The organism is Prochlorococcus sp. MIT 1341, assembly GCF_034092415.1.
Classification (GTDB): Bacteria; Cyanobacteriota; Cyanobacteriia; order PCC-6307; family Cyanobiaceae; genus AG-363-P08.
The window spans coordinates 1132845-1248187 of record NZ_CP139304.1 but is presented as its reverse complement, the minus strand read 5'-3'; the positions used below and the strand labels follow the sequence as shown (position 1 = coordinate 1248187).

The 115343-nt window shown below is 40.0% G+C and carries 99 protein-coding genes, 1 tRNA gene and 2 pseudogenes (2 of these 102 cut by a window edge); 53 read left to right on the top strand and 49 right to left on the bottom strand.

Features of this window, described 5'->3' with window-relative positions; translation table 11 throughout:
• From dnaN to SOI84_RS06285, 4 genes are all read right to left on the bottom strand, one after another.
• On the bottom strand, window positions 1-1075 hold the 5' portion of the coding sequence (gene dnaN, locus SOI84_RS06300) for a DNA polymerase III subunit beta (protein WP_320675395.1). The gene continues 92 nt to the left of window position 1, outside the view; 1075 of the gene's 1167 nt are visible here — the first part of the coding sequence; it begins with the start codon at window positions 1073-1075; its stop codon lies beyond the left edge, outside the window.
• A 361-nt stretch (window positions 1076-1436) separates the two neighbouring features.
• On the bottom strand, window positions 1437-2537 hold the full coding sequence (gene thrC / locus SOI84_RS06295; RefSeq protein WP_320673710.1) for a threonine synthase: 1101 nt from the start codon (window positions 2535-2537) through the stop codon (window positions 1437-1439).
• 16 nt (window positions 2538-2553) lie between these two features.
• On the bottom strand, window positions 2554-3057 hold the full coding sequence (locus SOI84_RS06290) for an alpha/beta hydrolase (RefSeq protein WP_320673709.1): 504 nt from the start codon (window positions 3055-3057) through the stop codon (window positions 2554-2556).
• Between the two features lie 61 nt (window positions 3058-3118).
• The gene (locus tag SOI84_RS06285) at window positions 3119-4978 is read right to left on the bottom strand and encodes an AarF/ABC1/UbiB kinase family protein (RefSeq protein WP_320675394.1); all 1860 of its coding nucleotides are present in this window, start codon (window positions 4976-4978) and stop codon (window positions 3119-3121) included.
• Between the two features lie 76 nt (window positions 4979-5054).
• Here SOI84_RS06285 and SOI84_RS06280 point away from each other — a divergent pair, with 76 nt between their 5' ends.
• The 3 genes from SOI84_RS06280 to SOI84_RS06270 all read left to right on the top strand — a co-directional run bounded on the left by SOI84_RS06280 (window position 5055) and on the right by SOI84_RS06270 (window position 12151).
• Window positions 5055-6743: a DNA repair protein RecN gene (locus SOI84_RS06280; RefSeq protein WP_320673708.1), complete on the top strand. Its 1689-nt coding sequence runs from the start codon at window positions 5055-5057 to the stop codon at window positions 6741-6743.
• Window positions 6744-6789: 46 nt separating this feature from the next.
• Window positions 6790-9741, top strand: coding sequence for an excinuclease ABC subunit UvrA (gene uvrA / locus SOI84_RS06275; RefSeq protein WP_320673707.1), 2952 nt, complete (start codon window positions 6790-6792; stop codon window positions 9739-9741).
• Window positions 9742-10018: 277 nt separating this feature from the next.
• The gene (locus SOI84_RS06270; protein WP_320673706.1) at window positions 10019-12151 is read left to right on the top strand and encodes an HAD family hydrolase; all 2133 of its coding nucleotides are present in this window, start codon (window positions 10019-10021) and stop codon (window positions 12149-12151) included.
• On the opposite strand, the gene purT is transcribed toward SOI84_RS06270, so the two are convergent.
• The 4 genes from purT to SOI84_RS06250 form a co-directional block, all read right to left on the bottom strand.
• Window positions 12148-13338 (bottom strand): formate-dependent phosphoribosylglycinamide formyltransferase, encoded by a 1191-nt coding sequence (gene purT / locus SOI84_RS06265; protein ID WP_320673705.1) that lies wholly within the window; start codon window positions 13336-13338, stop codon window positions 12148-12150. The genes SOI84_RS06270 and purT overlap by 4 nt on opposite strands.
• 93 nt (window positions 13339-13431) lie before the next feature.
• On the bottom strand, window positions 13432-13677 hold the full coding sequence (locus tag SOI84_RS06260) for a hypothetical protein (RefSeq protein ID WP_320673704.1): 246 nt from the start codon (window positions 13675-13677) through the stop codon (window positions 13432-13434).
• A 13-nt stretch (window positions 13678-13690) separates the two neighbouring features.
• Window positions 13691-14782, bottom strand: a complete 1092-nt coding sequence (mraY, locus tag SOI84_RS06255) for a phospho-N-acetylmuramoyl-pentapeptide-transferase (protein WP_320673703.1) — start codon at window positions 14780-14782, stop codon at window positions 13691-13693.
• A 93-nt stretch (window positions 14783-14875) separates the two neighbouring features.
• Window positions 14876-15151 carry a DUF3134 family protein gene (locus SOI84_RS06250; protein ID WP_320673702.1) on the bottom strand — a complete coding sequence of 92 codons (276 nt, stop codon included), beginning with the start codon at window positions 15149-15151 and terminating at the stop codon, window positions 14876-14878.
• Between the two features lie 843 nt (window positions 15152-15994).
• Here SOI84_RS06250 and SOI84_RS06245 point away from each other — a divergent pair.
• Window positions 15995-17200: an argininosuccinate synthase gene (locus tag SOI84_RS06245; protein WP_320673701.1), complete on the top strand. Its 1206-nt coding sequence runs from the start codon at window positions 15995-15997 to the stop codon at window positions 17198-17200.
• A 31-nt stretch (window positions 17201-17231) separates the two neighbouring features.
• Here the strand turns inward: SOI84_RS06245 and rpsF are convergent, their stop codons facing one another.
• The 3 genes from rpsF to SOI84_RS06230 all read right to left on the bottom strand — a co-directional run bounded on the left by rpsF (window position 17232) and on the right by SOI84_RS06230 (window position 19125).
• The gene (gene rpsF / locus SOI84_RS06240; RefSeq protein WP_320673700.1) at window positions 17232-17645 is read right to left on the bottom strand and encodes a 30S ribosomal protein S6; all 414 of its coding nucleotides are present in this window, start codon (window positions 17643-17645) and stop codon (window positions 17232-17234) included.
• 73 nt (window positions 17646-17718) lie between these two features.
• A complete protein-coding gene (locus tag SOI84_RS06235; RefSeq protein ID WP_320673699.1) occupies window positions 17719-18183 on the bottom strand; it encodes a Tic20 family protein in 465 nt (154 codons plus the stop codon).
• A gap of 24 nt (window positions 18184-18207) precedes the next feature.
• On the bottom strand, window positions 18208-19125 hold the full coding sequence (locus tag SOI84_RS06230; RefSeq protein ID WP_320673698.1) for a shikimate dehydrogenase: 918 nt from the start codon (window positions 19123-19125) through the stop codon (window positions 18208-18210).
• 124 nt (window positions 19126-19249) lie between these two features.
• On the opposite strand from SOI84_RS06230, the gene dnaK reads away from it, so the two are divergent.
• Entirely contained in the window at window positions 19250-21172 is a 1923-nt protein-coding gene (gene dnaK, locus SOI84_RS06225; protein ID WP_320675393.1) for a molecular chaperone DnaK, read from the top strand.
• Window positions 21173-21211: 39 nt separating this feature from the next.
• On the opposite strand, the gene SOI84_RS06220 is transcribed toward dnaK, so the two are convergent.
• Window positions 21212-22270 carry an FAD-dependent oxidoreductase gene (locus tag SOI84_RS06220; protein WP_320675392.1) on the bottom strand — a complete coding sequence of 353 codons (1059 nt, stop codon included), beginning with the start codon at window positions 22268-22270 and terminating at the stop codon, window positions 21212-21214.
• Between the two features lie 327 nt (window positions 22271-22597).
• Between SOI84_RS06220 and SOI84_RS06215 the strand changes: the two genes are divergently transcribed.
• Window positions 22598-23971: an O-antigen ligase family protein gene (locus tag SOI84_RS06215; protein ID WP_320673697.1), complete on the top strand. Its 1374-nt coding sequence runs from the start codon at window positions 22598-22600 to the stop codon at window positions 23969-23971.
• Here the strand turns inward: SOI84_RS06215 and SOI84_RS06210 are convergent.
• From SOI84_RS06210 to acnB, 3 genes are all read right to left on the bottom strand, one after another.
• A complete protein-coding gene (locus SOI84_RS06210) occupies window positions 23940-25508 on the bottom strand; it encodes a radical SAM protein (RefSeq protein WP_320675391.1) in 1569 nt (522 codons plus the stop codon). The two genes, SOI84_RS06215 and SOI84_RS06210, sit on opposite strands and share 32 nt — an antisense overlap.
• 136 nt (window positions 25509-25644) lie before the next feature.
• Window positions 25645-27021, bottom strand: coding sequence for a ClC family H(+)/Cl(-) exchange transporter (locus SOI84_RS06205; RefSeq protein ID WP_320673696.1), 1377 nt, complete (start codon window positions 27019-27021; stop codon window positions 25645-25647).
• A gap of 24 nt (window positions 27022-27045) precedes the next feature.
• Complete coding sequence (gene acnB / locus SOI84_RS06200) at window positions 27046-29610, bottom strand: bifunctional aconitate hydratase 2/2-methylisocitrate dehydratase (RefSeq protein WP_320673695.1); 2565 nt, start codon at window positions 29608-29610, stop codon at window positions 27046-27048.
• 145 nt (window positions 29611-29755) lie between these two features.
• Here acnB and SOI84_RS06195 point away from each other — a divergent pair, with 145 nt between their 5' ends.
• Entirely contained in the window at window positions 29756-30811 is a 1056-nt protein-coding gene (locus SOI84_RS06195; protein ID WP_320673694.1) for a 3-deoxy-7-phosphoheptulonate synthase, read from the top strand.
• Between the two features lie 11 nt (window positions 30812-30822).
• On the opposite strand, the gene SOI84_RS06190 is transcribed toward SOI84_RS06195, so the two are convergent.
• The 5 genes from SOI84_RS06190 to SOI84_RS06170 form a co-directional block, all read right to left on the bottom strand.
• Window positions 30823-31476, bottom strand: a complete 654-nt coding sequence (locus SOI84_RS06190) for a dolichol kinase (RefSeq protein ID WP_320673693.1) — start codon at window positions 31474-31476, stop codon at window positions 30823-30825.
• A 5-nt stretch (window positions 31477-31481) separates the two neighbouring features.
• Complete coding sequence (locus SOI84_RS06185; protein WP_320673692.1) at window positions 31482-32507, bottom strand: RpoD/SigA family RNA polymerase sigma factor; 1026 nt, start codon at window positions 32505-32507, stop codon at window positions 31482-31484.
• 216 nt (window positions 32508-32723) lie between these two features.
• Window positions 32724-34844 (bottom strand): polyphosphate kinase 1, encoded by a 2121-nt coding sequence (ppk1, locus tag SOI84_RS06180; protein WP_320673691.1) that lies wholly within the window; start codon window positions 34842-34844, stop codon window positions 32724-32726.
• Window positions 34845-34925: 81 nt separating this feature from the next.
• Window positions 34926-36152 (bottom strand): MFS transporter, encoded by a 1227-nt coding sequence (locus SOI84_RS06175; protein WP_320673690.1) that lies wholly within the window; start codon window positions 36150-36152, stop codon window positions 34926-34928.
• A 61-nt stretch (window positions 36153-36213) separates the two neighbouring features.
• Window positions 36214-37266 (bottom strand): anthranilate phosphoribosyltransferase family protein, encoded by a 1053-nt coding sequence (locus SOI84_RS06170; protein WP_320673689.1) that lies wholly within the window; start codon window positions 37264-37266, stop codon window positions 36214-36216.
• Window positions 37267-37560: 294 nt separating this feature from the next.
• On the opposite strand from SOI84_RS06170, the gene cobA reads away from it, so the two are divergent.
• Window positions 37561-38346 (top strand): uroporphyrinogen-III C-methyltransferase, encoded by a 786-nt coding sequence (gene cobA / locus SOI84_RS06165; protein WP_320673688.1) that lies wholly within the window; start codon window positions 37561-37563, stop codon window positions 38344-38346.
• Between the two features lie 53 nt (window positions 38347-38399).
• Here the strand turns inward: cobA and SOI84_RS06160 are convergent, their stop codons facing one another.
• The 7 genes from SOI84_RS06160 to gcvT all read right to left on the bottom strand — a co-directional run bounded on the left by SOI84_RS06160 (window position 38400) and on the right by gcvT (window position 46774).
• Window positions 38400-39266: an aminotransferase class IV gene (locus SOI84_RS06160; RefSeq protein ID WP_320673687.1), complete on the bottom strand. Its 867-nt coding sequence runs from the start codon at window positions 39264-39266 to the stop codon at window positions 38400-38402.
• The gene (locus SOI84_RS06155) at window positions 39230-40570 is read right to left on the bottom strand and encodes an anthranilate synthase component I family protein (RefSeq protein WP_320673686.1); all 1341 of its coding nucleotides are present in this window, start codon (window positions 40568-40570) and stop codon (window positions 39230-39232) included. Before SOI84_RS06155 ends, SOI84_RS06160 begins: the two co-directional genes overlap by 37 nt.
• A gap of 2 nt (window positions 40571-40572) precedes the next feature.
• Window positions 40573-41247 (bottom strand): 7-cyano-7-deazaguanine synthase QueC, encoded by a 675-nt coding sequence (queC, locus tag SOI84_RS06150; RefSeq protein WP_320673685.1) that lies wholly within the window; start codon window positions 41245-41247, stop codon window positions 40573-40575.
• Between the two features lie 98 nt (window positions 41248-41345).
• Complete coding sequence (locus tag SOI84_RS06145) at window positions 41346-42011, bottom strand: 7-carboxy-7-deazaguanine synthase QueE (protein ID WP_320673684.1); 666 nt, start codon at window positions 42009-42011, stop codon at window positions 41346-41348.
• On the bottom strand, window positions 42011-43678 hold the full coding sequence (locus SOI84_RS06140; RefSeq protein WP_320673683.1) for a CTP synthase: 1668 nt from the start codon (window positions 43676-43678) through the stop codon (window positions 42011-42013). The genes SOI84_RS06145 and SOI84_RS06140 overlap by 1 nt, the downstream gene beginning before the upstream one ends.
• 73 nt (window positions 43679-43751) lie before the next feature.
• Window positions 43752-45578 (bottom strand): aspartate--tRNA ligase, encoded by a 1827-nt coding sequence (gene aspS, locus SOI84_RS06135; RefSeq protein ID WP_320675389.1) that lies wholly within the window; start codon window positions 45576-45578, stop codon window positions 43752-43754.
• A gap of 83 nt (window positions 45579-45661) precedes the next feature.
• Complete coding sequence (gcvT, locus tag SOI84_RS06130; RefSeq protein WP_320673682.1) at window positions 45662-46774, bottom strand: glycine cleavage system aminomethyltransferase GcvT; 1113 nt, start codon at window positions 46772-46774, stop codon at window positions 45662-45664.
• A 138-nt stretch (window positions 46775-46912) separates the two neighbouring features.
• On the opposite strand from gcvT, the gene SOI84_RS06125 reads away from it, so the two are divergent.
• Window positions 46913-47170 (top strand): metal-binding protein, encoded by a 258-nt coding sequence (locus SOI84_RS06125; protein WP_320673681.1) that lies wholly within the window; start codon window positions 46913-46915, stop codon window positions 47168-47170.
• 71 nt (window positions 47171-47241) lie between these two features.
• Here the strand turns inward: SOI84_RS06125 and speB are convergent, their stop codons facing one another.
• Genes speB through SOI84_RS06105 form a run of 4 tightly spaced genes read right to left on the bottom strand, consistent with a single transcriptional unit; the run spans window position 47242 to window position 50368 of the window.
• Entirely contained in the window at window positions 47242-48105 is an 864-nt protein-coding gene (gene speB, locus SOI84_RS06120; protein ID WP_320673680.1) for an agmatinase, read from the bottom strand.
• A gap of 25 nt (window positions 48106-48130) precedes the next feature.
• Complete coding sequence (speE, locus tag SOI84_RS06115; RefSeq protein ID WP_320673679.1) at window positions 48131-48991, bottom strand: polyamine aminopropyltransferase; 861 nt, start codon at window positions 48989-48991, stop codon at window positions 48131-48133.
• Between the two features lie 30 nt (window positions 48992-49021).
• A complete protein-coding gene (mazG, locus tag SOI84_RS06110) occupies window positions 49022-49834 on the bottom strand; it encodes a nucleoside triphosphate pyrophosphohydrolase (RefSeq protein WP_320673678.1) in 813 nt (270 codons plus the stop codon).
• A 54-nt stretch (window positions 49835-49888) separates the two neighbouring features.
• A complete protein-coding gene (locus SOI84_RS06105; RefSeq protein ID WP_320673677.1) occupies window positions 49889-50368 on the bottom strand; it encodes a metal-binding protein in 480 nt (159 codons plus the stop codon).
• A 55-nt stretch (window positions 50369-50423) separates the two neighbouring features.
• Between SOI84_RS06105 and SOI84_RS06100 the strand changes: the two genes are divergently transcribed.
• Together SOI84_RS06100 and SOI84_RS06095 are read left to right on the top strand one after the other, a co-directional pair.
• Window positions 50424-50495 (top strand) — tRNA-Val (locus tag SOI84_RS06100).
• Between the two features lie 174 nt (window positions 50496-50669).
• Window positions 50670-51011 (top strand): AIR synthase, encoded by a 342-nt coding sequence (locus tag SOI84_RS06095; RefSeq protein ID WP_320673676.1) that lies wholly within the window; start codon window positions 50670-50672, stop codon window positions 51009-51011.
• A 304-nt stretch (window positions 51012-51315) separates the two neighbouring features.
• On the opposite strand, the gene SOI84_RS06090 is transcribed toward SOI84_RS06095, so the two are convergent.
• Together SOI84_RS06090 and argJ are read right to left on the bottom strand one after the other, a co-directional pair.
• Window positions 51316-52155 carry a PfkB family carbohydrate kinase gene (locus tag SOI84_RS06090; RefSeq protein ID WP_320673675.1) on the bottom strand — a complete coding sequence of 280 codons (840 nt, stop codon included), beginning with the start codon at window positions 52153-52155 and terminating at the stop codon, window positions 51316-51318.
• A 49-nt stretch (window positions 52156-52204) separates the two neighbouring features.
• Window positions 52205-53446, bottom strand: coding sequence for a bifunctional glutamate N-acetyltransferase/amino-acid acetyltransferase ArgJ (gene argJ / locus SOI84_RS06085; protein WP_320673674.1), 1242 nt, complete (start codon window positions 53444-53446; stop codon window positions 52205-52207).
• Between the two features lie 40 nt (window positions 53447-53486).
• On the opposite strand from argJ, the gene coaE reads away from it, so the two are divergent.
• On the top strand, window positions 53487-54131 hold the full coding sequence (coaE, locus tag SOI84_RS06080; RefSeq protein ID WP_320673673.1) for a dephospho-CoA kinase: 645 nt from the start codon (window positions 53487-53489) through the stop codon (window positions 54129-54131).
• A 2-nt stretch (window positions 54132-54133) separates the two neighbouring features.
• Here coaE and gatB read toward each other — a convergent pair whose 3' ends face one another.
• Entirely contained in the window at window positions 54134-55609 is a 1476-nt protein-coding gene (gene gatB, locus SOI84_RS06075) for an Asp-tRNA(Asn)/Glu-tRNA(Gln) amidotransferase subunit GatB (protein WP_320673672.1), read from the bottom strand.
• Between the two features lie 100 nt (window positions 55610-55709).
• Here gatB and thiO point away from each other — a divergent pair, with 100 nt between their 5' ends.
• A complete protein-coding gene (thiO, locus tag SOI84_RS06070) occupies window positions 55710-56813 on the top strand; it encodes a glycine oxidase ThiO (protein ID WP_414153584.1) in 1104 nt (367 codons plus the stop codon).
• An 82-nt stretch (window positions 56814-56895) separates the two neighbouring features.
• Here the strand turns inward: thiO and ndk are convergent, their stop codons facing one another.
• Window positions 56896-57354, bottom strand: coding sequence for a nucleoside-diphosphate kinase (ndk, locus tag SOI84_RS06065; protein ID WP_320673671.1), 459 nt, complete (start codon window positions 57352-57354; stop codon window positions 56896-56898).
• Between the two features lie 124 nt (window positions 57355-57478).
• Here ndk and speA point away from each other — a divergent pair, with 124 nt between their 5' ends.
• Window positions 57479-59449, top strand: a complete 1971-nt coding sequence (speA, locus tag SOI84_RS06060; RefSeq protein WP_320673670.1) for a biosynthetic arginine decarboxylase — start codon at window positions 57479-57481, stop codon at window positions 59447-59449.
• 2 nt (window positions 59450-59451) lie between these two features.
• On the opposite strand, the gene alaS is transcribed toward speA, so the two are convergent.
• Entirely contained in the window at window positions 59452-62130 is a 2679-nt protein-coding gene (alaS, locus tag SOI84_RS06055; protein ID WP_320673669.1) for an alanine--tRNA ligase, read from the bottom strand.
• Between the two features lie 319 nt (window positions 62131-62449).
• On the opposite strand from alaS, the gene SOI84_RS06050 reads away from it, so the two are divergent.
• The 10 genes from SOI84_RS06050 (at window position 62450) to SOI84_RS06005 (ending at window position 74937) form a co-directional block, all read left to right on the top strand.
• The gene (locus SOI84_RS06050) at window positions 62450-65653 is read left to right on the top strand and encodes a DEAD/DEAH box helicase (RefSeq protein ID WP_320673668.1); all 3204 of its coding nucleotides are present in this window, start codon (window positions 62450-62452) and stop codon (window positions 65651-65653) included.
• The gene (locus SOI84_RS06045; protein WP_320673667.1) at window positions 65654-66547 is read left to right on the top strand and encodes an SWIM zinc finger family protein; all 894 of its coding nucleotides are present in this window, start codon (window positions 65654-65656) and stop codon (window positions 66545-66547) included.
• Window positions 66540-67016: an MEKHLA domain-containing protein gene (locus tag SOI84_RS06040; protein ID WP_320673666.1), complete on the top strand. Its 477-nt coding sequence runs from the start codon at window positions 66540-66542 to the stop codon at window positions 67014-67016. The genes SOI84_RS06045 and SOI84_RS06040 overlap by 8 nt, the downstream gene beginning before the upstream one ends.
• Window positions 67017-67164: 148 nt before the next feature.
• A complete protein-coding gene (locus tag SOI84_RS06035; RefSeq protein ID WP_320673665.1) occupies window positions 67165-68283 on the top strand; it encodes a TRAP transporter substrate-binding protein in 1119 nt (372 codons plus the stop codon).
• Window positions 68284-68285: 2 nt separating this feature from the next.
• Window positions 68286-68855: a TRAP transporter small permease subunit gene (locus SOI84_RS06030; RefSeq protein WP_320673664.1), complete on the top strand. Its 570-nt coding sequence runs from the start codon at window positions 68286-68288 to the stop codon at window positions 68853-68855.
• A gap of 58 nt (window positions 68856-68913) precedes the next feature.
• Complete coding sequence (locus SOI84_RS06025; protein WP_414153628.1) at window positions 68914-70218, top strand: TRAP transporter large permease; 1305 nt, start codon at window positions 68914-68916, stop codon at window positions 70216-70218.
• A gap of 89 nt (window positions 70219-70307) precedes the next feature.
• On the top strand, window positions 70308-72050 hold the full coding sequence (locus SOI84_RS06020) for a diflavin flavoprotein (protein WP_320673662.1): 1743 nt from the start codon (window positions 70308-70310) through the stop codon (window positions 72048-72050).
• Window positions 72050-73903 carry a diflavin flavoprotein gene (locus tag SOI84_RS06015; protein ID WP_320673661.1) on the top strand — a complete coding sequence of 618 codons (1854 nt, stop codon included), beginning with the start codon at window positions 72050-72052 and terminating at the stop codon, window positions 73901-73903. Before SOI84_RS06020 ends, SOI84_RS06015 begins: the two co-directional genes overlap by 1 nt.
• A gap of 48 nt (window positions 73904-73951) precedes the next feature.
• Window positions 73952-74476, top strand: coding sequence for an NAD(P)H-dependent oxidoreductase (locus tag SOI84_RS06010; RefSeq protein WP_320673660.1), 525 nt, complete (start codon window positions 73952-73954; stop codon window positions 74474-74476).
• A gap of 251 nt (window positions 74477-74727) precedes the next feature.
• Window positions 74728-74937, top strand: coding sequence for a hypothetical protein (locus tag SOI84_RS06005; protein WP_320673659.1), 210 nt, complete (start codon window positions 74728-74730; stop codon window positions 74935-74937).
• A 5-nt stretch (window positions 74938-74942) separates the two neighbouring features.
• On the opposite strand, the gene SOI84_RS06000 is transcribed toward SOI84_RS06005, so the two are convergent.
• The 4 genes from SOI84_RS06000 to SOI84_RS05985 all read right to left on the bottom strand — a co-directional run bounded on the left by SOI84_RS06000 (window position 74943) and on the right by SOI84_RS05985 (window position 80049).
• Window positions 74943-75200 (bottom strand): hypothetical protein, encoded by a 258-nt coding sequence (locus SOI84_RS06000; RefSeq protein WP_320673657.1) that lies wholly within the window; start codon window positions 75198-75200, stop codon window positions 74943-74945.
• A 145-nt stretch (window positions 75201-75345) separates the two neighbouring features.
• A complete protein-coding gene (gene gcvP, locus SOI84_RS05995) occupies window positions 75346-78240 on the bottom strand; it encodes an aminomethyl-transferring glycine dehydrogenase (protein ID WP_320675385.1) in 2895 nt (964 codons plus the stop codon).
• Window positions 78241-78339: 99 nt separating this feature from the next.
• A complete protein-coding gene (gene gcvH, locus SOI84_RS05990) occupies window positions 78340-78729 on the bottom strand; it encodes a glycine cleavage system protein GcvH (RefSeq protein ID WP_320673656.1) in 390 nt (129 codons plus the stop codon).
• A gap of 18 nt (window positions 78730-78747) precedes the next feature.
• Window positions 78748-80049, bottom strand: a complete 1302-nt coding sequence (locus SOI84_RS05985) for an aminotransferase class I/II-fold pyridoxal phosphate-dependent enzyme (protein ID WP_320673655.1) — start codon at window positions 80047-80049, stop codon at window positions 78748-78750.
• 107 nt (window positions 80050-80156) lie between these two features.
• Here SOI84_RS05985 and SOI84_RS05980 point away from each other — a divergent pair, with 107 nt between their 5' ends.
• Complete coding sequence (locus SOI84_RS05980) at window positions 80157-81068, top strand: acyl-CoA desaturase (protein WP_320673654.1); 912 nt, start codon at window positions 80157-80159, stop codon at window positions 81066-81068.
• Here the strand turns inward: SOI84_RS05980 and SOI84_RS05975 are convergent.
• Window positions 81047-81778 carry a hypothetical protein gene (locus SOI84_RS05975; RefSeq protein ID WP_320673653.1) on the bottom strand — a complete coding sequence of 244 codons (732 nt, stop codon included), beginning with the start codon at window positions 81776-81778 and terminating at the stop codon, window positions 81047-81049. The genes SOI84_RS05980 and SOI84_RS05975 overlap by 22 nt on opposite strands.
• An 80-nt stretch (window positions 81779-81858) precedes the next feature.
• Between SOI84_RS05975 and SOI84_RS05970 the strand changes: the two genes are divergently transcribed.
• The 5 genes from SOI84_RS05970 to SOI84_RS05950 all read left to right on the top strand — a co-directional run bounded on the left by SOI84_RS05970 (window position 81859) and on the right by SOI84_RS05950 (window position 87402).
• Window positions 81859-82791, top strand: a complete 933-nt coding sequence (locus tag SOI84_RS05970) for an acyl-CoA desaturase (RefSeq protein ID WP_320673652.1) — start codon at window positions 81859-81861, stop codon at window positions 82789-82791.
• Window positions 82792-82829: 38 nt separating this feature from the next.
• The gene (gene rplI / locus SOI84_RS05965) at window positions 82830-83288 is read left to right on the top strand and encodes a 50S ribosomal protein L9 (RefSeq protein WP_320673651.1); all 459 of its coding nucleotides are present in this window, start codon (window positions 82830-82832) and stop codon (window positions 83286-83288) included.
• A gap of 117 nt (window positions 83289-83405) precedes the next feature.
• Entirely contained in the window at window positions 83406-84764 is a 1359-nt protein-coding gene (gene dnaB, locus SOI84_RS05960) for a replicative DNA helicase (RefSeq protein WP_320675384.1), read from the top strand.
• 48 nt (window positions 84765-84812) lie between these two features.
• Window positions 84813-86774, top strand: coding sequence for a tRNA uridine-5-carboxymethylaminomethyl(34) synthesis enzyme MnmG (gene mnmG / locus SOI84_RS05955; protein ID WP_320673650.1), 1962 nt, complete (start codon window positions 84813-84815; stop codon window positions 86772-86774).
• Between the two features lie 61 nt (window positions 86775-86835).
• A complete protein-coding gene (locus SOI84_RS05950; protein ID WP_320675383.1) occupies window positions 86836-87402 on the top strand; it encodes a chorismate lyase in 567 nt (188 codons plus the stop codon).
• A gap of 80 nt (window positions 87403-87482) precedes the next feature.
• Here SOI84_RS05950 and SOI84_RS05945 read toward each other — a convergent pair whose 3' ends face one another.
• Complete coding sequence (locus tag SOI84_RS05945; RefSeq protein ID WP_320673649.1) at window positions 87483-87968, bottom strand: RNA helicase; 486 nt, start codon at window positions 87966-87968, stop codon at window positions 87483-87485.
• Between the two features lie 106 nt (window positions 87969-88074).
• A complete protein-coding gene (locus SOI84_RS05940; protein WP_320673648.1) occupies window positions 88075-88623 on the bottom strand; it encodes a SprT family zinc-dependent metalloprotease in 549 nt (182 codons plus the stop codon).
• 124 nt (window positions 88624-88747) lie between these two features.
• Between SOI84_RS05940 and SOI84_RS05935 the strand changes: the two genes are divergently transcribed.
• Window positions 88748-89167, top strand: a complete 420-nt coding sequence (locus tag SOI84_RS05935; RefSeq protein ID WP_320673647.1) for a hypothetical protein — start codon at window positions 88748-88750, stop codon at window positions 89165-89167.
• A 21-nt stretch (window positions 89168-89188) separates the two neighbouring features.
• On the top strand, window positions 89189-91291 hold the full coding sequence (gene ligA / locus SOI84_RS05930) for an NAD-dependent DNA ligase LigA (RefSeq protein WP_320675381.1): 2103 nt from the start codon (window positions 89189-89191) through the stop codon (window positions 91289-91291).
• Between the two features lie 169 nt (window positions 91292-91460).
• Here the strand turns inward: ligA and SOI84_RS05925 are convergent, their stop codons facing one another.
• From SOI84_RS05925 to SOI84_RS05915, 3 genes are all read right to left on the bottom strand, one after another.
• Entirely contained in the window at window positions 91461-92069 is a 609-nt protein-coding gene (locus SOI84_RS05925) for a TVP38/TMEM64 family protein (protein WP_320673646.1), read from the bottom strand.
• A 13-nt stretch (window positions 92070-92082) separates the two neighbouring features.
• On the bottom strand, window positions 92083-94836 hold the full coding sequence (locus SOI84_RS05920) for a valine--tRNA ligase (protein ID WP_320675380.1): 2754 nt from the start codon (window positions 94834-94836) through the stop codon (window positions 92083-92085).
• 102 nt (window positions 94837-94938) lie between these two features.
• Window positions 94939-95406: a protein phosphatase gene (locus tag SOI84_RS05915; RefSeq protein ID WP_320673645.1), complete on the bottom strand. Its 468-nt coding sequence runs from the start codon at window positions 95404-95406 to the stop codon at window positions 94939-94941.
• A 50-nt stretch (window positions 95407-95456) separates the two neighbouring features.
• On the opposite strand from SOI84_RS05915, the gene SOI84_RS05910 reads away from it, so the two are divergent.
• From SOI84_RS05910 to SOI84_RS05885, 6 genes are all read left to right on the top strand, one after another.
• Window positions 95457-95714 carry a hypothetical protein gene (locus SOI84_RS05910; protein ID WP_320675379.1) on the top strand — a complete coding sequence of 86 codons (258 nt, stop codon included), beginning with the start codon at window positions 95457-95459 and terminating at the stop codon, window positions 95712-95714.
• Between the two features lie 201 nt (window positions 95715-95915).
• Window positions 95916-96197 (top strand): RNA recognition motif-containing protein, encoded by a 282-nt coding sequence (locus tag SOI84_RS05905; protein WP_320673644.1) that lies wholly within the window; start codon window positions 95916-95918, stop codon window positions 96195-96197.
• A gap of 217 nt (window positions 96198-96414) precedes the next feature.
• Window positions 96415-96729 (top strand): hypothetical protein, encoded by a 315-nt coding sequence (locus SOI84_RS05900; protein ID WP_320673643.1) that lies wholly within the window; start codon window positions 96415-96417, stop codon window positions 96727-96729.
• Window positions 96730-96838: 109 nt separating this feature from the next.
• Entirely contained in the window at window positions 96839-97333 is a 495-nt protein-coding gene (locus SOI84_RS05895; RefSeq protein WP_320673642.1) for a hypothetical protein, read from the top strand.
• A gap of 33 nt (window positions 97334-97366) precedes the next feature.
• Window positions 97367-97645 carry a hypothetical protein gene (locus SOI84_RS05890; protein ID WP_320673641.1) on the top strand — a complete coding sequence of 93 codons (279 nt, stop codon included), beginning with the start codon at window positions 97367-97369 and terminating at the stop codon, window positions 97643-97645.
• Between the two features lie 4 nt (window positions 97646-97649).
• A complete protein-coding gene (locus SOI84_RS05885) occupies window positions 97650-99329 on the top strand; it encodes an AarF/ABC1/UbiB kinase family protein (RefSeq protein ID WP_320673640.1) in 1680 nt (559 codons plus the stop codon).
• A 35-nt stretch (window positions 99330-99364) separates the two neighbouring features.
• Here SOI84_RS05885 and eno read toward each other — a convergent pair whose 3' ends face one another.
• Entirely contained in the window at window positions 99365-100660 is a 1296-nt protein-coding gene (eno, locus tag SOI84_RS05880) for a phosphopyruvate hydratase (RefSeq protein WP_320673639.1), read from the bottom strand.
• A gap of 152 nt (window positions 100661-100812) precedes the next feature.
• Between eno and gloA the strand changes: the two genes are divergently transcribed.
• From gloA to SOI84_RS05825, 12 genes and pseudogenes are all read left to right on the top strand, one after another.
• Window positions 100813-101214: a lactoylglutathione lyase gene (gloA, locus tag SOI84_RS05875; RefSeq protein WP_320673638.1), complete on the top strand. Its 402-nt coding sequence runs from the start codon at window positions 100813-100815 to the stop codon at window positions 101212-101214.
• Between the two features lie 5 nt (window positions 101215-101219).
• Window positions 101220-101405: pseudogene (locus SOI84_RS10005) on the top strand (Clp protease N-terminal domain-containing protein); the annotation flags it as partial.
• 507 nt (window positions 101406-101912) lie between these two features.
• Window positions 101913-104054: pseudogene (locus SOI84_RS05870) on the top strand (ATP-dependent Clp protease ATP-binding subunit); the annotation flags it as partial.
• A gap of 76 nt (window positions 104055-104130) precedes the next feature.
• Complete coding sequence (gene secE, locus SOI84_RS05865) at window positions 104131-104400, top strand: preprotein translocase subunit SecE (protein WP_320673636.1); 270 nt, start codon at window positions 104131-104133, stop codon at window positions 104398-104400.
• Window positions 104401-104488: 88 nt separating this feature from the next.
• Window positions 104489-105085 carry a transcription termination/antitermination protein NusG gene (nusG, locus tag SOI84_RS05860; RefSeq protein ID WP_414153627.1) on the top strand — a complete coding sequence of 199 codons (597 nt, stop codon included), beginning with the start codon at window positions 104489-104491 and terminating at the stop codon, window positions 105083-105085.
• A 112-nt stretch (window positions 105086-105197) separates the two neighbouring features.
• Window positions 105198-105623 carry a 50S ribosomal protein L11 gene (rplK, locus tag SOI84_RS05855; protein WP_320673634.1) on the top strand — a complete coding sequence of 142 codons (426 nt, stop codon included), beginning with the start codon at window positions 105198-105200 and terminating at the stop codon, window positions 105621-105623.
• A gap of 87 nt (window positions 105624-105710) precedes the next feature.
• The gene (gene rplA, locus SOI84_RS05850) at window positions 105711-106418 is read left to right on the top strand and encodes a 50S ribosomal protein L1 (RefSeq protein ID WP_320673633.1); all 708 of its coding nucleotides are present in this window, start codon (window positions 105711-105713) and stop codon (window positions 106416-106418) included.
• Window positions 106419-106652: 234 nt separating this feature from the next.
• The gene (gene rplJ, locus SOI84_RS05845) at window positions 106653-107180 is read left to right on the top strand and encodes a 50S ribosomal protein L10 (RefSeq protein ID WP_320673632.1); all 528 of its coding nucleotides are present in this window, start codon (window positions 106653-106655) and stop codon (window positions 107178-107180) included.
• Between the two features lie 48 nt (window positions 107181-107228).
• Window positions 107229-107621 carry a 50S ribosomal protein L7/L12 gene (gene rplL, locus SOI84_RS05840; RefSeq protein WP_320673631.1) on the top strand — a complete coding sequence of 131 codons (393 nt, stop codon included), beginning with the start codon at window positions 107229-107231 and terminating at the stop codon, window positions 107619-107621.
• 370 nt (window positions 107622-107991) lie between these two features.
• Window positions 107992-108780: a ribonuclease H gene (locus SOI84_RS05835; protein ID WP_320673630.1), complete on the top strand. Its 789-nt coding sequence runs from the start codon at window positions 107992-107994 to the stop codon at window positions 108778-108780.
• The gene (locus SOI84_RS05830; RefSeq protein WP_320673629.1) at window positions 108773-109951 is read left to right on the top strand and encodes a quinone-dependent dihydroorotate dehydrogenase; all 1179 of its coding nucleotides are present in this window, start codon (window positions 108773-108775) and stop codon (window positions 109949-109951) included. Before SOI84_RS05835 ends, SOI84_RS05830 begins: the two co-directional genes overlap by 8 nt.
• Before the next feature lie 127 nt (window positions 109952-110078).
• Window positions 110079-111164 (top strand): threonine-phosphate decarboxylase, encoded by a 1086-nt coding sequence (locus tag SOI84_RS05825; protein ID WP_320673628.1) that lies wholly within the window; start codon window positions 110079-110081, stop codon window positions 111162-111164.
• Here SOI84_RS05825 and murG read toward each other — a convergent pair.
• Window positions 111161-112234, bottom strand: coding sequence for an undecaprenyldiphospho-muramoylpentapeptide beta-N-acetylglucosaminyltransferase (murG, locus tag SOI84_RS05820; protein ID WP_320673627.1), 1074 nt, complete (start codon window positions 112232-112234; stop codon window positions 111161-111163). The genes SOI84_RS05825 and murG overlap by 4 nt on opposite strands.
• 60 nt (window positions 112235-112294) lie before the next feature.
• Between murG and SOI84_RS05815 the strand changes: the two genes are divergently transcribed.
• The gene (locus SOI84_RS05815; protein WP_320673626.1) at window positions 112295-113041 is read left to right on the top strand and encodes a hypothetical protein; all 747 of its coding nucleotides are present in this window, start codon (window positions 112295-112297) and stop codon (window positions 113039-113041) included.
• A gap of 26 nt (window positions 113042-113067) precedes the next feature.
• Here SOI84_RS05815 and SOI84_RS05810 read toward each other — a convergent pair whose 3' ends face one another.
• On the bottom strand, window positions 113068-114276 hold the full coding sequence (locus SOI84_RS05810; protein ID WP_320673625.1) for a phosphoglycerate kinase: 1209 nt from the start codon (window positions 114274-114276) through the stop codon (window positions 113068-113070).
• A 134-nt stretch (window positions 114277-114410) separates the two neighbouring features.
• Between SOI84_RS05810 and SOI84_RS05805 the strand changes: the two genes are divergently transcribed.
• The gene (locus tag SOI84_RS05805; RefSeq protein WP_320675378.1) at window positions 114411-114794 is read left to right on the top strand and encodes a universal stress protein; all 384 of its coding nucleotides are present in this window, start codon (window positions 114411-114413) and stop codon (window positions 114792-114794) included.
• Window positions 114791-115343, top strand: partial view of a ribosome biogenesis GTPase YlqF gene (gene ylqF / locus SOI84_RS05800; protein WP_320673624.1) — the 5' portion only. The gene runs 305 nt beyond the window's last position; 553 of the gene's 858 nt are visible here — the first part of the coding sequence; it begins with the start codon at window positions 114791-114793; its stop codon lies beyond the right edge, outside the window. Before SOI84_RS05805 ends, ylqF begins: the two co-directional genes overlap by 4 nt.

Genomic DNA, 115343 nt, shown 5'->3' with positions numbered 1-115343 from the left:
AACTTAAAAGAACTCTATCAGCATCAATAGCCTTTAAGCCATCCAGTAGATATCTAACATTAAATGCGATCTGTAAAGAATCACCTTTTAACACAGCAGATAAAGATTCATTTCCAGAACCGACATCTTGTGCATCAGCATTTATGTTTAATAACTGGGTTTCTATATTTGTAGTTATTTTAATTACGTTATTATATTGATCTGCTAAGACGGCAACTCTCTCTAATGCTGATATAAATGTTCGACGTTCTACATCAATTGTTCTAGAAAAACTATCAGGTACCAATTGTTTATAATTTGGATAAATTCCATCAAGCGTTCGACTCGTAAGTATTTGGTCACTTCCTAAAAATACAACTTGACCTTGATCACAAAAAATACTTACAAGTTCATCATTACTCCAACTAGAAATTAACCTCTCAACTTCTCTTAAAGATTTAGAAGGTAATGTGATCGCAAAAGAACCATCTTCTTCAAGACTAGAATTATCTAAATTAGATCCAGATTTTAAAACATCAATCTGTTTTGAAATCGCTAATCTATGTCCATCAGTAGCAGCTGTTTCCATATTGTCATTTTTAAAAATAAGATGAACACCTGTTAACAATTGCTTTGCTTCATCTGTACTACTGGCAAATAAGGTATTTTTAAGAGCATATATTAAAGATTTTGGAGATACTTTTAGAGAAGTACCACTTTCAATTAAAGGAAGATCTGGAAAATCATCAGAAGATAAACCTTTCATTTTGTACGTACTGCTTAAACTACTCAATTCAACATTTTGTGAGTCTTCTTCTGAAAAAACAGTTATAGGAGTCTCAGCTGAAAGCTTTGAAACAATTTCACTAAATAAACGAGCAGGTAACGTTATTGCTCCACTTTGATTTACAGAAGCAGCTATTGAGGTTTGAATTCCTAGATTCAAATCAAAGCCAGTTAGACTTAAACGGCTCGTTCCTTCATCAGCTGTTAGCAGTACGTTAGCTAAAACAGGGTGTGTTGGGCGTGACGATACAGCCCTACTGACCAATTGCAGGGCTGAATTCAATTCAATCTGAGAACAAATGAATTTCATTCCACCAACGTAACCAGTAAAACCAAAGAAAGGAATCCCATAAATCAAAAATTAATCCAAGAACTTCGAATATCTACTTTTCTTTCTTTTTTTTTCTAAGAATAATTAATCCGTAGTAGTAGTTCCTGTGGAAGAAGTGGAAAACACCACAAAAACCTTGATAACAAACAAAAAAATTTCCAACCGACATGTGGAATAAAATTCTAAGACGTTGAAAAAACACTACCTTTTCGTTAGGTTTTATTGTTTTGTGGAAAACCGGTGATGGTTTTGCTCTCTTTTCTTTGTTTTCCCACAGGTAATCAATAGGGTTTTTCGAGGTTTTCCGTTGACCGGATTTTTAATTGTCTGTTTTGTTTTGTTAAAGGCTCATTATTTTTGAAATTTCACTTATGTCCGGATTGAGATTGCTGTGAAATATAGCGTCATTGTTTTTAATGGCACAATCTGGATCCTTTAAGCCATTACCAGTTAGTACACAAACAACTTTTGAATTATTAGGTAATTCTTTTTGATTTTTAAGTAAACCTGCAACAGATGCAGCACTAGCAGGTTCACAAAAGATTCCTTCATGCCCAATTAATTTATATGCTTCAATAATTTCTGTTTCTGTTACTGCTTCAAAATTTCCGCAACTTTCTTCTTTTGCTTTAACTGCTTTTTCCCAATTTACAGGGTTTCCAATTCTTATAGCTGTTGCAATCGTTTCTGGAGATTCATAAATTTTATCAAAGACAAGTGGTGCAGATCCAAAAGCTTGATAACCCATCATTTTTGGCAGTGTTTTTGCTTTTTTCTTATTGTAATATTCATTAAATCCCATCCAATATGCTGAAATATTACCTCCATTTCCAACAGGAATACATAACCAATCAGGGGCATCACCTAATTTTTCTATAATTTCAAAGGCAGCTGTTTTTTGACCTTGTAATCTATAAGGATTCACAGAATTTACCAGTGTTATTGGATTGTCATTTGCAATAGATTGAACAATCTCAAGTGCTTTATCAAAATTTCCTTTTATTGCTAGTACTTCAGCACCATAAACTAATGCTTGCGCTAGTTTTCCTTGCGCAACATATCCATCTGGAATTACAACATATGCTTTAAGTCCTGCTCTTCTAGCATAAGCTGCAGCAGATGCTGAGGTGTTTCCTGTACTTGCACAAACAACTGCTTTTGAACCTTCTTCTTTTGCTTTACTAATTGCCATAGTCATTCCTCTATCTTTGAATGATCCTGTTGGGTTTAGTCCATCATATTTAAGAAAAATTTGAATATTTCTACCAATTATTTTCTCTAATTTACTAGCTCGTATTAGAGGCGTATTCCCTTCCTTTAGTGTGATAATAGGAGTTTTAGAATTTATAGGTAAAAATTTTTTATAGGCGTTTATTAAACCCGTCCATTCATTTTGTTGTGTTCCGTTTATTTTTTTTTGGATTTTGTTGATAATACTCACTTTGTGCTTACCCCATTTAAAGTTTTTCTAGTGGTGAACTAGAGAAAAATTTTATCAGTCCACTTACTGAGTTTACCTTATCTATGACTTTTAGTAATTCGGGTATACTTATAGCCATCGTTTGTGTTGGATATGCTTTTATAAAGTCGACAGCAGTTAACGAATCTCCTCTTTTTGCTATTCCTAACACAATTCCAGCCCTAATAGCAGGTATTGCAATTTTGGGATCTTCAACTTTTATGGGATGGATTATTTTTGCTACTCTTCCAATAACAGCTTCACCTATTTTACTATTAATTAGACGACTTGTGAGTACTAGAGGTAATTCAACTTCTTGGTTCAACAACTTTGAAATTTCTTTTGGATCTTGAGAACCAAATTTTAGTAAATCTTTCAAAATACCTTTGGCCTCTCCAGTTTGGGCAAGTTGTTCAATACTTTCTATTGATACAGATCGGCGAAAGCCCCCACTAACAAATGCAATATAACTCGCAGCGTTTGCAGGTTTAATGTTATTCAATTCTAATCCTAACAATAGGATAGGAATTAAAAAATTTCTTTTCTTGATTTTCATATTTTTTTTAAGAACTTGCTTTAGCAGTTCTTTTGATAACTCTAACTAATCCTTTTTCGGTTACACCTTTCATAACTCCGATGCTCATTTTTCTTGTATCAGGTTCACTAAGGATTCTAGGAATTCTTGCTAATAGAAGTTGTGTTCTAAACCCTGGTATAGTCTTTAACACAGCTCTTAATTCTCGTATAGGCTCTAATTCTAGCAAGATTCTGTTTTTTATATTCCATTCTTTTCTCTTTTTTATAACTTCTATAGGGCTTAGTAGAAATCTTTTTGCTTTTTTTACAATTCTCCAGCTAACATCGTCTAGTTTTATTACCATATTATCAACCAGTTGATCACGAAGTAATCCACCTTTTTCGGAGAATAGAAGATTTATTAATTGATCTAAAATTAATTCAATATCAATTGAGACTTGACTATTTGTAATTTCAATCAACTCTTCCAATCTTTTCCAATTAAATTTGCCATCATCGTAGACCATGTCTTTTAAACTTTTTCTTAATGATGGGTCTGGATCTTCTATTAGTCTTTTGGCAAAGTAAGGATATGCAGCACCAAGTATTTTAAATTCAGGATCTACACTTAATGCTATTCCTTCTAAAGTAATTAAAGATCTTATTATAAGCGCATAGTAAGGGGGAACACGAAAAGGAAACTTATACATAACACCTGACATTTCATCAGTAACTGCTTTAAAATCTAATTTTGCAACACCTTTTTCGATTGCTTCATCAAATACACTTTCAAAGGCAGGGACAATCGGTTCTAAATTTACTTCTTTACTTAAAAATCCTAATGTCACAAAATCCTGAGACAGCTTTTTAAAGTTTTTATTGACTAAATGAACTACTGCTTGTATAAGACCTGTTCTTGATTCTCTAGTTACTTCACTCATCATACCAAAATCAAGATAACAAATACGTCCATCGCTTAAGGCTAATAGGTTTCCAGGATGCGGATCTGCATGAAAAAAACCATGTTCGAGTAGTTGTTGTAAACTACAACTTACTCCAATTTCTATCATTTCATTGGGATCTATTCCTAGTTTTTTAACTGCATTTATATTCGTTAATTTTACACCTTCAATCCATTCCATGGTTAACACTCTTCTACTAGTTTCATCTTTGTATATTTTTGGAATGCAAATTTTTTCATTCTTCGAGTGTAACTCTCTGAATTTTCTAGCATTATCTGCCTCATTTAAATAATCCATTTCCTCAAAAACCCTTTTTCCAAGTTCATCTATTAAGCCAACTACATCACTTCGCACTAGCTTTACGTTTTTATTTATCCAAACTGCAATATTTCTGACGATATATAAATCCAATGTAATTTGTTCTCGTAATCCAGGCCTTTGAACTTTTACAGCAACACTTTCTCCATTCAATAAAACTCCTTTATGCACTTGACCCAACGATGCGGCTGAAATCGGATTTATTTCAATCTCTTTAAATATTTCTTCTATGGGTTTTTTGAGATCTTCCTCTATGCAAGCCATTGCAAGTTTGCTATCAAATCCAGGTAGTTGATCCTGGAGTTGCGCAAGTTCATCTAATAATACTGTTGGGATAATATCTGGTCTTGTTGATAGTGCTTGTCCAGCTTTAATAAATGCAGGGCCCAAGCTAACAAATAGTTGTGCACATTCCTTTGCTCTTTCCTTTGTCCTTTGTTCATTATTAAGTAGTCCCAGAATTTTGTCTGTTCCAATTCCAATTATAAATAGTCCTATGGGTACCAGCGTTTCTAAAACTCTATTTATAAGTCGCATCGGACTTCCTCTGTATATTCTTTCAATTGCCGCATAGTCATATTCCAACAATCCCGAAGCCTCTATGAAGTCTTCTAGCTCCTCTCGCATTTTTTTTTGTTCCATTTCTACCCCCTTTTAAAGCAGCGTGATACTCGCTACCGTCAGTTGGTAACGAGAAGGAAATTTGCTAACAGGTCTTCGATTATCCAACATTGCTCTTATTCAAAGCCTTGATTTGACTTTTAAGCAAGGTTTTACTGTTTTGACAGGTGAAACAGGTGCTGGCAAATCGATCTTATTAGATGCCCTGGATGCACTTTTGGGGGGGCTTTCTGGCCCCAGCTTGTCTGGGTTATTGCGTACAGGATGCGATCGAGGACATATTGAAGCTTCTTTTACAGCTGATTGTATTGATATGGCCTCCTTTACAAACCATGATTTTGATGCAGTCGACAATGAATTATTGGTTAGTAGAGTTTTGATTCGCAGGCAGGATCGGATAATTAGTCGTTTTAGAATCAATGGAGTAGCAGTCAGTAAGGATCAAATATTATCTATCCGTCCTAGTTTGATTGATTTGACGGGACAAGGCCAAGTCCAAGAACTATCTAAATCAGGTCATCAAAGAGATTGTTTAGATTGTTTCGGTGGTTCGATTTTAGAAGATTCAAAAATTGCTGTAAAAGAAGCTTATTATAAGTGGAAGAAAGCTTTTTGTTCTTTACAGGCAGCTCAGAATGATTTTATGAATTTAGAAAGTCAAATTTCAGAGCAGAAAGCCTTTTTGTCAAAATTAGAAGCAGCTCAACTACTAGACCCAGAAGAGGATGTTAAACTTTTGAATCAACAAGATACATTAGCTCATACAGTTCGCATACAGCAAGGTCTATCTACTCTTTCCTCTATTCTTTATGAATCAAATAGTGATTTACCGACTGTCCTAGAGCTCTTAAATAATTGCTTGAATGAAATCAATATATTGACACAACTAGACTCTAGCCTCTCAACCTATTTAGAAAGCATTCTGGATGTATTTACTCGTTTAGATTCCCTTTCACAGTCATTACAACATTATGCAAGTAATTTAGATTCCGATCCTCAAAAATTAGATGAGATCCAAGATAGAATTTCATATTTAAAGCACTTAAAGCGTATAAGTAATTGTGATTTGTCTCATTTAATATCAGAAAGAGATCGCTTGCGAGACTTGATAAATTCAGATCAACCTCAAGTTATATGTTCTCGATTGGCAGAAGAAGAGCATAGTTTTCGTGAATTTCGCGATCTGAATAATAAAAAACTTTCTGAGTTGAGGCATAAGGCTGCATTAAAACTGCAAAATCAACTTCTTCAATATCTAAAATCAATGGGATTACCTAATGTTCGATTTAAGGTTGAATTAAATTCTGAAAAACCAACAGAACATGGTGTGGACTCTGTTCTTTTCCTTTTTTCTTCTAATCCTGATCAGCCCCTTGCCCCTTTAATACGCATTGCTTCTGGTGGTGAAATGTCCCGCTTTTTATTAGCGTTAAAAACGACATTAGCTAGTAGAGCAGGTTCTAGTACACTCGTTTTTGACGAGATTGATTCAGGCGTTAGTGGCAAAGTTAGTACAGCTATAGCAGTATTACTTAAGGAATTATCTTTCAATAATCAGGTTTTTTGTGTTACTCATCAGCCATTAGTTGCAGTAAAAGCAGATAATCATTTGCGAATCAGTAAATTTGTTGAGGGTGGTTTTACGAATGTTGAGGTTTCTTCTCTGGAACGTATTGAAGATCGCGAAAAGGAGCTTGCAGAGCTAGCTGGTGGTGATTTTGCTCATTCAAGGCTTTACGCATCTAGTTTGCTTTCTAAAGAAGCTGCTTAAAACCACAAGTTCCTTCGTAGAATTATTGGCTTAATAATTTTGCTCTATGGGGTCAGGCTCTGACGAAAGTCTTAAAAAGGCAGTTACTCTTTCTGGGACTAAAGGCGATAGCTCGAGTTCTGATCTCATTACTGTGAGAGGAGCTCGGCAACACAATTTGAAGAGTGTGGACCTTGCTCTTCCTCGTAATAAGTTGGTTGTTTTTACTGGAGTTAGTGGCAGTGGGAAGAGCTCGCTTGCCTTTGATACTATTTTTGCTGAGGGTCAACGACGTTATGTTGAAAGTCTTTCAACATATGCAAGACAGTTTTTAGGGCAGGTTGATAAGCCTGATGTTGACTCCATAGAGGGTTTGTCTCCGGCAATATCAATTGATCAAAAATCAACTAGTCATAATCCTCGTTCAACCGTTGGAACAGTTACAGAGATACAAGATTATCTAAGGCTTTTATTTGGACGAGCTGGTGAACCACATTGTCCAAAATGCGATCGATCTATTCGTCCACAAACCATTGATGAGATGGTCGATCAAATTATGACCTTACCCAATGGGACTAGATATCAATTGCTGGCACCAGTGGTAAGGGGTAAAAAAGGAACACATGCAAAATTAATTAGTGGATTGGCATCTGAGGGATTTGCCCGTGTTCGCATTAACAATGAAGTAAGAGATTTAGGGGATAACATTGAACTTGATAAGAATCATTCTCATACAATTGAGGTTGTTGTTGATAGGTTAATTGCTAGGGAAGATATTCAAGAAAGATTAACGGATTCTTTATCTACGGCGTTGAAACGTGGAGAAGGTTTGGCATTGGTAGAAATTGTTCCAAAAGCTAATGAGAAAATTCCTTTAGGTTTAGATCGAGAACGATTGTTTTCCGAGAATTATGCCTGTCCAGTACATGGTGCAGTTATGGAAGAATTGTCGCCTAGGATGTTTTCATTTAACAGTCCATATGGCGCATGTCCGGATTGTCATGGTCTGGGTCATTTGCGTAAATTTACAAAACAAAGAGTTGTGCCTGACACTGCCTTACCAGTTTATGCGGCAGTTGCGCCTTGGAGTGAGAAAGATAATTCATATTATTTTTCTCTTTTGTATTCTGTTGGGGAGGCATTTGGCTTTGAAATAAAAACACCATGGGATCAATTAACGGCAGATCAGCAAGATATTTTATTAAATGGAAGTACTAAACCTATTTTAATTCAGGCAGATAGTAGATATGCTCAGGGAGGGGGCTATGCAAAACCCTTTGAGGGTATATTGCCTATTCTTGAGAGACAGTTAATGGACTCTGCTGGGGAGTCTGCAAAACAAAAGTTAGAAAAATATTTAGAATTAGTACCTTGTGAAAGTTGTAAAGGTAAAAGGTTGCGACCTGAGGCTTTAGCTGTAAAAATCGGTCCTTTTACTATTACGGAACTTACTGAAGTTAGCGTAGCTGAGACTTTACAAAAGTTCCAAACCTTAATGGGAATGGGTAAGTCAAAAAGAACTAAACCGCTTTTAAATAGTCGACAAATGAAGATAGGAGAATTAGTTTTGAGGGAAATTTCTATGAGGCTTAACTTTCTGCTTGATGTTGGCTTGGATTATTTAACATTGGATAGGCCAGCAATGACACTATCTGGTGGTGAAGCACAAAGAATTCGTTTAGCAACTCAAATTGGTTCGGGTCTTACAGGTGTGCTTTATGTTTTAGATGAGCCCAGTATTGGTTTACATCAACGCGATAATGATCGTCTTTTGTCTACTTTAAAACGTCTCAGAGATCTTGGAAATACTCTAATAGTAGTTGAGCATGATGAAGAAACAATTCGTGCAGCTGATTATTTGGTTGACATAGGACCAGGTGCTGGAGTTCATGGCGGAGAAATAGTTGCGAAGGGAACTTTGGATGATTTATTACAGGCCAAGAATTCGTTGACTTCTGATTATTTAAGTGGAAGACTATATATTCCTACTCCTTCTGAGAGGCGTGAGACTGGAAATAGAAAAATTTCCCTAATTGATTGTGATTTAAATAATCTTAAAAACATTACGGTTGATTTCCCGCTTGGAAAACTGGTTGCTATAACAGGTGTAAGTGGAAGTGGAAAATCAACACTTATCAATGAATTATTACATCCTTCCTTAAATCATAGTTTGGGATTAAAAGTTCCATTTCCTAAAGGACTTGGTAAGTTAACAGGAATTAAATCAATTGATAAAGTAATTGTTATAGATCAATCTCCTATAGGTAGGACGCCAAGGTCTAATCCTGCTACCTATACAGGTGCTTTTGACCCTATTCGGCAAATTTTTGCTTCAGCAATTGAAGCTAGAGCAAGAGGTTATCAAGTTGGACAATTTAGTTTTAATGTAAAAGGAGGCAGATGCGAGGCTTGTAAAGGGCAAGGAGTGAATGTAATTGAAATGAACTTTTTGCCGGATGTATATGTGCAATGTGATGTATGTAAGGGCGCTCGTTTTAATCGCGAAACGCTTCAAGTTCGGTATAAGGGTTTTACTATTTCTGATGTTTTGCAAATGACAGTTGAGCAAGCTGCTGAGGTTTTTTCCTCTATTCCTCAAGCCTCCGATCGTTTAAGAACTTTAGTTGATGTTGGTTTGGGTTATATCAAGCTTGGTCAGCCAGCTCCTACTCTTTCAGGAGGAGAAGCTCAGCGTGTAAAGCTTGCCACTGAACTCTCCAAACGAGCTACTGGTAAGACTTTATATTTAATTGATGAGCCAACTACTGGTCTTAGTTTTTCAGACGTCCATCAGTTGATGAATGTTTTACAAAGGCTCGTAGAAAAAGGTAATTCTATTATTGTTATTGAACATAATTTAGATGTGATTCGATGCTCTGATTGGATTATTGATTTAGGCCCAGAAGGTGGTGATAAAGGTGGAGAAGTAGTGGTAACTGGTACACCAGAGGATGTTTCCAGGCATAACACTAGTCACACGGCCCAGTATCTTAGGAAGGCGCTTGCAAACTATGCATAGGTTTTAAAACCATTCAAAAGCTGCTATGGCAAGTAGTGGTTTTATGTCGGTTTCGATTTTCTTAAGCCTAAATATTGAGAAAAAGCAAAATTTACCTAAAAATCGTTCGCATTTCGCCATGAAATTAACGAATCTATTTTCTTTAATCTTCCTTAGAATGCTTGTGGGACAAGGAATCTCGGCGATATAGCTTCCAATTACTATTTTCCTTATGCTTTCTTTAGGTTTGTTGGCATGAAAATCAATTAATTCTTTACTCCCTTAGTGGAGCTGTGAGATGGGCTTGCGATTGCTTCATCTAAATCTCCATGGATTGTTCCGTTCGCATGATCTTGAGCTTGGTAGAGATGCGGATACTGGAGGACAGACTTTATATGTTTTGGAATTGATTAAGGGTTTGGCCTCTCGTCCAGAAGTAGAGCAAGTAGATTTGGTTACTCGTTTAATTCATGATCGTCGGGTCTCAGCAGATTATGCTCAGCCTATTGAGCGAATCGCATCAGATTCAAATATTCTTCGGTTTTCTTTTGGTCCTAAACGATATTTGCGAAAAGAGTTGCTTTGGCCTTATTTAGATGATCTTGCAGATCAATTAGTTAGTTATTTGCAAAAGGAGACTGTTTTACCGGATTGGATTCATGCACATTATGCGGATGCTGGTTATGTTGGATCACTTGTTAGCCGTCGATTAGGTATTCCGTTAGTATTTACAGCTCATTCTTTGGGTCGTGAGAAGCAAAGGCGGTTATTAGCGGGAGGTGTTGATCATGTTCAAATAGAACAAACTTATTCAATTAGTAAACGTATTGATGCTGAAGAGTTGGCTTTGGCACATTCAAGTCTTGTGATTACAAGTACCGCTCAGGAAGCTAATCAACAATATTCACGTTATGACAGTTTTTCTCCGAATCAGGCAGAGGTTGTCCCACCTGGTGTTGATTCTACTCGCTTTCATTCTGTTCAAATAGAGAAAGAATATTCGCAGATTAATGAATTGGTCGCTCCATTTCTTAGAGAACCTTCTTTACCCCCATTGCTTGCAATTTCTAGAGCTGTTCGGCGTAAGAATATACCTGCTCTTGTCGAGGCGTATGGCAGATCTTCAATTTTGCGCCAACGAAATAATTTAGTTCTTATTTTAGGGTGCAGAGAAGATCCACGCCAATTAGAAAAACAGCAGAGGGAGGTTCTTCAACAAGTTTTTGATCTTGTTGATCGTTATGATCTTTACGGTCGTGTTGCTTATCCTAAGTATCATCGACGAGACCAAATTCCTGCAATTTATAGATGGGCTGCGCATAAAAAAGGATTATTTGTAAACCCTGCACTTACTGAGCCTTTTGGTTTAACATTGCTTGAGGCTGCCGCATCAGGCTTACCTATTGTAGCTACAGATGATGGCGGTCCTCGAGATATATTATCTAGATGTGAAAATGGATTGCTTACTGATGTAACAGATTTAGATTCACTTCAGGATGCTTTAGAGCAAGCAGGATCACAAGTCAAGAAATGGAAGTCTTGGAGAGATAATGGTATAGAAGCAGTAAGTAGACATTTTAGTTGGGATGCGCATGTTTGTAATTATTTAGCATTAATGCAACAGCACCTAGAGGTTATGCCTGCAAAACCGAGTTTGATTTGTGAGACAAAAACGTTTAATCTTCAGATAAGTAAATTATTATTATTAGATCTAGATTCAACTTTAGAAGCTTCGCAAGAAGAGGATCTTGTCTCTTTTAGTAAAAAACTTGATTTTTTACAAAAACAGAACCAAACTGCTATTGGAATAATTTCAGGGAGATCTATTAAAGTAGCAAGACATCGTTATGCACAATTACATTTACCTAAGCCAAATGTCTGGATCACAAGAGCGGGAACTGAAATATATTATGGATCTAATGATTCTGTAGATCAATTTTGGGAGTCCTATATATCTATTGATTGGAACCGTAATGATATTAAAAAGAATCTTCTGGATCTAGATCAGCAATTGAATTTGCAAGATCAGAGTCAACAAGGACCTTTTAAAGTTAGTTATATTTTAAAAGAAAGCAGAGCGAATGTTCTTTCATTAGTGCAGAAACGTCTACGTCAGAAGTGTCAGGCTGCTTGTGCCCATCTGAGATGTCACTGGTTTTTAGATGTAGTTCCTTTACGTGCGTCAAGGACTGAGGCAATACGTCATATAGCACTTTGTTGGGGTTTGCCTCTTCAAAACGTGATGGTTATTGCCAGTCAACAAGGCGATGCTGAATTGGTTAGAGGATTAACATCTACAGTCATACCAGCAGAACATGATTCATGTTTAGAGACTTTTCGATCTCAACAACGAGTCTTCTTTTCTTCTAGATCACATGCAAAAAGTGTATTTGATGGATTAACTCACTATAGATTTCTTCCTACTCGTTAGTATTCACTTCCTAATACTTTTATTGTTTGAGCTGCCTTCTCAGCTCTATTGCACGCTTCGATAATATTTTCACCTTTTGCTAATGCAACTCCCATTCTTCGCCCTTCCTTAGCATCAGGCTTGCCAAACAGTAATATTTCGCTATTCGGATCTCTTAACGCATCATCGAGCCCCTGATATCTAATATCTTTAAGTTTCTTTTTAGCTAGAATTACCCTACTTGCGCTAGCTTGTTTGTTTATAATTTTAGGTATTGGTAATCCTAGAATTGCTCTAATATGTAATTCAAATTCATTCAGGTTTTGACTTATTAATGTAACTAGACCTGTATCATGTGGGCGAGGTGATAACTCCGAAAAGATTACTTTTGTATTGGTAATAAAAAACTCAACTCCAAATAAGCCTGTGCCACCAAGATTTTCTGTAATTTTTTTAGCCATTTCCTGAGCTTCTATAAGTTGCTCAGCTTTTAAATTCGCTGGTTGCCAGCTGCATTGATAATCTCCATTTTTTTGTATGTGCCCTATTGGTGGACAGAAAATAGTCGACCCATCTTTTTGTCTTATGGTTAACAGTGTAATTTCTAGTTCAAACTTAAGAAACTCCTCTACAATTATTTTTTTAGATTTCCCTCGGGCATTTTGTATTGCATTCTGCCAACCTTGTTCTAAATCTTCTTTCTTCTCAATTAAACTTTGTCCTTTACCCGAAGAACTCATAATCGGCTTGATGATAACTGGTAATCCAATTCCTTGAGCAGCTTCCTTTAGTTCTTTTGCCGAATTAGCATATTTGAATTTTGCTGTCTCTAGCTGTAGTTCATTAACTGCTAGATCTCTAATCAGATCTCTGTTCATTGTTGTTGCAGTTGCTCTTGCTGTTGGAATAATTGTTATCCCTTCTTTCTCAAATCTTTTTAAGCAATCAACGGCTAGGGCTTCAATTTCGGGAATAATAATGTCAGGTTTATGTTTATTAATTACATATTCAAGCCTTTCTTGATTGGTCATGTCCACAATTTCAAATTTGTCAGCAACTTGCATTGCAGGAGCTGACCTGTAACGATCACATGCGATAGTTATGCATCCAATACGTTGCGCAGCAATTATAATTTCTTTTCCAAGTTCCCCACTGCCAAGCAGCATGAGAGTTTTTGGCATTTCAAGAACTTTTGCTTTATGCTCCATGTCTTGGATTCGTTTATCTATAGATTTATAGCCTATTAATAATATTTGAGAAATTAAAAAATTCTTTTGTTTGTTAATATTTTTTTGCTTTAGTTATTCTTCCTCAGGTATTAATTTTAGCTGGTTAAAAGGTTTTTCTTCAGTGATAAAGCCCCATGCTTCAAAAACAGTTTTATCTTTATGAGTAATCAGTTGTTTGTTGCATTTTTTTTTTAAAATAAAACCTTCTTTTGACATTCGTCGCATTAAGCAAGCAGCCTCTTCAAGTCGTGATGCCATTGCTTCAAGACTTTCACAGTCTTCAGTAAGCCCTTTTTCTTCCCATGTGAAGTAGCTCATAAATATCTTTTCTTTAGGTTGGAACAGTAGTAATTAAGACTATCCCTATTAAAATACAAGTTATTAGCCAAAAACTTGTAACAATTAGATTCTCGCTAAGACCACTGAGTTCTAAGTGATGGTGTAAAGGCGCCATCTTTAACAATCGATATCCAACCCCATATTTTTTCTTCGTAAATTTAAAAATAGATACTTGAATAATTACCGATAAAGCCTCTGCTAAAAATACACCACCCATTATCAGGAGTGCCCAAAGGCTATCAGACAGTAAAGCAATTGCTGCCAAGGATGCTCCCATCGCAAGAGACCCTGTGTCACCCATAAATAGTTTTGCAGGGTTATGGTTTTGCGAAAGGAATCCAAGCCACCCGCCTGCCATTGCAATGCTGAATCCTGCTAGAGCAGGATCTCCATTATTTCCACGTAGCATTAGGTGAATTGCTATTCCTGTAAACACAAGAGCTCCGCAGCCACTTGCTAATCCATCTAATCCATCAGTTAGATTTGTTGAGTTGCTTTCCGCAAGGAATACGAAAAGAGATAAAGGCCAAATTAACAGACCTATTGAGATTGATTGATGCCATGGAAAATTAATTGTTGGGTCTATCCAGTTTTGAAATGAGCAATAAACCAGAAAAATACTAGAAGCAATTGATTGCAATAAAATCTTTTTCTTTGCAGTGAGCCCTAAACTTCTTGCATCTAACAGACTTTGTAAATCATCAAGCCCACCAATAAACATGAAGGCTAGTGTTATTGAGCTAATTGCGATTAGTTTTGTGCCCATCCCTTCGTTGACACTGATTAGACTGCCTATAATTAGACTAATTGGTATTACAGCAATTCCTCCCATAGTTGGAGTTCCGCTTTTTCTTTTATGAGATTGAGGGCCTTCTGGTCGAATTATTTGTCCTATCTTCAGTGTTTTTAATTGTGGAATACTCAAATGGGTACATAAAATTGAGAAAATTGTGCAGCAAATTAATGGAACACTTAAGAAACTATTCACTATTAATTGATCTGATATAAAACAACTTGCAAAAATTAGACTACCTAAAATTAAACTTGAAATAGTTGCCGGATTTAATGATTTAGAGATTTTCAACTTTTCGCAGTTAGAAACTACTCAGGATATATAGAGCATTACTCCTCTATATCAAAGTCTATAAAGACTCATAATTTTAAATGATTAGAGTGATTAATCCTCCCACTCATCATCTGTTTGCTCATCTTCTGCTTTGTAATCTTCTTTTTCTCCCATGAGAGCAGAAAGTTCTTCCTCTTCAACTGTGCTTACTTCTGGAGACGCAGAGTCGTCGTCCGTCATCAGTCTTCCAGTTTCTTCTAGCCAAGAAAGCAAGTCTGGCTCTTCTCTAAGTGGCAACACTGGAGCAGGCTCAGTACGTCCGAAACGTGTCAAAGCAGGATTTATATCGTCTAAAGAGCTCAAGTCAACTTTGTCTAGAGTGCTCATTACCCATAGAGTGGACCAATCATTCAAGATAGTCCATAGGCCAACTTTTGGTACTTTTCCGTGATTACTAAGTTAATACTCTTATTTTTTTTATGGGGTGCTGCTTTTATTTGCAGCCTCGGGCTTCGTGTCTGGGGGCAATTGCATCCTGAACCCTTTTTGATCAGGTCTTGGTTGATTGTTCTTTTATTGTTTTTGCCTTCCTTGCTGATGGCCTTTTGGATTTGGTTTGCGGGTTTTTGGCGATCACATTAAAAAACCGACTCTGATTAGAGAAGTCGGCTTTTTAGAAAAATCAGCTTTGAAGCTTCCAGATTGTGGCGCCTGGGGCCAAGTTTTTAGGTGTAAAGCTTATCTCCTTTGAGGGCACCTAAACGATGCAGAGGAGTGTCGACTGGCTTGACTTGCCTTCAGTTGTCGCACCAGACGAAATAGCTCACTTTTTAGTTAAGACTGTTGGAGCAGGGGCCTAGAAAAGGTTGCTTCTAGAAATGCTCAGGTGGCGTGTCGTCCATGGACGCCTCCGTATTTGATGTTTTAAGACTCGCTTCTATTTGCCTTTAGCGCAATCAGTTTTTACACGCATTGCCTTTTTACCCTTTTTCCTGCAAATTAGGGATGGCGTGCTTAATTGCATGAAGAATGTGTTCATTTGGTCACTAAGTAGGTAGTGCACGAGATTTGCCACTGCTTGATTGTCCGGATAGTTTTGTTTTAGTAGCAGCATGTCTTTTAAACATCTTGAGAACTGTTAAGAGGAATATGAGGTTTCGTGACTTTTGTAGAAAGAGCATCAAGTCCTTCAAAATGAAATAACTTAAACAGCGTTTAGGGGTGTAACTCATGGGACGGGCCAAGAGAGTAGTTCTTGCTTATTCAGGAGGGGTTGATACCAGTGTTTGCATTCCATATCTCAAAGAGGAATGGGGCGTTGAAGAGGTTATTGCGTTTGCGGCTGATTTGGGTCAGGGTGATGAACTTGAACCAATCCGCCAAAAAGCATTTAAAGCTGGGGCAATCGAATCTATAGTTGAAAATTTAATCAACCCGTTTGTTGAAGAATTTGCTTTTCCAGCTATTAGAGCAAATGCTCTTTATGAAGGTAGGTATCCACTTTCAACTGCTTTGGCAAGACCTTTGATTGCTCGGCGAATGGTTCAGGTCGCTAAGGATTTGAAGGCTGATGCCGTTGCTCATGGATGTACTGGTAAAGGAAATGATCAAGTGCGTTTTGATGTCGCTTTTGCTTCACTTGATCCGGCTTTACAGGTTCTCACACCTGCTAGGGAATGGGGCATGAGTAGAGAGGAAACCATCTCATACGGCGAGAGATTTGGTATTCCAGCCCCTGTCAGTAAGAAATCTCCTTATTCAATTGATTTGAATTTATTAGGGCGAAGTGTAGAAGCAGGTGTGCTTGAAGATCCCAATATTTCAGCGCCAGAAGAGGTTTTTGCTATTACTTCATCAATAGATGAAGCTCCTGATAGAGGTGAAGAGATAGAAATCGGTTTTCAAGCCGGTAACCCTGTTTCACTTAATGGAGTGAATTTGGAGCCTGTTCAACTTGTGACAGAGGCAAATGCCTTAGCTGGAAGACATGGCTTTGGTCGGATAGATATGATTGAGAATCGCGTTGTAGGGATCAAAAGCAGAGAGATTTATGAGACTCCAGGATTGCTTTTGTTAATCAAAGCTCATCAAGAATTGGAAAGTTTAACCCTTGCTGCTGATGTACTACGTTTAAAGCGGCAATTAGAAATGCAATGGGCTGATTTGGTATATCAAGGACTTTGGTTTGGCCCTCTAAAGCAGGCCTTAGATTCGTTTTTAGATTGTACTCAAAAAGATGTAAATGGTGTGGTGAGAATTCATCTTCAAAAGGGAAATGCGACAATTATTGGCCGGCAATCAATTCAATCTAGTCTTTATAATTCTAACATGGCTACATATGGAAAAGAGGATCAGTTTGATCATTTAGCAGCTAATGGATTTATTTATATTTGGGGTCTTCCTATTAGATTATGGGCTGCAATGAGGAGGAATTAATTTTAAAGATTTTTTATAATACTATTAAGAACTAGTTATCATTATCTACCTTTTCTTTTGTTTCTTCTTCAGGGCTTTCTTTTTCTTTTTCTTTTTCTTTTTCTTTTTCGGTATTTTCGTTATTTGGTACAACTCTTGGGGCTGGAAGCGGACCCTCTTGCTTAACTGTGAGATAGCGAATTACATCGTCACTTAACCTCATAGCTTTTTCAAGCACAGCAACTTGTTGCCCATCTCCATTATGACTCAGTTGTACATAAATACCTTCTTTGTGCTTTTTAATTGAGTATGCAAGTCTTCTTTTCCCACGCATCTGATTATCTAGGATTTTCGCGCCAGTGTTTTCAAGTATTTCGCTGTATTTGCTCAAATGGCTTTCGACCTCCTCTTCCGGGATGTCCGGACGGAGGATGTACATTGTTTCGTAGTAAGGCTGTTCGGTCATGGTTTTCCGACGAGGACTGAAGGCTCAATGAGATGAGCGACGGAATAACCAGAATATCCCTTCGGGGTAACTTTTAGTTGATTTGTATGCGTACAGCGGTACTTATTCCAGGTAAGTCTGGCTCATTGCCTTTGAGGCATTCAATAATTGAGAAAATTACTACGGCAAGCATTGTTACAAGAATAGTGCTTGAGAATGTACGAATAATTAGAGCATTTCCAAGTGGGCTAATGATTATTTGGAATGCATAGCTAAGCAAAATAAGTCCAATATCTAAAAGTAGAGCTTGTAAGGCATTGAAACGTAGGAAGTACGGCACTCTTGGATTTCTTATCACAGCTAGGAAAATAATCAGAAAGACCAAGAATCCGCCAAAAGGAATAGCTTGTTGCAAGATCACAATTGGTAATGCAGGAAGGCTGATCCAGCGTAAAAAAGGAAATTCTGCGAACAAATTTCTTCCAAAAGGAATTGCATCGCTCCAGGGAATGAGGTAAAGCAAAATGCCTAGCAACCTTTGCCAGATTGGTAGGAGCATGAGTTTGAATTGGTTGTTATGACGCTAGTTCAATAGAGCGGTTTTCGCTGCTATTCGCATAACTTCTATTGGTATTTCTGTTTTGCGACTCCAAATCTTTAGTGAGGCGGCTCCTTGTTGTACCAACATTTCAAGCCCATCGATGCATTCGCAACCTTGTTCCTTCCCCCATTTAAGCCATTCAGTTGGCCTTGGATTGTAAATCAGGTCATAAAGAATTGAGTGAGAGTTTAGGTGTTTCCATATTTCTTTACCAAGAGGAATTTTGAGAGTTGGCTTTGGTTTTTCAGTGTCATTTTCCATGCCTATTGGTGTTGCATTAACAAACAAATCTATTTGCTTTATTTTTTCGATTAATTCTAAATCGGTTTCTAGAATCCCTTTTATAGCAATGGATTTAGATTCTTTGGGAAAGTCAGTTAATATTTGATTCATCTCTTTTATGAAGGTGTTTAGGCGTTGCTTATTACGTCCTATGACAGTGATTTCGGCTATGCCTAATTCTTTGAGGCCTGTTAATACAGCTCTAGCACTTCCTCCACAGCCTAAAACCATCGCCTTTCGATTATCCCATGCGTAATTTTTGCTTTTCAGAGGGGCTAAGAATCCTTCTACATCAGTATTAGACCCTATCCATCCATGGCTTTTGTTTAGTACTAATGTATTGACAGCTCCTAGCCTTTGAGCCAGTGGTGTTAGTTCATCGCAGAATTTCGTGATTGTGTTTTTGTGAGGGATCGTGACATTCAGGCCCTGAAAGTTCAATGCGCTAAGCCCTTTTAAGACTGTTTTTAAATTGTTAGTTTCACAAGGCATAGCGATGTAGCACCAGTTCATATTCATTTCTGCCAGTGCTGCATTGTGCATAACTGGTGACAAGGAATGTTTTACTGGGTTTCCAAGAAGCCCTAAAAACTCTGTTTTTCCGTTGATCATTGTCATTATTTACTGGGCTTTAGAACCAGCCTGGCTGTTTAGCTGTTCGGGAACCACACCTCGCGTGTAAGTGCCCTCACTGACGAGGATGCTTCTATTAAAGACAGACATTTTTAGGAGGTGGGTACCAATGGGCAAGGTAGTTGGCATTGACCTTGGAACCACAAACAGTTGTGTGGCAGTCATGGAGGGAGGCAAACCCATAGTGATAGCTAATGCTGAAGGGTTTCGTACCACACCTTCTGTTGTGGCATATACCAAAAATCAAGATCAATTAGTTGGTCAGATTGCCAAGCGTCAGGCTGTAATGAATCCTGAGAATACTTTCTATTCGGCAAAGCGTTTTGTTGGACGTCGCGTAGATGAGGTTAATGAAGAGTCTAAAGAGGTTAGTTATGGGGTAGAGAAAGCTGGTTCAAAGTTGAAGCTAAAATGCCCTGTATTGGATAAGCAGTTTTCTCCTGAAGAAGTAAGCGCTCAGGTTTTAAGAAAACTGTCAGATGATGCTGGTAAATATCTTGGTGAGGATGTTAGCCAAGCAGTAATTACTGTTCCTGCTTATTTTAATGATTCCCAGCGTCAAGCAACTAAGGATGCTGGAAAGATTGCTGGTCTTGAGGTCCTTCGGATTATTAATGAACCAACCGCAGCAGCATTAGCTTATGGTTTAGATAAGAAAAGTAATGAGAGGATTTTAGTTTTTGATTTAGGAGGAGGCACTTTTGATGTATCTGTTTTAGAGGTTGGTGATGGTGTTTTTGAAGTGCTATCAACATCAGGAGATACTCATCTTGGAGGAGATGATTTTGATAAGGTAATCGTTGATTATCTTGCTGATACTTTTAAGAGCAATGAAGGTATCGATTTACGTCAGGATAAGCAAGCACTTCAACGGCTTACAGAAGCTGCAGAAAAGGCAAAAATAGAACTTTCAAGCGCAACTCAAAGTGAAATTAATTTGCCTTTCATAACAGCTACTTCAGAAGGCCCTAAACATGTTGATCTTAATCTGACACGAGCTAAGTTCGAGGAATTAGCGTCATCACTTTTTGACCGTTGTCGTATTCCAGTAGAGCAGGCACTTAAGGATGCAAAACTTTCTTCAGGTCAATTAGATGAAATAGTAATGGTCGGTGGTTCTACACGTATGCCGGCTGTTCAAGACTTAGTCAAGAGAGTAACTGGCAAAGATCCAAATCAGACAGTTAACCCAGATGAAGTTGTTGCTGTTGGAGCAGCTATTCAAGGAGGAGTCCTTGCAGGGGAAGTTAAGGATATTTTATTATTGGATGTCACACCATTGTCGTTAGGTGTTGAGACTTTGGGAGGTGTGATGACAAAAATGATTCCCAGAAATACAACAGTTCCAACTAAAAAGACCGAAACTTATTCGACAGCTGTAGATGGTCAAACGAATGTTGAGATTCATGTTCTACAAGGAGAACGTGAAATGGCATCAGATAATAAGAGTCTTGGAACATTCCGCTTAGATGGAATTCCTCCTGCTCCTCGTGGAGTACCTCAGATAGAAGTAACTTTTGATATTGATGCTAATGGAATATTGAGTGTTACCGCAAAAGATAAAGGTAGTGGCAAGGAGCAAAGCATTTCTATTACTGGTGCTTCTACACTTTCAGATACAGAAGTAGATAAAATGGTTCAGGATGCTGAAGCAAATGCATCAGTAGACAAAGAAAAGCGAGAACGTATTGATATAAAGAATCAAGCGGAGACTTTGGTTTATCAAGCGGAGAAACAGCTTGGTGAGCTTGGAGATAAAGTAGATGCAGATGCTAAATCTAAGGTTGAGGATAAGAGAACTAAATTAAAGGACTCCTTAGCGCAAGAAGATCATGAATTAACTAAATCATTGCTAGAGGAATTGCAACAAGAATTGTATAGTTTAGGAGCATCGGTTTATCAGCAGGCAGGAGCGCCTGGTGCTCCGCAGCCAGGAGAGACAACCGCTGATGCTTCATCTTCTGGTAATTCAGATGAGTCATCTAATTCAGGTGATGATGTTATTGATGCTGAATTTACAGAGACAAAGTAGAGAATTAATTGCCTTGTTTCTTATTTAGATTGTTATTAGTTATTTAGAGATTTCATTTGCTATAAACTCTGCAGTGGCTGGAGTTAATAAAATTCCATTTCTGTAATGACCCGTGGCTAAAATTAAACCGGGCTCTAGTTGTTCAAGGATTGGTGCAGATCGATTAATTGGTTTTGCTCTTAATCCGTGCCATTGATGAATGATTTCTTCTGTTTGTATCCATTGTGGCGCTTGGTTATTCAGACAAATCATTTGCTCAAGATATGTAGGTAGTGGTTCTGTATTTCTTTCCAGAGTTGCTCCTATGTAAATTTGATTATCTTGTGTTGGAATTATGTTGACACCATAAATGTTTAGAACAGGTGGTAATTTTAAATATGTTTCATTTGAAAGCGAAGTTTTTATTTCAACAGCTTGTCCTAAGACTGGTTCCAGTGGAATATTGTAACCTAAATCTATAATCAACCCACTGCTTCCTAGCGAGGCACAGATAATTACTTTCTCAAAGGATAGCTCACCAATGTTGTCTAGTTTTAATGACCAATGATTAACTTTACCTGTTACTTGCCTTCTTATGCTGGTTACTTTTGCAGCCAACATGTTTATATTTGTTTTTTTTAAATTATACTTCAAAGCTTGTTGTAGGCCTATGGGATCTATCCTCCCATCATTCATTGATACCATGCCTGTATATTTATTTTGTGGCCATAATTGCTCGTAAAAATACTTTTCTTCTTTATTTAGATGTCTAATTCCAAGGTGTTGACGTGTTTGGATTAATGTTTTTATTCTGAGATCTTCTTTTTCGTTTGTTGCAATCTTAATGAGTGGATTCTCTAATTTTATTTGGAATTCTTTTGTAGTCAGCTCTTTTATCCATATTGGCCAAAGATTTTGACTCCTTTGTCTAAGCTTCCAGGCTCTTCCAGTGCTTCTTTGGAAGACATTTGCCATCAAAACACCTAATGATGCAGTTGTTCCAGATTGACTATTTGACTTGTTGCACTTTTTGCAGATATGTTCGTCAATAATTGCCACATTGTGCCCTAGGTTTGTCAGATGCCATGCTGTACCTAGGCCAATTGAGCCCCCACCAATAATAGCAATTTCTTTGTTCAGTGTGTCGATTCCGGAATGTATCTGTTTATACTATCAATCTTTTGATTGCTTAAATGACCCAATAGATGGTTTGAGTTTTTTTTGAAATTGATTTTACTAATTTACTTCTTTATGTGTCTTATTGTTGGTTTTAGCGTAATTCCCCTTTCTAGTGTGCAATGTTTATAAATAAAAAACTTTTTAGTGACTAAACCTTGGAATAAGTCACTTCGATCTTTAGGTTTCTTCTTTCGAGTAGATTAGTGTGATTATTCGTCGATTAAATGCGAATGATCTAGTGCCTCTAAGCTATGTAAGGCTTTTATTATGAATCAACAGGCTAATCCAACTGGCTTATTTCTTCTATCCATCAAATCTTTTTTAAAGGATGTAAGGGATGCACCACCTCTCATTAATGTCAGATTTTGGTGTTTGTTTCAAGCCGGTTTGTTTTTTTTGCCATCCAGTGCCTTTTTATCAGGTTTATTTTTACTTCCGGCTTTGTTTTATACCACTCCTAGACAATTTAAAAAGTTTTGGAATGACCGATGGAACAAAGCATTCTTCATAATTGCTTTATTGATGCTGTTAGGTATTTTTAGTTCATATACAGGTTGGTTGGCTATTGTTGGATTAGGGAACTGGTTGCCTTTTTTTTGGTTATTCATTGCGGCACAGCCTTTTCTTCTCTTTCCTAAGGCTAGACGACAGGCTGCTGTTTGTTTAGTTGTAGGCACTTTCCCAGTTTTGCTTACAGGCTTTGGTCAGCTTTGGTTTGGCTGGCAGGGACCTTGGGAGATCTTTAATGGTTTAATTGTTTGGTTTATTTCTCCTGGTGGTGAACCTGTAGGTCGATTATCTGGTCTTTTTGATTATGCAAATATTGCAGGTGCTTGGTTGGCTGTAGTGTGGCCTTTTTCTCTTGCTTTACTTTTGCAAGTAAAGATTAGTAGGTTACATCGTTTTTTTGCATTTATTTTTGCAATTTTGATTGTTTGTGCTCTTGTTCTTACAGATTCGCGCAATGCTTGGGGGGGGTTGTTTTTGGCTTTACCCTTTGTAATTGGACCTACGCGTTGGTATTGGTTATTGCCTCTATTGGCATTTATTTCTATGTTTGTAGCTTTTGCTTCTTTTCCTTTAGTTCATCCAAACTTGCAAACTTTTGCCAGAAGATTTGTTCCTGAAAGTATTTGGTCTCGATTAAATGATATGCAATATAGTGATTCCAGAATTTTGGATTCTACGCGCCTTCGCCAGTGGCAAGTGGCCGTTGAGTTCATTACAGAACGTCCTTGGTTTGGTTGGGGAGCAGCAGCTTTTTCCGTTCTGTATCCACTAAGGACTGGCCAGTGGCATGGTCATGCCCACAATCTTCCTTTAGATCTAGCTGTAAGTCACGGTTTACCAGTTGCGCTAATTTTTGTTTTTACTGTTGTTTCCCTCTTAATAACTGCATTGAAAAGAGGGGTTCTTCTAAAGGGGGTGCCTAATGGTGGCAATTTTAATGAGAAGATTTTTGATCGAGCATGGTGGACCGCAGCATTTGTTTTGTTGGCAATGCATGGAGCAGATATGCCCTTTTTTGATAGTCGAATTAATATAGTTGGTTGGATTTTGTTGGCTGGGTTGAGGTCGATGTTATATCCAGGTAAAAAAGAAAACTTGATCAAGTCTTTAAAAGTAGGTGGTGCTCAATAAGTTTTGCTTTGTTTATAGGTCCTTCTAGATGATTCCAGGGAAGTACTTTAGAGGTATCCCATTGATCATGGATTATTTCATCCCAGGCAGGAGGAGGAGGAGGTTCATTGACGGGATAAAAGTGTTTGTTTAGTTCTTGATTAAATGCAGCGTTGAATGCTTTTTTCCATTCCCCTAAACGATTATGAGAACCTCTAATTGCATAAATTACGGGTGCAAGTCTTCTATCTCCTCTTGAAAGAAGCGCCTGGATTAAACTCCATTTATAACTTTCCGGTCTAACTTCAATCCCTTGAGGTCTGAGCACTTTGCTTAATCTTTTAAGTCTTTTATCAGCATTTTTATGAATTCCATACCATTGAAATGGAGTATGAGCTTTAGGAACAAACGTGCTCACACCAAGAGTAAATCTTAGTTGAGATGTTTGTTTTTTGAGTCTGATTAATAAATCAGCTGTTTTTTCTATGTCTTCTTCATTTTCCAAAGGTAGACCAACCATTCCATAAAGCTTTAATCCCTTTAAGCCGCCTAGGTATGTATTTTTTGCGGCATTAAAAATTTCATCTTCATTTAATTTTTTATTTACTATATTTCTGATTTTTTGACTGCCACTTTCTATAGCCATAGTAATAGATTTAGTGCCTCTTTTCGCAAGAATTTTACTTAAATCAGGAGTAATTGTTCCGGCTCTAACCGAACTAACACTAATCCTTGTTTCATCAAATTTATCTTGATTTAGCCATTCCATTAGTTCATTAAATTGAGGGTGTTGAGTAACTGATGCACCTAGTAACCCTATTCGATTTGTTATTTTTAATCCTTTTTCTACGGCGGGTATTAAGCCTTGGTTTAGCGAGCTGGTTCTAAAAGGCAATGTGAGATAACTTGCCATGCAAAATCTACACATTTCCGGGCAACTTCTGACCACTTCAACCATATGTATGTTTGGCCATGCTGCGTCGGGTGTAATAACAGTTGAGTGACTGAGTACATTGCCAAGAAATGTTTGTTTAACAACTTTCTCAGGGATCTTTGGATCTATTGGGCTAATTCGTAATAACGTTCCACTTTTGTCATATTCTGGTTCATAGAACTTCGGTACATATATTCCTGGTATAGCTGTTAAACTATGAAGACGTTCTAATCTTGTTTTATTTTTTGTTGCATTTAAATTGTCAATAAACCTTGGCAATAGCTCTTCTCCATCGCCCATTAAAATTACATCAAAAAATGGAGCCATAGGCTCCGGATTAGCAGTTAAAACTGGTCCACCTCCAAAGACAATTGGGTCTTCTTCTTTTCTTTGATTGCTCCATATTGGTATACCTTCTTTTTCTAATAAATCTAGTAGAATTGGTCCATCAAGTTCCCAGCTAAGAGATAGCCCAAATAAATCACATTTTCTGTGAGCACGTTCTCTCAGATCCGTAAAGAGACGCTTAACGTCTACATCATTTCTTTGTGCAAGTGTTGCCCAAATAACTTGGTATCCAAGACTGGTAATACCTATAGAGTAATTACTAGGAAAAGCAAGTATTACTTTGAGAGCATCTTTGGAAGGGATACTGGGATTAAATAGTAGAGTTTCTTGTTTCAGAGTAATTCCCAGTGATGAGAGTCTAATGCGATAGACTTTTTTCTATTCAAACATTTTAAAGGATTTTATTGTAGATTTACTGAGGTTTTGTATTATTTGATTTGAATTCTATTTTTAATTGTCTTTCATAAATAGATGACTCATTAAATATTCTAGCTACCAGAAAGCTTGTTAGTGTAGCAACTAAAATTGGTTTTAGTATTAGCAAATCTTTTGTCAATGCAAAAGCAAGGAACATGGCAGTTATTGGTGTATGAGAGCAACCTGCTACAAATGCTCCCATTCCAGCAAAAACATACGTACTGGGTACGTGCCCTGTAAGTATCTCAACAATGATTCCAAATGCAAGACCAATCGATCCTCCTAGAGTAAGCATAGGATAAAACAACCCTCCTGGTGCTTTTGAGGCGGCCGCAATGCCACTGCATATAAAAAGAACAATAAAGGTTGTTATTGCCATTTTGATGTCTATACTTCCCAAAGCAATTTTGCTTTGTAGCACAGAAGCTTTATGGAATGTTTCAGGTAGACAAGAGTAAATTCCCCCTAAAATAAAGCCACTTACTACCATTCTAAGGACCAACTTTTTGCCGAAAAATTTATCCCCTTGTTTTTGCATGGTGATTACATATCTGCTATATACCTCAGCTAGTAAACCAGCAACGATTCCTAGTGCTATTAAGTAAATGAAATCGATAGGAAAGAATTCGACTTGCGGTGAATATGTTCGCTCAAGTTGAAAACCTAGTAATTTATTAAACCCACCTTCTGAGTTTCCAAGCCCCATACTTTGCAGTAAATCGGCCCATGAGTCTGCCCAGAATGTAGTAACTATTACTAGAACTAAAATTATAGGTCTAGCAGAATTTAGTAGTTCTTCGATTGCATAAAAGAAACCTCCCAGTGGCGCACTAAAGATTGCAGCAATACCTGCTCCTCCTCCTGCTGCAACAATCACTCTTCGAAAAGCATTTGGTGCTTTTAGCCATTTTGCAAATTGCCAAGCTACAGATCCACCCATTTGTACGGCAGGTCCTTCGGGTCCCAGGGGGAATCCGCTACCAATAGCAATAATGCCTGCAACTAATTTGACTAAACCTACTCGTAATCCCATTGGAATATTACGGTGACGCAGATATCCCATGATTGGAATTACACCCGATCCACTTGCGGCAGGAGCAAGTTTTTTTATAAGCGTTCCAGAAATGAATCCACCTGTAATTCCCAATAGTGGAAGAACTATCCAGGCTGGGAAAATTACTAGAAGCTCTAATCGCCAAGTTTCTAGTAATTTGATTCCACTTTTAAATAGACTTCCTGTTAGTGATGCACCGAGTCCTGTAAGAGCTAATGCTATTGCTATGGCCAGCCATCTTCTACGGAGAAGGCTTTTAATACTTTTATTACTAGATGTTATTGCTAAATTTCTTGTTGATTTAGGAGATTTGTTCATTGTATTTGTTTTTTAGAAGTGATATTATTTTAAGTTAACTATTTTTGCGTCTTCGCAATATTCCGAAAGCTCATTGAAATTAAGATATCTATAAAGTTCTGAGGAAAGCGGGCTGATTTGTTTAGCTGCTATTTGTTGATACTCTGAATTGGTTGGTATGTATCCTAATAATGCACAAACAGCAGCAAGTTCTGCGCTTCCTAGATAGACTTGAGCTCCATTACCCAAACGGTTGTTAAAGTTACGTGTGCTTGTAGAAAATACAGTGCTGTTGTCTTCAACACGTGCTTGATTGCCCATGCATAATGAGCATCCAGGCATTTCCATTTGACTGCCAGCAGCTTCAAATATTTGATAATATCCTTCTTCCTTTAGCATTTCTTCGTCCATTCGTGTAGGTGGGCAAACCCATAATTTTGCTTTATTTTGTCCTTCATTTTCTAGTATTTTTGCCGCCGCTCTGTAATGTCCAATGTTAGTCATGCAAGAACCTATGAACACTTCTTGTATAGGAGTTCCTGCCACTTGATTCAGCAACTTAACATTGTCTGGGTCATTCGGACATGCAAGAATTGGCTCTTTTAATTCATCCAGGTTAATGTCTATTGTTTCTTTATATTTAGCATTTTTATCAGCACTAATTAGATTTGGGCTTAGAAGCCATGTTTCCATTTCTTTTATTCGCCTTTGTAAGGTTCTTGAATCTTGGTAGCCATTTTTAATCATATTTTTAAGCAATGCAATATTGCTCCGTAGGTATTCGCTAACTGTTTTTTCTGACAGTGCTATAGAGCATCCCGCACATGATCTTTCAGCAGAAGCATCGGTTAATTCGAAAGCTTGTTCTAGTTTCAAGTCAGGTAAACCTTCTATTTCCATAATTCTTCCATTAAAAATATTTTTTTTATTTGCTTTTTCAACAGTTAACAAGCCTTTTTCAATTGCAAATAAAGGAATTGAGTTAACTACATCTCTCAGGGTAATGCCTTCTTGTAAAGAACCTCTAAATTTCACGAGAACTGACTCTGGCATGTCAATAGGCATGGCACCGATTGCCGCTGCGAAAGCCACTAACCCAGATCCCCCTGGAAAAGAAATGCCTAGTGGGAAACGAGTATGGCTATCACCTCCGGTGCCAACTGTGTCGGGCAATAACATTCTGTTTAACCAGCTATGAATAATTCCATCACCAGGTCTTAGTGCCACACCTCCTCTATCAGCAAAGAAATCAGGAAGTTCTTTATGTGTTTCTAGATCTACTGGTTTTGGATAAGCGGCAGTATGGCAAAAGCTTTGCATTACTAAATCAGCTGAGAATCCTAGACAAGCAAGTTCTTTCATCTCGTCACGTGTCATTGGCCCTGTTGTATCTTGGCTCCCTACAGTGCTGACGATAGGCTCACAGCTTGTTCCAGGTTGAATCCCAACAAGACCACAAGCTTTTCCAACTATTTTTTGTGCTTGTGTATAACCGTCGATTGGATTTGTTGGTGTATTAGGTCGAATGAATATCTCTGAAGGATTAAGTCCAAGTTTTAAGCGAACTTTGTCAGTTAAAGCTCTACCAATCATCAAGGGAATCCTTCCACCAGCTTGTATTTCATCAGTAATTGTGTTTGGACTTAACTCAAACTTTGCAATAATTTCTTCATTATTTTCAACTTTGGTGATCACTCCCTGTGATGTTTTAATTGTTATTAAATCGCCATTTTTGAGTTGGCTTACGTCACATTCAATTGGAAGAGCACCGGAATCTTCGGCAGTATTGAAGAAAATAGGTGCAATCTTATTAGCAATAATTACACCACCTGAGCGTTTATTTGGGACAAAAGGTATATCTTGACCAATATGCCAAAGCACAGAGTTGATAGCAGATTTTCTAGAGCTTCCAGTTCCAACTACATCTCCAACATATGCAATTGGATTACCTTGTTTTTTTAAAGTCGAAATCATATCAAGACCTTTCGGATACCGTGTCTCAAGCATTGCTAAAGCATGTAATGGAATATCTGGTCGAGTAGTCGCATGAGTCGCTGGAGAGAGGTCATCTGTATTTGTTTCACCATCAACTTTGAAAATACAGACTTGGATTTCTTTTTCTAGGGGAGGTTTGTTTGTAAACCATTCAGCATTGGCCCAACTGTTTATTACTTTCTTCGCAAAGTTATTCGTTTTAGAAAGATCAAAAATATCATTAACTGCGTCATAAACAAGTAATATTTTACTTAAAGCATTACTAGCATATGTTGCAATATTTTTATCTTGATTTTCGAGTAATCCAACAAGTGCTCCCACATTATATCCACCAATCATCGTACCTAGTAGACGGACAGCTTCTAATTGATGGATGGCGGGACTATTTACTTTGCCAGTTGCTACTGCGTTGAGCCATGAGGCTTTAACAAGAGAGGCTTCATCGACTCCAGGTGGAACCCTTTCGGTTAAGAGATGAATTAGGCTCTGGGTCTCTCCATTTTTTGGAGCTTCAAGAAGTTTGGTTAGCTCTTCGGTTTCTTCTGCATTGAGGGGGAGACCAGGAATTCCTAAGGTTTCTCTTTCGGCAGTGAGTTTGTAATAGGTATTTAACATGACGTTTGATGTGTTGCCTTAGTAGTCAGGTCTCTATTCTTCTACGTCATCGATACTTTTTGTATGGATAAACATGCTGAAATGAAATTCATTGATGCTGTTCGCTTGCTCTTTAATTAGCCTAGGGCGTCGAGATTTATGACCAATGACCACCACTTCAGATCTACATGTGGTGGAGACGCGACCTTTGGTGCCACCTGATTTGTTGCATCAAGATTTACCTATTGATGATTTAGCAATCAAAACGGTCTCCACAGCACGACAACGAATTCAAGCAATCATGCGTGGAGAGGATTCACGTTTGTTGGTCATAGTGGGTCCCTGTTCAGTCCATGATGTTGATGCAGCAAAGGAGTATGCCGATCATTTGGATGATTTGCGTCGTTTATATGCTTCTGAATTGGAAATCGTGATGCGTGTGTATTTTGAGAAACCTAGAACTACCGTTGGGTGGAAGGGCTTAATAAATGATCCTCATTTAGATGGTTCTTATGACATAAATACGGGGTTGCGACGTGCCAGGGGGCTGTTGTTGTATTTAGCTCGTAAAGGTATGCCAGCTGCGACAGAGTTATTGGATCCTGTAGTTCCTCAATATATTGCTGATTTAATTAGTTGGACTGCTATCGGAGCTAGAACTACCGAAAGCCAAACTCATCGTGAAATGGCTTCAGGTCTTTCTATGCCAATTGGGTATAAAAATGGTACTGATGGGACTGCGTCGATTGCTATCAATGCAATGCAAGCAGCTTCAAGACCTCATCATTTTTTAGGAATTAATAAAGATGGTAATGCATCTATTATTAGTACAACAGGTAACCCTGATGGTCATTTAGTATTAAGAGGTGGTAAGTCAGGAACTAATTATCATTCAGAGGAAGTAAATCGAGTCGCAAAAGAATTATCGAAAGTTAGATTAGCTGAGAAATTAATGATAGACTGTAGTCATGGTAACTCTAATAAAGATTATCGACGACAAGCGGATGTTCTACATGATGTCTGTTCTCAGATTGAAAATGGTTCTAATTTTGTTATGGGTTTGATGCTCGAAAGCCACTTAGTAGCAGGCAATCAGTCTTTAAAAGGAAACAAGGATGAACTTGTTTATGGTCAAAGTATTACAGATGCATGTATTGATATAGATACAACGGCATCTCTTTTGAAGGATTTATCATCTTCAGTAAAAACTATCCAAGCATAAAATTAATTATTTTATGCTCCTTGAAAGAATACCCAACTAAATGCTACAACTAAAGGAACTAAAATATTATCGAGTCCGTATTGTCCTACTTGTTCAAGTGTCGTTGCAAGTAGAGCTATAATGAGGATGTCTGAAAAGCTTAAGGAAAAACCTGTGTAAATATTGATTAACAATAAAATTAGAAAAGACACTATAAACATAGTAGAAGTTCCAAGTAATGATTTTTTTTGATTCAATATTTGCCAACGATATGAATTAATATTGGAGCCAATTAACCCTGCTAAGCCATCTCCAAAGGCCATAACAAGTACTCCGCTACTTACAGCTGCTGCATTGTCTGGCCACATGTAAAATAATAGAATAGTTATAGCTGCTCCGTATCCAATTGTTCCGAAACTTTTACGGTCTATATCCTCTATAGCAGGTATTATTCTAAGTTGCTGATTAATCAATAAAGTGATTGTAATTAAACATGAAAAGGTTAGTGCGACATCCTTCGGAATGCCTAAAAACCATGCCATGGGAATTACAGGACCGTTACCTATATGGACAATTTTTCTACTTAGTTCTTTTTTATTTGGCCAAATTTTACGACAAAGGATTGCTAGCGAGATGATAACAGCAATCCAACTTCCAATTAGGCCTAGAGAAAGAATATTCCCCAAGACAATTATGCAGCTTGTTGATGGTTGGTCATTACACGTAGTTTGATAATTGCCTTGGCTTCTAATTGCCTTACTCGTTCACGTGAAACATTGATTTGTCTGCCTATCTCAGCAAGTGTTAAAGGTTCTTCTCCATCTAGACCAAACCGTAATCGAAGTATTTTTTGTTCTCTTTCATTTAATTGGGATAGCCATCCACCCAAATGTTCTTTTTGAATACTTCTATCCATTCCTTCCATAGGCTCGGTGCCATTTGGGTCAGGAATAAGTTCTCCCAAAGTACTTCTATCCTCTTCACCCCGGGCATGGGCATCTAGTGATGAACATGGAGCACTTTGTGCGACAAGATCTTCTAAATCTTGAGGTTCGATACCCATTGCATGTGCAAGTTCTAGCCGATTTGGTTGACGCCCGAATCGATGGGACAATTCTCTAGAGATGCGTCGCATTTTGGAAAGCTTTTCACTGATGTGAATTGGCAGACGAATGGTGCGAGCACTGTTATCTATTGCCCGAGTCATTCCTTGTCGAATCCACCAATAGGCATAGGTCGAGAATTTGTAGCCCATGGCTGGATCGAATTTATCAACAGCACGTTCTAGGCCAATAGCTCCTTCCTGTACTAGGTCAAGCAGTTCAAGTCCTTGGTTTTGATATTTTTTGGCAACACTAACTACAAGTCGAAGATTGGCGGCCATCATTCTGTCCCTTGCCCGTTTGCCCATCCTGATTTGGTGCCGTTGTCTGGGTGTATGTTCTTCTTTTGGTGATTGAAGAAGTTCTTTCATAGCTTGCACATGATGTGCAAGCTCTATCTCTTCTGCTGCTGTTAAGAGAGGGACTCTGCCGATGCTGCTTAGATAAAAGCCAATAGCATCTGTAGCCAGTCGTCCAGTTTGTTTGTTAGTTGTTTTTTGTGTTTGTTTGGGTAATGAGCTTTTATTGGTGTCCGCTTGTTTGTCTGACGATAAAGTCGAATTAGCCTTTTGCTGAGCAGAAATGCTCTTAGCAGATTTCAGAGGGATCCCCATCACCCTGTCCTCCTTAAATTAGATTTGGTTGAAATTTAGCACTAACTTACAAATTGAGCAGAATAGAATATGAAATCTTTTGGTAGTCCTATGGCTAAAAAACTTCAGGTTCTTTGATAGGTATAAAACGCAACCTATAGGTTTTGGTCTAGTTTTTCAGACTTTTTCAAAAAGCTATTTTATCCCTTTTTTATTAAATTCCTTTCTGAGGACATTCTATAGAGTTTCCCAAAAGGCTATCAATTCATCTTGCGCTCTGTATTGTTGTCCTTTTGCTTTTCGTTGCACAAAGGTGCCATCATTCTGCATGTCCCATGCGGCACAGTTGTCATTCAGGTATATCGCTAGAAGTTGTTCAATACGTTTTAAGAGTAAAGTATCTTCAATGGGTGTAACAGCCTCAATTCTTCTATCTAAATTACGTCGCATAAAGTCTGCACTACCTATATAAGCTTCTTTTTCTCCACCATTGTAGAACCAAAATATACGCGAGTGTTCTAGGAATTGCCCGATGACACTGATCACTTGAATATTCTCACTTAGACCTTTTACACCTGGGTATAAACAACACATCCCTCGAATGATTAACTCTATTTTGACTCCTTCTTGAGAAGCTTCATAGAGAAGATTTATGATATTAGGGTCTACTAATGAATTCATCTTAGCTCTAATTACTCCACCTTTACCTTCCTTATGGTTCTTGATTTCTCGATGGATTAACGTTTCTATACCTTTTCTCAGGCTGACGGGGGCGACAAGCAACTTGCGAAATGTTTGTTGTTTAGCAAAGCCAGTCAAGTAGTTAAATAGCTCAACTAAATCTTTACCCAGATCCTCTCTAGCAGAAAGTAAACCTAAATCTGTGTATAGTTTTGATGTTTTGCAATTGTAATTACCTGTTCCAATATGTACGTAACTTTTTAATTTATTGCTTTCATTCCTGATCACTAATGCGATTTTTGTGTGGGTTTTAAGGCCCACAACCCCATAAACAACATGAACACCTGATTGTTCTAGTTGTTTTGCCCATTGAATATTGTTATCTTCATCAAAACGTGCCCTTAATTCTACCAGTGCCATAACTTGTTTGCCACTTTCGGCAGCTCGAATTAAGGCTTTAATAACTTGAGAGTCTTTTGCAATTCTGTACAACGTCATCTTGATTGCTAAAACATCTGGGTCTTCAGCAGCTTGATTTATAAACTCTTCTACAGAGGTAGAGAATAAATCATAGGGATGATGTAAAAGAATATCTTTATTTTTGATTATTGAGAAGATATCTTTGAATTCATCTTTATTGCTAGATGAAGTTTCAAGCTTCCCAGTTTGACTATGTTTCAGTGGCTTACAGGTTTTGCCGACATGATGCTTAAATTTAAGCCTATGATTAGATATAGTTGACAATTCAAGTAGGTCATCGAGACCTAATATTGTTTTTGTCATATATACGTCTTCTTCTTTAATAGACAACCCTTTTATTAACATATTTAGAATTTCTACGGGTATTTTATCTGACACTTCTAGCCTTACAATCTCACCACCAAGCCTACGCTTCCGAAGACCTTCTTCTATTGCAATCATTAGGTCATCAGCTTCTATATCTCTGAGCTCTAAGTCTGCATCACGAGTAACACGAAAAAAATAGTGTTCTTTTATTTTCATTCCTGGAAAAAGCATTCTTAGATTACAGCCTATGATTTGTTCCAGAGGTATTGTTATTAGCTCAGCGTTTGAAGTTGATTTGTCTAGGTCTGTAGGTATTGAGATAAATCGGCTTATGCTTTTCTGAGGTATTTTTACTCGAACAAATTGTTCTTGATCTTTTTCTGGATCTATGATAATTGCAGCTACATTTAGGCTGAGGTTGCTTACGTAAGGAAATGGATGAGCGGGATCGACTGCTAGAGGCGTTAGAACAGGAAAAATTTTTGTCTTAAAATAACTGTTAATCCAACTTGTTTGAATTTCATTCAAGTCTTCATAGTCTACTATCAAAATTCTGTTTCTTCGAAGTTCATTCTTTAGATAATCATGATAATGATTGGCTTGTAATTTTAGAATTGGTAAAAGTCTTTTTCGGATTTCTTCTAATTGTTCTGATGCAGTTCTACCGTCTTCACTCAGTTTGGTGATCCCTGCTTCAACTTGAGACTTTAAAGAAGCAATCCTTACCATAAAAAATTCATCAAGATTATTGCTAAAAATTGCACTAAATTTTGCTTGTTCAATAAGAGGTGTTTTGATATCTAGGGCTTGGGATAAGACACGAAAATTAAATGAGATCCAACTCAATTCACGATTTATATACCCTTTTCGTGTTTTATCAGTGTTAATCATTTTAGGAAGTAGGTAGGCAAGACCATCTATAAAAATTTTGAGATGTAATTTTTTGTTTTGATGCGCAGACCCTTCTATATTTTAATCAGGAGATACTGTTTTGTGCGTTTCTCTGCTGACTAGTGGTATTACGATCATGACAACAATAGAAGCCCCTATAAAAGGGCTGCTTTTTCCCAAAATATCATAACTAAGCCCAGCTAACGCAGGTCCTATAAAGCTTCCAAGGCTTTGCAGAGCTTGTAAGCTTCCTAAGGCTGTACCTTGTCCTTCTGTGTCGAGCTTACGTGAAACTAAACTTCTTAGGCAAGGAGTAACGAGTCCGGTACCGAAAGCAAGTATTCCTACTGCAATAAATATGCTTGTGCTACTTTGCCCTTCTTTTGTAAGTGCAATAATTATAGCTCCAATTATTACTAATCCTAAGCCAAAAAGAGTTAATTTTCTTTCTTTAAATTTTTTCACCAATGGACCAATTAGTCCACCTTGAACAAAGGTTGCGACTATTCCAACAATTAAGAATGCGGTTGTTGATAGCTCTGGACCCCAATTTAATTTTTCTTTGAAAAATAGAACTAAGATTGCAGTAAATCCATTAAAAGCTAGAAAAAAAAGAAAGAAGGCTAACGATAGTTTTCCTACATGAGGATTAAGCATGATTCGCTTTATTTTCGTGAATGGATTCAACTTTCTTTTTTGAGGGATAGATATTCTTGATTCTTTGGGGTGTGTTTCAGGAAGAAATTTAAGAACTACTGCAAGGTTTACTAGTGCAAATCCAGTTGCTACCCACACTGGGAGAGTTACTGATTGCTGAGCCAGCTTCCCTCCGAGAAAAGGTCCAAGAATAAATCCAAATCCAAAAGCAACTCCAATAAGCCCAAAAGCTTTCGCACGTTGTTCAGGAGGGCTAATATCTGCTAAAACAGCACTTGCTGTAGCAGCAGTCCCGCCACTAATCCCGTCAATTAACCTTGCACTAAATAAAAGTATTAGAGGAAGAAATGATTCAGGAGGCCATTTTAAACTAATAGTTAATGCAAATAATCCTAGTCCTATGATTGATCCCGTGACACAGCTTGCAATCACAGGTTTTCTGCCGAAACGATCGCTTAATGCCCCAATTAGGGGGGTTGCTGCGAACTGAGCAAGAGCATAGCTACCTGCTAGTAAGCCTAAGGTGCGTCCATCTGTTTGAAAATTTGCAAGAAGAAATGGCAAAAGAGGAAACACGATGCTTTCTCCAAGCCGGTCATTTAGCAAAGTAAGAAATGTGCTAATGACGATAGGGAATTTTGTCTTCGTCACTTCTATTGATGACTGGTTGAGTCGTTTATAGATTTAGCTATATTTTCGCATTAGAGCAGTATCAAGTGGATGTTTCTGCTCTCCAACTAATTAATTTCTTTAGTATCTCCATTGCTGCACCGGAGCTAATAGTTTCTTTGGCAGTTTTTAAACCTTCATCCATACTTTTTGCTTTTCCAGCTAACCATAGATACGCTCCAGAATTCCAAGTTAGGGCTGGTACTAATGGACCTTTATTGTGGAGGGCCTTTAAGGCTTGCTCTTTCCAGATATCAATATTATTCCATTCAGTTTCTTTCCCCTGTAGGAAATGCTTCTTGGGATGAAGAATTAACCTTTCAAAGTTTCCATTTTGGATATAACTGGTTATACAGCTTCTACTGATTGGCAAGTCAATACTACCTTCAAGTCCTTTGATAGAAATTAAGTTTCTTTCTCCTAACATTTGTAATGTTTTCCAAGCTCTTGTTTCGGTCGGCGGGTGTACAAAACCACTTACAATTAGATGATCTCCTCTGTGAGCTGTCCAAAGTAATTCCATACTAGCTATTGGGGGCCTTTTGCCTAGTTCATCTCGATATTTGATCATTGATTCTGCAAGTGGAAAGTGATCTGGTTGGTGGATTAATGCAAAGTTATGTTTATGAAAACCAGTTTGCACTGCTTTTATATTTAGACCCTCTAGGCAGAGGCCAAGAGCTGAAAATAACTCTATTGGTGTGACCCCATATTTGATTGGCATTCGTCTCCCTCCATTTAAAACAATAGAATTGTTTGTGCTTAAAAGTACGAGACTTGTTAGTGGAAAAATAGGAGCAGTGCGACATCGGCCATCGAAGGGCATCCCAAAACAAATTGGCCTGACTTGATTTTTTGAGGAGCTTAATTGTGGACCTAATGCCAAATACGTATCAAGCATGCCCGCAAGTTCTTGAGGTTCGGGGCGCCGAATACGATGAGCCATCAGGAAAGCTCCTATTTGTGTAGGGCTGGCACTTTCTTTGAGAATTAGCTTGAGTGCCTCTGCAGACTCTGCCCTGGTCATACCCCGGCTTGTGCTCTCACCACTACCTATTTTTCCTAGCAGTCTTTTGAAGTGTTCTTTGCTATTCATTTTTTGAGAGGGCTCTTCCAGTGATAATTAGAGATTTTTGTTAGATTTGAATTTAGGTTTGTTGTAGCTTTTATAGCAATAGTATCGTCATAAGATTTGAGAGTAAATGTTATTCTTTTAAGGTATACAATTAGATCTTACCTGACGTAATTTTCTCTAATCTTTTCTCACGAACTTCATAGTCTTTCGATCCTAACTATGTTTCACAAGCGTTTATTAACAGTTGAGTACACTCTTCTTTGCTTTCAATCGCCTCTTGGAGAAGGGGTATGGTTGGTTTATTGAGGTTTTACTATGATAAAAATTCAATATGGCAAGGTTTTTTTAGTGGGTGCTGGACCCGGTGATCCGGATTTAATAACAGTCAAAGCACATCGTCTGTTACAAAAATGCGATGCTGTTGTGTATGACTCGCTTGTACCTAGTCAAATTCTTGAGGTGGTGCGTGCATCATGTGAATTGCAGTTTGTTGGTAAAAGACGAGGTCATCATTCGTCTTCTCAAGTAAAAACTAATTCACTTCTTTTAGAACTTGCAAAAAAGCATGATTGTGTAGTGCGATTAAAGGGGGGAGATCCATTTATGTTTGGGAGAGGGGGTGAAGAAGCTGAATATCTTTTTCAAAAAGGAGTTCCAGTGGAAGTCGTGCCTGGAGTAACTGCAGGCATTGCTGCACCTGCATATATTGGTATTCCTTTGACCCATAGACTCTGTGGATCCTCTGTGACTTTCGTTACTGGTCATGAGGAGATTGATAAAGCTCGCCGGACAGTTAATTGGAGTTCTTTAGCTGAGGTTAGTCATACTTTGGTTATATATATGGGGCTCCATAATATTGAACAAATCGTTCAACAATTGATTGAGGGTGGAATGGGTTTAGATACACCAGCAGCCGTCATTCAGCAGGCAACAGTTGTAGGTCAACGCTTTATTCGGGCTAACTTAGGTGATTTAGTGCAGGAGTCAAGGAGAAAAATGTTTTCTTCTCCTTCGATTATTGTCATAGGAAAAATTGTAGATTTACAAGTTAAAGAGTGTTCACCAGAACCGGCTAATGTCACAATGCCGATAACATTTTAATCTCACAATAGCTGGACACTAGGAGAAATTATTAGGGTATTTAAAATTAATAATCACCTAGTTAGTAATGTCTCCCATAATTCCTTGGTATTCTTTAAAATCTTTAGTGATTTATTATTGACACTAGAGATTGGATGACAACTTAAACTATTTATAAAAACCCAGTGATCACCTTCCTCTGGTTCTTTTTTGATTATGGCTTCTTTAATAATTCCTTTTTTTATACCTTCGCCTCTCATGATACCTGGTAAGCAGCCACTACTTTCTCTGGGAGTTAACCATTCATTTTTTCGGTGAACTAAAATATTGGATGTGGTTCCACAGCAAACCTCTCCATTTGTGTTTAATATCAACGCATCATCGAATCCAGCATCATTGGCTTCTTTTCTTGCCTGTATAGCTTGATTGTAAGCAAATGTTTTACATTTACTTAAGAGGCTATTTTGATTTCTTCTTTCTAATTGACTGATTACTATCGATTTTGTATGAAACACTGGCTCATATGAATTTAATTCCAGCCAGAATCGATGCGCATCAAACTTTGAGGTTTTTTTAGGAAGAGTGATACCTCTTGTAAGATTATTTCCTCGCGTCCAGTTTAGTCTTAGTGAACCTTGATTCAATGAAGTTCTCTCTAAGCCTTCTTCAATTAAAGGCTCCAGCCAATTTAATTTTGGTGGTGATGACATTCCTAGTATGGAGGCGCTATATTGCCATCTATTTAAATGTTCATTGAGTAATTTAGGTTGCCCATTTAATATTAAAATAGTCTCAAATATTCCATCTGCCATTTGTAAGCCTCGGTCACAGATAGGAAGACAGAACTCGTCGATTTCTACCCAGCGATTATTTATCCAACCAATTCTCTTTATCTGATCTTTTTTCATTGAAGTGCCTTGAGAATTGGAAGTAGTTTCCATTGCAACTCTTCAGCTTCTGTGGATGGCTTGGAGTCTGCAACTATTCCACAACCTGCATGAGCTCTAAGTGTTGTTTGGTTAACTATTAGAGAACGAATTATAAGATTGCTATCCAGGCTTCCATCCCAATCACGCCTAAGCAAGGATCCACAGTATGGACCTCTGGCTGTTGGTTCTAGTTCATGTAACCGTTGACATGCCCTGAGCTTAGGAGCACCACTGATGGAGCCACCAGGCCAACAAGATTCGAGTAAGTCGACCCATGTTTTTCCCTCCTGAAGTGAGCCTTCTATTACTGAAGTTAAATGATGTACTTCTGAAAAACTTTCAAGACCAGTAATCTGACCAACATTTATAGACCCTGGCTTGCAAACTTTGCCAAGGTCATTCCGCAATAGATCTACAATCATTATGTTTTCCGCTCGATCTTTTATGCTGCAAATTAATTCTGCTGCAAGTCTTGCATCCTGAGAAGCATTTATGCCTCTTGGCCTGGTTCCTTTTATAGGTCTAGTTTCTACTTGCCCTTTTGCAGATACTTTTATAAATCTCTCTGGCGATGCAGATATTATAGCCTCACCTTTGGCATGGTTTGCTCCAACTACTAGTCCTGAGAATGGCGCTGGACATTGATGACGTAGCTTATTAAATATATCTATTAAGGAAATGCCTTCGGGGAGTATTGCTTCGCAACATGTTGTTAAATTTGCTTGGAAGATATCACCTGCTTGAATCCAATTTTGGATTTGCTTTACGTCGTTGATATATTTCTTGTTATTCGTTAGCCACTCCCATTCTTCGAGCCTGATACCTAGTGATTTGTTTGCCATAATATTTGATGACAATTTTTGCTTTGTTTCGTTATTATGTTTTATTTGATTGATAAATTTGAATAATTCATTAAACCTTTTGGAATTATATCCTTCAAGCCATAGTTGTTTTGTTTTTAAGTCAAATTTTAAAATTGGGTCATGTTTTCCTAGCCATAGAGTTGACATCTTATTCGTCTTCCAAGGGTTTTTAGGCTCTATCCAAGCAGCAGCTTCATAGCTAAGCCAACCCGTCCAGTGACCATCACCCAAATTTCTTAGTTCTTTAAATGGATTTGGATCAAAAGATGAATCTGGTAATCCATGACAACAAATCTGGCTGACAGGATCTACTCCCATAATGATCCATCTTCCATGTTGACTGCCATCGCTATCTAACCAAATAAATCCTTCTATTCCCCATTCCTGACAAAGTTTGTTTGCAAGAACATTTGGTTCATGCCAGCAACACATTTTTTTCTTTGGATTTGTCACTCTTATATGGGTGTGCATAGATCTATTCTTCCTAAGTGTTTAAATGCTTCATCACGTAGTCGACAACTATCGCATTTACCGCAAGGGTTTTTATTACCCTGATAACAGCTCCAAGTCTTTTCAATTGGCAAACCTAGGCGCAAAGCCTCTCTAGCAATTTCTATTTTCTTCCAATTGATTAAGGGTGCCCAGAGTTTGGGCCCATTGCCTTCCCGACCAACCTTACTTGCAAGGTTGGCTAATTCTTGAAAAGTTTTCAGATAGTCCGGTCTGCAGTCTGGGTAACCTGAGTAATCCATTGCATTGATACCTAAAACTAGCTCACTGGCTCCACGCGCTTCAGCAAGACTTAGCCCTATGGAAATGAAAACAGTATTTCGATAGGGAACGTATGTATTTGGTATAACATCTTTTTCAATTCCTTCTTGAGGAATGTCTTGTTTTAAATCAGTCAGTGAAGAGCCTCCCCATAAACCAAGATTAATATTCAATGTGTGATGTTCTGAAATCCCTAGGTGCCGCGCAATTGAATTGGCTGCTTCTAATTCTTTGTGATGGCGTTGCCCATAATTTAATGATAGTCCGATAACGGTTTTTCCAGCATCTATTGCCATTGCAGCAGCAGTCGACGAATCTAGTCCCCCGGAGAGAAGGGCAATGGTTTTGTTTTTGCTCATGCACTACCTTCTGCACTCATTAGCTGATTCTGCATATATACAGAAAATAATAATCTAGTTTCCCAGGGGATATTTTTTCAATTGTCTATATTTGAGAGTTATTTAATATTAAGCCATTTATGTGTTTGGAGGCTTAATCTCCATTTTGGATTGCATTTTATGTAGTCTAAGGCAAGCCTTAAACCTGACTGACTATCCCAACCTGGCTGAAGGTATAAAAATGTATTATTAGAAGTTGGATTTTTTGTTGATTCATGTTTTAATTGTTTTATTTTATCAGCAATATTTTCCGCAAAAATAATATCTTTTTCTGAATGAATTACGACTTTTATTTCATGACACGATATTAATACATTTAAATTAGGAGGAGCATGGGGCTTTGGTGAGAGAGTAATCCAATTAGGGTTTCCAGTGATTTCATTTACTCCGCTTGTCTCTAGGTGGATAGGTATTATTTTTCTATTGGTTGATTGTGTTGAATTACGAATAGCATTACATAATTGACTAAGATCATGATGTAGAGGTTCTCCCCCTGTAATTACTACAAAGGACGCGCCCTTTTGTGATGCATGCAGCGTTTCATTTGCAAGTTGGCTGATTGTTTTTTTAGGGTGTTTTGTTACATCCCACGAGTTTTTAGTGTCACACCAAGGACAACCCACAGAACAATTTGCTAAGCGTATAAAAAAAGCACCTCTCCCTGCATGATTACCTTCTCCCTGAATTGAATGGAAGGTTTCCACTACGGGGAGATGATTTGACATTAGTTAGAAGTCGATCTTAGTTTTTCATTAGTGTCTTTTTTGTGATTTATTGCTTCTTGAGGGGAAACAGGTAGGCGTAGTTGTGCTGCCTCAATTAGTCCTTTAAAAAGGGGATGTGGTTTCCCTGGTCTAGAAAGAAATTCTGGATGGTATTGGCAGGCTGTAAAGAAAGGATGATTTTTTAATTCTATGAGTTCTACTAGCCGGCCATCTGGAGAGGTTCCACTAATTAAATATCCAGACTCTATAAAGAGATTTCGGTAGGAGTTGTTAAATTCATATCTATGTCGGTGACGCTCATAAACAACTTCTTCATTGTAAAGCTTTTGGCCAAGTGTTCTTGATTTTAATCTACAGGGATAAACGCCTAGTCTCATTGTTCCACCTAAATCCTCAACATCTTGTTGTTCAGGAAGAAGATGAATAACTGGATGTTTTGTATTTTCATCAAGCTCTGAACTTGTTGCTTCTTTTAGGTTTGCTAGGTTTCTTGCCCATTCAATAACAGCGCACTGCATTCCCAGACACAAGCCCAGAAAAGGAACTCTATTTTCTCTGGCCCAACGAATAGCTTCTATTTTTCCATCGACTCCTCTATTACCAAAACCACCAGGAACTACAACTGCATCCATTCCCTTTAATAGGTTTTCACTGCCATCAATTTCTATTTTCTCTGCCGATACCCAATGTAAATCAAGAGAAGCATTTTGTGCTAAACAAGCATGTCGTAGTGCTTCAACTACTGATAAGTAAGCATCATTTAATTGTACGTATTTTCCAACAAGTGCCACTTTGACTTCAGGTCCGGGGTTTCTAATGTTATGAACCAACTTTTTCCAATTATTCATATCACTTTCTCTGTCATCTAGATGGAGAATATTGAGTATTTCTTTGCAAAGGCCTTCTCCTTCAAGGGCTAGAGGTACTGCATAGATACTGTCGGCATCTAGAGAAGGTATGACTGCTTTATTAGGAACGCCACAGAAACCAGCAATTTTTCTTTTTAATTCTTCATTGATTGGGCGATCGCTTCGACAAACAAGCAAATTTGGTTGAATACCTATGGACCTTAATTCTTTAACAGAATGCTGTGTTGGCTTAGTTTTTAATTCTCCTGATGTTCCGATAAATGGCAGCAAGGTTACATGGATATACGCCAAATCATCTCTACCTACATCCTCACGAAATTCTCTTATTGCTTCTAAGAAAGGAAGGGATTCAATATCGCCAACTGTCCCTCCAATTTCAGTGATAACAACATCTGCACCACTGTTAGCAGCTACACGATGAATTCTTTCTCGTATTTCGCTAGTTATATGAGGTATAACTTGTACCGTTCCTCCGTTGTAATCGCCTCGTCGTTCTTTGTTTATAACTGCTTGATAAATTGACCCTGTTGTCACACTATTTAATCGCGACATTGCGGTATCTGTGAATCTTTCGTAATGACCAAGGTCTAAATCTGTTTCTGCTCCGTCTTCTGTGACAAATACTTCACCATGTTGATAAGGGCTCATTGTGCCAGGGTCAACATTGAGGTAAGGGTCCAGTTTGAGGATTGAGACGTCATATCCTCTTGATTTCAGTAGTCGCCCCAGGCTCGCTGCCACAATTCCCTTGCCAATACTGGAAACAACACCGCCCGTGACAAATAGGTATTTGGTCATAATTACTTCTTTGACTCCTTAATTTACTGCGACTCCACTAAGATCTCCAGTCAAATTAGTTGTTTTGTTTAACTTATTTGGATGAATTCTCTTCTGGGATGATCCAAGTACTTTCAACATGCAGTTCTTTTAATTGTTGATCCGAGGCGTGGGAGGGAGCCTGCGTCATTAAACAACGAGCTTGTTGGGTTTTTGGAAAGGCAATTGTTTCGCGAATTGATTCTTCTCCACTTAGGAGCATGATCATGCGGTCGATTCCAAAGGCAAGGCCACCGTGTGGGGGAGCGCCCATCTCGAGAGCTTCTATTAGGAATCCAAATTGTTGTTGTGTGTCTTCTGACGACATACCAATGGTTTTTAGCACTTCTTTTTGTAGTTCTGAGTTGTGAATGCGTAAAGACCCACCGCCTAGTTCTAGACCATTCAGGACAAGGTCATAGGCTTGTGCACGAGCCCTGGGTAGGTCAGTTGGCCAAGTTTTCTGGTCGTTTCCAATATCCTCTGGATTAGGGGAACAAAAAGGGTGGTGAAGTGCTTCGAGTCTATTTTCTTCTTGATTCAATTCGAACATTGGGAAATCAATGACCCATAGAAAATTCCAACTGTCTTTGTTAGGAATCAGGTTTAACTCTCTAGCAAGAAATTGACGTATTCGATCAAGAGTTTTATTTACCATTTGTGTATTTCCTGCGCCAAATAGAAGTAGATCTCCAGGTTCAGCATTTGTTAATTTAAGGATTTTTTGTTTCTCTTCTTCGCTAAGATTATCTTTTATTGCTCCTATTGTATCGATTTCTAATGATTCCCTAACTCTGATAAAGGCTAGCCCGCGTGCTCCTGCTTTTTGGGCTTCTGTAAAGATATCTCCACCAGGCTTAATACGTACATTACTTACTACATTGTTGCCTCCTTTTACGTTAATACATTTAACAGAGCCACCAGAAGCTATGGCTCCTGAAAAGACTTTAAATTTGATCTTTTTCGCAATTTCACTTATATCTTTCAATTCCATTTCATAGCGGGTATCTGGCCTATCTGTGCCGTATCTGTTCATTGCTTCACTCCAAGTCATTCTTGGGAATGGGCAAGGTAATGAGATCCCTTTGATCTGTTTCCAGATTGTTGCAATTAATTTTTCATTCATATCAAGAATCTCTTCTTGATTCATAAAACTCATCTCAATATCTAGCTGAGTGAATTCCGGTTGACGGTCAGCACGAAGATCTTCATCACGGAAGCAACGAGCTATCTGGTAGTACTTTTCAATGCCTCCAACCATAAGTAATTGTTTAAAGAGTTGAGGAGATTGGGGCAGAGCAAACCATTGGCCTTCGCAGACTCGTGACGGCACAAGATAATCACGTGCTCCTTCGGGGGTAGATCTTGTTAGGACAGGTGTCTCTACTTCAATAAAACCTTCTGATTCAAGGAACTCTCTTGCGGTTTTTATTGCTTCGTGACGCAGGAGTATGTTTTGACGCATTCTCTCTCTACGTAGGTCTAGATAGCGGTGTCTGAGTCTTAATTCTTCGCGTATTGGTTCTTCGTTATGAATGGATACCGTAAAAGGTAATGTTCCTTTGACAGGATTAAGTACATTTAGTGTTTTTGCTAGAACCTCTATCTCTCCAGTAAGCAGTTTTTTGTTGATTGCGTCTGATGGTCTATTTCTAACGGTTCCAGTTATTTGGAGAACAGTTTCATTACGCAGGCTCTCGGCAATTTCAAACATTGCATTGCCCTCATCTGGATCAACTGTTACTTGGACAGTTCCACTTCGATCTCTAAGGTCAATGAAGATGACCCCTCCATGATCTCTGCAACGGTCAACCCAACCGCACAATTTAACCTCAGCACTAATGTGCTTGTTGCGCAGTTCACCGCAATTGTTGCTGCGCATAGGTAAGGAAGAAATCAATGTCTGGAAAGAGTTTCCCATAACAACTCCTTTTTTTAGTTAAAAAGTCTTTCTCTGGAGATAGTTCATTTCCGTTTATAAAATGGGAGTTTGACCACTTTTGCTGGAAAATGCTGCCCTCTGATCTCAATATCCATATAGGTGTCAACTTTGGAGAACTCAATAGGTACGTAACCAAGACCAATTGCTTTCTCAAGAGTGGGTGACCAGCTGCCACTTGTTATATGGCCAATTTTGTTGTTGTTAGAAAGCAGAGGATATCCACTTCTTGCGATTGCTTTGCTTTGCAATTCAACTCCTACTAAACGTTTTTTGAGACCTTCTTTAGCTTGCTGTTCGAGGGCCGATCTACCAACGAAATCACTGGACATCTCAAGATGAATTAGCCAGCCAAGGCCTGCTTCAAATGGCGTGGTTTTGTTGCTCATATCTTTCCCATAAAGAAGCATTCCTGCTTCCAGGCGAAGGGTGTCACGCGCACCCAATCCACAAGGGGTAAACCCTTCTTTTCTTAATTCTTGCCATAATTTTTTTCCTGAATTTGCATTGATAAGAATCTCGAACCCGTCTTCACCTGTATATCCTGTCCTGGCAATAAAAGTACTGTTTGGAGGTTCACCTTCTAAATTGATGTTTAGATATCTATGGCCAAATCTTGGAAGGGTTGAGAGTGGTTGCTCAGTAAATCTTTCAAGATTTTTTTGTACAAGGGGGCCTTGTATTGCTATTAAAAGGTTTGTTTTTTTCTCATCAATTATAGAGATATTAGCTGGCTCTAAATGTTTTTTGATCCATGAAATATCGTTATCTGTGCAGGCTGCATTAAGAACCAGTAATAGATTCTCGTTGTCATCCTTATCGACCCCCAGGTCATAAATGATTAAATCATCAATAATTCCAGCACTATTGTTAAGCAGAACTGTGTAGCAAGCTTCTCCAGGACCAATTCTGTTGAGATCTGTGGGCACGAGCTTTTGTAGGTGATCTTTTGCGTTTACTCCTTGAAGCCTGACTATGCCCATATGAGAGATGTCAAACATCCCTCCATGATTCCGAACTGCATGATGTTCATTTACCAAGCTTGAGAATTGGATGGGCATTTCCCATCCAGCGAAGGGAACCATTCGAGCGCCAGCATTGCTGAAGTCTTCAAATAAGGCGGTTTTGTTGAGTTTCATGGATGCGTTTACCGTATTGGCAGGTTTATGGGCTGTTGAAATTGGTTTTGACAAACCTGAAGGAAAGCCGGAGATTTTCTGTTGAGTCAAGATAGATCTTCGAACTTTCTTTATCCTTGGTGCCTTGGAGGATATTCAGTGCCTAGGAACGACTGCTGCAGCACCTGTTGTCATTGTGGACCTGGCCAAAACCCAGCTGAAGGTTGGTGTCGTTTAAGACAACTGACCGTTACCCGTGATCTGGCGAAATTTGCTTTCTGTCACCATTGGACACAAAAGTCTCCATCTTTACCAAGTGTTCAGGAGCATTTTTCTTCGCCGATTATTGAGAGACAGCTTGACTTGGGACGTTCTTTTTCTAGTTCTTCCAAAGAAGACGAGTTTTCAATGATCTGAACATAGGTATATCTGAGTTTTCCTTAATACATAGAGATGGTGATTTGTTGTTTACCTTTAACGATAGATAGTTATGTACTGAGGAGCATTATCAAACTTCTTGTTACTTTTGCTGCCAGAACACTACTGCATTTTGAAGGATCAAGTTCAGGTGCAAGTTCAACAACGTCAGCGGCAATAAGATTGTATTGACGAATTACATCTAATAAAGAGGCGAAATCATTCCAATAAAAACCTCCGGGTTCAGGTGTTCCAGTTCCTGGCAATACACTTGGATCAAACCAGTCCAGATCGACTGTTAAATAGATAGGCTTATCTTTGTGAGGACTTAGTGCTTTCGTAAGAGAATTTGCAAGTTCTCCGTTTTCTGTTGATACCATTCTTTTTTGTAGGTCTATTTCGTCAAACTCTTCCTTTGTTCCACTGCGAATACCTACCTGAATTAGTTGCTTGCTTGGCAATACATCAAGACAGCGCCGCATTGCACATGCATGACTATATTTTGTTTTTTGCCATTGATTTCGAAGGTCTGCATGTGCATCCAACTGAATCATAATAACATCTGGATAAAAGTTTGCCACTGCTTGAACTGCTCCAGAAGTAATAGAGTGCTCTCCTCCTAAAATAAGTGGTTTGAGACCATTTCTAATTATTTTTTTTGTCCCTTTTTTGACTAGATTGATAACTTTTTTTGGCTTGCCTATTGGAATGTCTAGGGACCCAAGATCTGCATAATCAATATTTTCTAGATCTAGCTTGAGTTGAGGGCAATAGGTTTCTAGGGATGTGCTTACTTCACGTATAGCTGCTGGCCCAAAACGTGTGCCAGCTCTAAAGGAAGTTGTTCCATCATATGGAACACCAATGATTCCAATACTGCAGCCTTTTGGATCACGTCGGCTTTGCATAAAGATGGGACCTTCAGTATTAAACATGGCAGTGATTGATACCTCGCATTCCTTATTTAAGTGCTCTTTCTATAAAAGCTGGCATAGCTTCAAAAGCTCCTTTTTGCCATTTTGAGCTCCAAATAATGCAATCTTGAGAAATTGCATTAACTCTTTTGGAATGAGGGTGAAGGTAATGCGGTTTTCCCATGGAGGCAAAGGTCCAACTCCACCATCCACTTGGATACATTGGTACCCATCCGTATATGGGATCAGCAAATTGGAAAATCTTTTTGACAAGCCGAATAATATCTAAATGGATTTTGAGGAATGATTCTGGTGATTCACTTTGAATAGCAAATATCCCTCCAGGCCGAAGAATCCTTTTACAGTCTCTTATGAAAGTTTCATTGAAGAGACCTTTTGCAGGGCCTTTAGGATCTGAGCTGTCAATAATTACAAAATCATAGACTTCATTTCCTGCATGTTTAGTCCATTTGATACCGTCTTCAATATTGATTTGTAGACGTGGATCTTGCCAGGCATTTCCTCCTATTGTTGGAAGATATTTTTGACTAAGTTTAATGACATGTTCATCGATCTCTACTAAATCTAGATGCTCTACTTCTTTGTATCTCAAACATTCTTTTGCAGTTCCACCATCTCCACCTCCAACAATTAATCCTCTTTTTATTTCTAATGCACCGGAAAGAGCAGGATGGACAAGGCATTCGTGGTAGTGCTTTTCTTGCTGTTCTGCTGTCATCCAACAGTTATCTAAGAGGAGCGCTTTCCCATAGCGCTTGCTGTCGATAATTGTTATTCTTTGATACTTACTTTTTTCATCTACTAAGATCTGTCCTTCAAGGCCATATCTCACGCCCTTTTGATATTCATCAAACCAGGTGCTTGTTTGATTTTCTGGAGTGCACATAGTCTTTTTAAGGTTTTGATGGATTTACAATTAAGTATTTTTGTTATTCTTAGCAGCTTTTAACTTGTTTTTTGCGTTCTCCCATAAATAATTTAGTTCGGTAAAGGATTGTTTGGAAATCTTGTTCGTAGAGTTTTTTTCCACCCAAGAAAAGCGGTCAAGAAATTTTTGATTGGTTTTTGATAAGCATTCTTCAGGGTTAAGTTCATGCCAACGTGCAACATTAATAAGAGTAAAGATTATATCACCAAGTTCCCCTTTTATATCAGTCTTCTGCTTCGAATCTATTGCCTCTTTTAGCTCATTCATTTCTTCGATTACTTTATCCCAAACATCATTAAAATTTTCCCACTCAAAGCCTTCCTTTGCTGTCTTTTGAGATATTATCATGGCTCCTGAAATGGCTGATTGTGAACGTATTCTATTGCGTAACTTGTCGCTAATAGGGCTTTCTGATTTGGGGATTGGAGTTTCCTTTTCTTTAATTTTTTCCCATTGCTTTTTTACTTCTTCTATACTTAATGCTTCTTGATTCTCAAATACATGGGGGTGTCGCCTTATTAGTTTATTGCGTAAACTGGTTACAACGTCTCTCAGATCAAATCGCTTTTCTTCGGTTGCAATATGTGTATGAAGTAATACTTGCAATAACAGGTCACCAAGTTCTTCTTGGAGATCATTATCGTTCCCGTTTTTGATTGCATCGGTAACTTCGTATGCTTCTTCTAGAACATAGGGGATTAATGATGAATGTGTTTGGATTACATCCCATGGGCATCCACTTTTAGGATCGCGCAATTTAGCAATTATTTGCATCAATCTTGTAATGTCTTGTTCTACCATAATCCGATTGTAATACTACTCTTACATTACTATTAAATAGTCTTAATGAGTATATTATTTTTTCAAATTAATCATAGTAGGATCCCCATCTTGTATTAGGTGCAACCAAGCACTCATTTCTAGTCCTAAAATGAAAGCCACATATTTTTCTTTGTGCAATAAAAGATTTTGAAACAAGTTTTGGTTTATGTCTGCAAACTTGATAATTCCAAGTTGTCTAAAAATTGCGAGGCTGATATAGAGCCATATTGCTAAGTAGAGCAGCCTTATTGTTGTTCCTATTACTGGTCCGTGTGAAAGTAACGAGCGATGGCAAATTAGTTTTTTGTAGGGTATCCAAATTCCTTTAAGGAATCCCCATCTTTTTAACGCATTGGAGTTTGTATCGAGATCAGGTGAAAGCCATAATCCACCAACTAGGAAAGAGATGCCTCCGATCAGACCATTCTCGAGGCCAAGAGTAATTCCAACAGCTACTCCAAATGGGAGGCTAAGTAGTTTGGTCGCTCTGTCATGGTTCTTGCCTGATGCCATCTATTCAGCATAGAAAAGGTGTAATTGACCTGCGGTAGTGCAGAATTGTATGTATGGGCGATTAGCTCAGCGGTAGAGCGCCTGCCTTACAAGCAGGATGTCCCTGGTTCGAACCCTGGATCGCCCACTCTTACGACTCTTTAAAGCACTTAACCAAAAGTGTTGTATACAGTTTTAAACGGAATTTTGTGATCGTACTCAAACCTCTTCGATTGCTTTTCTACGAAGAATATGGAATAGGGAACTTATGTGCTGTTTCACTGAGTTGTCTATGATTTGAAAATATTTCTTTTTTTTCTCCATGCACAAGGGGCAAACCCTAAGTGTTACCCCAACTGCTTTAGCTGAATTAAGCAGACAGGCTGCCTTTGGTGGTATGCCAGGTCGGGTGCACATTGACTTACTCGATGATCCATGTGGTCAACGTTGGCTGCATATACGGCTTCGACCTGGGGATTTCTCTGGTGTACCTATTTTCCGAACTGATGGGGTCACTATTTATGCTCCAAAGGGGCAATTGGATTTACTTAAGGGACTTAGTCTTAGTTATTACGGTGATTTAAGTGGTGGTGGATTTTTAATTAGTTCCCCAAGAGGGGCTGAAAGCTGTGCATGTGGCGCAGGGTTTAGGTTCTTAAAATAAATAGGCTTGTCCCTTTCTGGATTAGTCTATGTGTATCAGTTTATTGCTTATTTTGGTATTGATTTGATTCATTAGTTGAATAGTATTGGTTGCATTTTCAGCAAGTGGAAATTTACATCTTTTTATTTGGTTTAGTTTTTCTTCTTTCGCTTTTAGGGTACCGGTTTAATCAATTTGAATTGTCTAAGAAGATTAATGCTAAACGTATGGTTAAGAAATTTAGAAAGGCTGCTAAAACTAGGCGTTACAAAAGACATTAATTCATATTGTAGGATTCAAATATTGAAGAATTTAAAATTTTTTCTTAATAAGGTCCGAAGGTACTAGCACATTTTGAACCACAATATGCTCCAAGGCTGATTGCTTTTTCAATATTCCAATTTGCCGCCAGGCCTGCAGTAACACCTGCTGCAAAGCTGTCACCACATCCATAAGCATTGACGACATTGTTCTTTAATGGAAATGCTTCGTATCGACCTAAAGGCCAAACTTCTCCACCTGAAGCACCTTCTGTAGATATATGGAGCTTTGGTTCAGGGCTTAATATGTTTCTAGCTATTTTTTCATCCGGGTCTTTTCCACTACCAATTAATGCATCTATTTGAATATTTGCTTCTCTAATTGTTTGTAATCCTGTACGTGGTGTTACTGCAAGTAAATTAGCATTACGAGATTTTTTTAGTCCTTCAGAATCTGTAGCGGTTACAAAAATACCATCGTAGTTTTTAAGCATTTCCCATGGCAAATTGTCGCGACCAAGTGGCTGAAGTCTTTTTCCTATAACTGTTATTGCTCTTTCTCCAGCTTGATCGATCATGCTGATCGCCCGCCTTGTTGGTTCTTTTTTCCAGGAAACATGGACATTTAATCCCAGCCCTGTAAGTCGTTTAATTGCAATTTCTCCAAGAGAATCTTTACCAAGGGCTGTAAAAAAATCGACATGACCTTGATTTAAGCTGACTAGTTGTGCTGCAACAACTGCTCCTCCACCAGCTGGCTCTTCAAGAAAATTCTTTGCATGATTAATAATACCTGCTTGAGGTAATTTATTAACAGCCACAAATGTTACCCACTCGACATGACCAATAACTGCAAGCTTTAACTTGGGTAGGCGAGGTAAATCTTTGAAGTCCCATCTTTTCATTTTAAGGATATAATAGCATTGATATATTATATACTTTTATTAGGTATTTTCATGTAGTATAGTCCGCATTTATAGATATATAATCTTTACTTAAATCACATCCCCAGCACACGCCTCTACCTAATCCACTTCCAACAATTAAATCTATTTTAACAATCTCATTCTCATGAGTATTACCTTTCATTCTTTTTGCAATGTATTCGCTACATCCAGCTTTCTCAAATTTAATAGCGTTACCATTTTGAATTATTTGGTATGGGCCTAACCAAAGTGAAAGCTTTGTTACTTCGATCCCGACACCTGCTCTTCCTATAGCAGCAATTATCCTTCCCCAATTGGGATCTTTGCCATGGATTGCTGTTTTAACTAATGCAGATGAGCAAATAGTTTTGGCAATTTTTCTTGCTTGTTGATCATCATGAGTTCCTTTGACTTCAACCTCGATTAGACAAGATGCTCCCTCTCCATCTCTTGCGATTTTTTTTGCTAGTTCCTGAGCTACTAGTGTCAATCCTTCTTCAAGGTAGGTTAAGTGTTTGCTATTCAATTTTTCCCCAGCTGAAAAGGCGAGAAATGTGTCATTTGTACTTGTATCACCGTCTACCGTTATGGAATTGAAGGATTTTTCAGCAACTTTTTGGATTAGTTGTTTCCAACTCTCATGTTCTAAACTTACATCACACGTTATATATGCAAGCATTGTAGCCATATTTGGATGTATCATCCCTGACCCCTTTGCCATTCCACCAATGCGAATTATTTGCCCATCTATTTCTCCTTCATAAGCAATTTGCTTCGTAACTAAATCTGTAGTAATTATTGCTTCCGCTGCGTTTTCTCCTCCTTGTTTACTTAACTGGAGAATTAAGTCATCTAGTCTTTTGATTAACTTTTTGATTGGTATGTGCTCACCGATTACACCAGTTGAGCAAATAAGTACTTCTTCTTTTGTTAACCCTAGTTTTTCGGCCAAGACTTTAGTTGCTTGGTTGTTATTAATGATTCCTTGTTCACCTGTGTAAGCATTTGCATGTCCCGAATTGATTAAGACTGCCCTTGCATATCCTGAGGTTTTAAATAGTCTTTCAGCACAAAGATCAACACAAGCAGCTTTTAAAATTGATTTTGTAAATGTGCCAGCGCATATGGCCCCCTTTGGTGCTAGTAATAATGCTAAATCTCGCTTTAGAGAGGGTTTTAGCCCTGCTGTAATCCCCGATGCTTGGAACCCTTGGGGGGCTGTTATCCCTCCAGTGATTAGTCTCCATTCTTTTTTCTTGAATGGACTCACGACGATTTACTGGAAATGGAGCGTTTCTTATGCATGAGAAATGAATAGGGTTTTCTCAGGAGGTATTCATAGTCCGCGTTGGCAAGGACCACAGCGCCGTATTGGCTTAACAGGTGGTATTGCCACTGGAAAGAGTAGTGTTTCGAGTTTTTTAGAGAAACACTATGGTTTCCCTGTTTTGGATGCGGATGTTTTTTCAAGGAAGGCTTTAGGCCCTGATACACCTTTGACGCAGGCTGTATTTGAGCGTTATGGGAAAGATGTGCTTGATACCACCAAATTTAACTCACTTACATTAGATCGGTTTGCTTTGGCACAAATAATTTTTTCTAATGTTGATGAGAGATTATGGCTAGAAGGATTGGTTCATCCTTTTATTAGAACTTGTTTTGAAGAACAGTTAAGAATTAGGGTAGATTCCCCAATAGTTGTTTTAATGATTCCCTTACTATTTGAAGCAAGCTTTACTGATTTATGTAGTGAAGTTTGGCTTGTTACATGTACTAAGAAGCAACAAGCTAGTCGCCTTTCTGGTAGGGATCATCTTTCATTAGTTGAAGCATATGAGCGCATTAACACTCAGTGGCCTTTAGACAAAAAGAAGAGCCTTTCTGAATCTATTATTGATAATAGTGGCGATCCAAATGCTTGGGTTTCTACTCTAAAATCCTTAGTGAGCTTATAGTTTTATGCGTTTAGTTTCTCATTAAGAATTTTATTGGCAAGTTTTGGATCAGCTTTGCCATTCGTTGATTTCATTATTTGACCTATAAAAAAACCTTGCAATTTTTTCTTTCCTCCACGGAAAGCATCTACTTCGTTTGGATTATTTTTTAATATTTTTTCGATAATCTTTTCAATTGTTTCATGATCACTAATCATAGTTAAGCCTCGTTTTTCAACTATTGAATTAGGAGATTCCCCTTTTTCGAGTAATTCAGGAAGGATATCTTTTGCTATCTTTCCGCTAATTGTCCCAGTTCGAATCATTTCAATCATTTCAGCGAGTTTAATTGGCTTTAACGCTATTTCTTGATAATTCAGTTGATTTGTATTTACATAAGCTGCAATATCACCGGTAATCCAATTGGCTGCTATTTTTGCATCTGCGCCTTCTTCTATCACTTCTTCAAAATAATCAGCCATCGACTTTTCATCTGTGAGAACCCTTGCATCGTATGGGGATAGATCTAAGACTTCAGCATAGCGATGACGTTTTTGTGATGGTAGTTCAGGGAGTTCTGAACGCCATTCTGCTTTTTGTTTCTCAGAGACTGCAATTGGTCCTAAATCTGGGTCTGGAAAGTATCTATAATCACTTGCACCTTCTTTACTTCGCATACTTTTTGTGAGTTGTTTACTTTCATCCCAAAGACGAGTCTCCTGCACAATGGGTTGGTTGGCTTCATAAGCAGTGATTTGTCGCTTAATTTCGTATTCACATGCTTTTTGGATTGCAGAAAACGAATTCATATTTTTAATTTCTACTTTTGTTCCAAAAGGTGCATTCGGCCCTTGTCGAACAGAGATATTTACATCGCACCTTAGAGATCCTTCTTGCATATTTCCGTCAGAGACATCTAGGTAACGCATTATTCTTCGTATTTCTGAAGCATATTCTGCTGCTTCACGACCTGAACGGAGATCAGGTTTGCTAACAATTTCTGCAAGAGCGATCCCAGCACGGTTGTAATCAACTAATGAGTGTGTAGACCCAGCTAAACGGTCACTACCGGCATGAACAAGTTTTCCTGCATCTTCCTCCATATGTAGGCGTTCTATTCCAATTCGTTTTAGATAGGTTTGCTTACCTTTTTCTGCAACTTCGACTTCAATCCAACCATCTTCTGCGATTGGTTCATCGTATTGAGATATTTGATAGTTTTTAGGGAGATCAGGATAGAAATATTGCTTTCGATCAAATTTACTGTGCTTGGCGATTTTTAAATTTAATGCCATTGCTGCTTTTACAGCATATTCCAGAACTTTTTTATTCATCACGGGCAAAGTACCTGGTAAACCACATACAACGGGATCTATATGAGTGTTGGGATCGTCTCCAAAAGATGTAGACGCATCGGTAAAGATTTTGCTATGGGTTTTTAGTTGCACATGAGTTTCTAGGCCAATGACTGCCTCCCAGGAATTACTTGCTTCTGTCATCACTATGCTGATAGATATAGGAATCTTATGAAAGTTGCTTCGATTCGTGGTCAATTTGTAGAGCTGAAACACAGCTTTTCATTTTTTTGCTTGTGAAATAGTGTTGAATACCAAGCCGTTATTGATTCTTGGTGGAGGCTTGATGGGTCTAGCCTTGGCGCATCAATTGGCGCGTAAGGGACGGTCTGTACTTGTATTAAGTCGAAGTCGAAGTGAGGCGGCTGGGTTTGTCGCTGCAGGAATGCTTGCACCTCATGCAGAAGGATTACAGGGTGATCTGCTTGGTTTGGGTGAATTGAGCTTGGAGCGAATTCCTGAGTGGGTTTCAAGGATTGAAAGTGATAGTGGAATTCAATGTGGATTGCGATTCTGCGGTGTAGTAACTCCTTTTATGAGTGCGCATGAACGGGATTTATTTTCAACATCTTCGTCTGGAATCATGCTTAATCGATTACAGCTGAAAAAAGAATTACCTGGGATCGCTTCTCATTGGAAGTATGGTTTGTTGTTTCCTCAGGATGGACAAATAGATAATCGTAGACGCCTTATGAGGGCACTGGAGAAAGCCTGTGTATGTCTTGGGGTTCAGTTTCAAGAGGGAGTAGAAGTTTTAGAACTTCTTCATGAGCATGAATTGTTTAAGGGGGTAAAAGTTCGCTCTGCAGAAGGACAACTTGAGATATTTAGTGCTGAAGAGGCTGTTCTTTGTAGTGGTGCTTGGAGTAGTCAACTCCTTAAGGAATTGCCAATTTTCCCTGTCAAAGGACAAATGATGTCCGTGCAAGGGCCGAAGGATGCTTTAAGGCGTGTGATTTTTGGCCGTGGGACTTATATGGTGCCCCGTGATGATGGACTGATTGTTGTAGGGGCTACTAGTGAACCAGAGGTTGGTTTTGTTGATGGGCTCACTCCTTATGGTCAACAAAGTTTGCAGAAAGGTATGTCGGATTTGTTGCCTGACGCAAGTCAATGGCCGCCGATGGAACGTTGGTGGGGTTTTAGGCCGTGTACGCCTGATGAGGGGCCTTTATTGGGTTCCTCTTCGATAGAAGGCTTATGGTTGGCTGCTGGTCATCATCGTAATGGTGTTTTACTGGCTGCAATTACTTCAGAATTAATTGCGAATTTAATTCTTGGCCAATGCTTAACTGGCCAAGAATTAAATTTTCTTGAGGCTTTTCGATGGGATCGCTTTGAAGATTAGTTTTTTTGAGAACCTATAAAAACTACTCATACGAGTATCCCTAATACGAATGGTATGAGTATTAAGGAGGAGTTTGGTTGGCTTAGTCTTCTACTCGCCAAGTTTGATCGGCTGGCTTCCATTCGTTGAGTTCTGATTTTTGGAACCAAAGTCCAATTTCATAGACGGCAGTTTCGGGTGAATCAGAGCCATGAATTACATTTCGGCCGATATTGATTGCTAAATCGCCACGAATAGTTCCTGGTTCTGCCTCTAGTGGTTTTGTTCCTCCAATTAGTTTGCGCGAGCTATTGATTACTCCCTCTCCTTCCCAAACCATCGCAACAACAGGACCGCTTGTAATGAAGTTCACTAGTCCTTTGAAGAAGGGTCGCTCCCGATGCACACCATAGTGTTGTTCAGCTAACTCACGAGTTGGGACTAGCTGTTTTAATGCAACTAATTTAAAGCCTTTGCTTTCAAACCTACTGAGAATCTCACCAATCAGACCACGTTGTACCCCGTCTGGCTTGATAGCAATAAACGTCCTCTCCAAAGTCATAGATCTACAAAATTAGAACTTTCACATCGTCATCTGTCAGCTGCCTAGTTGGCAAGTATAAATCTGGCAGATATTTCATTCGTCTTTAGATTTTAAAAAGACTTATGCAGTCTTATGAGTTGTGATGGCTGAATTTGCTTCGTCGCGCAAACCTTTTGCAGACTTGTCCCACAATGCGCAATTGTGGTCTGTTGAAGAAAGTGCAAATTTGTTTGGATTAGATCAATGGGGTTACCCTTATTTTTCTATTAATGACAAGGGTCATGTCATTGTTTGTCCAAAAGGGGAGAGTGGTGGATCTCTAGATTTAATGGCATTAGTGGATGAGATGGATGGTCGCAATGTAGGCGTGCCACTTTTAATCAGATTTGATGACATCCTTGAAGACAGATTAGAACGCTTACATACTGCTTTCCAAAAAGCGATTGCTCAATACCATTACAAAGGGAATTATCAGGGTGTATTTCCTATTAAATGTAATCAGCAGCGGTATGTAGTAGAGGAGTTGATTGCCTGTGGAAAACAGTGGCATTTTGGGTTAGAGGCTGGTAGTAAGGCAGAGTTGTTGGTTGCCTTGTCCTTAATGGATGATCCAAAGGCATTGTTGATCTGTAATGGTTATAAAGATCAGCGTTATATAGAAACTGCGATCTTGGCACGACAACTTGGGCGTTCTCCAGTAGTCGTTATTGAACAACCTGATGAAGTTGATCGTATTATTTCTGCAAGTAAGCTACTTGGTGCTGCGCCTTTAATCGGCATTAGAGCTAAACTTGCAAGTAGAAGTTCTGGTCGATGGGGTAGTTCAGTTGGTGAAACGTCTAAGTTTGGGTTGTCAATTCCAGATATTCTTTCAACAGTAGAGGCATTACGCAATGCCCATTTGTTAGATGAATTACAGCTTTTACATTTTCATTTAGGTAGTCAGATTAATAATATTGCGATCTTAAAAGATGCCTTACAGGAAGCAGGACAGATATATGTTGAACTATGTGCACTAGGCGCACCAATGGGTTATTTAGATGTTGGAGGTGGACTTGGAATAGATTACGATGGAAGTAGGACTGCTTCGTCTGCATCAACTAATTATTCCTTGCAGAATTATGCTAATGATGTTGTTGCAACAATAGGTGAATGTTGTGATTCTAATTCTATTGATCCTCCGACGTTGATAAGTGAAAGTGGTCGAGCAATTGTAAGCCATTTCTCGGTATTGGTTTTTAATATTCTTGGAGTTGGTGCTGTTTCTAATGATATTCCTCCTGTTTCTGATGATGCGCCTTTAATTCTTCGAAATTTGAGAGATAGTTTGAGGAATATTGAGTCAATGTCAGATAGTTCTTCTATTGATCCATCATTGCTCCAAGAGGTTTGGAACGACGCACTTAAGTTTAAGGATGATGCCTTGGTTGCATTTAGGTTGGGCTATTTGGGTCTCGCTGATAGAGCAAAGGCTGAGCAATTAACCTGGGGGTGCGCGCGCGCATTAATTAATAGACTATCAGGTGTTACGTCTAACTCTAAGGAGATAATCCATCTTCGCTCAGTACTAGCTAGCACTTATTATGCTAATTTTTCTATTTTTAGATCTGCACCGGATACGTGGGCTATAGATCAGTTGTTCCCAGTAATGCCAATTCATCGCTTAAATGAGAAACCTACCCAACTTGGTCATTTTGCTGATCTAACTTGTGATTCTGATGGTAAATTGTCTAGGTTTATTAATCATGGTCAGGACAAAACCTTGCTAGAACTGCATGAGTTTAATGATCATGATGAATATTTAATCGGAATGTTTCTTGCAGGTGCGTATCAGGAAGTGATGGGTAGTCTTCATAATCTATTTGGCACAACAAATTCCGTTCATATACGTATGACAAATGATGGGGGTTATCAAGTTGACCATGTAGTTAGAGCCAATATGAAGTCAGATGTCTTAGAAGCGATGGAGCATGACCCTAACCAATTGCTCGAACGCTTACGCGTTGCTAGTGAGCTAGCTATACAACGCGGTGCTTTGAAGATTAAAGATGCTCGTTTATTAATGGATCATGTTGAAACTAGTTTAAGGCAAAGTACTTATCTGAAAAGATAAAATTACTGTAGTTCTTCTTCCAGTTTGCTCATTGAGGTTGCTAAAGCCTTCCCAAGGGCTACGCCATTGCGACCTCCTGCCTGAGCTAGATGATCTTTTCCCCCACCTCCACCATCGCAAATTTTTGCAATTTCGCCTATAAACTTTCCTGCTTTTAAGCCTCTTGAAAGCAGACCTTTGCCAAATGCAGCAACTAGAATGACCTTCTTTTGATCTTGAGGTGTTGGTAGGCCACCGAGAATAACAGCAGTCTTTTCTCCTAATTTTGCTATTAATTTCTCTGCTGCTTTCTGCAGTGCGACTCCACTGAGGCCATCAAGCCTTTTTATGAGAACCTTATTATCTGCAATATCAATTGCCTCTTCAATTAGAGTAATTGCTTTTGCAATTGCTAATTCCTCACGCGCAAGCACAAGTTCTTTGTTAGTTTCCTTAAGTTCCTGTTGTAAAGCAATAACCCTTGTACAAACTTCGTTTGGTTGAGCCTTAAATCTATTGGTTAACTGATTAACTATTTCATCTCTTTCATTTAAGAATTCTAAAACGGCAGGCCCTGCTATGGCTTCAATGCGTCGAATTCCCGCGGATATACCACTTTCATTAATGATTTTAAAAAGCCCAATTTCGGAAGTATTTCTTACATGAGTACCCCCACATAATTCTTTTGAAACTCCCGGAATATCTACGACTCGAACTTTACTCTCATATTTTTCACCGAACATAGCTAATGCACCCATAGCCTTCGCCTTCTCAAGAGACATGTAGTTTATTTCTAGATCATATGCTTCTGATATCCAGTAATTGATGAGCTTTTCAATCTCGATTAATTCTTGTGTGGTCACTCCACATGAATAGTTAAAATCAAAGCGGAGACGATTGAAGTCAACAAGAGAACCTGCTTGGCTGATCTCTTCTCCAAGGATATTTTTTAGGGCTGATTGAAGAAGATGTGTAGCTGTATGATTTGCTTGGGCACGTTTACGTAGGTTTTGATTGACTTTCGTCTTGACAACATCTCCTAAAGCTATTTTACCTTGAATTAATTTACCATTATGAATGAAAATATTTTTCTTACGAGTGACACCACTGATTCGAATTAATAGATTATTATTTGATTCTTCATTGGATGTAATTACGCCACAATCACCTACCTGACCACCACCTTCGCCATAAAATGATGTCACGTCAAGTGCTATATCTACGTTGTCACCAGGTTGAACCTGTTTATCTGACTCCCCATTGACTACCATTCCTACGACACTGCTTTTTTTCTCAAGAATTTCATAGCCTTCAAATACAGTCGAACTTGTACTAGAAACCATTTTATCTAGGGCACCTTGGGTTGTTAAATCAATACTTGCAGTAGCTGCTTTTGCTCTTTCTCTTTGTTTTTTCATAGCTTTTTCAAAGCCTTCTAATTCAACGGATATTCCATGCTCCGCGATAATTTCTTGAGTTAGTTCTAAAGGAAATCCGAAGGTGTCATACAGTTCAAAGGCTGTATTTCCGCTAATTTTCTTTGGGTTTTTTGATAAAATTTCTGTGAGTAATTTTTCTCCGCGCTCGAGTGTTTCTAAGAATCGGCTTTCCTCTCTTTCTAATTCTAATAAAATCACATTACGCCTTTCTAGTAATTTAGGATAGGTTGATTTCATTAGTTCAATTACTGCGTCTCCCATTTCTCCTAGAAATGGTTTTTTAATGTTTATTAGTTTTCCATGTCGAATGACTCTACGAATTAGTCGTCTTAGAATATAACCACGACCTAGGTTGCTTGCTCTGATGCCATCGCTGATCATAAATGTGATTGCTCGACTATGATCCCCAATAATCTTCAGCGATGTTCTTTTTTGATTGTCTATTTTTTTGTAGTTGATATTTGCGAGAGATGATGCTTTTAGAATTATTGGATAAATAAGGTCTGTTTCATAGTTGTTCGGAGCTTTTTGAAGAATCTGAGCCATGCGCTCCAGTCCCATACCAGTATCAATATTTTTGTTAGATAGCGGGGTTAATGAGCCGTGAGTATCTTTGTTGTATTCCATAAAGACAAGGTTATAGAATTCGATAAAGCGATCATCATCATCAAGATCAATATGTTCAACGCCTAACTGTGGCTTAAAATCATAATAAAGTTCTGAACACGGACCGCATGGACCCGTTGGTCCAGAAGACCAAAAGTTGTCTTTTTCATCCATACGTATGATTCGTTTAGGGTTAACGCCTACAACATCTCGCCAAATTGTTTCAGCCTCATGATCATCACGAAAAATACTAATGACTAGATGTTCTGGGTTCAGGCCAAAGACTTCAGTGCTGAGTTCCCAAGCCCAAGTAATTGCTTCTTGCTTGAAATAATCCCCAAATGAGAAGTTCCCTAGCATCTCGAAAAATGTTTGATGCCTTGCTGTGCGCCCTACATTTTCTATATCGTTAGTACGTATGCATTTTTGCGAGCTTACTGCTCTAGCCGCAGGTGCTTTTTCTTGCCCTAAAAAAATTGGTTTGAAAGGGAGCATCCCAGCAATTGTCATTAGGACTGTTGGGTCTTCAGGGACAAGTGAGGCGCTAGGAATAACTAAATGATCACGCTCGGTAAAGAACTTGATGAAGGCGCTCCTTATCTCATCACCACTATGTGGATGGTTTTTTTGTGAAGGTCTTTGCCTGTTAACCGTCATGTCTATAGTCAGTTGATGGAAGGAGATTTGGTTTTCATGAAACCAGAGTTAAAATTGCATTCCGGTGTTTTTAGTTTTAGGTGATTTGGGAATAGTAATAGGGTTCAAGTTTTTTGTTAAAGGTTGCTGCCACTCATATAGACAAAATTACTATTTTAGGTTCTTTTAATGGAAAAGTAGAAGATTTGAAAGTTTAGTGATGACTGGTTTTAAAGTCCTTGGCATGATTAATATTAGATTTTCAGTGGGTGTGCTGACTACTGTTAGGTAGCGCACTCTTTTTGAGAGGAACCAAACGCATGATTGCCGTGTCTCGGCTATGAGTTTGCTTCATGCCACTTGGCTTCCGGCTATTCGCACACCGGGCAGTACCGGTAGGCCAGCTCTTTTGATTTGGGCTGATACATGGAGGGTCGCCACCCCGGCTGGCCCCAGTGACACCCCAGCTCAACATCCATGTACTTTGCTTCCTGACGATTTAAGGGCTTGGTTGAGTGAAATTGATCTGCTTCCTGATGAAAGTATTGATGCAACGGCTTGTTTGACTTTGCCCAGTAGGGCAGTTAGATCTCGTATTAAGGCAGGTGATGTTAAGGAATCTTTAAATGCGTCTCAAGATGGTCATCTTGGTTGGACTGGACTGCCGTTGCAAGCTGGAGAGCCTGTACCAAAGAAGCCAGAATGGTGGCCATGGCAGGTACAGGGACTGGCTGTTGAGCCTGGAGCAGCAACAGCATGGTTGTCGAAACTGCCTCTGTCCGGTGATCAACCTGATCTAGCTGATGAGCTTCGATGGTGGAGTCATTTACAACGTTGGGCTTTGAGCATTGTGGCTAGAGGGAGATGGCTTCCTCAGGTGGAGCTTAGTAAGGGTGAAGGTTATCCACATAGGGCCCGTTGGGTTCCACTTTTGAACCGTGAAGATGACCGTCGGCGACTTGAAGAATTGGCGGCAAGATTGCCACTTGTTGCAACGTGTGCTTTGCCTTGGAGGGAACCATTAGGAAGAAGGACTAATCGAACGACTAGATTGCGTCCTGAGGCAATGCGCGCTGCAAATCCTGTTGCATCTTGCAGACCTCGGAGTGGGAGATTGAGAGTCGCAAATCTTTTAGAAGAGCTTGTTGATGCGCAACTCAGGCATGCTTTTACCCCTGATTTAGATGGATTAGATCCACTGTTGCAAATTTGGCAACAAGCACTTGGGTCTGATACAGGAGTGATTTCTTTAGAAGATGAAGAGGTTGAACGTTTAGCAACTGCTAGTCATCACTGGAAAGAGGGTGTCGCTGGCAACGTTGCACCAGCAAGAGCATGCTTAGAACTTTTTAGCCCTGCTGAGGAAGAAGATCTTTGGGAGTTGCGTTTTTCGTTGCAAGCTGAGTCTGACCGCACTCTCAAAGTGCCAGCATCAGTAGTTTGGGCGATTGGTTCTAAGACTTTGCAATTAGGTGAGGTTCCTGTAGATCATCCAGGCGAACTTCTTTTAGAAGGATTGGGAAGATCTTTAACAGTGTTTCCTCCCATAGAGAGAGGCTTGGATACGGCTACTCCCGAAGTAATGGAATTAACCCCTGCCGAGGCTTTTGTTTTGGTACGAACTGCTTCAAGTCAACTTAGAGATGTAGGCATAGGTGTCGAATTGCCATTAAGCCTTTCAGGCGGATTAGCGAGTCGCTTAGGTCTTGCGATAAGAGCTGAACTGCCCGGAAGTTCAAGAGGTTTTACTCTAGGTGAAAACCTTGATTGGCATTGGGATTTGATGATTGGTGGCGTCACTCTTAACCTGCGAGAACTCGAACGTCTCTCTGGCAAAAGAAGTCCCTTAGTGCGTCATAAAGGTTCTTGGATTGAACTAAGACCTAATGATTTAAAAAATGCTGAACGATTTTGTAGTTCCAATCCATTGCTCAGTTTGGATGATGCATTGCGCTTGACGGCGACAGAAGGCGACACATTGATGCGTTTACCTGTGCATTCTTTTGAAGCAGGCCCAAGGTTGCAAGGAGTTCTTGAACAATATCATCAACAGAAAGCGCCTGACCCTTTACCTGCGCCAGAAGGTTTTGTTGGACAGTTAAGGCCCTACCAAGAGCGAGGACTTGGATGGTTAGCATTTCTGCATCGATTTGATCAGGGTGCGTGCCTCGCTGATGATATGGGTCTTGGAAAAACAATTCAATTATTAGCTTTTTTGCAACATCTTAAGTGTGAACAAGAATTTAAACGTCCCGTTTTGTTGATTGCACCTACTTCAGTTTTAACAAATTGGAAAAGAGAAGCTTTTGCGTTTACACCTGAATTGCGAGTTAGTGAACATTATGGACCGCGTCGTCCAAATACAATTTCTGCTTTGAAAAAGGAATTGAAGAATATTGATCTTGTTCTTACCAGCTATGGATTGATGCAAAGAGATAGTGAACTTCTTGAAATGATTGATTGGCAAGGGGTAGTTATTGATGAGGCTCAGGCTATTAAGAATTCAAGTGCTAAACAAAGCCAGGCAGTTAGGCATATTGCTCGACAACATAAAAATAATCGTTTTCGAATCGCTTTGACTGGCACACCAGTTGAGAATAGAGTTAGTGAACTTTGGGCATTGCTAGATTTTTTAAATCCAAATATCTTAGGAGAGGAAGATTTCTTTAGGCAAAGATATCAGATGCCTATAGAGCGTTATGGTGACATGTCCTCGTTACGGGATTTGAAGGCACGTGTTAGTCCTTTTATCTTACGAAGATTAAAAACTGATAAGGCTATCATTTCTGATTTGCCTGAAAAAGTAGAAATTAGTGAATGGGTTGATTTAAGTCAAGAGCAGAAAGTATTATATAGGAAAACCGTTGATGAAACGTTTGATGCGATTGCATGTTCCCCTAGAGGGCAAAAACATGGGAAGGTATTAGGTTTGCTTACTCGCTTAAAACAGATTTGTAATCACCCTGCTTTAGTTATGAAAGAGAATAATATTGATGAAAATTTTATCTTAAAATCTCATAAGTTACAACGCTTAGAGGCAATTCTAGAAGAAGTTATTGAGGCTGGTGATCGTGCTTTATTATTTACTCAATTTGCTGAATGGGGTTATTTACTTCAATCTTATTTTCAATATAGATGGCGTTTTGAAGTGCCTTTTTTGTGTGGAAGTACAAGAAAAAATGATAGGCAGGCAATGATTGATCGTTTTCAAGAAGATCCAAGGGGGCCTCAGATCTTTGTTTTATCTTTGAAGGCTGGAGGTGTAGGGTTAAATTTAACTCGTGCAAGCCATGTTTTTCATGTTGATCGTTGGTGGAATCCAGCAGTGGAAAATCAAGCTACCGATCGCGCATATAGAATTGGTCAGGTTAAAAGAGTAATGGTCCATAAATTTATTACTAGTGCATCTGTTGAGGAAAAAATTGATCAAATGATCCGTGAAAAATCCCGCTTAGCTGAAGATGTAATTGGATCTGGCGAGGATTGGTTAGGAGGACTTGGTACTGATCAATTACGCAACTTAGTTGAATTAAAGGATGATTAAATGACCAATTCACAGAATCCTGAATTTGCTTCGATTACCACTGCTTTGGGAGAAGAGGGTCTTGGACATCAACCTTGGTGGGTAGAACAGTGGATGGAGCTGATCAATTCTTATCGTTTTAAGAAAAGGTTGGAACGCGCGTGGACCTATGCACGAGAAGGAAGAGTTACCTCTATTCGATTTGAGGGAAGACGGGTTCATGCCCGTGTTCAAGGAACTGAAAAAGACCCTTATAAGGTCAAACTTTGGTTAGATGTATTGAGTGATGAAGATTGGAGTTATGTTCTTGAGGCGTTAACTCAAAAAGCACGATGGTCAGCTCAGTTATTAGCAGGTGTAATGCCTTCAGATATTGAACGAGCTTTTGCTGCTAGTGGAAGGAGGTTATTTCCTTTTAAGTTGCAGGAAGTCCGTAGTGAATGTAGTTGTCCAGATAAAGCAAATCCATGTAAACATATAAGTGCAATTTATTTTTTAATGGGAGATCGTTTTAGCGAAGATCCTTTTGTACTTTTTCAGCTTCGAGGTAGGAGTCGCGCCAAATTATTGGCTGACCTTGCCGATCAGCGAAAACAAGTTTTATCAGCATTATTGGAAAACAATAAATCCGATGAGGATGTTGAAACTAGTAGTCAAGATGAACCTGCCGCCCCCAATTCCGTTGTTCTGGAACCGGAACTTTGGTGGCGTTATACCTACAGTCTCAGTGCTGATCTTGTTGTAATCACTCCTGCTATGGAGGGGGAAACAGGTTTGGATGTAGCTGGTGACTTACCTCTTGCACAAGACCCTATGTTTCCAGATGCACGTAATCGTTTTTTGAGTCACTTGAGATCCCAGGGGGAAATTTTGGCTCAGAAAGCAATGGTTCAGGCGATGGCTGCCGGTGATTGATGCTCCTTGGCTCACTCCTGAAAAAGTGAGACTTGTAAATTTAATTTTTATCTCTTATCAGGAAGCTTTTGGAAGTTCTCTGCTGGCTTGTAACTGTTCTGAGGGCAATAATCGCACCCTTAGCCAAGAGGTTTTTGCAATGCGAATGCCACTTTTGGCACATGATAGAAGTAGAGATCCTTTACTTACATATGTAAATGCTTCGGCACTTCTACTTTGGCATTGTCGTTGGGATGAAATGGTTGGAATGCCTTCGCGAAAGACTGCACCAGCTGATCAACTTGAAGAACGTACTGCTCTTCTTAAGCGAGCATCTGTTAATTCATCACTGATTGGTTATAGAGGTATTCGTATCGATAGTTTAGGCCGCGAGTTTTATATCAAGAATGCGCGGATTTGGACGATATGGACCAAGGATGGAATTTCTTGTGGACAAGCGGCAACATTTCCTAGCTGGTGGTTTCTTTAGATGAATCCTTTTCAACAACATAGGCAGAACTAGAACAAGATCGGCAAAATTGGATTAGGTCGATATTTCGAATATCAGATCCTTGTGTTTTTGACATTTCTCTTGATTTGTCATTTCTCGTTAAAGCCCTCCACGATTCAGGATCTTTATGGAACGCCGTAAGCTATTAACTAATGGTGCTACTGCAGTCGGTGCGGTTGTTGGAACTGGGATTTTGAGCTCATGCAAAATCAGTCGGGAAGATCAAGTTAAGAATTTTTCATTGCCAAATGTTCGCTGGAGGATGGCCACTAGTTGGCCGCATTCATTGGATACTATTTTTGGTGGTGCGTTGACTATTAGTCAACGGGTCAATGAGCTGAGTGGTGGGAGGTTTCAGATTAGACCTTATGCGGCAGGTGAGATTGTGCCTGGGCTCGAGGTCTTAGATGCGGTTCAGGCTGGTTCTGTTGAATGTGGACATACAGCTAGTTATTACTACATCGGTAAAAATCCCTCTTTTGCATTTGGCACTTCTGTTCCCTTTGGATTGACGGCTCAGCAGCAAAATGCTTGGTTATATCAAGGGGGAGGGAATGATGAGATTAATCGAGTTTATTCGGATTTTGGTGTTATTAGTTTTCCTGCAGGAAATACAGGTGCGCAAATGGGTGGTTGGTTCAAGAAAAAATTGGATGGACTTGATTCATTGCAAGGGTTGAAAATGCGTATCCCAGGTCTTGGTGGCAAGGTAATGGCTCAGTTAGGAGTCAATGTTCAAGTTCTTCCTGGAGGTGAAATTTATTTAGCATTAGATAGAGGTGCAATTGATGCTGCAGAGTGGACAGGACCATATGACGATGAGAAGTTAGGTTTAGCACGTGCAGCAAGGTTTTATTATTATCCAGGCTGGTGGGAACCAGGCCCTACCTTGACAGGTCTTGTTAATCAGAAGGCTTGGGAGAAGTTGCCCAGTGAGTATCGGGCTATTTTTTCGACTGCTTGCTATGAGGCGAATCTCACTATGCTTAGTCGTTATGACAGCTTGAACGGATCTGCGCTTACTAGGCTTGTCAAGAATGGAACTGAATTAGTTCCTTATAGTTTTGATGTTCTTGATGCTGCTCAAAAGGCAGCCTTTCAACTTTACGCAGATATGGCAAATGGTGATATTACTTTTCGGAGGCTTTTTAATCAATGGCAGCTATTTCGTAAGGAGGTTTCTGCATGGAACAAAATCAATGAATTCTCCTTCTCGTCTTTTTCCTACAACTCTGTAGGAATTTGATTATGAAGGGTTGGCTTGTCTTGTCCAATCGTCTCGAAACCCTTGTCAAACTTTTGGCGGTAATTTCACGATGGGCTGTATTGATGATGTTAGCTGTGGGTTTTTGGAATGTTGTGGGTAGATATGTGGGAGCAGCTATTGGATATAACTTGAGTTCAAATCGTTTAATTGAAGGTCAATGGTATTTATTTGATTTGTTTTTTCTACTCGGATTGTCTTGGACATTACAACGTAAGGGGCATGTACGAGTAGATGTGTTGCAGACAAGTTGGAGTCCACGTCAGAAGAGACGAATGGATTTAGTCGGTATTTGTTTTCTTTTAATTCCTTTTGCTGTTTTAGTGATTGTTTTATCGATTCAACCTGCCTTGCATTCATGGAGTATTGGAGAACTTTCTCCTGACCCAAATGGTTTGCCTCGGTATTGGGTAAAAAGTCTTGTCCCCCTTGGTTTTTTCCTTTTGCTTTTACAGGGTTTGGCTGAGTTGATTAAGTCCTTAGTTTTTCTAAGGGATTCATCAATCTTCTTGAAATTTTATGGCCTTAAAAATGAGGAGGATTCACTTGGTTGAAATAAATATTGTTGGTTATGTGATCAGCTTGGACCTTGTAGGAATTTTAGGACCAGGGATGTTTATTGCTTTGGTAATCGCGCTTTTGAGTGGTTATCCAGTTGCCTTTTGTTTAGGTGGAATTTCAGTTTTGTTTGCGTTACTTGGAATTGGCTTAGGCGTCTTTGATCCCTTATTTGTAACAGCATTACCCCAAAGAATTTTTGGAGTAATGTCGAATTTCACATTGCTAGCGATACCTGGTTTTGTGTTTATGGGAGCGATGTTGGAAACTTCTGGGATTGCTGAGAGACTTTTGGAAAGTATGGGAACGTTGTTGGGTCGTCTTAGGGGTGGGTTGGCACTCGCAGTAGTGCTAGTGGGTTCTTTACTTGCTGCGACAACGGGTGTTGTGGCAGCAACAGTAACCACTATGGGAATGATTTCATTACCTGCAATGCTTCGTGCTGGCTATAACCGTTCTTTAGCTACCGGTGTAATAGCCGCATCAGGCACTTTAGGGCAGATTATTCCTCCAAGCATAGTTTTAGTTGTGTTAGGTGATCAGCTGGGAATTTCAGTAGGAGATCTCTTCCTTGGTTCTTTGATTCCAGGGATATTGATGGCTTTAGCATTTGCTGGATATGTTGTAGTAATTAGTGCTTTGAAACCTGAGCTGGCTCCACAACAGGCTTCTTCTAATCTGTCTTTTTCTCAAATACTGAATTTATTGAAGGTGATGACACCTCCTTTGGGACTGATCTTCTTGGTTTTGGGAAGTATTTTTTTTGGATTAGCTACTCCTACTGAAGCAGGTACTTTGGGGGCCTTTGGAGCAATGGGTTTGGCAGCTATGAATGGTGGTTTTAGTCGTCAAGCACTTTCAAGAGTTTGTGATGAAACACTTAGAACAACATCAATGGTCATGGCAATATTAATTGGGTCTACTTCCTTTAGTTTGGTTTTTCGTGGGATTGGTGGAGATGAGCTGATTGCTGATTTACTACTGAATTTACCTGGGGGCAAATTTGGCTTTATGACCATAAGCATGCTGACAATTTTTCTATTAGGGTTTTTTATTGATTTCTTTGAAATTGCTTTTATAGCCGTACCTCTTTTACTGCCAGCGGCAAGACAATTACTCGGACCGGATGCATTGATCTGGTTGGGGGTGGTCATTGGAGCAAATTTGCAAACTTCTTTTCTCACACCACCTTTTGGTTTTGCGCTTTTCTATTTACGTGGCGTCGCGCCCAAGGAGCTTCCGACTAGGGATATATATTTTGGAGCCTTGCCTTTTGTGGCACTTCAGCTTGCTATCTTAGTACTGATAATAGCTATACCTGGGCTTGTAAATTGGCTGCCTAACCTTGCTTATTCCTGATTATTCGCATACCTGTCAAATTATTTGTACAGTTTTAGGGATGGTTGAAGCACCTTTTAGCTGATCTGACCTGGAGCATTAATTTCACAATGAATAGTACGGATTCAAGACTATCTCTTCAATGTGAAGACATTGCGATAGATACAACCACGATTCGGTCGTTGGATTGGGATCGTAGTCGTTTTGATATTGAATTTGGGCTTCATAATGGGACTACCTATAATTCTTTTTTAGTCAGGGGTGCTAAAACAGCGCTTATTGATACTTCTCATAAGAAATTTCAGAACATCTGGTTTAGCTTATTACAAGAGCAGATTGACCCAAGTTCGATTGATTATTTGATTGTGAGTCATACAGAGCCTGATCATTCTGGATTAATAGGTGATCTGCTTCGAGTGAATCCACAGATTGAAATTGTTGCGTCGAAAGTTGCAATTCAGTTTTTGAAAGATCAGTTAAATCAACCCTTTCGTTCAATATCAGTCAAGTCAGGAGATACGCTGGATTTGGGGATTAATTCAATAAGTGGAATTGCTCACATCTTTGATTTTTTGAGTGCTCCCAATCTTCATTGGCCCGATACAATTTTTTCGTTTGATCGTGCTACAGGTGTTCTGTATACCTGTGATGCCTTTGGTTTGCATTATTGTTCGGATGATCTGTTTGATACTAATCCTGAAGCGATTGGCCCAGACTTTCGTTTTTATTACGATTGCTTGATGGGACCTAATGCCAGGAGCGTTTTGCAAGCGTTAAAGAGAATGGATCAGTTACCTGAAATTACTACAATCGCAGTGGGTCATGGACCATTGTTGAAAGAACATCTCACTTTATGGGTTAATAATTATCGGAAGTGGAGTGGTATACGAACTCAAGGTGAGAATTATGCAGCTGTTTGCTATTTCAGCCAATATGGTTTTTGTGATCGATTAAGTCAATCTATCGCGCATGGAATTAGCAAAGCGAATGCTCAGGTTCAGTTAGTTGATTTACGAGGATCTGATGCTCAAGAGCTTAGTGTTTTGATTGGTGAAGCAACTGCTGTTGTGGTTCCGACCTGGCCTAGTGATCGGGAGGCAGAAGTACAAAGCTCAATTGGAACCATGCTTGCAGCCTTGAAACCTAAACAATGGATAGCTGTTTACGATGCATATGGCGGGAATGATGAGCCAATTGATTCTGTGGCGAATCAATTAAGGTCATTGGGCCAGAAAGAAGCGTTTGCTCCGCTTCGTGTCCGTATGCCACCAGACGGGAAGATATATCAGGAATTTGAGGAGGCTGGCACTGATTTGGGTCAGATACTGAATCGTAAAAAAACTATTGCGATGATGAAAAGCCTAGATGGAGAGGTAGATAAGGCTTTGGGTCGTATTAGTGGAGGTTTGTATATAGTTACAGCTAGCCAAGGTGATCAGAGCAACCATCGACGTGGTGCAATGGTTGCTAGTTGGGTGACCCAAGCAAGTTTTAATCCGCCAGGGATTACGGTTGCAGTTGCTAAAGACAGGGCTATTGAGGCATTGATGCAGGTTGGGGATAGATTTGTGCTTAATGTTTTACGAGAGGATAATTTTCAACCTTTGCTGCGTCACTTTCTGAAGCGTTTCCCTCCAGGGGCAGATCGTTTTGAGGGAGTCAATATCCTAGAGAATGTAGCCAAGGGTGGACCTATTCTTGCTGGTGCTTTGGCATATTTGAGCTGTTGTGTTGAAAAAAGATTAGAAGGCCCAGATCATTGGATAGTTTATGCGGTTGTTGAGCAGGGAAACATTTCGGACACCGATGTTAGAACGGCTGTGCACCATCGTAAAGTTGGTAATCATTACTAATGGGATTTTTTTTTAATAGCAATTCTGAGAATCATCCTGACCAGCTGGAGATAGTACAGATTCCAATTGAGCCAGGCTTGGTTTGTTTAAGGGGCTTAAGCCCTAAGAGGTTGAGATTTGAACTTGAATATGGTTTAGAGCGGGGTAGTACAGACAATTCTTTTTTGTTTATTTCTTCTTTGGCAGATCGGAATAATGCTCAGGTTGTGGTTTTAGTTCATCCACCAGGAGGAATTTATTCCAAAGTCTTTCTACCTGCACTTGCAGACGCTTTGCCAACAAAAATATCTAAGTTTTACGTTGTCATTGGCCATGTTAATCCCAATCGAGTGGCTTTTTTGAAGAAATTAGTTGATTTGTATCCCTTTATTGAATTAGTCAGCTCAAACCCTGCTGCGCAATTATTGAATGAGCTTTGGGAACAGAAGAAACCAAATAGTCAAGGGAATGGTAGAGATGTGAATGTTGTTCCGATCTCTGCTTTACCGCTTGTACATGTGATTAAGCAGGAACAACAACTTTTACAATTTGAGGAGCGTCCAATACGTTTGCTTCCTGCGCCAACGCCAAGATGGCCAGGAGGCCTTTTGGCTTTTGATGAACTATCAGGCCTTTTGATGAGTGATAAATTCTTTGCATCTCATATTTGTACCCCTGAGTGGGGAGAAGTTAATAGTAGTAGTACAGATGAGGAACGTCGACATTTTTACGATTCACTCATGTACTCAATGTCAACGCAAGTCGAGTTAATTCTTGATCGTATTGACGAACTTAATATTCGTACAATTGCTCCAGTTCATGGTCCGGTTATAGATTCTAGTTGGCGAAGTCTTCTTAGTAATTATCGTAGATGGGGTGAAAGTCAGCATCGTGACTCTTTAAAGGTTGTTCTTCTTTTTGCAAGCGCTTATGGTAATACTGCTGCAATAGCTGATGCCTTATCAAGAGGTGTTGGTCGGACAGGTGTGCGTATTGATATTCATAATTGTGAATTTACATCTACTGCTGAATTGATTCAGGCTATTAGACAAGCGGATGCATATCTGATTGGTTCACCTACACTTGGAGGCCATGCTCCCACTCCGATAGTTTCAGCTTTAGGAACACTTTTGGCAGAAGGAGATCGCAAAAAAAAGGTTGGGATTTTTGGTAGTTATGGTTGGAGTGGAGAGGCTTTGGATCTTCTAGAAAACAAATTACGGAATGGTGGCTTTTCTTTTGGCTTTGAACCAATCAAGGTAAAGTTTACCCCTGATAAATCAATGATAAGAAAGTTAGAGGAAACAGGGACTCACTTTGCAAGAACGTTGATAAGAGCTGATCGTCGTTTACGACGACCTGCTTCGGGAGGGTTGAGTATTAACCGAAGCGATTCTTCTGTTTTGGCATTAGGACGAGTCGTTGGTTCGTTGTGTGTTCTCACGGTTCGTCAAGGATCTGGAGAAGAGGCTTTAAGTGGAGCTATGGTTGCAAGCTGGGTTAGCCAAGCGAGTTTTTCGCCTCCTGGGTTCACAGTCTCTGTGGCAAAAGATAGGGCTGTGGAGACTTTGCTTCATAGTGATGATGTTTTTGCTTTAAATGTTCTTGCTGAAGGCAGAGAGAAGGATTCGATGAAACAATTTCTTCAGCCTTTTGCAGCGGGAGCTGATAGATTTGACGGATTGGAATTAGAAGTTAGCCCAGGTGGGCAACCTCTTCTTAAAAACTCAATTGCTTGGCTTGAAGCACGTGTTAAAGAGAGAATGGAATGCGGAGATCATTGGTTGATATATGCAGAGGTTCTCGATGGACAGGTTCTAGATCTAGATGGAATTACTGCAGTACATCACCGAAAAACAGGTGCGACTTATTAGATCCACTAGTTTTGATAAAACCCCATCAAGTTGCTTACCTGATTTCTGATGTCGTCTCTAAAGGATCTTTTGATTATCACAGCAAGTAATGGGGAGAATTTAAAACTTGCAAAACGGTTTGTTCAAATTGCTGCAGGACTTGGCCTAAACCCGCATGTGGTGGATTTGACAGAGTTTGATTGTCCTTTGTACAACCCAAGGACGCATGCAAAGCTCGGTATTCCCTCAGAAGTGGCTGTTTTAAGCCAAGAGTTACTTTCTTATGAACGTTGGGTGATATGTGCGCCCGAATATAACGGCTCAATCCCACCTGTTTTGACAAGTGCCATTGCTTGGCTTTCTGTTCAAGGTGATGATTTTCGAAATCTTTTTAATGGTCGCCCTATTGCTATGGCTAGTTTTTCAGGGGGTGGTGGTCTCGAGCTTCTTTTATCTTTACGGATTCAGTTGACCCATTTGGGTGCTGAAGTTCTTGGCAGACAGCTGATGAGCAATAGCTCAAAGCCTGCCAAGGATTCCTCTATAGAGGATTTATTGATCCGATTAATGCAAAAGAAACTACTGAAGCTTTGATTTGGGATAAAGGGCTTAAAGCTGCTTTTATTTATCTCCCAAATAGGTATGAGGAATTTTTAGTTACCTTTAACACTATATATAGTTCTATTATTTTCAGCTGAAGATCTTTTCGACCAGGCCTTAATGACCGAAATGTCATGACATGACCATGGTTTTTAGTTGAATCATAAAGATTTTAAGTATTTACTCTCTCCGCTACATATTGTGTATTGAAATATTAGCAACGCTAAGTTTCTTTTCCTTTAGTGATGTCATCACCTCACTCTGGACATGATCCTTTTATTAGATATCGAGGATTTCTTCTACTTCAAGAGGTCAATAAAACGTGGCTAGTCAGGCCTGAACGTAGCCCTATGAATTTTCTTCCTTTTAGGATTGCTAATAGCTCTGTTGAAGATGTTAAAAAAAAGGTGGATAGGCTGCTTTTGCAAGAGAATCAATTCAAGCAAGCAGCCTAATTTTCTTAAGCCGCTTGTGGAGGTGTGGGATTGTCTTGTGGCTGAAGAGGCAACACTAATGTTGCCACCCTTTCAGGTCTCTCAGGCCTTTGTTTTTGTGGCTGTCTTATTCCGAATGGAACTCTTATTACATTTGTGCCTTCCATAGCAAGCGTTTGGCCTTTGTGAAGGGTTGCTTGAAGCCCCTGATCAAGGCAAGGAAGTTTCAATTCCTTGTTGTCTTGTCCTGGAAAACAATGTTTGACTGAAGTTTCGCTATCCATGCTGTCCCCCCAGCGATTGGTCTAGCTGCGCAGCAGTATGGTCAAAATACTGGCTTACAGCGTGAAATTAAACCAAAAATTCGGTTTTCGGTGAAAATTTACCGCTTTCAGGGGAATTGCGCTAGTGCTGGTGCATCTATTTTGACTAGCTGAGTTCTTCCATGGAGCTGCAGGTGCATACGAGATTTCTATCTCCATAGGCATTGTTTATTCTTGAAACCGCTGGCCAGAACTTGTTTTTGAGTTGTATTTCGAATGGAAATGCCCCCTCTCTGCGTGAGTATGGGCGGTCCCATTCTTCGGAGGTAATAGCAGTCAAAGTGTGCGGAGCATGTTTAAGAGGATTGTTTTGTGTGTCACTACGTCCATCTTCAATTGCTTGGATTTCTTTTCTGATCGCAATCATTGCATCGCAGAATCGATCTAATTCATTCAAGCTCTCACTTTCTGTGGGCTCGATCATAAGGGTTCCTGCCACTGGCCAACTTATGGTTGGTGCATGAAAGCCATAGTCCATAAGTCTTTTCGCAATATCATCAACTTCCACACCTGTAGATCGCTTGAGCTCTCTTAAATCCAAAATACATTCATGTGCCACTAGATGATGAGCACCTGTAAATAAGACTGGATAATAAGGATTTAGTTTCCTAGCTACGTAATTGGCTGACAATAAAGCTATTGAACTAGCTTTCTGCAGGCCTTTATAACCCATCATTCTTAAATACATCCAGCTAATAGGAAGGATGCCCGCGCTTCCCCATGGGGCGGCGGATATTGCACCAATTGATTCTTTTTGACTGTTTTTGCTGAGTGGGTGAGATGGGAGATAAGGAACTAAATGTTGTGCTACTCCTATAGGTCCGACTCCAGGTCCACCACCACCATGCGGAATGCAAAATGTTTTATGTAAGTTCAGGTGACATACATCAGCACCATATTTACCTGGCTTGCATAGACCAACTTGCGCATTCAGGTTGGCTCCATCCAAATAAACTTGACCGCCATGCGTGTGAATAATGTTGCAGATTTTCCGAATTTGTACTTCAAAGACACCATGTGTTGATGGATATGTAACCATTAACGCGGCTAATTTTGAAGAATATAATTTTGCTTTATTTTGTAAATCATTTATATCAATATTACCATTCTCATCGCATTGAATGGGTACAACCTTCATGCCTGCCATAACAGCACTGGCTGGATTCGTGCCATGAGCACTTGTAGGTATTAGGCATATATTTCTATGTTCTTCTCCGCATGAGTTATGCCACGAACGGATAATTAGTAGGCCTGCAAATTCACCTTGAGAACCGGCATTAGGCTGTAGTGATATTCCTGAGAAACCAGTTAAATAACCAAGCCAATCCTCAAGATCGGAAATCATTTTTTGATACCCTAAGGTTTGATAACTTGGGGTAAATGGATGTATTGATGAAAAAGTTGCCCAGCTAATTGGACTTAATTCAGAGCAAGCATTTAGTTTCATCGTGCAACTCCCAAGAGGGATCATTCCATGAACCAATGAAAAATCCTTCGTTACTAATTGCTGCATGTATCTCAGTAACTCGGTTTCACTTCTATAAAGGTTAAAAACAGCTTGCTCTAACCAAGGCTCTTTTCTGAGAGGAAGACCATCAAGTTCTTCTGCAAGGGAGATTTTAAATTCATGCAGGTCAGGGATTGGTTTTTTATTGACATCTGCCAGGATTTCTAGAAGTAGTTTGACCTCTCGCTCGTTGCTAAGTTCATCAAAGCTGATCCCAAAGCCTTGTGCTGATTCTTCTCTTGCGCCTAGAGGCAGAATTCTTAGATTAAATCCTTTTGATAAGGCTTCCTTGTGTACTTCGGGGGCATGAGAACAAATGACGTCAATGCTATCGAAACGGTTAATATCTTGAACTTTATAATCTAGTTTTTTCAGGCCTATTTCAAATTTTCTTCGTAAGTTAATTATTCTTTCAGCAATTGCTTTTAGTCCTTCTGGACCATGATGAATGGCAAAAAATGAGGCCATTATTGCTAATAGCACTTGAGCTGTACAAATGTTGCTTGTTGCTTTATCGCGACGGATATGCTGCTCTCTTGTTTGTAAGGCAAGCCTTAAAGCAGTGTTTCCTTCAGTATCTATTGATTTCCCAACAAGTCTTCCAGGAACTTGCCTTTTAAATTTCTCTTTGGTTGCGAAAAAAGCAGCATGTGGTCCGCCGAAGGCAATAGGGATTCCGAGTCGCTGGACACTTCCGATCGCGATATCAGCGTCTAGCTTCCCAATTGGTGCAAGCAAGATCTGTGCAAGTGGATCAATAGCTACCGTTGCGATTGCATTTACAGTATGAGCCTTTTTAATAATTTGGACTGGATTCCAAATTTCTCCATTTTTACCTGGTAATTGTAGAAGTACACCAAAAACACTTTCGTCAAATATAAATTTTTTGGGATCATCTATTTCAATTTTTATTCCTAGAGGTTTAGCTCTTGTTTGTAGAATTGAGAGTGTTTGTGGAAAGACTTCTCGATCTACTAAGTAGTGCTTTGCATTTTGTTTTTTGCATGCAGAAAGACTTACAGTCATAGCTTCTGCAGCGGCTGTCCCTTCATCCAGGAGGGAAGCATTCGCAATAGGTAGACCTGTTAATTCACTGATCAGTGTTTGGAAGTTGAAAAGGGCTTCGAGTCTGCCTTGAGAAATTTCTGCTTGATAAGGTGTGTAGGCCGTATACCAGGAAGGGTTCTCTAAGATTTGGCGCTTGATCAAAGATGGCGTTGCTGTGCCGTAATAGCCCAATCCAATCAGTGAACGCTTAAGTATGTTTTTATTCGCAATTTCATTCAGCTCTTCTAAGGCCTCAGTTTCAGAGCATCCCCAAGGTAGTTTTGTGTCTATTGATTTTTTCTCGAGGATTTCTGAAGGAATAACTTTGGCTATAAATTCAGCGAGGTCTGAATGACCAAGTTCTTGGAGCATTTTTTGCTGGTCTAGAGCATTCGGGCCAATATGCCTTGTAAGAAACTCTTCACAGTAAATGCTTGAAGCCTCAATGGGCTGCTTTTCAAGCACGATTAGCGTTTAGCGAAGGTGTTTATAACCTTAGAAAATCTTTTGTACATGTGAAGCATTGGATTGACTTTGTTATTCGAGTTATTTGGGATTGACCTTGTTGGAATAAGTTGTTGCGTCCATAAGTTGGTCTATTTCGTTTGGATCGCTAGGACGTAGCAGCATTAGCCATCCTTTGTCATGAGGATCGTTTTGAAGTTCTTCAGGGCTATCTAGGACCGATTGATTGATCTCTAAAACTTCTCCACTAATGGGGGAATACATATCTTCAACTGCTTTGACTGATTCTACTGAACCAAAGCTTTTACCTCGAATTAGTTGGGTACCGGTTTCAGGCAGGTCAACAAAAACTATGTCACCTAGTTGATCTACGGCATATGCACTGATGCCTATTTTGACGACATCTCCTAAGGGATTGGCATATTCGTGGCTATCCGCAAAGTGAAAGTGTTCTGGAAAGTTAAAGGCCATGTGTTGGGCCAAGTAGAGCTAGTTGGTGGTAGGGAAAGAAATTAATTTAGCTCTTATGAGAGCGATTAATGCTCGCCTTAAAGCAATTTTGACATGTGTGTGATGGGTTCCACCTTGTATGTATAAGTTGAAAGGTGGTTTTAGAGGTGCGTCAGCAGAAAATTCGCTTGTGCTCCCATCAATAAATGTGCCACCTGCCATGAGTAAATCATTGCTGTAACCAGGCATCTCTCCTGGTATTGGGTCTAGATATGAACCAATTGGTGAAGAGGCTTGGAATGCTTTACAAACTACTGTTAGTGCTTCCTCACTTTTTAAGCAAACTGCCTGAATAATATCTCCTCGATTTTGTCCAGATGTTGGGTTTACATCAAACCCAAGAGATGAAAAAACTTCTGCAATCAGCTCAGCCCCAATAAGCGCTTCTGAAACCATTTGAGGAGCTAAGAAGAGACCTTGTAACACTAGTCGATATAAATCAAAGCCACTTCCACCTTTACTTCCTATACCAGGTGAAGTTAAGCGATAGCAGGCTTGTTCAACTAAATCAGTTTTTCCAGCTATATAACCACCTGTAGGGGTAATAGTTCCTCCAAGATTCTTTATTAAGGAGCCAGCTATTAGGTCAGCCCCTACTTCAGTTGGCTCTTTATCTTCTACAAATTCTCCGTAGCAATTATCTACAAAACATACACATTTTGGTTGCTTCTTGTGTATTTTTTCGCATAAGACTTTAATGGAATCAATTCTTAGAGAAGGCCTCCAGCTATAGCCACAACTGCGTTGAATTAAAATCATTTTTCTTGGGGTTTCCAAAGCCTTGTCTAGTTCTTCTAAATCAACTGTTCCATCATTCCTTAGGTTCAGTTCTTCGTAGGAGACACCAAAATCAATTAGGGATCCCTGTCCTTTCCCTCTTGTCCCAATTACTGCCTCTAGGGTTTCGTAAGGTTGTCCAGTGATGCACAAGAGCTCATCTCCCGGCCTAAGCACTCCAAATAATGCGCTGCAAATTGCATGTGTTCCACTTACCAGTTGTAAACGGATGGCAGCCTTCTCAGCACCTAGTACTCTTGCGAATACCCTGTCTATTGCTTCTCTATTTTCATCACCATGGCCGTAGCCTGTAAAGCTAGAAAAGTGTTGTGTTCCAATGCGTTCTGATGAGAACGCATCTAAAACTTTTTCAAGGTGGCCCATCACGCAGGTAGTTTTTGCAGAAACGGAACTCTCAATTCGTTTAAAAGCAGAGGCTATTTCGTTATTGGCCCATGCCTCGATTAAATGCTCGTTGAGTTCATTGGAGGGAAGTTTTTGCACAAAAAGTCTTATGGGGGATAAAAGTTGTTTTAGATTCTCCTTGTTGCTATTCAGTACGTTCTCTTGTGATCTTGTACTGAACGCAGTTTCAATCTAGGGGGTTTGCTTTGGTATCAGATATTTCAGTATCCCAAAAGACTAGTAGGGAGCTGCGATTAAGAGAGGGGATTGGTTTACGACGGAAACGGTTGCCTTTGTCTCAAAGAAAATTTAGAGCTGGGACAACAGGCTTTATGTTTTTGATGCACGTGGCTGCTGTTTTTGCCTTGCTTCCAAGGTTTTGGAGCTTGCCAGCTGTTTTAGCTTTTTCTTTCCTTTATTGGGTAACGGTTTTAGGCGTAACGCTTGGCTTGCATAGACTTCTCGCTCATAGGAGTTTTGATACACCAGTCTGGGTTGAGAGAATATTTGTTTTTATGGGATCTTTAGCTTGTCAAAGTGGGCCTATTGAATGGGTTGCACTCCACAGGCATCATCATAAGTTTTCTGATCAGCCAAATGACCATCATGATGCTGGTCGTGGTTTTTGGTGGAGTCATAGTGAGTGGATGTTGCATGAGATACCTGCTCTTCGTATAAGTGATAAATTTGTTGGTGATCTAGTCCAAGACCCCTTTTACTGTTGGCTTGATCATTGGTTTTTGCTGTTACAAATACCTCTTGGATTAGCCCTTTATTGGGTGGGGAATTTAACTCAGGTTCATGGAGGAGGCTTAGGTCTATTTTTATGGGGAGTTCCCTTGAGATTAGTTGTTGTTTACCATGTGACTTGGTTAGTCAATTCTGCTACACATAAATTTGGCTATAGAAATTTTGATTCGCCAGATTTGTCTACTAATTGTTGGTGGGTTGCTATTTTTTCATTTGGAGAGGGTTGGCATAATAACCATCATGCTTATCCAATGAGTGCCCGTCATGGATTGCGATGGTTTGAATTTGATTTCACATGGCAACATATAAAACTATTGAGAAACTTAGGATTAGCGCGTCAAGTCCGTCAGGCGAAATATCTTCCATGAGAATTTCTTTCCTTGATTTTTTTTGATTCAATACGAAGATTATTTAAGAAGTCATTGGCGCCTTGTTTCGGGTTTCCACCTAGAGCAATATGGGTTGCATTTAAGTCAAGTAATTCTCCATCAAGATCTTCGGCGCTGTAGTCCTTAATGCCTGCCATTACTGCTGCAAAACGTTCTCGTCTAGATAATTTGTCTATTGGATAGGCTGCCATTACTGTTTCGCGGCAATTACGCCATGTTTTGCCAGCGCATAAATATTCTGCCAGTGCTGCACTTAGCCCTATCGCCTCTTCATCTTCGATATACCAATCAAAGCAATTGGGTAAGGGGGCTAAGCCGATAAAAATTTCGAATAATTTTCCAGCTCCTAATGGTTTGCCATCATCACCTGCCAAAGGTTGGGAGGCCTTTGAAAGTACATCAAGTAATTCTGGATGAACTTCTGCTAAATGCTCTTCTACATTTTCGATCCCTGCAAAAAGCACTTCATTGGCTTGAGCCAGAGCTAAGAAAACTTCTGGACCAGGCGAGGAAAGCTTTCCATTTCTGAGATTGGATATTTGAGAACTATGAACTTTTCCGAGGTCTAATGCTTCTGCAAGTGCGGGCAGAATTTTATGCGACCAACCATTCCTCTCATGCCATACATGGATGAGATGGGCCATTGCCCGCCGTCCATCTGACAGCCGATCGCGAAATCCAATGCTCAAGAAATAAGATTCAAGATCATGCTTGCCGGATGATACGGATCCTGATCTATTATTATATCCGGACCGTTTGCGGATTGCTCATGGCTTCAGGTGTGTTTGCTGCCCCAGCTCCTTTGTCTAGGCCTGTAGCCTCCCGTAAGGCAATGGAATATTCCGAAAAGTTGCAAGTCTCTTCAACAGGTATTACGAAGCACTGGAAAAAAGAACAAAAGCGCTGGGGAACGATTGGCTTCATGATCGTTATCCATTTATTAACAGTATTTGCTCTATTCCCAAAATTTTGGAGTTTTCAAGCTGTTTCAGCTTTGTTGATTTTGTATTGGGTGACGGCATGCTTGGGCGTCACCCTTGGTTATCACAGGCTTCTTTCTCATCGCTCATTTCGAGTTCCAAGATGGTTAGAGCGATTTTTTGCTACTTGTGGTGCATTGAGTTGTCAACATGGACCTATTGACTGGGTAGGCCTACACCGTCATCACCATACTTTTTCTGATACTGATGCGGACCATCACAACAGTCATAGAGGTTTTTGGTGGAGTCATATGGGATGGATGTTTCAACCTATTCCTGCGATGAAAGCTGTTTCTCGATTAAGCGGAGATTTATATAGGGACCCTTATTATCGTTGGCTGAATAAAAATTTTCTCTTGCTTCAAGTCCCTTTAGGGGCAATGCTTTTTTGGATTGGTACGATTAATGGAGTAGGCGGCTGGTCAATGGTTCTTTGGGGAATACCACTTCGTTTAGTTTTGGTTTATCACGTTACTTGGTTAGTTAATTCTGCTACGCATTGTTGGGGCAGTGAGGTCTATGACAGTGGTGATAATTCTAAGAACAATCCTTGGGTAGCAGCTCTGACTTTTGGGGAGGGTTGGCACAACAATCATCATGCATACCCTAACTCAGCTCTACAAGGTCTCCAAGCAGGACAAGTAGACTTGACCTGGCAGCATATACGTCTTCTTAGGTTTCTTGGTTTGGCCAGCAAGATTAGATTGCCTGCTAAGTATTAGGGTTAGGTGAAGTACATGTTCAATTCTTTTTAGGCGCTATGGCTAAGCGAGTACAAGTAGTTCTTAATGAGGATATTCTTAGCCTTGGCAAGAACGGAGATCTGGTTGAGGTTGCTCCTGGATATGCAAGGAACTTTTTATTACCTTTTGGGAAAGCTCTACCCGTTACTCCCGCGGTGTTGAAACAGGTCGCTCATCGGAGGGCTAAGCAGGCTGAGCATGAAGCAGCACTTAAACAAGAAGCAATTGATTTTCAAACTGCCCTTGTCACTATCGGAAGGTTTACTGTCAAGAAACAAATTGGGGAGGATGAAGTTTTATTTGGCACAGTGACCAATGGGGATGTCGCGCAGGTCATTCAAGAAGCTACGAAAAAGGAGGTAGACAGAAGAAATATCACTGTCCCTGAAATCCATCGTGTTGGAAGTTACAAAGTTCAGGTCAAGCTTCATACTGATGTCACTGCAGAGATCAATCTTGAAGTTGTTAGTTACTGATTTGTTGCAAGGTTGGATTGTCAAGTCAAAGTAGGTTTCGGTTAGTTTTGAAGTTTTCATATGGTTCCTCCTAAATCATCAAAAAATTTTGATACCAATGGCAAGGGTTCAGAGCCTATGGGAAGGAGGCTTGATTCTCTAGAACCTCGTTTTGAATCACCCCCGGATCTTTTACCTCCGCAAAATTTGGAGGCCGAGGAATCGGTTTTAGGCGGAATACTGCTTGATCCGGATGCAATTAGTCGAGTGGCTGATTTGCTTCAGCCGGAGGCTTTTTACCTGAACGCTCATCGAGAGATTTTTAGGACAGCTGTGATGTTGCATAGCCAAGGCAAGCCGACTGATTTGACTGCAATGACTGCATGGCTTGCTGACACGGGTGCTTTAGACAAGGTCGGAGGGAGCAAGCGTCTTATTGAATTAGTTGAACGTGTTGCTTCAACGGCCTCTATTGAGCAGGTTGCTCGGTTGGTCCTAGATAAGTTTTTGCGCCGGCAATTGATACGTTCTGGTAATGAAGTTATTCAACTTGGTTTTGAGCAAACCATGCCTATGGATGAGCTTCTTGATAAAGCTGAGCAGACAATCTTTGCGATTAGTCAGGAAAAACCATCGAAGGGCTTAACGCCCACATCAGAAATTCTTACTAGCACATTTAATGAGATTGAAAGTAGATCCTTGGGGACTTCTGTTGCTGGAATTCCAGTTAATTTTTACGATTTAGATGCAATGACTCAGGGCTTACAAAGGAGTGATTTGATCATTGTTGCTGGAAGGCCAGCGATGGGAAAAACTTCGATCGTTTTGAATCTGGCTAAGAATGTTGCGCAACTTCATAGCCTTCCAGTTTGTGTTTTTAGTTTAGAGATGAGCAAAGAGCAGCTTACTTATCGTTTGCTTTCTATGGAGTTAGGGATTGAAAGTGGTCGTTTAAGGACGGGTCGATTACAGGAGGATGAGTGGCCTTTACTTGGACAAGGGATTAATACCCTTGGTCAGTTGCCAATTTTTATTGATGACAAACCTAATTCTGGAGTTTTGGAAATGCGTTCTTTGTGCAGACGTCTTATGGCAGAACAAGGTAAAGAATTGGGTTTAATAGTGATTGACTATTTACAGCTGATGGAGGGTTCTACACCCGACAATCGTGTTCAAGAACTTTCTAGGATCACTAGGGGACTGAAAGGGATGGCAAGAGAGTTGAAGGTTCCTGTGGTTGCTTTGTCTCAGCTAAGTCGAGGTGTTGAATCTCGTACAAATAAGCGACCAATGCTTAGTGACCTTAGAGAGTCTGGCTCAATTGAGCAGGATGCTGATTTGGTTTTAATGATTTATCGAGATGAGTATTACAATCCTGAGACAACAGATAGAGGAATAACTGAAGTCATAGTTACCAAGCACAGAAATGGACCTGTTGGTACAGTCAAGCTTCTATTTGAGCCTCAATTCACGCGTTTTCGGAATCTTGCTGCTTAGGGTTTGATTTTTCTGAATTCTCAGATTGCCGAGAACGATACAGAACCAATGAGCAAACTTGATGAGCTAACAGAAGAATTCGATGTGATTGTCGTTGGAGGTGGTCATGCGGGATGTGAGGCAGCAATTACAACCGCTCGGTTAGGACTTTCCACTGCATTATTTACACTTAATCTTGATCGGATTGCATGGCAGCCTTGTAATCCAGCAGTTGGAGGTCCGGCTAAAAGTCAACTAGTTCATGAGGTTGATGGATTAGGTGGAGTGATTGGACGAATAGCCGATGCAACTGCTATCCAAAAAAGGGTCTTGAATTCAAGTAGAGGTCCTGCAGTATGGGCGCTTCGGGCGCAGACGGATAAAAGACTATATGCGAGAAAAATGCTTGAGTTGCTTCAAGCTACCCCCAACCTAGCTATACGCGAAGCTATGGTTACAGGATTGGAAATAGAAGGTGAAACCCCAGAAGCTATTCAAAATTGGGACCCTTCTAAAGGTGCATTAGCACGTATTAGAGGAATTAGAACTTATTTTGGCAGTGTTGTTGGCGCAAAAGCCGTAATCCTCACAACGGGCACTTTTTTAGATGGGAAAATATGGATTGGAAATCAATCCATGTCTGCTGGGCGTGCAGGTGAACAAGCGTCTGAGGGATTGGGTGAGGCACTTGTAAATTTAGGCTTTGATACTGATCGCTTAAAGACTGGCACTCCTCCGCGTGTAGATCGGAGGAGTATTTCCCTTAATACCCTTGAAGAACAACCAAGTGACGCGGAAGATCATTTTTTTTCATTTGATCCTGCTGTATGGGTTTCAGGTGAACAGATTAGTTGTCATATCACTCGAACGACTACTGCTACCCACAAGCTGATTAAAGAAAATCTTCATTTAACCCCAATTTATGGCGGATTTGTTGATAGCAAAGGGCCACGTTATTGCCCTTCTATTGAGGACAAAATTGTTAGATTTACAGATAAGTCATCACATCAAATTTTTCTTGAGCCTGAAGGATTAAATACTCCAGAGATATATGTTCAGGGGTTTTCAACAGGTCTTCCTGAACGCTTGCAGCTTGAGTTGTTGAGAACTCTTCCTGGATTGGAAAATTGTGTGATGCTGAGACCTGCATATGCGGTTGATTACACCTATCTTCCTGCAACTCAATTAACGCATTCTTTGGAAACCAAGCGAGTAAGTGGACTTTTTGGAGCGGGCCAACTAAATGGAACGACTGGCTATGAAGAGGCATCAGCACAAGGTCTTGTTGCTGGTCTTAATGCAGCTCGAATGGTTAAGGGGGAGGCAAAATTTTTGTTTCCACGCGAAGGAAGTTATATAGGAACAATGATTGATGATTTGGTTACTAAAGATTTAAGAGAACCATATAGAGTTCTTACTAGTAGGAGCGAATATCGTTTGTTATTACGAGGGGACAATGCTGATAGACGGATGACACCAATTGGACGTGAGATTGGACTCATAGATGATCGCCGTTGGCAAATTTTTCAAGATAAACAGATTGCATTAGACAAGGAAAAGATGCGTCTTGAAAAGGAACGTTTATCAGCTAATGATCCAATTGCAGCTACTGTGGAGTTTGAAACAGGTGCGCCGATTAAAGGCTCAATAACACTTGCTAATTTACTTAGAAGGCCGGGTGTACATAGCAAAGATCTTTTACGCTATGGATTAGCTGATTCCTCTTTACCACTTGCAGTTAGAGACGGAGCGGAGATTGATATTAAATACAGTGGCTACCTTCAACGTCAACAACAACAAATTGACTACATGAAAAAGCAACGTCAGCGACCTATCCCTATAGATATTAATTATCAAAGTATTCATACACTCTCCAATGAAGCCAGAGAGAAGTTGACACAAATTCGTCCTTTAAGCTTTGGTCATGCAGCTCAATTGCCTGGGGTGAGTAAGGCTGATTTAGCTGCTCTTTTAGTTTGGTTGAAGCTTAAGAACCGTCGTGAACTCCCAGCATCGGCTAAGAAGGGATAGTCTCGCTTTGCTTTCGGAAGGACCTCTGAGTAGATCTTCGCCGCTATTCATTTCCCCAGAAATCATATGGGAAGCCCCATCTAAGGCAGTTATGTCTGGAGATGGACCTTCGCAATTACCAGGCCCATGGAGGATGATGTTGTTGGGTGATGGAAGTCCAACTCGACACCTGAGATTATTGACTGGAGATGAAGTTCAAGTGCAGTTGATAGCTATGGAATCGGAACTAGATCAGAAGCAAAACAGTTCCTTACCTAGAGAGGTAAGTGAGTTGAGGCCTCCGCTATTACGAAGACAAGTGTGGCTGAATTGTGGAACTAATACTCTTGCTTGGGCGGAAAGTTGGTGGAATAAAAAGGAGGCTGATCATCATCTGAGCAATCGAAATCAGCCTATTTGGCATAGTTTGACAAAAGGTCGATCAGAACTTTTTCGTGAGGTGGATGGATTGGCTTTGGTAAGTGCATCATGGTTAGAACAAGGTTTTGGTCTTGAAGGTCCTTTTTGGAGTAGGCACTATCGTTTTTTTCGTCAAGAAAAGGAATTGACTGTTATTCGAGAGGTGTTTAGCCCTTTATTAGAAACATGGCTAGGTCCTGTTCCTCGTAGGGGATTCCTCTTGGAATAATTAATTCGTTTCAGACGCTTTTGGATTTCTTGGCAAATCTTGGGATAGTAGTTGGACTAAATTTTTTATCAAAGAATTACTTATCTTCGTCTTCGGTTTGATTTTGGGAGAGAGCGTTTCTCATGTGTTTGGACATGGTTTTTGTTTTTGGGCGTTTGAGCTTGATCTCTCAAGGATTCGTTTCTTTCCCAGCGATTGACTTTAAAAATATTTTCGTTTGGCCAGTCGTCTTTTTGTTGAGGTCTCGGGGGCAGCATAGGGGTCATTCTTCTAGAGATTGCGTCTAAGGGCCTTTTCGTTTTTGACGCTTCGTTTTGATTATTAACGCCTAGCTCTTCTAGCCAATCTTCTTCTTCTTCAAGGAACCAGTCCAACTTGTTGCCCACCCAGCGTCCTACTGTTGTTAGGTTGGATTCTGAGCGCCTTTCAGAACGACCGTATTTTCGCTGACCAGGCTTGGTTCCTGCTACACCATCCACAAATTGACGGCCTGTCTCCAGCCATTGATCAACTCTGCGATCTAAGGGGTCTCGTGATCTTTGACGTGGATGCGAGTTTCTATTCATAGTTTGAACTTAGCGTTCATGACGCTTTAGCCAGTATTCTCTTTGCCAACCAATGAAAGCAATAGAGATTCCACTTAGTTGGAGGACCCATAAGAAAACAGCCAAATCATGTCTCATGGTTTATTGCTTGAAAGGTTAGAAGAAATCTTGGATTCCATTTCCCTCCATGATGTTTGTTACAACAGTATTTGCATGCAGCAGTGGGGACACGGCGTAGATAAGGGGACTGCATTCCACAGGAGGGACAGATAGCTATCCATTTATGCTTTGTGCTGGGTACTGGAAATTTGTGACAAACACTTACTTGGAAGTTTTTTTCCGTTGCATTAATTGCTGCCATACGAGCCCGAAAATGGGGTCCATGACCTTCATTGATCTTTAGAATTAAATCAATCCATGCATGGATCATTTCGTGGCATAGGGTACTTTCAATAGCGCTTTGAGGAAGTGGTCCAAGCAATGGTTGAGATAGAACTATTTCGCAGTTTTGTCTGCCATCTGAAAAGTGCTTTCTTCTGTAAAACCCTGCGGTCTTACGCAATCGCCCGTCACTCCAACGTATATCGATGATTGGCTTTGACTGCTTGACTAGAGCCCCATTAAAGTGCTTTTTGCTCAGTCTATGAAAGATTGGTAGCAAAGGGATTAGGGGCATGGATATCGGTACTTAATTCCGTTAGCAAATTTGCGCATAGTCTGCCTCTAATTGGGTAGGTCAGATAAGATTAATTTTTTTAGAGTGTTTCTGAAACACTCACTAGTCATTTGCTGCTTTTCCAATGGATGGGGTATTAGTTAAGGAGATTGGAACAAAGGCTCTTTTGGGAGGTGCTGGAGCTCTTGTCCTTTATTGGACTTTTACTGCAGCAAAGCTTGTTTTTAATGCAAGGGGCATCAACCCAATGGTGAAGCAGTTTTTCAATCAGATAGCTGCAGGAAGGGTTGATGCTGCATATCGTTTGACTTCCAAAAGTTATCGACAACATGTCAACCGTCAGCAATTCATCAAATTCTTGGTTGATCTTAAGTTGAATCGTTATAGCAATCTTAAGTCTGGTAGGCCGAGAATTCAGGAAGGGAAAATTATCTTGACCCTCAAGCTTAAAGCTGAAAATAAAGATGAACTACCTTTGGATTTCACTTTTGTTAAGGTTGAGGAGTCCTGGCGGATAGACCGAATCGTTGATGTGAGTAGCTAATAATTAAAATATGTTGTGAAACTGACGCCTAGATCCATTATTGAGCGCGTAGAAGAACTGCGCATTCTTTTGAATAACGCAGCTCATGCTTATTACGTTCTAGATGAGCCTCTTATCAATGATTCTGTTTATGATCGTCTTTATAAGGAGCTAATTGATTTAGAAGGAAAACACCCTGAATTAAAAACTTCTGATAGTCCAACTCAGAGAATAGGTGGAGAGCCTGTTGAGCGCTTTCAAAGAGTTAGACATCGAGTCCCCCTATTTAGTTTGGATAATGTATTTTCTTTTGAAGAATTTGCTTCTTGGCATAAACGATTAAATAAAACTCTGCAGGGAAAGATCAATAGAGAAAAATTAAGTTCAGAAGCCTCAATGGTGGCTGAATTAAAAATTGATGGCAATGCTCTTGCTTTGACATATCAAGATGGGATTTTGCTTAGAGCAGCAACTAGAGGAGACGGAGAGGAGGGAGAAGATATTACTACTAATGTTAGAACTATTTCTTCGATTCCACTTCGTTTACTGATAAAAGACCCTCCTCCATGGGTAGAAGTGCGAGGCGAAGCTTTTATGCCAGATGCAGTTTTTTCAAGGATAAATCTTGAACGTGAAGGACGTGGAGAGGTGCTTTTTGCAAATCCGCGCAATGCCTGTGCAGGCACTTTGCGACAGTTAGACCCTCAGGTAGTTGCTTCAAGAGGTCTTGATTTTTTTGCATATACAGTTCATTTATCTCCAGATTTGAATTCTCGAGATGATTCTTTTCTCAATCTTACTTGCCAGTGGGAGGCGTTGAGCTGGTTAAAAAGAGTTGGTTTTAAAGTTAATCCTCATGCTGCTTTTATTCAAAACCTTGATCAGGTTAGAGCGTTTTCAAATAAGTGGGCTTCTGATAGGGATCAACTGCCATATGCAACTGATGGCCTTGTAATTAAAGTGAATGATTTTTCATTGCAATCAAGTGCTGGTTTTACTCAGAAGGCACCACGTTGGGCTATTGCATTGAAGTTTGCGGCAGAAGAAGTACCAAGTAAATTGATAAGAATTACTTTTCAAGTAGGAAGGACAGGTGCTGTTACTCCCATAGCAATATTTGAACCAGTTTTATTGGCGGGCACTTCTGTAAGTCGAGCAACATTGCATAATGCAGACCGTATTGCGGATTTAGATCTTTGTAGTGGTGATACAGTTGTTGTTAGAAAGTCTGGAGAGATTATTCCAGCGGTTGTTCGTGTTTTAAAAGAACTTCGGCCATCATTTGCCAAGAGATTGATAATACCTAATCAATGTCCTGAGTGTTTCTCAGAATTAGAAAGGGAGTTGGGGAAATCGGTTACTCGTTGTATGAATACTGCTTGCCCAGCAATTTTGCGTGGCGTCTTGCGGCATTGGGTGAGTAAGTCCTCGTTAGATGTTGAAGGCTTTGGGACTAAGCTTATTCATCAGTTAGTGGCATCATCTTTAGTTCATTCCATCGCTGATCTTTATAGGCTGGATCTTCATGCATTAACAAGTTTGGACCGTATGGGACCAAAGTCTGCTTCGAATTTGATTTCTTCTCTTGATGCATCTAAGAAGCAGCCTTGGCATAGACAGTTATATGGATTAGGAATTGATCATGTTGGGGCCGTGAATGCAAAGTCTTTGGCTAAAAAGTTTCAAAATTCTGATCAGTTGTCAAGTGCTGTAAGTAATAACTTTGATGCAGTTCAATCAATTAGTGGGATTGGCCCCGAGATCGCTTCTTCTCTAAAAGAATGGTTTTCTAAGGACTCTAATCAAAAGATTTTGTTTGATTTAAAAGAGGTAGGTTTTTCTCTTGGGAAGGTAGATGTTTTAGAAAAGGCCTCAGCTCATCAAGAAGATCTTCCTAAGCCTTTAGAAGGAAGAACTTTTGTACTCACCGGTATCATGAACTCTCTGAATCGGAACCAGGCTGAGATCTTGATAGAGGAAGCAGGAGGGAAAGTAAGTTCTTCTGTTAGTAGTAAAACGGATTATTTAGTGGCTGGAAATAAAACTGGCAATAAGCGCATCAAGGCAGAGAGACTAGGAATTAGAATTATTGATGAAATAGGTTTAATGGATCTACTAAACCCTGACAGCCCAATCTCACACTAGGATGCTGCAAAGTGATTTTCCAAATTAGAATTAATGATCTAATTAAAACCCCATGCGGTCGTATGAAATTTGTAGAGCTGTCAAGACAACAGGGGGTTTTTTCGAGGGTTCGACTTGTATGGTTTGTTGTCTTTGCTACTCTCCGAGATTTCTTTTTAACCAATCCTGATCAATCTAGTGAATCTAACTCTTGAAGTATTTTGGTTGAAGTGCGACTAATTAAAATAATAATAGCTAGGGTGGCGAAAATACCAATGACTTTTAACAATAAACTGAAACTATTTTCATTATTTTCTAATATTTCATTGAAATTACTAAGAGTCCCAGCAAGAGAACCAAGATTGCAAAATAATATTGTACCTGGAAGTATTCCTATTAACCCAATCGAATAGTCCTTAATACTAATCTTGCTTAGTCCATACGCTAAATTCAATAGGCTAAATGGGAAGATTGGGGATAAACGAGTTAGCAAAATTAGTTTTAAACCTTCTTTATTTACTGCTTTCTCAATCACTAGTAATTTGGCATTTTTAGATAATTTTTGCTGAGCCCAGTTTCTGAGGAGAGTTCTCCCTAGAAGGAAACTGATAAAAGCCCCAATACATGCTCCTATAAATACTATGCAGCTTCCTATCCATGTCCCATACAACGCACCTGCAAGCATTGATGCCCAAATTCCTGGTAGAAGAATGGAGACCCAAAGCGCATATAAGGGGATAAATAATAAAGTTCCTAAAGGAGTTTGCAAGAATGGCAGGATATTCTCTATTGGATTCATTTTTCTTTTTACCTTAAGAAAGGTCAGACAGCCGTTTTTTTGCTAATGCTGCTTGAGTTTGCGCCTCGGTAAGTTTGGCTTTGCATTCATTTATAATTTCTTTTGGAGCTTTAGAGGTAAAGTTCTTATTATTAAGCCTAGAAGATAGATTTTTAATATCTTTTTCAGCTTTAGTGATATCTTTTTCTAAACGACTATGAAGTGCTGAAAGATCTATAGATCCATCTACTAGAAGTAGTACTTGTAGATCTCCTGTTACTCCTGCAAGAGCTTTATTTGATGGATTATTTTTTAATTCTTCAGGGTCTAGTATCTCAATCTTGCTAGCACGAGTAAGGTTTTTGATCTCATCTTTTGCTTCTTTCAGGATCTTGGCTATTTCCTTTCGAGGTGTTACCAGCCTTACAGGAGCACTTAGAGAGGGCTTTAATTCTGCAAGTGCTCGTAGATTTCTAATTACTCTTATTGCGCCAATAATATTTTCAAAAGATTCTTCCAGGGTTGTGTCAATATAACTTTTGTCTAGTACTGGCCAAGCTTGTAGAGATAAAAATTCTCTATGAGAATTATTTGTAATGCTATGCCAAAGTTCTTCTGTTAGATGAGGCATAAGTGGATTAAGCATTATCAATAACTCTGTAAGGACCTTATGAAGTATCTTTTGGGCTATTTTCTGATCTTTAAGAGATTCTTTTTCATCGGGATTAATGCGCTTTTTAATTAATTCTAGATACCAATCACAGAAGTCGTTCCATGCAAATTCGTAAAGACCTTTTGCAGCTTCTCCAAGGTTATATGTTTGATATCGTTTGCAAGTTTCTTGGTTAGCTGTTGCAAGTCTAGATAGTATCCATCGGTCTGACAGCTTGAGATCATCTGGGTTAATAATTTGATCAAGGTCTTCGTTTTGATGAGATTTCTGTAGTAGTACGAATCTTGTTGCATTCCATAATTTATTAGCAAAGTTTCTTGATGCTTCTACGGTTATAGAAGTGTCTTTGTTCCGGTCGTAATCCAATCTTATGTCTTGTCCCGCACCAGCCACTTCCCGTACGAGTGCAAATCTTAGGGCGTCAGCTCCATATCTTTCTATTAATAATAAAGGATCAATTCCATTGCCAGCACTTTTGCTCATTTTTTGGTTTTTTTCATCTCTAACTAACCCGTGAATATATACATCTTTAAATGGTATTTTCTTGGTAAATATCACAGATAACATTGTCATCCTTGCAACCCAGAAAAAAATGATATCGAAACCCGTTACGAGTGTGCTTGTAGGAAACCAGCAAGAAAGGTCATCATTTGATTCGTCAGGCCAGCCCAACGTTGAAAAAGGCCATAGACCACTTGAAAACCAAGTGTCTAAAACATCTTCATCTTGTTGAATCACACATGATTCGCCAAATTTCTTTTTAGCTTTAATTAAGGCTTCGTTTGTTGAATGAGCGATTACGTAGGGGGTTGCGTTTGTCACCTCTCCTTTTGTTTCGCTGACAACAAACCATGCAGGTATGCGGTGCCCCCACCAGAGTTGTCTACTTATGCACCAGTCTCTTATGTCGAGTAGCCAGTTTCGATAAACTTTTTCCCATCTTTTTGGAACGAAATTTGGTTCTCTTTTCTCTAGATGATCTCGAGTTTTAGATGCAATTGGTTCCATGCGTACGAACCACTGTGTTGATAAAAGTGGCTCAACAGGAACTTTCCCTCGTTCAGAATAGGGAACGTTATGTCTATGAGGTTTTGCCTCGATTAGTAAATTGGAATCTTCTAGAGCTTGTATAACAGCTTTACGTGCTTCAAAACGTTCTAGCCCTGCAAAGCGACCAGCATTTTTGTTCATGCTGCCATCTTTATTCATTATGTTGATTTGTGGTAATTGGTGCCTTTGTCCAATTGCAAAATCGTTAGGGTCATGCGCGGGAGTGACTTTTACGCAACCCGTGCCGAATTCTTTATCTACATGATTATCTGCAATTAAAGGGATTTCACGGTTCAAAAATGGGACGATTAAGGTTTTGCCGATTAGATGTTTGTAGCGTTCATCTGAGGGGTTAACTGCAACGGCAGTGTCACCTAGCAAGGTTTCGGGACGCGTAGTAGCAACTTCAATGTAATTTGAATGGTCTGATTTTTCTTTAAGGGGATAGCGAAAATGCCAAAGGAAACCATCTATCTCTTTCATTTCTACTTCTAGGTCGCTGACTGCTGAACCAGAAGCAGGACACCAATTTACGAGATATTCTCCTCGGTAGATTAAACCTAGATCGTGTAAACGAATAAAGGCTTCTCTGACAGCTTTGCTAAGGCCTTCGTCAAGGGTAAACCGTTCTCTTTCCCAATCTACGGAATAACCCAATCTTCGAAGTTGGCGAACTATGTTGCCTCCGCTTTCGGCTTTCCATGCCCAGGCACGTTTGAGGAAGAAATCCCGTCCTAGTTTTGAGCAATCTATGTTTTCTTTTTTTAGTTGTTTCTCAAGAAGTGTTTGTACAGCAATTGAGGCGTGATCTGTTCCAGGAAGACAAAGTACATTTTTCCCTTGTAAACGTTGAAAGCGAACAATCGTGTCTATTAAGGCTGTATTGAATGCATGACCCATGTGCAGGGTACCTGTCACGTTTGGAGGTGGAATTACCACACAAAATGGTTCTGCAGATGAATTCGCTTCAGGGTGAAAGGCACCATTTTCTTCCCAGGCATTTTGCCAACGGTTTTCGGTACCTACTGGGTCATAGGTTTTAGGCAGTGAAGTCTCTTTCTCCATAGAGGATTCAGCTTTGGCGTTCAGCTCAGTCAAGGCGGAAGTAGAAAGCACTTTGACCATGGTCGCAAAGTGCGACTGATTTATGGTCCGATTGCTAAAAATTCAGCTTTTTTTATAAGGGAATTTCCAAGGGATTGCGAGCAAAGAGTCATGACTTTCCCAAAGTGTGGGATCAGCAACAGTTCTGTCTGCAAGCCCAACTAGCCTAAGTGCATCTGATGCTAGCTGTTCAGTGATTTCTGTTTCAGCGGCAGTGGGCATTATTAAGACCTGTGCTTCGGAGGGATCTGCCATCAATAGCAGCCCTTGTTCTTCAAGTGTTCTTTCGAAAAAAACACGTCGCATTTTTGACGTCACCCTATGTCCTATTGATTCTGCAAAAAATTCTAGAGATTCTTGTTCTCCCGATAAGCCAGATTTCAGCGCAAGCAAGATAAGGAATTTCACCCAACTATCTGTACTCCAGAGAGGTTCGAAGCTTTCGCGATAATTCTTTACTAACTCTAATAAGGCTAAATCAAAAAGCTTTCCTTGGAGGTTAGTTTTTAGAGAGGCGTCGATGGAGGACATTCTTTCTTTTAATATTCAGACTGGTGTTGCCTTCGAACCGGCATTTAGAAATGACTTTGGATTTGAATGACCCTGAACTCGAGTTTTCTGATTTGGTTTATGCCTATCAAAGTTGGGTAATGGCCGTAATTAATGATGAAAAATTGGAAAGCGAGGACCAGTTGCTTACAGAAGACATAACTGAAGATGCCTTGAATTCCATGCGCTTTTTATCTGGTGAGGTAACTAGTGCAATAGAAACTAGTCTTGCAAGAGTATATGACGTAGATGCTGATGAATTGGCTAGTTTGCTTTTCCCTGAAGAATAACCGGTTGAATTGGCCCAGGATAATCTTTATGTATTCACAATTCTACAGGGGTGAGGAATTGCTAAAGGCCCTTTTGGGCTAAATCAAGAGCTTAAAGAGACTAGGTTTTAACATAGATGGTTTAAATGTACTTGCGCATTTACCAAGAAAGGAGCTAATCATGAAGTAGTGGGTGAATACCCAATCATTACCTCTAGAGCCATGACCCTTACAAATACCCAGCCTCCAGAAGTGCTGCACAAGGGGGTGCGAGAAGCGATTGTTGATCAGTTGCGAGCTTGCAAGACTAAGGAACAGGTACTTTCATTTGAAGAAAGGTTTAATTGTGAAACAAATGCTGGGCCTTTGTATTCATGGATTTGTGATTTTCTACACGACCGAACAATTTCCCCAGCTCTAGGGGCAAAATGGTTGAGAACAATTCTTGAAGACCGAGAGAATCAACTTCAATCTTCTGCCAAGCATGGAGCTAGAAAATACTGACTAACTTTCTGAGGCGTTTGACCATAGGTAAATGCCCCAAAATTATCCCTGACACTAGATCTCTATTCTCTAGCTTATTGATTTAAATGAACTCTCTTCCTTAACAAATCTGCTAAGTATTTATTCGGATGTATCGGTTATTTCGCCAAGTGTCGCACCGTGCTGAATCTGTTTTTCATTTAAAATGTTTTATAAGTAAATAAAAGATGGAGAATCCATGGCTGAGTTTTCTTCGGTACCGAATGAGATCAGTCATAAAGACTTGAACTCATTATTGCTTTCAGCCTTAAAAGAAAGTTACTCTTCTAGCAATGATTTGCCTGAATCCAATGCGAAGGAGGAGAGCTTCAAAATAATTTTGGCCGAATGGACGAATATGAGTAAAACAATTGTTGAGACATTACGGACTAAACATCCTTCAATCATTAAAGATTTGAAACCTAAGCAGGCTATGGCATTAGGGGCTTTAGAGGTACATCTTTCCATGGCCTTGCAGGCAAGATTTGCTATAGACACAGATAAAGATTCTTAAATTCAGTTTTCAAAATTTTATTTACTTTTTCGACGATTGGTGATTAGTTTGTGTGTAAAATATAAACACATTTTAAAAATATCTGAATAGTTTAAGGTGAGTAACTATTTTGGAATCTTCAAGAAAAGCTAATCAATCCTCAAATAAGCGTCCTCGGTTTTGGTTGGGACCACTAGTAGCAGGTGGATGCTTCGCTGTTGGTTATGGAATTACACAGCGTTTAATTAGCCTTGGTAGTCCAAAAAATTCATTGCAATACCAATACTTTGAAGAGAAGGTTTTTTCTGGAGTTGACTTGGAGACACTTCGCAATCTTCATGATGGTAAAAGTTCAGAATTGCTTCCAGGTTCTTATTTGATCGATACGCAGGGTTCAATGAGATCTGTGGCCAGTGCCAGTGAGATCAATGATTTTGTTAATTCACCTGAAGAAAGTCGCTCTGTCCTTGATTTGGTTCAGTCAAGCAAAGTTGAGAAACTATCCAAAGTTTTAAGCAAACAACCAGAAAATGGTTGGACTTCTCTTCCTAGTATTCCTTGGGTACCTAGGTTCCCTTCTGCAAGGACTTTCTTCCTTCCAAAAGATTTGCCTAAGGTGCCCTAGAGCACAATTTTTGAAGTGCATTATTTACGTTTTATGAGTTCACCAGATTTTTTGATTCAAGCCACATTGAAGCGTTTTTTCGCACGAACTGAGAGGCTGGTTAGAGAGGGACCAGACCGCTTACGCCACGAACTAAAGCTGTTTTACGAAGAAGTGATCACTGAGGCCGATTTGATGGAGCAAGAATCCTCATCAGAGGAAGTGGTAGAGGATGTTAGTTCTTTCTGCCCAACAGATATTGATCAACCCCAGGAAATAGTTGATCGGCTTCGTTCCAAGGTAGCCGACTTAAGCCACAAGTTAGATATCTGACTTGATGATTGCTGTAGATTTTTTTGATACTGTAAACCGTGGAATACGGGCTATAAGAATATGGGCAACATTTTTGTGCTTAATTATTTTTCTTTGGTGGGATAGCCGTCCTTGGACATATTGCAGGGGATTTAGTAGGTCTAGACGTGAAATACGTCAACAAATAAGAGCTAAATGGCTTGCTTCAGAGCTAATTCGGCTTGGGTCTGCATTTATTAAACTAGGCCAACTTCTATCGGCGAGACCGGATGTCCTACCTTCTGGATGGATAGTTGAGTTGGCTGAACTTCAAGATAAGGTGCCACCATTTGCTTTTAGTCAGGTTCAGACTTTGCTTAAGGAGGAATTAGGAGCGAGATGTCTAGATATTCGTGATTTGGAACAACACCCTCTAGGTGCAGCTTCGTTAGCTCAAGTTCATCTCGCCAAATTACGCAATGGTCGTCAGGTTGTTTTTAAGGTTCAAAGACCAGGCCTTGAGAAGTTATTTCGCCTTGACTTAGATGTAATGCAAGATGTTGCTGCAGTCTTGCAACGACATCCAACTTGGGGACGTGGAAGAGATTTGATTGGCATAGCTAAGGAATGTAGAAGAGTGTTACTACGAGAACTTGATTTTCGGCAGGAAGCGCAGTTTGCAGCTCGTTTTCGACAGCAATTTTTAGATGATCCGCAAATACGTGTACCTTCAGTTGTTTGGAACTTAAGTACCCGGCGTATTCTTTGTCTTGATTATTTGCCTGGCATAAAAGTTAATGATCGACAATCAATCTTGGAGCTAGGTGTAAAGCCTTCTGATGTAGCGGAGATAGGAGCAGCAAGCTACCTACAACAATTAGTTAGGTACGGTTTCTTTCATGCTGATCCCCACCCTGGAAACCTTGCTGTAGCAAGTGATGGTGCATTGATTTATTACGATTTTGGAATGATGGGCTCAGTCTCTGATCGCCTTCGCAAAAGGTTAGGGGCAATGGTTCGTGCAGCAGCTAGACAAGATGCGACTGCTCTAGTTAATGAATTGCAAGCTGCAGGTGTTATTGCTGTTGATGTTGAGTTGGGGCCTGTACGACGTTTGGTGAGACTGATGTTTCGGGAGATATTGACACCTCCATTTAATTCAAAGCTGATGGAGAAATTATCTGGCGATATTTATGACCTGGTTTATGGACAACCTTTTCGCATTCCTGTTGAGTTAATTTTCGTTATGCGTGCGTTATCTACTTTTGAAGGAGTTGGCAGGAGCCTTGATCCGGGCTTTAACCTGATGTCTATTGCCAAGCCTTATTTTCTTCCACTTATGAATTCGAGTAGCTCTGGGCCGAATGACTTGTTCAATGAATTAGGCCGTCAGGTTGGCGAAATAGGGAGTCGCGCCGTGGCTCTGCCAAGACGGCTTGATGAAAGTCTTGAAAGACTTGAACAAGGAGATTTGCAATTGCAAATTCGAATGGGTGAATCAGATAGACAATTTCGTCGCATGGTCAATGTTCAGCAGTCATTCAGTCAATCAGTTTTGCTAGGCAGCTTTGCTATCTCTGCATCGCTACTGTTTTTAAGTAACCAGCCTAGGTTTGCTGGTATACCAATCATTATTTCGATTCCAGTATTATTTAGTTGGCTAAAATTGCAGATTAAACTAAGGAGGGAGGCTCGCTTGGATAAGAAAATATCATCTGCTAGATGATATTGATTTGTAAAAAATTTCAGCAAGTTCAACCATTAAGCTAAGCCTATAGGACCTTCTCCAGTCATTCCTGCATATTTGCTCTGGCTTCCTAGTTCATCCTCTATTCGTAGAAGTTGATTATATTTAGCAACTCTTTCACTCCTACTTAGTGAGCCAGTTTTAATTTGTCCTGAACGTGTCGCTACAGCAAGATCTGCAATAGTTGTATCTTCTGTTTCACCACTACGATGACTAATAACACTCGTATAGCCAGATTTGGTTGCTAAGTTTATGGCTTCCAGTGTTTCTGTGAGAGAACCTATTTGATTTACCTTTATTAAAATTGAATTTGCTATATTTTGTGTGATTCCTTTTTGGAGTCTTTCGGTATTGGTCACAAATAGATCATCGCCAACAAGTTGAATATTTTCACCCAGTTCTTTAGTTAGTATTTCCCAGCCTTCCCAGTCATCCTCAGCTAGTCCATCTTCAATCGAAATAATTGGATATGCACGAGTTAATTTTGCTAATTCATTTACCATTTCTTGACTGGAGTAGCTATTTCCTCCAAAAACATATTTTCCATTTTTGAAGAATTCTGTACTTGCAACATCTAAGGCCAATGATATTTGTTCACCTGCCTTATATCCTGCTTTTTCAATTGCATCTACTAGGAGCTCTCCTGCTGCATTATTACTGGTCAAATTTGGAGCGAAGCCACCTTCATCTCCAACAGCAGTTGATAGGCCTTGTTCAACTAGTAAAGATTTCAGGGTGTGAAAGACCTCAGCACCCATTTGGAGTGCTTCTCGAAAGGATGTCGCACCATGTGGAACTAGCATGAATTCTTGGAAGTCAAGATTATTTTCAGCATGTGCCCCACCGTTAATAACGTTCATTAAAGGAACTGGAAGTAGTGATGCCATAGGTCCCCCCAAATATCGATAAAGAGGTAATCCCAATCCATTTGCACAGGCTCTGGCAGTTGCGATGCTTACAGCCAGGATTGCGTTAGCACCAAGATTTGATTTGTTGGTAGTTCCATCTAGATCTTTCATTGCTTGGTCAATAGTTGCTTGATCATGTGCAACCAGACCACAGAGCGAGGGGGAAATTTGCTCTTGAATAGCATTAATAGCTTTTGTTACTCCCTTTCCCATATATCTGGTTTCACCATCTCGCATCTCGTGCGCTTCGTGGGCACCTGTGCTGGCCCCGCTCGGAACGATTGCTCTACCAAGAGCACCTCCTTCTAGTAGGACATCGGCTTCGACGGTTGGGTTACCTCGAGAGTCAAGAACCTCTCTGGCAAAAATGGTATCAATGACAAGGTCGAGGGAATCGATCACAATTGATAGGTAATGTTTTTGTATGAACTTGTTTGGTCTCCCACTGGTCTAGCAATATGTGCGATTGCACTACTAGATCTTCATATGGGTGGACCAAGCTCTTTGTAAGAGCAGAATGAACTTAGCTGGCTCGGTGTTCAGAGTCGATAGTTATGCGGATGTTGCACACGATGCTCAGAGTTGGAGACCTTGAGAGGTCTTTGATTTTTTATACCGAGGTATTGGGTATGAGCCTTTTAAGGCGTAAGGATTACCCGTCTGGACGCTTTACTCTGGCATTTGTTGGGTATGGGGATGAAAGTGAGAATACTGTGTTGGAATTAACGCACAACTGGGACAAAGATAATTATGAGCTTGGGGAAGGTTATGGGCACATTGCATTGGGAGTTGATGATATTTGGTCAGCTTGTACTGCGATAGCAGAACGAGGGGGCATTGTGGTAAGAGATCCTGGACCAATGAAACATGGAAATACTGTGATTGCATTTGTTGAGGATCCAGATGGTTACAAGATCGAACTGATTCAGATGAATTCCCGTCAGGCTGTGATCTAAAGCTGATGAATTTCCAGACTGGGACTAGATTTTCTAATCAGGGTAGCCTCACAACACAGCCTGATCTTTTTAGTGACGATGCATGGGATCTTTTGTTGGCTGCGCAAGATTTGGCTCGCAGATGGCGTCATCAGGATCTTGATGTAGAGCATTTAATGCAGGCTCTTTTTAGTGATATTTCCTATAAAAATTGGTTAGATGGTCTTCCTATTGACAATGCAGAGTTGTTAGATCGTTTAGAAGCGTTTATGGCTGACCAGCCAATGTCACGTAGTGACGAATTATTTGTTGGGGAAGACTTGGAAAACTTACTTGAAGAGGCTGAGCGTTCCCGAGTGCGTTGGGGCTCTCGATTAATTGATGTTTCCCATCTCCTAATCGCGTTAGGTAAAGATTCTAGAATTGGCGCAGAGTTATTTGATGAGCTTGGGCTACCTGGACAAAGATTAGAAGTGGAATTGAGGCGACTGCCAAATGCATCTAGTAAAAGTAAATTTTCTCGTGTTGCATCTCCACCAGACAAGGCAACTTCAAGGGTAAATACCAATAAGCAAACAACCGCGCCAAGGGTAAATACCAATAAGCAAACAACCTCGCCAAGGGTAAATACTAATGAGCAAACAACTTCTTTGGAATCTGGACTGATTTCAGAATCAACCAAAACTTCTCCTGAGTCATCTTCCTTGGAGTTAGTTCAAGAGCCAAAGGCTATTGATTTGTATGGTCGAGATTTGACATCAGCTGCACAGCAAGGGGAACTAGATCCTGTTATTGGTCGCGATCCTGAGATTCGTAGGTTGATCAAGGTTCTTTCGCGAAGGGGTAAGAATAATCCCGTGCTTATAGGAGCCCCGGGTGTAGGGAAGACAGCAATTGTTGAGCTTTTAGCCCAACGAATTGTTAATGGGGATGTTCCTGATTTACTGAAAGGGCTGAGATTGGTTGCCCTTGATTTAGGGGCATTAATTGCTGGCGCGAAATTCCGGGGTCAATTTGAAGAGCGATTAAGAGCAGTTTTGACTGAGGTGAGTGATCCAGATGCAGGTGTAATTCTTTTTATTGATGAGTTACATGCTTTAGTAAGTAATGATAGGTCTAGTTCTGATGCCGGAAGTTTGTTAAAACCACTTCTTGCAAGAGGTGATTTGAGGTGTATAGGAGCTACAACTTCAGAAAATTATCGTAGATCGATCGAAAAGGATCAGGCCTTTAGTCGTCGTTTTCAGCAGGTTGACATTAAGGAGCCCAGCCTGGATCTAAGTCTTCAGATTTTGCGTGGTTTGAAAGAAAGATATGAACTGCATCATGGGGTTGCAATTACTGATGCTGCTGTTCAGGCGGCCAATCGTTTAGCAGATCGTTATATAAGTGATCGTTGTTTGCCTGATAAAGCTATTGATTTGATTGATGAAGCTTCTGCTCAATTGAAGATGGAAGTCACTTCCAAGCCACAGGTTGTTGAGGAGGCTGAGGTAGAGCTACGTCGTATTGAAATGGCTTTGCTGGCTTCTAATGAGGCAAAACAATCAGAAAGAATGGAGCTACAAAAAGCACGTCTTTCGGCTGCCTCTTATTTATCTGATCTGAAGGAGAATTGGCAACAGGAATTGGATCAGGTTATTGAGTTAAGAAAGCTTCTTCAACAGGATGAAGATCTCCGTACTGCTATTGCTGAAGCTGAACATTTAGGTGATCTTGAGGATGCCGCTAGGTTGCAATATGACCACCTTACTGTTGTACAACAACGACGATCAGAGTTAGAGAATGCTTTAGCCAAAGCCCAAGCAGCAGGAACAGCATTGCTTCGTGAACAGGTTGAGCCAGAAGATGTTGCGGATGTAGTGGCTCGGTGGACAGGTATACCAGTTCAGAGGTTATTGGCTGGGGAAAGACAAAAGCTGTTAGAACTCGAGGATTATTTGTCTGAAAGAGTTGTGGGTCAACTGGAAGCTATTAAGGCTGTTTCTGCAGCTATAAGGAGGGCCAGGGCAGGGATGAAAGATCCTCGTAGGCCAGTTGGATCATTTCTTTTTTTAGGCCCTACTGGCGTTGGTAAGACAGAATTAGCTAAGGCTTTGGCATCTTCTTTGTTTGATGAAGAAGATGCTCTGGTGAGGTTAGATATGAGTGAGTTTATGGAAAGGAATGCAGTAGCACGCCTTTTGGGCGCACCACCTGGTTATGTTGGATATGAAGAAGGGGGTCAACTTACTGAAGCTGTTCGAAGACGGCCCTATGCAGTTTTGCTTTTAGATGAAATAGAGAAGGCTCATCCAGATGTTTTTAATTTACTTTTACAGGTGCTTGATGATGGACGTTTAACTGATTCGCAAGGGAGGACAGTTGATTTCCGTCATACGGTAATTGTTATGACGAGCAATCTTGCAAGTCGAGAAATCTTAGAAAAAGCAAGGTTGGCTGAAAAGGAAGATGGAGATTCTGTCGCGCTGGAGCAAATTTTGAAAAAGCAGGTTGACCTCTCTCTGGCAAAGCAGTTTCGTCCCGAATTTTTAAATCGAATTGATGAAGTTATCCGATTCCTTCCTCTTCAGCCAAATCATCTTCAGAAGATTGTTCGACTTCAATTAGCTGATCTTGCTTCTTTACTTGCGGAACAGGAACTTGAGTTAAGAGTCGATGATCAAGTTGTTGTTTCTCTTGCCGCTGAGGGATATCAGCCTGAATATGGAGCCCGCCCCTTAAGGCGAGTATTGCGAAGAAGGCTTGAAAATCCTTTGGCTACTGAATTGTTGGAGGAGCGCTTTAAAGGTTTTGGTGCTTTACGTGTAAAGGTTGGTATGAGCCAGTCAGAACCCTTTCTTTTTGTTCCAGAAGACTAAGTCAACCTTAATCCGTTAATGTATCAGCCTGCCCGAGTGTGCATTAACACCGGTATTAGCTTCTGGTTTTAGCTTCGTGACTAGTCCATCTTCAGAGGAAACTTCATCCGATAGCTCGCCCTCAGAGGAAACTTCATCCGATAGCTCACCCTCAGAGGCTACTTCAGCTCCAAAGCGTAGTTTTATTGCTGCTACTTATGATGAGCTAAAGCTGGTTGTCTGGCCTAGTCGTCAGCAGTTATTCAGCGAATCGATTGCAGTAATTTTGATGGTCAGTCTTTCGGCTGCATCTATTGCTGCAGTAAGTCGTTTTTACGGCTGGGGTGCTTCCCAAATCTTTCGTTGACTAAACATTCGCTTGGTCTTTCAGCCCATTTTTCTATATTTTTCCACAAGTGTCTGAGTTCGATACCACACCTCAACAAGAATCTGATTTGGCCCTTGAAACTGTTTCGGTGGCTAAAACAAGTGTTGCCCGGTGGTATGCAATACAGGTTGCTTCCAGTTGTGAAAAGAAAGTAAAGGCAACTTTGGAGCAAAGGGCTCTGACCTTGGGAGTTAGTAATCGAATATTAGAGATAGAAATACCTCAAACGCCTGCGGTGAAATTGAAGAAAGATGGGACTAGACAATCTACGGAAGAGAAGGTTTTTCCTGGCTATGTTTTAGTTCGTATGGTGTTGGATGAAGACACTATGATGGCTGTCCGCAGTACACCCAACGTTATTAATTTTGTCGGAGCTGAGGATAGACGTGCTACCGGTAAGGCGAGGGGGCATATCAAGCCACGACCCTTAAGCCGTCAAGAAGTTGATCGAATATTTAAGAGGGCTGCTGAGAAGAAGACTGTTGTGAAGCTTGACCTCACGGAAGGAGATCAAATCCTTGTGACTGCTGGACCTTTTAAAGATTTTCAGGGAGAAGTTATAGAAGTTTCTGGCGAGAGGAACAAGTTGAAGGCTCTCCTTTCCATATTTGGTCGGGAAACCCCAGTGGAACTTGAGTTCTCTCAAATAAGCAAACAGAATTAATTTTTTCAGGGCCGTCTCCCTGCGGAGGGCGGCCTGAGAGGTAGGTTCACTACTTATCTCGTAAAGCTTGTCTTTTTGACAGGTATCCGCAATTGTCTAACACCGCTAGCTGATGGCAAAGAAAGTAGTAGCCGTGATTAAGTTGGCCCTCCAGGCCGGCAAAGCGAATCCCGCGCCACCGGTGGGTCCAGCCCTCGGTCAGCATGGGGTCAATATCATGGCGTTCTGTAAGGAGTACAACGCTCGAACTCAGGACAAAGCGGGATTTGTGATCCCTGTGGAAATTTCTGTCTTTGAAGACAGAAGTTTTACCTTCATTACCAAGACTCCTCCAGCATCGGTACTCATTACCAAAGCTGCAGGTATTGAGAAAGGATCTGGTGAATCTGCAAAGGGAACGGTTGGCACAATTACGCGTGCCCAATTGGAGGAAATAGCTAAGACAAAACTCCCTGATTTAAATTGCAGCACGGTTGACTCTGCAATGCGTATTATTGAGGGCACTGCTCGCAATATGGGAGTCTCTATTAGTGATTAAGTCTTTCTAAAGCCCTCTTAGGGGTTAATCTTTCTCTTGTTCATTTATGGGGAAGGCAAGTTTTGCCGTTAGCACCCCAATTTTGTTATGAAAAAACTATCAAAGCGCTTTAGCAATCTTTCTGCAAAGGTTGAAGATCGAATCTATTCCCCTTTAGAGGCAATAAAACTTGTCCAAGAAAATGCTACAGCCAAGTTTGACGAGACCTTGGAAGTTCACGCTCGTTTAGGGATAGATCCTAAATATACAGACCAACAATTGAGGACTACCGTTGCGCTGCCAAATGGAACTGGTCAAGCTGTTCGTATTGCTGTGATAGCAAAAGGAGAAAAGGTGGCTGAAGCAAAATCTGCAGGAGCAGATCTTGTTGGAGAGGATGAGCTGGTAGAGACTATTTCTAAAGGTTCGATGGAGTTTGATTTACTTATTTCTACTCCCGAGATGATGCCTAAGGTCGCAAAGTTGGGTCGAGTTTTAGGACCACGTGGCTTGATGCCTAATCCCAAAGCTGGCACAGTTACGACTGATTTGAAGTCTGCAATTAAGGAATTTAAAGCTGGAAAATTGGAATTCAGAGCTGATCGTGCAGGTATTGTTCATGTTCGATTTGGCAAGGCAAGCTTTAAAGCAGAAGACTTGCTGGAAAATTTGAGGACTTTGCAGGAATCTATTGATCGCAATAAGCCAAGTGGTGCTAAGGGCCGTTACTGGAAGAGTCTTTATTTGACTTCTACAATGGGTCCTTCAGTGGCAGTGGATGTCACAGCACTACAAGATATGCAGCAAGAAGGGTAACCGTTTTGTTGTATCTTATATATGGCGAAAGCCAACGGGCGTGCTCCCGGCCAAAGACAGCAGGTAACAAATTCATTTTGATGTAATTACATCAAATTTGAATTTTATAATTCCTGCCGAGGTGAACGCTAAGGTTTTCCCCTAGGGATATGAACTAATGCGGCCTCGTTTCCAATAATGGAGCTGAGCTCCGGCTGCATGTCCAGCTTGTTCACCTGACTCGATCCAAATACTATGGGCCGCACTCTGGAGAGCAAGCAACAGATTGTCGAAGAGTTAAAAGGACTCCTCGATGAGGCTGAATTAGCACTAGTCCTTGATTATCAAGGACTTTCTGTCAAGGAAATTTCTGACTTGCGAAATCGTTTGCAGGCTCAGAATGGTGTATGCAAGGTTACAAAAAATACCTTGATGCGTCGTGCTATTGATGGAAATAGTGCTTGGGAGAATCTCGAATCCTTATTGAAAGGCACAAATGCTTTTGTCCTTGTAAAAGGGGATGTGGGTGGTGCAGTTAAGGCTGTTCAATCTTTTCAAAAGGACACCAAAAAATCTCAAACAAAAGGAGGCTTGTTTGAAGGCAAGCTTCTTTCTCAAGATGAGATTAAGGCTATTGGGAATCTGCCTTCGAAGGAGGTATTGATGGCTCAAATAGCTGGGGCAATTAATTCTCTTGCAACTAAAGTTGCATTGGGTATTAACGAGGTTCCTTCTGGCCTAGCGAGGACTATTAACCAGCATGCCGAAAAAGGCAATAGCTAAGACCTTCGACTTTAATTTTCCACTCTGATCTGTTGCTGAATCCCACTCATGTCTGCAAAAACTGATGAAATCCTTGAGTCTTTAAAGACTCTTTCTTTGTTGGAGGCTTCTGAACTTGTCAAGCAAATTGAAGATGCTTTTGGAGTCTCAGCTGCTGCTTCTGCTGGTGTAGTTATGGCTGCACCAGGTGCACCTGGTGCAGCTCCTGGGGAAGCCGCTGAAGAACAAACTGAATTTGATGTTGTGCTTGAAAGCTTTGAGGCTTCAGCCAAGATCAAAGTTTTGAAAGCAGTTAGAGAAGCTACAGGGCTTGGTCTTGGTGATGCCAAGGCTATGGTTGAGGCAGCTCCTAAGACCATTAAAGAAGGAGTTGCAAAAGATGAAGCTGAAACAGTCAAAAAGGCTATTGAAGCAGCTGGGGGTAAGGTCACCCTTAAATGATTGTTTGATTGATATTGAGACTTTCCTCTTGATATTTTTTGTTTCCTTCTGTTATGCCGGCTTATTTTTGGCCGGCATTTTTCATGTATTTAAGAATAATAAAAGACCCTGTCATAGACAGGGTCTTTTAGGTGGAAATTACCAGGAGTCTTTCCTTGTTTCGACCCTGAAAAATTCCTCACCCCTCACACAAGCGTAAAGATAACTTCCTGTCTCAGGATTATGCCTTATAAAAGGGGCGCTATTTCAACTGTCCTATAGAAAGATCTTTACTTTATTAGCTTTCTGTTGGAATGTGGTAGTGGGGATTTGTATTGTTCCTAATTAAGTTTCCAGGATGAATGCTTGAAGAAATTGACATACTTTTTTTATGACTGATCAACCTCTAGGAAGGGTAATAGCGGCTGCAACTGATGGTGCATGCAGTGGTAATCCAGGTCCAGGCGGTTGGGCTGTACTGTTTCGTTTTGAAAATGGCTTTTTAGAAGAATTTGGAGGACACGTCAGGTCAACTACAAATAATCGGATGGAGTTGCAGGCGGCTTTGGAAGCATTAAAACGACTAAAGCAGTTTTCAATGCATCCAGATTTGCAGATTCGCACGGACAGCAAATATTTGATTGATGGTTTTACCAAATGGATAACAGCTTGGAAAAAAAATGGATGGCGTACGTCGTCTGGTAAGGCTGTATTAAATAAAGACTTGTGGTTGGCTTTGGATCATGCTCGATTGCAACAGGTTCCTTTTGCTTATGTAAAGGGCCACAGCGGGGATAAGGATAATGATCGTGTGGATAAGATTGCCGTTGCTTTTTCCAAAGGTCTTTCGATCAAACTAAATACCAGGACTGATCATCAAGATAATTCAATTCCACACGAATCAAGTCTTAGAGATAAAGCAATTTCGGATATTGCTCCAATGAATCTGCAGAAGCTTTTGACACGATTTGAGCTTGCAGATCATTTTGCCAACTCTGGTCATACCCTCAGCGATGGTGAGATCGCGCAATTAATCGAAGAGCCTATTGAAAAAATTCGAACAATTACTGAGTCATGGGTTTGGCGAGATTGGGTTATAGAGCCTTTAAGTAACCAAAAGTGGCGTTTACGGAACAATTTGGAAAATATCATTTCATCAGAGGATCGATGTAATGACTGAGAAATCGCAAGTTGCTTTAAGCCCAACTGCACATCTTTATCAACGATGGTTTGGTCCTCTCTTGAGGAATGACGAAGGTTTTGATGCTGAGCAGTTGACACAGATTGCATTGGCTGTTTTAGGTCAAGTGTCACGACGAAGGGAGTGGCCTTTTTTATCTGGACTTTTATCAGATATGGCAAAAGATTTGCAGCGATTAGATTTGCGACTTGAGCAAAGACTTTTTGGTTGTTGTTTCCCTAATCCCATAGGGCTGGCTGCAGGTTTTGATAAGAATGGTATTGCGGCTGGAATTTGGGATCGATTTGGATTCGGTTTTGCTGAGCTTGGTACAGTTACTTTTAATGCTCAGGAAGGAAATCCTCGACCTCGATTATTTCGGCTTGCTGCTGAACAAGCTGCATTAAATCGTATGGGATTTAATAATAAGGGGGCTCGGGTTATGTATAGAACCCTTGAACAGCAGGCTTTACTTCCTCGAGGACAGCGACTTTTCCCTATAGGGATAAATTTAGGGAAGTCTCGTATTACACCTTTAGAGCTTGCTTCTAATGATTATTTTGCCTCCCTTGAATTGTTGGCTCCTTTTGCTGATTATGTAGTGCTTAATGTCAGCTCTCCAAATACTCCAGGATTGAGAGACCTTCAGCAACCAAGACAGTTAAGGCTTTTAGTGGAACGATTGCGTGGTCTAGATGGTTGTCCGCCTTTATTGGTAAAGATTGCTCCAGACTTAAAAGATCGAGAGATAGACGATTTAGCAAGATTGGCTACCGATGAAAGTCTTGAAGGAATTATTGCTGTGAATACTAGTTTAAATAGATTGGGTTTAGAAAATAGAGTTCTTCCTCAAACTGGACGAGCGCTCGAGGAGGAGTCTGGAGGTCTGAGTGGTACACCATTGTGCGATAGAGCTTTGGAAGTGTTGAAACGATTAAGAGCCATAGTTGGTTCATCTATTCCTCTTGTAGGGGTTGGGGGCATTTCTTCTTCAAAAGACGCTTGGGAGCGAATTACTGCGGGTGCCTCTTTGGTGCAGCTTTATACAGGTTGGATTTTTCAAGGTCCCGATTTAGTCCCTCGCATTTCAGAAGGCATCCTTATGCAGCTTGAGAAACATGGATTTAGGCATATTTCGGAAGCAGTCGGTAGTGAGGTGCCATGGACGTAGTTCAGAATGGGTTGTCACTTTCCCGACCAATTCTGTGGGGAATAATTTCAAATTTTTTCATGTATGGCTGTATGACTAGTAGTCCCTATAAGAGATTTTTCTTGAGCATCTCCTTTTTGATTGATTTATGAGTGAAGCAATTTCTTTGCATGGTGGCAACCTGATTTATGAAGGGAGAAGACTGGGATGTAGACCTGATCAATTATTGGACGCAAGTGCATCTTTAGTCCCTTTCCCAATGAGTAAGTCTTTAAGTCGATGTCTTGTTAAAGCCCTTAGAGAAGACGTGTTGCATCACTATCCTGATAGGGACTATCTCGAGTTGCGTCAGGCCATTGCTAAATGGCATCAGATTGATGCTGCAATGGTATTACCAGGCAATGGTGCTGCAGAATTAATTACCTGGGCGGCTCGGGATGCCTCTTTTCAAGGGTTAAGTTCATTACCTTCCCCAGGGTTTGCTGATTACGAAAGAGCTCTTCGTTGTTGGCAGGCAGCCTTTCGGTATGAGTCTTTACCAAGGGTATGGTCAGCTACTAGACCACAGTTGTTTCCATTGACTCCTAAATCAGATGTTCTTTGGATAACTAATCCTCATAATCCTACTGGGCAGTTATGGAGTAGAGAATCAATTAAGAGTTGTCTACCTAACTATAAGCTTGTTATTTGTGATGAGGCCTTTTTGCCTTTGGTGCCATGTGGTGAGGATGAATCACTTGTCTCATTGATAGCTAATAATTCTAATTTGGTTGTTATTCGTAGTTTGACAAAACTATTTTCCTTGCCAGGCTTAAGAATTGGTTATGCGATTGGAGATCCTGAGCGCTTAGAGCGATGGAAGAACTGGCGTGATCCATGGCCTTTAAATGCCTTGGCCATAGCTGGTGGAATTTATTTAATGACGAATACTCCTCCCGTAGAAAGTTGGATACAAAGAGTACATCGCTGGGTAGAGAAGGAGGGACAATGGATATATCGCAATTTGGATCAGCTTCCAGGAATCACACCTTATCCATCCGCTGCAAATTTTTTACTTATCGAAGGAGATGTTTCTCTGTTGTCTATTAATGAGCAGATGGCTCAGAAACGGATCTTATTAAGAGACTGCCGCTCTTTTGTTGACCTTGATGAACGATGGCTGAGAATATCTCTGCAAGGGCGACTTGATAATAGAAGAATTGTAAATGCTTTGGGAACTTGTCTATCCCATTAAATAAGCCCTTCTAAAAGTTTGACAATTCTTTTCTCAGCATCCTTAACAGCTAATTTTCTTATTTGCTTGCTCATTGTAAGTAGAAGATCTTCTTTTGACCCTTTTGTTGATAGTCGTGGATTTAGTAAATAAGTAATGTTGTTTCTAAGACTATATTCATTGGCTTTATGTTGATGAACTATCACTGCTCCCCCAAATGATGCAACACATGAGGCATTCGCATCTTGATGTCTATCGGAAGCATTCGGAAATGGCACCAAAATACTTGGTGTTCCACATATGGCAAGTTCACTGATGCTACCTGCACCAGCTCTGCTGATAGCCAAGTCTGCATTTTGAAGGAGCCCTGCGACCTCTTCTGTGAATTTTTTTTCAATGAGGTTGGGATGGTTTATATGATTAATTTCCTTATCATTGTTCCCAGTTATATGAACAACTCTGCAACCTGCTTCTAGCAGAGATGGTAACAAAGGTCTAACCATTCGATTTAGTCCTATAGCGCCTTGACTACCGCCTATAACGATTAATAGGGGACCTGAACCGATAGGTACCCATGTTGGTACAGGTTGAATTTGATAAAACTCTGCTCTAACAGGAGTTCCAGTAAGGATCGTCTTTATTCGTGGGATCTGCCTAGCTGTATCTGGAAGTCCGATAGCTACCACTTTGCAGAATCTCCCCATGAAGCGGGTTACTTTCCCAGGGATCACATTGGATTCATGGAGTAAAACTGGTATCTGGCATAGCCTTGCGGCCAAAATTGCAGGCGCTGCTATATATCCACCTGTTGTAAAAACTACTTGTATTTTTTCTTTTTTTATCAACCTTCGTATCTTTAGGCTTACCGCAAGCGCTTGCAGTAATCGTAGAAGTTTGTGAAAAAAGCTGTTTTGTAGTCCACCCGCGCTAACTGTGGTGAGGTGGTATTCAGTCGGGATGATTTTGGCCTCAAGTCTGTCTGGTACCCCTATCCATCTGCATTGCCAGGTGGCAGGTAAAGCTTTTGCTACTGCTAATGCGGGGTAGATATGCCCACCTGTTCCACTTGCTGCAATAAGGAGTTTTGGCATCGTATTTGGCACATTATGCGAAGTGCCGATTAACTTGTCTTTATTAGACCAAACACTAACTTGCGACAATCAACAAAGGCTGTTTTTGCATCATCTCTGTTGGCGTTAATGATTTTGATGGGATTGCCCTCATCAAGAGCAGGCGACACACTGGTGTTAGTTGATGACATAGAGACTGCATTAAATAGCTCTGCAGAGGGCACTCTTAGTAATTTCTTCGATGTTGAGCAGGCTTCTGATTTATTGCTTCGCTTTAGAAGGTTGAAAACTCGGTTCCCAGATGCTAGATGGCTTTTGAAGCCATCTAGCAAGCTTCAGGATGGCCGTTCAACTCTGGAAGTATTTATTAATGGCAGTACTCAATTAAAAGAACAAGATTATCATTTTCAATCTAAACAAATTCTGGCTTTTCGAACTCGCAAGGAAAAGATTATTGATCAGGAATTGTTATTTGAGGAGTCAATTCTTAGAAGCAATAATCACTTAATTCCGATCACTTTGCAAATACCTGATGCTGTCCTTACTGGTAGTAGATATGACATTGATGTTTTATTTGATGAGCCATTAGGAGAATCAATTGTTGCTGCAGGTTTGATTGACCTGACAAGTAAACAGATTAATGCCGATGAGAGTCCTGAGATATTGCTTGCGCCTATGCATGGGGGAGGACTATTTAAATCAGTACTTGCTCCCCTTATCCCAGGGAAACAGACTTGGGCTATTCTTTTGGCTCATACTAATGGAATTATTTCGGTAACGAAGTTGGTTAGAGTTGTCCCAACAGAAGAAGAATTGGCAATTAATTAAATAATTATTGCCTTGCACCTTCATGTTCAGCTTGCTTCGTCTAAAGCTGCTACACCAGGTAGAACTTTACCTTCTAATAATTCTAAACTTGCTCCACCTCCAGTAGAAATGTGAGACATCTTTTCAGCAAGACCAGCTTTTTCAACTGCTGCAACTGAGTCACCACCACCAATAATGGTACAACAACCAGTAGATCCAATTTTTGCAAGTGTGCTTGCTATAGCGTTAGTTCCCTTGGCAAATTTGTCGAATTCAAATACTCCCATGGGTCCATTCCAAATGACTGTTTGACAATTCTCTAGGGCTGATTGGAATGTTGCGATTGATTCTGGACCAATGTCAAGGCCCATCCATCCATCTGGCATTGCATTTATAGATGTGATTTTGGAATTGGCATCAGGAGAGAAATCATCAGCAAGTACAACATCTGATGGCAATAATAATTCCACTCCTTTCGCTTTGGCTTTCTCTTCGAGGTTTTTTGCAAGTTCAAGTTTGTCATTTTCAATCAAGCTTTTTCCTACATCTAGGCCTCTTGCTTTATAGAAGGTAAATATCATCCCTCCACCAATTAATACCTTGTCGCATTTGTCGATTAAAGACTCAAGAACACCTATTTTGCTACTTACTTTAGAGCCCCCTACAATTGCTGCTAATGGCCTTTTGGGTTGATCTATAGCCCCTTGGAGATATTGCAGCTCTTTTTCCATTAGATAACCGGCAACATTTGGAGATAGGAACTTGGTAACTCCTTCAGTGGAAGCATGTGCACGATGTGCTGCTCCAAATGCATCATTTACATAAACTTCTGCTAGGGAAGCCAGACTTTTAGCAAAACCCGGTTCATTATTTTCTTCTTCAGCGAAAAAACGGACATTCTCTAGAAGTAAAATGTCACCATTTTCCATGGCGGACACTTTGTTTGATGCGTCTTCGCCAATGCAACTATTGCTTTTTTGAACTTGTTTATTAAGCAGCTCACTTAGGCGAGCAGCAACAGGTGTGAGGCGCATTCCTTCTTTGACTTCTCCCTTTGGTCTACCGAAATGAGCACAAAGGATCACTCGCGCACTTTTATGAATGAGGTCATTAATTGTTGGGATTGCTGCGCGGATCCTTGTGTCATCGGTTATTTGGCCTTGATTATTTAGAGGAACATTGAAGTCCACGCGAACCAATACTCGTTTGCCACTGAGATCTGCTGGGCTGAGGTTAGATAGAGAACGCTTCGCCATGATGGTTATTTCATGAAGTAACTAAACTGGCTGAGGTTAACCCTTTGGTGGCCTTTTTGGCTTGCAGTGCAGTTGGCCAAATAACGTTGAAGTGCTCTACTACAAATAAGAGTTGAGTGTTGGAGCTTATTGATTTGTTCGAAACAGTTCTTTTCCCAATTGGGCATCCTCGTCAGGCAATTGATACAGCAAAGAAGGCTTTGGACTTGGCAAGAGCTCAACAGAGCCAATTGATTTTGCTTGTAGTGGAAGATCCTGAGGGTACAGATGGAAATGATTCCACGTTGAGAAAGAACATATTAGAAACCATTTTGGATAGGTCTCAGCAGGCTGGAATTGTTTGTGAGGCACTTAATAGAAAAGGGAAACCTGCTTTTGTGATTTGTGATGTAGCAGATGAAAAAAATGTTGATTTGATTGTGATGGGTACTAAGGGCATAAACCTTGAGGAAGAAAAAGAAAGTATTGCTGTTCGTGTTATTCAGTTGGCACCTTGTCCTGTGTTAGTGGTGCCGTGAGTTTTCCAACTATCCAGTGGTATCCAGGCCATATAGCTAAAGCAGAGCAACAATTAACCAATGGACTGGATAAAGTTGATTTGGTGATTGAAGTACGTGATGCAAGGATTCCTGTATCCACTTCTCATCCGCATCTCAAGAAGTGGATACAGGGTAAGCAGCATCTATTAGTGATTAATCGACGTGACATGGTTTCTGGAGAAGCCATGCATTCATGGGATAAATGGTTTAGGGATCAAGGCCAGACACCATGGTGGTGCGATGCGAAAAGAGGTACCGGTGTTAAGCAGATTCAGCAAGCTGCAATTCGTGCTGGGGATCATCTCAATCAGCGTCGTCTTTCGAGGGGGATGCGTATTCGGCCAGTACGCGCTCTCGTTTTGGGTTTTCCAAATGTTGGCAAGTCTGCTTTGATTAATAGATTGGTGCGTCAGAAGATTGTTGCGAGCGCTAGGCGCGCTGGTGTTACAAGGACTTTACGTTGGGTCAGAGTTGGCCAAGATTTAGATTTGCTTGATGCTCCTGGAGTATTACCCCCAAGATTAGATA

Coding starts and splice junctions, on each gene's coding strand:
- SOI84_RS06285 (WP_320675394.1), bottom strand. CDS start 4,978: ATGCGAGAGGAGCTAGAAGACTTCATAGAGGCTTCGGGATTGTTGGAA.
- uvrA (WP_320673707.1), top strand. CDS start 6,790: ATGGGGTCAGGCTCTGACGAAAGTCTTAAAAAGGCAGTTACTCTTTCT.
- SOI84_RS06270 (WP_320673706.1), top strand. CDS start 10,019: ATGGGCTTGCGATTGCTTCATCTAAATCTCCATGGATTGTTCCGTTCG.
- purT (WP_320673705.1), bottom strand. CDS start 13,338: ATGGAGCATAAAGCAAAAGTTCTTGAAATGCCAAAAACTCTCATGCTG.
- SOI84_RS06260 (WP_320673704.1), bottom strand. CDS start 13,677: ATGAGCTACTTCACATGGGAAGAAAAAGGGCTTACTGAAGACTGTGAA.
- SOI84_RS06250 (WP_320673702.1), bottom strand. CDS start 15,151: ATGAGCACTCTAGACAAAGTTGACTTGAGCTCTTTAGACGATATAAAT.
- SOI84_RS06245 (WP_320673701.1), top strand. CDS start 15,995: ATGGGACGGGCCAAGAGAGTAGTTCTTGCTTATTCAGGAGGGGTTGAT.
- rpsF (WP_320673700.1), bottom strand. CDS start 17,645: ATGACCGAACAGCCTTACTACGAAACAATGTACATCCTCCGTCCGGAC.
- SOI84_RS06235 (WP_320673699.1), bottom strand. CDS start 18,183: ATGCTCCTACCAATCTGGCAAAGGTTGCTAGGCATTTTGCTTTACCTC.
- SOI84_RS06230 (WP_320673698.1), bottom strand. CDS start 19,125: ATGACAATGATCAACGGAAAAACAGAGTTTTTAGGGCTTCTTGGAAAC.
- dnaK (WP_320675393.1), top strand. CDS start 19,250: ATGGGCAAGGTAGTTGGCATTGACCTTGGAACCACAAACAGTTGTGTG.
- SOI84_RS06215 (WP_320673697.1), top strand. CDS start 22,598: ATGAATCAACAGGCTAATCCAACTGGCTTATTTCTTCTATCCATCAAA.
- SOI84_RS06205 (WP_320673696.1), bottom strand. CDS start 27,021: ATGAACAAATCTCCTAAATCAACAAGAAATTTAGCAATAACATCTAGT.
- acnB (WP_320673695.1), bottom strand. CDS start 29,610: ATGTTAAATACCTATTACAAACTCACTGCCGAAAGAGAAACCTTAGGA.
- SOI84_RS06195 (WP_320673694.1), top strand. CDS start 29,756: ATGACCACCACTTCAGATCTACATGTGGTGGAGACGCGACCTTTGGTG.
- SOI84_RS06185 (WP_320673692.1), bottom strand. CDS start 32,507: ATGGGGATCCCTCTGAAATCTGCTAAGAGCATTTCTGCTCAGCAAAAG.
- ppk1 (WP_320673691.1), bottom strand. CDS start 34,844: ATGATTAACACTGATAAAACACGAAAAGGGTATATAAATCGTGAATTG.
- SOI84_RS06170 (WP_320673689.1), bottom strand. CDS start 37,266: ATGAATAGCAAAGAACACTTCAAAAGACTGCTAGGAAAAATAGGTAGT.
- cobA (WP_320673688.1), top strand. CDS start 37,561: ATGATAAAAATTCAATATGGCAAGGTTTTTTTAGTGGGTGCTGGACCC.
- SOI84_RS06160 (WP_320673687.1), bottom strand. CDS start 39,266: ATGGAAACTACTTCCAATTCTCAAGGCACTTCAATGAAAAAAGATCAG.
- queC (WP_320673685.1), bottom strand. CDS start 41,247: ATGAGCAAAAACAAAACCATTGCCCTTCTCTCCGGGGGACTAGATTCG.
- SOI84_RS06145 (WP_320673684.1), bottom strand. CDS start 42,011: ATGTCAAATCATCTCCCCGTAGTGGAAACCTTCCATTCAATTCAGGGA.
- SOI84_RS06140 (WP_320673683.1), bottom strand. CDS start 43,678: ATGACCAAATACCTATTTGTCACGGGCGGTGTTGTTTCCAGTATTGGC.
- aspS (WP_320675389.1), bottom strand. CDS start 45,578: ATGCGCAGCAACAATTGCGGTGAACTGCGCAACAAGCACATTAGTGCT.
- gcvT (WP_320673682.1), bottom strand. CDS start 46,774: ATGAAACTCAACAAAACCGCCTTATTTGAAGACTTCAGCAATGCTGGC.
- speB (WP_320673680.1), bottom strand. CDS start 48,105: ATGTTTAATACTGAAGGTCCCATCTTTATGCAAAGCCGACGTGATCCA.
- speE (WP_320673679.1), bottom strand. CDS start 48,991: ATGTGCACTCCAGAAAATCAAACAAGCACCTGGTTTGATGAATATCAA.
- mazG (WP_320673678.1), bottom strand. CDS start 49,834: ATGGTAGAACAAGACATTACAAGATTGATGCAAATAATTGCTAAATTG.
- SOI84_RS06105 (WP_320673677.1), bottom strand. CDS start 50,368: ATGGCATCAGGCAAGAACCATGACAGAGCGACCAAACTACTTAGCCTC.
- SOI84_RS06095 (WP_320673676.1), top strand. CDS start 50,670: ATGCACAAGGGGCAAACCCTAAGTGTTACCCCAACTGCTTTAGCTGAA.
- SOI84_RS06090 (WP_320673675.1), bottom strand. CDS start 52,155: ATGAAAAGATGGGACTTCAAAGATTTACCTCGCCTACCCAAGTTAAAG.
- coaE (WP_320673673.1), top strand. CDS start 53,487: ATGAATAGGGTTTTCTCAGGAGGTATTCATAGTCCGCGTTGGCAAGGA.
- gatB (WP_320673672.1), bottom strand. CDS start 55,609: ATGACAGAAGCAAGTAATTCCTGGGAGGCAGTCATTGGCCTAGAAACT.
- ndk (WP_320673671.1), bottom strand. CDS start 57,354: ATGACTTTGGAGAGGACGTTTATTGCTATCAAGCCAGACGGGGTACAA.
- speA (WP_320673670.1), top strand. CDS start 57,479: ATGGCTGAATTTGCTTCGTCGCGCAAACCTTTTGCAGACTTGTCCCAC.
- alaS (WP_320673669.1), bottom strand. CDS start 62,130: ATGACGGTTAACAGGCAAAGACCTTCACAAAAAAACCATCCACATAGT.
- SOI84_RS06050 (WP_320673668.1), top strand. CDS start 62,450: ATGAGTTTGCTTCATGCCACTTGGCTTCCGGCTATTCGCACACCGGGC.
- SOI84_RS06045 (WP_320673667.1), top strand. CDS start 65,654: ATGACCAATTCACAGAATCCTGAATTTGCTTCGATTACCACTGCTTTG.
- SOI84_RS06035 (WP_320673665.1), top strand. CDS start 67,165: ATGGAACGCCGTAAGCTATTAACTAATGGTGCTACTGCAGTCGGTGCG.
- SOI84_RS06030 (WP_320673664.1), top strand. CDS start 68,286: ATGAAGGGTTGGCTTGTCTTGTCCAATCGTCTCGAAACCCTTGTCAAA.
- SOI84_RS06025 (WP_414153628.1), top strand. CDS start 68,914: ATGTTTATTGCTTTGGTAATCGCGCTTTTGAGTGGTTATCCAGTTGCC.
- SOI84_RS06020 (WP_320673662.1), top strand. CDS start 70,308: ATGAATAGTACGGATTCAAGACTATCTCTTCAATGTGAAGACATTGCG.
- SOI84_RS06015 (WP_320673661.1), top strand. CDS start 72,050: ATGGGATTTTTTTTTAATAGCAATTCTGAGAATCATCCTGACCAGCTG.
- SOI84_RS06010 (WP_320673660.1), top strand. CDS start 73,952: ATGTCGTCTCTAAAGGATCTTTTGATTATCACAGCAAGTAATGGGGAG.
- SOI84_RS06005 (WP_320673659.1), top strand. CDS start 74,728: ATGTCATCACCTCACTCTGGACATGATCCTTTTATTAGATATCGAGGA.
- SOI84_RS06000 (WP_320673657.1), bottom strand. CDS start 75,200: ATGGATAGCGAAACTTCAGTCAAACATTGTTTTCCAGGACAAGACAAC.
- gcvH (WP_320673656.1), bottom strand. CDS start 78,729: ATGGCCTTTAACTTTCCAGAACACTTTCACTTTGCGGATAGCCACGAA.
- SOI84_RS05970 (WP_320673652.1), top strand. CDS start 81,859: ATGGCTTCAGGTGTGTTTGCTGCCCCAGCTCCTTTGTCTAGGCCTGTA.
- rplI (WP_320673651.1), top strand. CDS start 82,830: ATGGCTAAGCGAGTACAAGTAGTTCTTAATGAGGATATTCTTAGCCTT.
- dnaB (WP_320675384.1), top strand. CDS start 83,406: ATGGGAAGGAGGCTTGATTCTCTAGAACCTCGTTTTGAATCACCCCCG.
- mnmG (WP_320673650.1), top strand. CDS start 84,813: ATGAGCAAACTTGATGAGCTAACAGAAGAATTCGATGTGATTGTCGTT.
- SOI84_RS05945 (WP_320673649.1), bottom strand. CDS start 87,968: ATGAATAGAAACTCGCATCCACGTCAAAGATCACGAGACCCCTTAGAT.
- SOI84_RS05940 (WP_320673648.1), bottom strand. CDS start 88,623: ATGCCCCTAATCCCTTTGCTACCAATCTTTCATAGACTGAGCAAAAAG.
- SOI84_RS05935 (WP_320673647.1), top strand. CDS start 88,748: ATGGATGGGGTATTAGTTAAGGAGATTGGAACAAAGGCTCTTTTGGGA.
- SOI84_RS05925 (WP_320673646.1), bottom strand. CDS start 92,069: ATGAATCCAATAGAGAATATCCTGCCATTCTTGCAAACTCCTTTAGGA.
- SOI84_RS05920 (WP_320675380.1), bottom strand. CDS start 94,836: ATGGAGAAAGAGACTTCACTGCCTAAAACCTATGACCCAGTAGGTACC.
- SOI84_RS05915 (WP_320673645.1), bottom strand. CDS start 95,406: ATGTCCTCCATCGACGCCTCTCTAAAAACTAACCTCCAAGGAAAGCTT.
- SOI84_RS05910 (WP_320675379.1), top strand. CDS start 95,457: ATGACTTTGGATTTGAATGACCCTGAACTCGAGTTTTCTGATTTGGTT.
- SOI84_RS05905 (WP_320673644.1), top strand. CDS start 95,916: ATGACCCTTACAAATACCCAGCCTCCAGAAGTGCTGCACAAGGGGGTG.
- SOI84_RS05900 (WP_320673643.1), top strand. CDS start 96,415: ATGGCTGAGTTTTCTTCGGTACCGAATGAGATCAGTCATAAAGACTTG.
- SOI84_RS05890 (WP_320673641.1), top strand. CDS start 97,367: ATGAGTTCACCAGATTTTTTGATTCAAGCCACATTGAAGCGTTTTTTC.
- SOI84_RS05885 (WP_320673640.1), top strand. CDS start 97,650: ATGATTGCTGTAGATTTTTTTGATACTGTAAACCGTGGAATACGGGCT.
- gloA (WP_320673638.1), top strand. CDS start 100,813: ATGCGGATGTTGCACACGATGCTCAGAGTTGGAGACCTTGAGAGGTCT.
- rplK (WP_320673634.1), top strand. CDS start 105,198: ATGGCAAAGAAAGTAGTAGCCGTGATTAAGTTGGCCCTCCAGGCCGGC.
- rplA (WP_320673633.1), top strand. CDS start 105,711: ATGAAAAAACTATCAAAGCGCTTTAGCAATCTTTCTGCAAAGGTTGAA.
- rplJ (WP_320673632.1), top strand. CDS start 106,653: ATGGGCCGCACTCTGGAGAGCAAGCAACAGATTGTCGAAGAGTTAAAA.
- rplL (WP_320673631.1), top strand. CDS start 107,229: ATGTCTGCAAAAACTGATGAAATCCTTGAGTCTTTAAAGACTCTTTCT.
- SOI84_RS05835 (WP_320673630.1), top strand. CDS start 107,992: ATGACTGATCAACCTCTAGGAAGGGTAATAGCGGCTGCAACTGATGGT.
- SOI84_RS05830 (WP_320673629.1), top strand. CDS start 108,773: ATGACTGAGAAATCGCAAGTTGCTTTAAGCCCAACTGCACATCTTTAT.
- SOI84_RS05825 (WP_320673628.1), top strand. CDS start 110,079: ATGAGTGAAGCAATTTCTTTGCATGGTGGCAACCTGATTTATGAAGGG.
- murG (WP_320673627.1), bottom strand. CDS start 112,234: ATGCCAAAACTCCTTATTGCAGCAAGTGGAACAGGTGGGCATATCTAC.
- SOI84_RS05810 (WP_320673625.1), bottom strand. CDS start 114,276: ATGGCGAAGCGTTCTCTATCTAACCTCAGCCCAGCAGATCTCAGTGGC.